Here is a 115,343-nt window from a genome sequence, read left to right as displayed (position 1 = left end):
ACACGAAAATACTTTGGCAAATATGCCATGAGTTTGATGGTGTTTCTAAAATTGGTTTCTCATCAAAATCTGTTTTATGATAAAACGGTTTAACGTTAATATCTTCTGGTGTAGACCAAATTAAAGTATCATTATAATCTGCACCTTTTAAATCGGCTTGAATTTTTTGTTTCCATGCTTTAGCAGAAACACCTTCAAAATCTTTAAATAATGGTTTATTCATTTTAATTTTCTGCTTTGGTACTGTCTTGATATTCTATTATATAAATGTCTTCGTTATCGCGCTTCATGTAATATTCTTCTCTTGCAAATTTCTCGAGACCTTCTTCTTTTTTTAGCTCTTTTATAGCTTTGTTGTCTTTAGCTATTTCTTTTCTGTAATATTCTTTTTCGTTTTCTATAGCTTTAATTTCGTTATTAAGTTCGTTGTGTATTAATAACGAGTTGCTATCAAAAAATAACATCCACAAGGCAAAAGCTGTGAATATTAATAAAAAGATATTTTTGAAATATTTAAGCACTAATCTAATTTATCGTTAATAATAGTTCTAACTATATCTACTGCAACAGTATTGTATTTGTTGTTTGGTATTATTAAATCTGCATACTCTTTCATAGGTTCTATAAATTGTTGATGCATTGGTTTTAAAGTGGTTTGGTAACGTGTTAAAACCTCGTCTATATCTCTTCCGCGTTCAGCGATATCTCTTTTTAAACGTCTAATTAAACGCTCATCACTATCTGCATGCACAAAAATTTTAATATCAAACATATTACGAATTTTTGGTTTACTAAGTATTAAAATACCTTCTACAATCATTACGCGTTTTGGTAATGTAGTAATTGTTTCTTTTGTTCTGTTATGGTCTACAAAAGAATATACAGGTTGTTCTATACTATTTCCGGCTTTTAAGGTTGTTAAATGTTGTCTTAAAAGTTTAAAATCTATTGATTTAGGGTGATCAAAATTAATATTTACACGCTCTTCGTAGGTTAATCCAGTTGTATCTTTATAGTAAGAGTCTTGAGATATTATACCAACTTCACCGTCTGGCAATTCATTCATTATTTGCTCTACTACTGTAGTTTTTCCGCAACCAGTACCGCCAGCAATTCCTATTATTAACATGTTTTTTATTTATTAAATTTAACCGAGCAAATTTAGGAATTTAGAACAAACTTTTAGCGTTGAATCTTTGAAACTTCTTCTTCAGTTATTAACGATGTGTTTTCGTTACCCCAACTATTTGTAATGTAGTTCATTACATCTGCAATTTCTTTGTTGCTTAAACCTTGCGGTGCCATATTGCTATTATATACTTTACCGTTTACTGTAATGCTTCCAGATAACCCATATTTTATAGCTTTAATGCTTGCTTCTCTTTTATTTTTAAGATAATCTGATTTTGCCAAAGGCGGAAATGCTCTTGGTACACCTTTACCGTTAGCCATGTGACATTGCATGCAAAAATCTTCATAAACTTGTTTGCCTTCAGAAAAATCCTGTTTTTCAAATTCACTTTTTTGAGCTAATTTTTTATTAGATGAATTACAACTACTTAATAAAAATAGCATGCAAAAACCGAAGCTTAATAATTTCATATTTATTCTCTAATTAGTTTTACAATTCCTAAATTTTCTACACCAACATAAATAAAACCGTCTGGACCTTGCTCAATAGATCTTACTCTTCCAATACCATCTAATAGTCTTTCTTCTTTAACTACTTTTCCATTTTTAATTTCACAGCGATCTAGGTAAGTGAATTTTAAAGAGCCAACGAGTAAGCTACCATTCCAGTCACCGTATTTTTTTGAGTTTATAAAAGCCATACCGCTTGGAGCTATAGATGGCGTCCAATAATGCAATGGTTGCTCCATGCCTTTTTGCTTTGTTTTATCTGTAATACTAGTTCCAGAATAATTTTTGCCGTAAGTAATTACAGGCCAACCATAATTTTTACCTTTTTTTATAATATTTATTTCATCACCACCTTTTGGTCCATGTTCATGTGTCCATATTTCTTTTGTATCTGGATGTAGTTCCATGCCTTGCGGATTGCGATGCCCGTAAGACCATATTGCTTTTTTTGCGCCTTTGGTATTAACAAACGGGTTGTCTTTTGGTATGCTGCCATCATCATTTAACCTATATACTTTACCACCATCTCTAGATAAGTCTTGTGGGTTAACATCGCGTGCGCCACGTTCTCCAATGGTAAAAAATAAATATCCGTTTTTATCAAAAACAATTCTAGACCCAAAATGTTGCCCTTTTGTAGTGTTGGGCTCTGCTTTATATAATAGTTGTTTATCTATTAATGTGTTGTTTTTTATTTTTGCTCTCATAATTGCTGTATTTCCACCTTTATTTTCTCCTTTTGGTGAAGCATAAGAGAAATATATCCAACCATTGTTCTTAAAATCTGGATGTAAAGCAATATCTAATAAACCTCCTTGACCGCGAACATAAATTTCTGGTAAGCCAGTTATTTCAATTTTTTTATTATTTGTATAGTGTATTATTTTTCCTTCTTTTTCATTTATTAATATAGAGCCATCTGGAAGAAAAACAAATCCCCAAGGATTATTTAGCTCTGGTACAATGATTTGGTGGGTGTTTTTGGTGTTTATAGGGTTTTTATCTTGAGCGCAACTCAAGGTTGAAATTAATACAAAAAGGTATAGCGATAGTGTTTTTATTTTCATGAGAAAAAAAAGTTTTTACAATTTACGATAAATTATACACTGTAATTTATAAAATAAGTTATATTTGCACCTCCTAAAACTAGAATAATATCTTTTTTAAGTTAGAATTCTAAATTCGGGGTGTAGCGTAGCCCGGTTATCGCGCCACGTTTGGGACGTGGAGGCCGCAGGTTCGAATCCTGCCACCCCGACAAAAAAATCCAATCTAAATTTAGATTGGATTTTTTTTATTTATAACTATAAGTGTTTAGAACCACTTAAATATTAGTCCTGAGGCTACAACGCCTACTACCAGAACTATTAATGCTATAATTACAAAAGTTGAAACACCTTTAGTTGTTTTATCTTTTTGTAAAATATAATCATTTCTTTTTTCGTCTTCGTCTTTAATTAAGCTCATTATTTTTGTTTTTGTTAGTTATTACTTATTTATGTATACAGTTTTTATGTTTACAAACTCATGTATACCTTCGTTTGATAATTCTCTACCATAACCAGAAGCTTTTGTGCCTCCAAACGGCAGTCTTGGATCAGATTTTACTAATTCGTTTATAAAAAAAGCGCCATCTTCAATATGTATAATTTTTTTTCTTGCGGTTTCAATGTCTTTTGTAAAGAGCATAGTGCCAAGTCCAAATTTACTGTTTGATGCTTTTTCTATAGCATCATCTAAATTTTTAGCTTTAATAATTGGAGCTACTGGCCCAAAAGTTTCCTCTTTAAATACTTCCATATCTTCTGTAATATCTGTTAGTATTGTTGGAGAGAAATAGGCTTTTTCTTTTTTATTACCTAATAATACCTTAGCACCTTTTTTTATAGAGGCTTCAATTTGTTGTTTTAAATCTTCGGCTAAATCTTCTCTTGCTTGAGTTCCTATTTTTGTGCTTTCTTTTAAAGGATCGTCAAACGTATAACTTTCAACTTTAGATTTAAATTTTTCTAAAAATTCATCATAAATGCCTTCTGTAACAATAAATCTTTTTGCTGCTATACAGCTTTGTCCAGAGTTTTGAAATCTTGCATTAACCATTGTATCTAGATATTTATCTAAATCTGCATCATCTAAAACTATACAAGCGTTATTTCCGCCTAGCTCTAAAACAGATTTTTTAAGCACTTTGCTTGCTGTACTTGCAATGCTAACTCCTGCTTTTTCGCTACCTGTTAAGGATACAGCTTTAATTTTGCTATCTTGAATTAAGTTTTCTATAGTGTCATGATCTGTTACTAAGGTTTGAAAACATCCAATAGGATAGCCTGCTTGCTCAAAAATTTCTTGTATTGCTAAAGCGCAACCTGTAACGTTTGATGCGTGTTTTAATAAGCCAGTATTTCCTGCAGTTAGTGTTGGTACGGCAAATCTAAATACTTGCCAAAAAGGATAATTCCATGGCATTACTGCTAAAATTACACCTAAGGGATCGTAGCTTACAAAACTCTCGTGTGCTTCGGTTTCAATTATTTGATCGGATAGAAATCTATCGGCATTTTTTTCATAAAAATCACAAAGCAATATACATTTTTCAATTTCTGCTCGACTTTGAGAAATAGGTTTGCCCATTTCTAAGGTGATGAGTTTACTATATTTTTCAATATTTTCATTTAAAACATCTCCAAGTTTAATAAGTAAATTGGTTCGCTTTTTTATGCTTGTTAATTTCCAGTCTTGAAAAGTGCTATGAGATGCGTTGAGTACAGATTGTGTTTTTTGTTTAGAAAACACCTCGTAATCATCAAGCTTTTTACCATTATAAGGATTGTATGTGGTTAGTGTATTCTTCATATTTTTGTTGATTCATTGATAAAATTCTACAAAATTTCTTAAAAATCGCACTTTTGGTGATAGATTAACAAACATTTAGCAGTTTCTTTAAGTTAATTTTAAGAGTAAGTTGTAATGCAAATTGTAACTTTGTTTAGAGCGTTAGTAGCTTATTTACTAACAAGATAACAACAATATTAACAACTAAAATTAAAAATATGAGTAATACTAGTAATACAGCATTAGGTCTTTTATTAGGATCTGCAATAGGAGCAACTTTAGGAATTTTATTTGCACCAGATAAAGGTGTTAATACCCGTAGAAAATTAACAGATGAAGCTATTTTGGCAAAGGATAAAGTTGCAGCAGGAGCTGTAGATTTAAAAGATCAAATACAAAATACCGTAAGTTCTGGTAAAGCAACTTTAGAAACTCAATTAGAAAGTGTAGTATCTAACGCAAGTTATAAAGCAGATGATATTATAAGCACCTTAGAAAAAAAGTTAGAAGCTTTAAAAGAAAAAAATAAGCAATTGCAAAAGGATACAGATTTAAAGAAAACTGTATAATAAATGTCTGTATTTGAATCGATAAATAACGCCTCAACCAAAGCTGTTGATAAATCTGAATTATACCTAAAAAAAACACAAGAATTTTATAAGCTTAAAATTTTCGAGCAACTAACAAAATCTGTTAGCATGCTTTTTAAAGTTTTAGCTGTAGGTGGAATTCTATTAATAGGTATATTTTTTTTAGCAATATCACTGTCATTGTACATAGGTAAAATACTAGATAATTATACTACAGGATTTTTAATCGTAGGGTTTATTTTTTTAGTACTAGCAATTATACTTTTTTTACTTAGAAGTTACATTAACACATTTGTTATTCAAAAAATCTCAAAAACTTTTTTTAAAGATGAATAAAGTATACAATAGTTTTAAAGACATAGAATTAGATTTAAAACGTTTAAGTTTAGAACGACAAATTGCAAAGGAAGAACTAAAGGCAGTACGAGGAGAACTAAAACAAAGTGTACAACCAACACAGTGGATGCAAACAGGAATTAAGTTAGCAGGAAAGTTTGGTTCTATGGTACTACTAAAAAAATTATTTAGAAGATAATAACGCAATTTTAAAGATTAATAAAAATCGGTATTTATGCCGATTTTTTTATTTGCTGAAGAAATTAATTTTTATAAAAAAGAATTAAAATTAAAATTTAATAAATTTATAATAAACTAAAAACCAAAAACTTATATTATGAATATATTTGAAGCCTTAAGAAAAGACCATGACATCCAAAGAGATTTATTAGATAAGTTAGTAAAAACAACTGGCGACTCTAAAGAAAGAGATGAACTTTTTAAAAAAGTAAAGCAAGAGTTAAAAATACATGAAGATGGAGAAGAACGTTTTTTTTACATTCCATTAATTGACGATGATTTAACTCAAGAACAAGCAAGACATGCTATAGCAGAACACCATGAAATTGATGAAATATTAGAAGAGCTTGAAGCTATGGATTATGATTCTTCTGGATGGTTAAAAGTAGCAAAAAAATTAAAAGAAGAAGTAGAACACCATTTAGATGATGAAGAACATACTATATTTCAAATGGCAGGAAAAGTGTTAGCAGATAAAGATAAAACAGCGTTATCTAAAGACTATCAAGACTATATAGAATCTCAACGCTAGATCTAGTTATATGTCTAAAAAATTAAATAGCGATGCTTTTTTAAAACAACTTTGGGTAGAGCCAGAGCTTGCAATTGAAAAATTAAATTTGGTTTATGCTAGCGAAAACGAATTGAAAATTAAACGTAAACGAAAGCAAAAGTCATTTGTTTACGAATTTAAAGGAAAACCTATAAAAGATGAAATTGAGTTAAACCGTATAAATAAACTTGTAATACCTCCAGCATGGAAAAAAGTAAGTATTTCTTATTTAGAAAATACACATTTACAAGCAACAGGTAGAGATGCTAAAGCAAGAAAGCAATACCGTTACCATCCCATCTGGAACAAAATTAGAAATCAAACTAAGTTTTACAGAATGCGTTTTTTTGGTGAGTTATTACCATTAATTCGAGAACAAATAGATAAAGATCTCAACCAAAAAGGTTGGCCTAAAACAAAAACTTTAGCACTTATTGTAAAGTTAATGGAGGAAACCCATATTAGAATTGGTAATACACAATATGCTAAACGCAATAAAACTTACGGTTTATCTACCTTAAGAACAAGACATGTAAATGTAAGTAGAGATAAAATTAAATTTGAATTTACAGGTAAAAAAGGTAAAGAGCACTGTATTAGTTTGCGTAATAAAAAACTCATCTATCTCGTTAATAAATGCCAAGAATTACCAGGTTGGGAACTTTTTAAATATTATGATGCAGATGGCGAAAAACATACCATAGATAGTAGTATGGTTAACGATTATATTTTTTCGTTATGCGAACAACATTTTACAGCTAAAGATTTTAGAACTTGGGCAGCATCTGTTGTGTTTTTAGATACTTTATATGATTTAGGCTTAACTAAAAATGAAAAACAAAAAGATAAAAATATACTAACTAGTTTTGATGCAGCCGCAAAAGCATTAGGAAATACAAGAAATGTTTGTAAAAAATATTACGTGCATCCAATATTAGTTAAAAGTTATCAAGATGATACTATTTCTGAAGCTTTTAAAATTATAGATTCTAATAAAAACAAGCACTTAAACTTATCTAATACCGAGGAAGCATTACTATTTTTGTTAGATAAATTTAAACCAGATTTAAAGGTTTAGATTTAGTTTCTTAGTTATAATTTAACAAAGTGTTTTGTTAAAAAAATTAGTAATTTTTTGAGCTATTATTCAATTTATTTAGGTCAACATAACTTCTAATTTAAGATTAAATTTACTGTAGTGATAATTACTATTATCTCACATAAATATTAATTTAAAACAAAAATCATGGGAACATACACAGAAGAAGTTGGAAAAAAACTTAATAATTTATTAGAAAGAACTTACGATGCAGAAAAAGGTTACAAAAAGGCTGCAGAGAATGTAGACCACGCTGGACTTAAAAACTATTTTAGTAATAAAGCACAGCAGCGTTATGATTTTGGACATGAACTAAAACAAGAAATTCAAGCATTTGGACAAGAAATAGATAAAGGTGGAAGTGTAAAAGGAACATTGCATAGAGCTTGGATGGATACTAAGGCGTTATTCTCTAACGAAAACGAAGAAAGCATGTTAGAAGAGTCTATTAGAGGTGAAAAAGCTGCAGTTAGTGAATATGATGATGTTATGAATGATGTAAGTTTACCATCGTCTACTAAATCTATTTTACAAGATCAAAAATCTAAAATAGAAGTTGGATTAAATACTATTAAAGGATTAGAAGATATAGTTGATTAGTTATTTGGGTTGGTTTAATAACTATTCAAATAGAAAGGATATCTAATTTTAGATATCCTTTTTTATTATAAATTAACTTCAGCAGAAGTTGTTCTTATTTTTTTTCTATAACGCTTTGGGCTACAAGAATATTTTTGTTTAAATATTTTGCAAAAATAACTTCTACTAGTTAATCCAATAGTATATACAATTTCAGAGATGTTTAAATCGGTGTCTGTTAAAAGTTTTTCGGCTTTTTCTACTCTTACATTTCTTATAAAATCTGCAACGGTTGTATTATGCATACTTTTAAAACCTTCTTGAAGTTTGGCTGGCGACATACTTACTTGAGCGCAGAGTGTACTAATAGAATGTTGCACTTCTGGGTTATCCACAATATACTCTGTTATTTGTCTAATTTTTTGAAGTTCAAATTTAGACAGTGTGGCCGTGTGGCATTCTTCAAATTTTTCTTTGTAAAATAATTCTATTTGTATGGCTAATAAATATTGAAAATTACTATCAATTTTTAAAATATTAGCTATAGAATCGTTTAAATGTATAGAGTCTATAACTCGTAAATAATCTGCAATTTTTAAATTAAAGGAGCATTTAAAGATTTTTGAGTTTAGGGTCTCAAAGGCTTTATATAATTTTTCTAATTCTGTATCATTTTCAAAAGCACCTTTAAAATAGGTTTTAAAATAAACATCTTTATCTACAGAGATTAGTGTAAAAACAAATTTAGAGTCTTGCTTTATATTTATTTGGTTAGATTTATTTTTATAGCTGCCAAAAATGCTAGGTTGTAGTTCTTCAATTTTAGTGTGTTTTTTATCTTCTTGAGATTTAAAATAGCATGCGCCTTGTACGCAGTAAGCAAAATGTATAATGTTTTTAGTTAAACAACCTAAGGTATAAGCTACATCTGTATTAAAGGTAATATTAAAATTCAAGGCACTTGTACCGTGACTTAAAGTGTAGTGAGTTACTGTGCCTTTTGCAAAAGAATTATCTGTTTTTAATTGATATACGCCATTTTTTTCAATAATATTTCCTCCAAATAAATGTTTTAATTCGGCAATTTGAGATGGATATGTATTATTTCTTTTTTTCATAGCGATTCAATCTTTTTAAATTTTAATTAGATTGGTAGGTGTTTTTAATTTGTAAAAAAACTTGTTATAACTCTATTTGTTAGCTTTATTGAAATTTAAACTAACATTTTGGTCGTTTTAAAGTTAATTTTAATTTGGGTTAAACGGGTTGCGTTTTTTTAATTCGAGATTGAGAAACGTATTGTTTAGGTGTTATGCCATATCGTTCTCTAAATAGTTTTGAAAAATAACTTCTGGAACTAATGCCTATTTTATAGGTGATTTCAGTAATATTTAGTTCAGAGTTTTCTAAAAGGTTTTTTGCGTACTCTATTTTATGATCGCGTATATACTCATTAACAGAAGTAGAAAACAGTTGTTTAAAACCAGATTGTAATGTATTTTGATTTAAGCCTACACGTTTGGCTAAGGCACTAACATTAATTCTAACATCTAATTCTTTATTAATAATTAATACTGCTTTTTCTATTTTTTCAATAGTAGTTTGTCTTAAAAGTTTACTATTATTTTTAGCGTTTGTTTTTTCTACATAGAGTTGTAAATACGTCATGAGAATCTCATAAGTTTTTCCTTCTAAGTAGACAGATTGCATAAAATCTGTAAATTCGCAGGTTTTAAAATCTTCGGTAATTTCTGCTATATCCAAAGATAAATAACCTTGATAGAAAAATGGATTTATACCATTTAAGTCTCTTAAAAGTGTTTCAAGATTTTCATTTATTTCTCCAATAAACTGTTCTATTTTGCTTTCAAATTCTTTTCTATTTATTTGAATATAAAAAAAGGTAGTAGGTTTGTTTTTGCTAAAAATAAACTTTTGAGATTCGTTGGTGCCTGGACTTGACATGACACTTTCTAATCTATTTAATTTAATGTTGTTGTTTTTACTTTTAAATGCTATTGGAGCTTCTAAGTTTATTAATATTTTAAGCGGGTTTATTTTTTCCTTTTCAAAAACTAGCGAAATTTCTTCTTTAATATAAAAATCTGCTATTAAGACTTCTACTCCAAAATCAAAATTTATACTTCTAAAATAACCATCTCCTATATTTTTAGGCAAATCAAAACATAATTCATTATTATCCACATCATAGTTAGTGTTTAAAACTTTAGAAAGTTCTAACACTATGTTTTTAATAGAGTCATGTTTTATTATTGCAGTTTTTGCCATTGTTTAAAATATAGTAGCCAATAAAAAATGTCTTTTAAGGTTATAGGTATTGCTTTAATTTAATAAATTTTGGGTATTATGCCAAATTGAATTTTTAATTTGGATTTTGCGCATCGATATCTTCACCTTCAGTTTTTAATAATGGAGCAACTTTAGATGGTGTATCAATTAAATAATATTTTTTTCCAACTATTAAAATTGGAGATTTTAGTGTTTCTGGATTTGCATTTAAAATTTTAATCCAATCATCTTCAGATAAATTAGTTGAGTCTTTATAGTTTTTTTTAAAATCTGGATGTTCTTTATTTACTAAATCTTTTATAAAAATATTTAGTTTGTTTGCTAAACTAGCCCATTGTGTTCCAGTAACATTAGTTTTAGAAATATCTATAGTTCTAATTTTTCTATCTGAAGCTTCTAAGTAAGGTAATGTTTGTTTGCCTAGAGAAGTATTAGAATTATAATATAAAATAGTTTCATTTTGGTTGGTTGCTATACTGCTCATTGTAACTGGTATTTGTTATTAGTTTTCATAAAGTTAAGTTTAACATTTAACATTTGGGTTACAATTAACATCTTCTTTGCAGTATTTTAATAAAACTTTAGGTATTATATAAACTTATAATTCAATAACATCTGTTGATAACTAAACTGTAAGTTTACTATTAAAAATCCTACTTTTGTTATTACAAAATATAATACTATGTCTAATACAATAGAAAAAGTTAAATGCTTAATAATAGGATCTGGACCGGCAGGTTATACTGCTGCCATATACGCAGCCAGAGCAAACATGAAACCAGTTTTATATCAAGGTACACAACCAGGAGGTCAATTAACTACAACAAATGAAGTAGAAAATTTTCCAGGATACCCTAAAGGTATAACTGGACCAGAAATGATGATGGAACTACAAAGTCAAGCCGAGCGTTTTGAAACAGATGTTAGAAACGGTTGGATTACTAAAGTAGATTTTTCTGGAGATGTACATAAAGTATGGGTTAACGATGAAAAAGAAATACATTGTGATACTGTAATTATTTCTACGGGCGCTAGTGCTAAATATTTAGGCTTAGACTCTGAACAAAAATATTTAAAACTTGGTGGTGGTGTTTCAGCATGTGCTGTATGTGATGGTTTCTTTTATAAAAACCAAGAAGTTGTAATTGTTGGAGCAGGAGATAGTGCTTGTGAAGAGGCGCATTACCTATCTAAACTTTGTACTAAAGTAACAATGTTAGTACGTCGTGACGAGTTTAGAGCTTCTAAAATTATGGCAGAAAGAGTACAGAAAACTGAAAATATTGAAATTTTATACAATACCGAAACCGATGAGGTTCTTGGTGATGGACAAGTGGTTACTGGAGTTAGAGTTAAAAACAACCAAACCAATGAAACTAAAGAAATTCCTGCAACAGGATTTTTTGTAGCTATTGGGCATAAACCAAATACAGATATTTTTAAAGATTATTTAAATTTAGATGAAACAGGTTACATTATTAACGAAAAGCCTGGAACATCTAAAACTAATGTAGATGGTGTTTTTGTAAGTGGTGATGCAGCAGATCATGTTTATAGACAGGCTATTACTGCAGCAGGAACAGGTTGTATGGCAGCTTTAGATGCAGAACGTTATTTAGCAGCAAAAGATGCTAATTTTGAAGTTTCTACTTCAAACTATAACTAAACACATTATAATTAAATAAAAAAGCCGAAAACATTACGTTTTCGGCTTTTTTTATGTAGTTAATAGCTTTTATTTTTTTCTTAAAATAGCACTGTTTTCAAATACATTTAACTCTATTTTTGGAGTTCCATGTATGTATGTTTCAGTAGATCCTGATGCTTCAAGTACTAAATCACTTTTTACATCTATATATACATCAGATTTGTCTTTAGTAATTAAATTACAATTTTTAGACGTAAATTTTTCAGCCTTTAAAGTGGTGCTATTATCTGTAGTAATATTTAAATCGCTTGTATCTCCTTCAATTTTAGCATAGGCATTAGATAGCATTGTTATAACAGTATTACTAGTGTTTATTAATGCTTTTAAATCTGTACTATCATTCAAATTTAATGTTGCTGTATCTGCAGTTACATTTAATTCTGCTTTACATTTATCATTATTTGTAAAGTTAAAATTAGTAGCGTTTAAAGTTAAATATGCTCTAGCGTTTTCATTAGTAATTAATGTAAAGTCTGTTAATTCTAATGTATTACCAGAAGCTAATTCTGCATTATTTTTTAACTCAATAACTTTTAAAGAATCTTTTACAATTACGGTAATATTAAATCGTTTTTTAGATGTAATACGTTGTAGTTTGTTAAATTTTAAACTTCCATCTTGAACTTCAAAACTTAAGGCGTTAAATAAGTTGTCGTCTGCTTCAATTTGTACAGATGGTGCTAAGCCTTGTAAAATTTTAATTTCAAAATCATCACCAATTACTAATCTATTAAAAGGCGAAAGTTCTGTTATTTCTGTAACTACATTTCTACTTCCTTTAATTTTTTCAAGATCTTGAGAGAACCCCAAAAAAATAGTTAATAATGCAATAACAGTTAATTGTAATTTTTTAATCATATTTATTTAAATTGTTTGTTATCAAATACTTCAGCAATGTTTAGCAAATATATAACAAAAACCATCCCAAACTCTTTTAAAGCTTGAAATGGTTTAGCAATTGGTTGGTTTATTGCTTGTACTTAAACAAAAATTTCAAGTACGGTTTCGATTAAAAATTTAGCTATTGTTATCATTTTTTTGATTGATTTTTAGTTTTTTGATTGATGAGTTGTGTGTTTATTTATCTTTTTTCTTAGATGTAATTTCTATACCATCTTCACCTATAGTGACGTTAACTTCTTCACTTTTTGCATTAACACCATTGTCGTCTATAGTTACTTGAGCGTTTTTACCTTTAGCTTCAAAACTTTCTTCGTTGATTCTTAACTCTGCGTTATCGTTATTTATATCTACTCTAACTTTAAAGTCATCGTCATCATTATCGTCATTGTTTGGGCAGTCTAAACATAGTAAACTATTGTTTTTTACTTCAAGAAAGTTAGACTCCATACCATGATCTAAAATATCGTTATAACGATAAGAGTTATTGCTATGGTAGTTATGTGTATTTTCATCTGCAAACAAATAGCTGCCTTCTGGTAAGTACAAAGTAACTTCTACTTTTTGATCTCTATGCCTGTTGTTATTTGGAATTAAAAAGTGATTATCTAATTTTAATTCGTTATTAACTAATGTATAATTGTAACTAATATTTTCGGCTCTATCTTTAGCTAGATTGTATGTTGTACCACGAGAAGAACGTTCAATTCTAATTTTAGCGACACTATCTCTGGTAGATTTTACAACTAAGCGTACGCCTTGAGAGTAAGTAACTTTCTCTCCACTCTCATTAAAACCTTCGTCAAAATTATGAAATGATCTTCTAAAGTTTTCAGCATAGTAATCGTTATTCTGCATGGTAAGAAATAAAGTGTCGTTTTTAGTAACATTATAAAGTTGCTCTGTTTTTATAACTTTAGCTTCCTCTTTATAAGATAATCCTTGTTTAACTCCAATTATAAATAAACCTATTATAGATAATAACCAAAGGCCAAACAATGTGAATTTAGCAATGTTACCCATAGATTTTAAATTGTTTACAAGAATTTTTAAACCTAAATAAAATAACATTAAAAAAGGAATACCAACTGCAAATAATACCAATAATGAAAATAGCCAAAACGGTGCGCCAGATGCAATAGATAGTTCATTAAAATCTACACCAGGAATGTGAACATTATCTACTAAATTAGAAGATAAAAAACTTATAATTAGTGAAATAACAGCAACAGCACCAGTGAATACTAAAATAACGCCTATAAACTTTGCAAAGATTTTTAAGAAGAACATAAAAATGTCTGCAATAGTATCAAAAAAGGACTTTGAACTAGATTTTATAGTATTGCTTTTTTGATTAAAATCTATATTTTTTACAGATTCTGAAATTGTTCCAGAAGCATTATCAAAGGTTTCCTTTAACTTATCACCAGTTTTTTGAAGGTTTTCTGAAGCATTATCAAAGCCGTCACGAATTTTTTTTTCAATGTTAGAAATGGTGACTTTTTCTCCGGTCATTTGTATTTTTTCTGAAGTTGTTGTGGCTTCAGGAATAAAAATCCAAAGTAAAATATAAAGTAAAACACCAGTTCCTGCACCAAATATTAATAAGAACCATATAATTCTAATCCATAAGGCATCGATACCAAAATAGTGACCTAAACCAGCCGAAACACCTCCAACATAAGAGTTTTCTGTATCTCTAAATAGTTTTTTAGAAGGCTTAGATTTTGAATATGATTTGTGTTGTGGTTCATCTTCAAAAATTTCGTCATCAACTAAGTAGTCTTCGGGTTGTCCCATAATAGAGATAACATCGTCTACTTCTTTTACACTAATAACTTGTTTATCGTGTTTTACACGTTCTGAAAATAGTTCTGAAATTCTAGCTTCAATATCTGCTATAATTTCACTTCTTCCTTGAGAGTCTGTAAATGAACGTTTTATAGCCTCAAGATAGCGCTGCAATTTTAAGTATGCATCTTCATCTATGTGAAAAAATATACCTGCTAAATTTATGTTGACTGTTTTATTCATTTTTGTTGTTTTTTGATGGTGTAACGGTGTTAACTGCGGTTTGTAATTCGTCCCAAGTAGTGGATAATTCTTTTAAAAACAGCTTTCCTGTTTCTGTTAATCCATAATATTTTCTTGGCGGTCCAGAGGTGCTTTCTTCCCAGCGATAACTAAGAAGTCCTGCGTTTTTTAATCTTGTTAATAAAGGATAAATTGTACCTTCTACAACAAGCAACTTGGCGTCTTTAAGTGTGCCTAATATTTCGGCTACGTATGCATCGTCGTCTTTTAAGACAGATAAGATGCAATACTCTAAAACACCTTTACGCATTTGTGCTTTTGTGTTTTCTATCTTCATATTGTCATGCGATTTAATGTTGTTAAACTGTTCATTTTTTGATTGATTATTGATGATGCTTTTTACAAAGCGATTGATTTCATTTTATAAAGTTTATTGTAAATGGGTAATTATATAATTCACCATCTCTAGCACTTAAACTGGCTTTAATTATAAATATGATTTCTAATATAAAACCTATAACGGCTAAAAAACCTAAAGATCCACCAATGTAAAATAGAGGTGAAGGCTCACTCATATCTATATGAATACCATTAAATAAATTAAAGTCTAGAAAGTTTATATCGTGTAAAATGTTAAAAGCGAAAAACGGCACAGTTAGCACTCCAATAATTAAAGCATATAATAAAATGCTTATTTGAAAATTAATGGCTTGCTTACCATGTGTGTCTATAAATTGCGATTTTTCTTTATTCATTATCCATAATATTACAGGACCTAAAAAGTTTCCAAATGGTATTATAAACCTTGAAAAGGTAGATAAGTGAATGAATGTGGCGATATTGTTGTGGTTATTTTGGTTCATTTTAAAAGTATATAATAGTTTCTTATACAAATATATGTCTAAAAAAAGGTATTATGTTACGCATAGTACTAAAAATTAACAAAATATTAACATATTGATTTGTTGAATTTTTTCAATAGATTTGGTTTAAATAATAAATTATATATGAAGCTTACACCAAAAAAAATTAATGCATTTAATATGTTTAAGTTACCATCGGTATACTTAACAGGCGTTAGAGTAAAGTCTATAACCGAAACCTCTTGTACTGTTAAAGTAAAACACCGTTGGATAAATCAAAACCCATTTAACTCAATGTTTTGGGCAGTACAAGGTATGGCAGCAGAGTTGTCTACAGGAGCATTAGTTTTAGGTAAAATTAGAACATCTGGAAAAAAAGTTTCTATGTTAGTATCTAATAACAATGCAACATTTACCAAAAAAGCAACTGGTAAAATTATATTTACATGTAATGATGGGCATTTAATAGACGATGCTTTAAAAAAAACAATAGAAACTGGAGATGGGCAAACCTTTTGGATGCAAGCTACAGGTACAAATGAAGATGGCGTAGTTGTATCTACTTTTAATTTTGAGTGGTCTGTAAGAGTAAAAAATTAAATTGTTGTAACGCTAACCAATAATTTTATACCAATATATTAATCAATAAAAACTAAACACTCATGACAGCACACGAAATAGATTATCGCATTTATGGAGAAGAAATGCAATATGTAGAAATAGAACTAGACCCTCAAGAAGCTGTAATAGCAGAATCTGGAAGCTTTATGATGATGGATGATGGTATTAAAATGGAAACCATATTTGGAGATGGCTCTAAAAAAGATAAAGGCTTTTTGGGCAAAGTACTTGGTGCAGGCCGAAGAATTTTAACAGGAGAAAGTTTATTTATTACCGCTTTTTATAACACCTTAGAAGGTAAACGTAACGTTTCTTTTGCATCACCATATCCAGGAAAAATTATACCTATAGATTTAACCGAGTGTGGCGGTAAATTTATTTGCCAAAAAGATGCTTTTTTATGCGCAGCAAAAGGAGTGAGTATAGGTATAGAATTTAGTAAAAAACTAGGCAGAGGCTTATTTGGTGGTGAAGGTTTTATAATGGAAAAGTTAGAAGGTGATGGTATGGCATTTGTTCATGCAGGAGGAACTACGGCTAAAAAAGAATTAAAAGCTGGAGAAACGTTAAGAGTAGATACTGGTTGTATAATTGGCTTTACACAAAATGTAAACTACGATATAGAGTTTATAGGTGGTATTAAAAACAGCATATTTGGAGGTGAAGGTTTGTTTTTTGCTAAACTACAAGGACCAGGAACAGTATATATACAGTCGTTACCTTTTAGTAGACTTGCAAATCGAGTAATTGCTAGTCTGCCAAAAGGTGGAAATAGTAAAGGAGAAGGCAGTATTTTAGGAGGTTTAGGCGATTTACTCGATGGTGATAATAGATTTTAACGATGTTAATTAAGATTTTATTAACTGTTAAATTTTAAAATACGACATTTTTCAACGGATTTTTTCACTACATTTAATCGAATTTATAAACCGTTTGCCTATTTAACAATATTACTTTTTTTAACTAAACCCAACGATAATAATTATGGCAAGAGCAATGTTTGAGTACACTAAAACTGTACTAAATAAAGTTAGTTTTGATACTAACTTGTTCTGTAAGGAAGTTCAAAAGGCACTTCAGCGTTTGCTACCTTATGAAATTGAAGAACTAAAGATATATATACAATCTTTAGTTCATGAAAATCCTGATTTAGACCAATGTTTAATATATTTAAAAGCATAACAAAAAGCGACTATATAGTCGCTTTTTTAACGCCTAATAATTAGCAAAATTATATTTTCAGTTTTACCTTTGTAAAAAAAAATTGAAATCAATTTTTGCGATACTTCTTTTTATATCATTTGCAGTAAGACCACTTTTCTTTACTGGATATGTCGCATATTTTCAATTAAATATAGATTACATTATTGAAACCTATTGTATAAATAAAGAGAAACCCCAATTGCAATGTAATGGTAAATGTCATTTAGCTAAACAATTGGCAACTGCTACTACTACAACTAACGATAATGATATAGATCTTGCTTTAAATACATTAGCAGAATCTTTTTTTCCAGTTTTTTTTGCAGACTATAATTATAATAACTTAAAAAGTAATTCTCTATTAAATTTATTTCAAGTTGAGCCAGCGTATCAAAATTTATATGACTATTCTTTTGAATCTTTTTCTTTTAAACCTCCTATAGTGTAAATTTTACATTCATTTGGTTATGATCTTTAACCAAAGCTTTTAAAACTATTACAATTAAAATTTATACAAATGAAAACATTAAAATTTGCATTTGCACTCTTGCTATGCACAATAATTTCTGCGTGTTCATCAGATGACGACGCAAACAATCCTGAAGATTTATCAGGACAAAACGGAACATTAACCTTAAAGTTTGACAATGGAGTAGGAGATCAAGATTTTATTTTTGGTACTAATTATAACAAATCAAATAACGAGTCTTACAAAGTAGATAACTTAAAATATATTATAAGTAACATTAGAGTAAAAGATAGTAACGGTAATACATTTATGTATCCAGATGAAAACAATGCCTTTATTGTTGATGAAGCAGATGCTAATAATGCAGGTGAAATTTATATTACACTAAATAATATAGACGCTGCAGATTATACAGAAGTTACTTTTGGTATAGGTATAGACCAAGAGCGTTTTGCTTTAGGAGCAGAAGGTCAAGGAGACTTTTTAGAATTAGCAGAAGCTAAAGGTATGTTATGGAGTTGGGCAGCAGGCTATAAGTTTATAAGAATAGACGGTACATATAGCAATAATACAGTAATAAACGAACCTTTAAATATCCATATGGGAAGTGTTGGTTCCTCATTAGATAATTATAAAGAAGTTACTTTAAGTTTTCCAAACACGGTTAGAGTAAGACAAGATGCTTCGCCAGAAATTCATATAAAGTCTGATATCTCTAAAGTTTTTGATGGTACTACAACAGTGAATTTTGCAGATGGATATGACCAAGTACATGTTGATGCAGTAGAAACTCCAATTATAGCTACCAATATTAGTGGTATGTTCGAGGTTCATCACATACATAACGATTAAATATAATTAAAACCATTGAAGCATAGACGCTTCAATGGTTTTATAATTCCTATAATATTATGAAAAAAATAATCTTTTTTCTTTTAGGTATAGTGTGTTGTGTTTCGTGCTCTAACGAGTCTCAAGTTGCGGTTTACGAACCCATACCTATGGTAATAGAAACACCTTCAAACTTTCCAGATATTTCTTACAATTTAGATAATAACCCAATTACCCAAGCCGGTTTCGAGCTTGGAAAAAAGTTGTTTTATGACGGTAAGTTATCTTCAAACAATGCTATTGCTTGTGCATTTTGCCACGAGCAGGCTTTTGCTTTTACACATCACGGCCATAATTTAAGTCATGGAGTTAATGGTGGTATTGGTTTTAGAAACGCGCAGCCTATTCAAAATTTAGCTTACCAAACCTCATTTATGTGGGATGGTTCTGCCTCTCATTTAGACTTGCAACCCATAATTCCAATTACCAGTGAGTTAGAAATGGGAGAAAGCCTTAGTAATGTTATTCAAAAACTAAGTGCAGAACCATATTATCAAGAGCAGTTTACACGAGCTTTTAATGATGGTGAAATTAATACAGAAAATATGCTAAAAGCACTATCTCAGTTTATGGTTGCTATGGTTTCTTCTAATTCAAAATATGATAAGTTTATTAGAAATGAAGACAACGTAACATTCACAGCTTTAGAGGCAAATGGTTTAAGTACTTTTGAGACTAAATGTGCTGGTTGTCATGCATCAAGTTTGTTTACAGATCAAACTTTTAGAAATAATGGCTTATCTATAAATCCACAATTAAACGACTTAGGACGCTATAATATAGGCAACAATCCTAACGATTTATACAAGTTTAAAGTGCCTAGCTTACGCAATGTAGAAGTAAGTTTTCCTTACATGCACGATGGGCGTTTTACTACATTAGAAGCTGTTTTAGAGTTTTATAATTCTGGTATTACAGATAATGGTAATGTAGACGAGTCATTGCTTAAAGATGATGGAACATATGGTATAGACCTTTCAGATTACGAAAAGGAAAGTTTAATAGCTTTTCTAAAAACACTTACAGATTACGAATTTTTAAACGATGAACGCTTTGCAGAATTTTAATAAACTAATACTAGTATTGAGTATACTACTCTTTCAATTTCAAAATTTAAATGCACATAACAATTTAGAGCCATGTAAAAATCATAATAACCATCAGTTTTTTTGCGATTTGTGTGGTTGTGAAACAAGTAGTGGTAGCTTTGGTTATGGCACTTTAAGTAATGCTAATTTTATAGGTATAAGGTATATCTATCAAAATTTTGAATCTAAAACCGGAATTTTTGAAAACTCTCCAAAAAGTAAAGAGGCTTTTAATACCTATCAACTATGGGCACAAATTCCTATTACTAAAACAATTTATATTAGTGCTAATTTACCGTATCAAGATTTAAACCGAACATTTAAAGGTACTACAGAAAATATTTCTGGATTAGGCGATAGTAGTTTAATTGGTTGGTATAAACTTAATTTTTATAAAAAGCAAGATGAAAAGGTTGTGAATTTTAATGGAGAAAAAGAAGCTTCAGGACATTCATTACAATTTGGTTTAGGTGTTAAATTACCAACAGGTGAATTTGAAGAACGCTTAGCAGATAATGTTAATCCTGGTTTTCAAGTTGGAACAGGAAGTTTTGATGGTATCTTATCGGTAGGTTATAACTACGGCGGAAACAAAATAGGTATAAATACACTTTTAAGTTACTATTTAAAAGGCGAGAATAAAAATAAATACCAATTTGGTAACCAATTTAGTTATGCTTTAAATGCATATACAGCTTTCTCTACAGATAAAGTAAATATAATGCCTTTTGTAGGTGTTTCTGGAGATGTATATAATGCTATAGAGCAATACGGTGAAACATTGAATGATACAGATGGTGACATTTTAAATGGTTCTCTTGGGTCTGAGGTAGCAATTAAAAATTTTATTTTTGGTGCAAGTTATACCTTACCAATAAGCCAAAAACTATTTGGTGGTAATGTAGAATCTAAACAAAGATTTTCTGTATACGTGAATTTTGCTTTGTAGTTATTTAGATAACGGACTAATAATTTGAACATTTTGAAATGCAATAGCACCACGTATTACACCCATAATAATTTCTTGTAATGCTTCAATTATTTGCATTTTTAATTCACTTTTATGATAAATTATACTTACTTCTCTCGCTGGAGATGGTTCGTTAAAGTAATGAAGATTTTCAATTGCTTTTTCGTTCATGTCCAGCGTATGTAAGTAAGGTAGCAAAGTCATACCTAAACCTTCGTTAGATAATTTTATTAAAGTTTCTATACTACCACTTTCTAACTGGAAGTTATCGTCTGAGTGGTCTTTAAAAACTTTACATAAATTAATTACACCATCTCTAAAACAGTGACCATCTTCAAGTAAAAGCATATCGTCAATTTCAAGATCACTAACATCTAGTTTCTTTTTACTAGCTAGTCTATGGTTTTTGGGAATGTAAGCAGTAAACGGTTCAAAATACAGTACACGCTCTTTAATTAATTCATCTTCTAATGGTGTTGCGGCAATAGCAGCATCTAAATGTCCGTCCTTTATTCTAGTTATAACCTCTTCGGTTGTAAGCTCTTCAATTTTAAGATTTACTTTTGGGTATTTTTTTATAAAACTCTTTAAAAACATTGGTAGTAATGTAGGCATAACTGTTGGTATTATACCTAATTTAAATTCACCACCAATAAAGCCTTTTTGTTGATCTACAATATCTTTTATACGGTAAGATTCATTTACTATATTTCGAGCTTGGGTTACAATTTTTGCTCCAACATCTGTTAATTCAATTGGTTTTTTACTTCTATCAAATATTAAAATATCTAATTGATCTTCTAATTTTTGAATTTGCATACTTAATGTAGGTTGTGTAACAAAACATTTTTCGGCAGCTTTAGTAAAGTTTTGGTGTTCAGCTACAGCTAATACATAAGTTAATTGAGTAATTGTCATTTGGTATAATCTTAGGCTATAAAAATATAAAATGTATCAATAAAACTTATAATTAATGCCACTTTATTTTTAGTTAAATTTGATAAACCAATAAAAAGAAAAATTATGACTTTAAATACATTAGGATTAGATACAGGAAAAACCAAAGAACTTGCTAAAGATTTGAACGATTTATTAGCAAATTTTCAAACGTATTACCAGAATTTAAGAGGAATTCATTGGAATATTAGAGGAAAGAATTTTTTCGATTTACATGTTAAATTTGAAGAACTTTATACAGATGCCAATATGAAAGTTGATGCATTGGCAGAACGTATTTTAACTTTAGGTGAAACGCCTTTACATACTTTTGAAGCTTATATAAAAAGTGCAAAAGTACCAGTAGGAAAAAATATTTCTCAAGATGTAGAAGCTGTACAATTAATTGTTGATTCACTTTCTGAGTTATTAAAAATTGAACGCCAAATACTTGATAAAGCCGGTGATGCTAATGATGAAGGTACAAGTGCAATGATGAGTGATTTAATTACAGAACAAGAAAAAACTGTTTGGATGATGAATGCTTGGTTAGGAAAAAGCATTTAACCCATAAAATTTATTATAAAATATAAAAAAAGGAGACCAATAGGTCTCCTTTTTTGTTAAACATAAGGGTTGGTTAAAATCTTATGTTCAACTTTAAATCTTTATCTGTAACTGTAAATTTAGCATCACCATATTGTGGAGGTCCATAACTCATTGGGTTATTAGACATCCCATAACTTTCTTGTGGCATTCCATTAGAATCAAAATCCATACGATTATTTTCATTTTCATCATGCACAGCCATAATTGCATAATCTCCTGGTTTAACATCTTTAAAAGTAATACTAATTTTATTATTTTCAATTTTACTTTTAGCATTTTTTAATGCTTTAGTTTTCATAAAAGTTGTATCGTTATGTAAACCTAAAAGTACTACACCGTTAGTGTTTTTTACGTTGTTGATTGTAACTGTTATGTTATAAGTACTGCTTTCTTGTGCGAAACTAATAAATGAGAAAAATAATACTACAAAGCCTAAAAGTAAAGTTTTGCTATTCTTGTTGTAAGCTGTTTTAATAAAAGTCATAATGTAAAGTTTTTATTTGTTATTTATACTTCAAATATCTTACAAGTTGTATGCTTTTAATATTTTATATGTCTCAATTGTAGTTTTTTATAGACCAATTGTTAATTGGTTATGTAAATTTCAATTCTTCTGTTTTTTAATCTGCCCTCACTAGTATTATTATCTGCTATTGGATTCTCTTCACCATAACCTTGAGAGGTTAGGCGATTGGCTTCTATACCTTTTTTTATTAAATAGGCTTTTGCAGAAGCAGCTCTTTTATCAGATAGTGCTAAATTAGTAGCTTTCGAGCCAACATTATCTGTATGTCCAGTGATATGAAATTTCATGTTTTTTTGTAAATCCATGATTTTAAAAATTTCATCTAAAGCTTGTTCTCCTTTTGTAGTTAATGATGTTTTACCGTTATTAAAAACTATAGTTTTTGAAAGATTATTTAAATCATTAATAACTTGCTGTTTAATTTTAGCATTTCTCTCTATTATTTGTTGGCGTTGAGCATTAGCTTGTTGTTTTTTTTCTAGGGGTGTTAATACTTTAGGGCAACCTTGATTTTCTTTTACTCCTGGTTGTTGTGGGCATTTATCAAACCTATCGTCTATACCATCACCATCTGTGTCAATTCTTGGGCAACCATCATCGTTAATCGCACCTTTTACTGTAGGACATTTGTCGTATTTATCTGGTGTGCCATCACCATCGTTATCTGGACAACCACGCATAGTTGCTGGTCCAAAATCATTAGGGCATAAATCTTCACTATCTATAACAGTATCGCCATCTGCATCAGGACAACCGTTTGCTTCTATAATACCAAATAAATCTGGACAAGCATCAACATCGTCATTAATACCATCACCATCTGTGTCTTTTCCTCCAAATCTAAATACAATACCTGCAGAATGTTGGTAATGCTTTAAACCATATTCTTTAAAAGCATGTTTGTAAACAGATTGTATGTTAAAACCAAAACGATTTCCAACCCATATATTTACGCCAACACCACCAGCTACTGTTCCTGCTCCAATTGTATCAAGCCATGTGTAACCACCACCAATAGTTACATAAGGATCTATTAAACCTAATCCTTTGGTAAATTGATATTTAAACATACCATCTAAAGATATGTATGGATATTCTACTCCTTGGAGTTCTTCACTAATTGGTGTGTTATCTTCAATAGAGTTTAAAGAAAAAACAGTTTCAAAAGTAATTTTGTTTTTAACTAAGCGCCCTACAGATAATCTAAATCCTGCTGTATTTAAATTCCAGGTTTTAAAGCGCCCATCTAAATCTTGATCACGAACTGGGTTATTTATAGCGTTAGCACCAAAATTTACTAACCAAGGATTATTTTTTGTTTGAGAAAAAGAGGCATGTGATAAAATTATGCACAATAAAATAAGTATAGAACGACCTAATGGTTTCATTGGGTTTGTTTTGAATTTAATTAATAGCTATAGCAAGATATATTAAAAATTACAATATCGAAAAAGAAAAAGCATTTTAACGGTCTAAGTGCTAGAAAATAAGATAAAATAAAATAAAATAAAGGTTATAGTAAACCTCTAGCTTTAATCTCTAAGTATTTGTTGATTGTGTTTACAGTAAGCTTTTCTGGTGCTGTTAAAATACTTTGTATTCCATATTTTTGAAGCTCTTTTACCATTAAGCGTTTCTCATACGAAAATTTTTCGGCAATAGTTTTGTGATAAATAGCTTGAAGATTTTCAGCATCTTGAGAGATAAGTTCATCTAACTCTGTATTTTCAAAAATTACAACCACTAATAAATGCTTTTTAGAAATAGCTTGTAAGTATGGTAATTGCCTTTTTAAAGCACTAATGTGTTCAAAATTAGTATATAAAAGTAGTAAACTTCTGTTAGTGATTTTTCTTTTTATTTGGGCATATAACATACCATAATCACAATCTGAAAACTGTGTGTCTATATTATATAAACGTTCTAAAATAGTATTTAAGTAAGTTAATTTTTGTGTGGCAGGTAAAAAAGAATCTACTGTTTTAGAAAACGTGAGCATACCTACCTTATCATGCTTTTTTAAAGCAACATTACTAAAAGCTAATGTAGAATTTATAGCATAATCTAATAACTTTAAACCATTAAAAGGCATTTTCATTACACGACCTGTATCTATTATAGAATATATAGGTTGTGATTTTTCATCTTGAAATTGATTAACCATTAATTGGCCACGTTTAGCTGTTGCTTTCCAATTTACAGTTCTAAAATCGTCTCCTTGAATGTAATCTTTTATTTGTTCAAACTCTGATGTGTTACCAATACGTCTAATTTTTTTTAATCCAACAGCAGTTAAATTATTGCTCATGGCTAAAAAATCGTACTTCTGCATTTGAATAAACGATGGGTATACAGCAACCATTTGCTCGTTTTGAAATTGAAATTTTCGTTTTACAATACGTAAGGTTGATGATGCGTATATATTTAAATTTCCAAAAAAATATTCACCACGCTCTACTGGCCTAACATTATATGTGAAATCGTGAACTTCATTAGACTGTAAATGAGTTAAGTACTCGAAATCTCTTTTTTGAAATTGTACTGGTAACTCATCTATAACAGAAATTTCAGTTTTAAAAGGATAGTTATTTGTTATTGTAACTGGTACAGGATTTTCGTCGCTGTTAGAAAACTTATCTGGTAATAAACGTCTTGCTTTTATTGGTTTTTTAAAACGATAAAGTAAAAGTAAGTCTGTAAAAAATAAAACAGAAATCACAATAGTAATTATCCATGCAATTGAAAACAAAATAGGAATCCAATACGATAATAAAAAACACACTGATGCACTTGCCAAATAGACAAAGAAACCGTTGTGTAAGTAAAGTGATTTTATAAATTTCATGTTTTATTCCAGGTTAAGCTTAACGTGTTTTAAGTGTTAGCTTGTGGTTATCTAGGTATTTCTACAGACTGCACAATCATATCTACAACATTTTCTGTAGTCATGCCTTCCATTTCACGTTCTGGTGTTAAAATAATTCTATGGTTTAGTATAGGTTTTAATGTCTTTTTCACATCTTCAGGTGTAACAAAATCTCTTCCGTTTATTGCAGCAAAAGCTTTTGCAGTATTTAATATTGCAATTGAGGCTCTTGGAGAACCACCAAGGTATAAATGTGGATGATTTCTTGTTTTAGAAACCAATTGGGCTATGTATTTTATTATTTTTTCTTCAACGACTATAGATTGTATTTGCTTTTTATAAGTTGCAATATCATTAGCATTTAAAATAGGCTCAATAAGTGTTTGCGGCTTTTCTCCTTTACGCTCATGATGCGTTTGTATTATTTTAATTTCGTCTTCTAGATTTGGGTAATCTACTTTTATTTTAAATATAAACCTATCTAATTGTGCTTCTGGTAAAGCATAGGTTCCTTCTTGTTCAATTGGGTTTTGCGTGGCTAAAACCATAAAAGGAGATTTAAATGGATAGGTTGTACCATCTATAGTTGCTTGGCGTTCTTCCATAGTTTCAAAAAGGGCAGCTTGTGTTTTTGCTGGTGCACGATTAATTTCATCTATTAAAACAATGTTAGAAAAAATAGGACCTTGATGAAATTCAAACTCTGATGTTTTCATGTTTAAAACCGATGTTCCTAAAACGTCACTTGGCATTAAATCTGGTGTAAACTGAATACGACTAAAATCGGTTTTTAAAACCTTAGCAAATAGTTTTGCTGTAACTGTTTTTGCAATTCCGGGAACACCTTCAATTAAAACGTGACCATCTGCAAATAGAGAAACTATTAATAATTCTATAAATTCTTGTTGGCCAACAATTACTTTACCTAACTCGGCTTTAATAGCATTTGCTGCATTTTTTAAATCCTCTAACGGGATTCTATTATTAAATTCTAACTCTTGGTTTTCCATGTGTTATGCGATTTAAATTTTTCTATTAAAGTGTTTAGTTTTTCTAATGCTTCTTTAGAAATATTTTTTTGATTTGAAATGTTTTCTATAGTTTTAAAAAGCGTTTTTGTAGCTTCAAAATCGTTATTGCTTCTTGCTGCTAAGTTTTTTAAAAATGCCTCGTCTATAGTATTTGTATTTAAATGTAATTGCGTTCTAATATAATCCATAAAATGTTGAATTTTATGTTGAGCGATATCTTGATGTTTACTGTTTTCATAGTACATATTTGCAATTGTACGTGTAAAATCTAGTGTTTGGTTACGCAAAGGTTTTACTACAGGTATTGCACGTTGTTTTCGTTTTCCTTCAAAAAGAATATAAAATAAAACACCAATTAGCATGATGTAATAGGCCCATTTTAACTCTTTGGCTTTTAAAAATACATAGAGTGGAGACGTGGCTATTTTTTTGCCAGATTTATAATGGTTATCAAAATAAATGGTTTTGTTTGGGTTTATGTACGATAAAAGTCCAGCTGTATAATTGTAATTTGGTTCTTCTAGCATAAAGTAATTTGTGTATGCCTGCGGAAATAAATTAATTATAATTTCGCCATCGCCAAAAGGTTGTTTAATAACGTTTGTATAACGTTTATTTGCAATAGAATCTGTTTCTGAAACATTTGAAACTTGCCCAATAACGGTTGTGTTTAAACTATCTATTTTATTAAAATAGTAAACAAAATTTGCTTTGTCGTATTGGTACTTTTTGTAATTGTTTAATGTACTATCTTTTAGGGTAAATTGATATTGGTTTTTAATGTTATCAAAATTACTTACAAAGGAGCGTTCTAAATTTAAAGTGTCTAAAATTTTTGAAGAAATAGTTTCAGATGCTATGGCTAGTGTGTTGCCTTTTGCTGTCCAGCTTAAAAGTTTATCTAATTCAGCTTTGTCAAATGTAACATCGGCATTCATAAAAAAATACGTGCCGTTTATGGTATTTTTATTTAAATACTCAAAAGGTGGTCGCTCTACATCAATTATATTTTCTTTAGTAAAAATACGCTCTAATTGTTCATGCAAAACATAAGAGCCAAAAGGAATTTTGTGATGCTTAGCATAGCTAGGAAACCAGTTTAATTCTTGTGGTTTATTGTATTCTAAAATTACAATTAGCACCACCACTAAAACAGTTAACCCAATGTATATTTTTCCTTTTTTATCCAATATTAATTATTTTACTTGGTTGTTAAGGTTAATAAATTTTTGTTTTAAACTTTCAAATTTTAAAGCATCTACTTTAAATTCTCCATACCAGACATAATCGTAAATTTTAGTTATTTTTTCAAATTGAGCTTGTATGGTATTGGTTTTAATTTCGTTTATATAATCTGCATTTGTTTTTTGTAATTGCCAATCAATTATATTGGTTTCAGATAAATTTTTAAGCGTTAGTAAGTAATAATATCTAATCGCTAAACGGTAATCGTTTTGCTTTATAGCTTCGGTTATTAAAGCATTTATATCTTCGTTTTTTATAATTTGTTCTTCGTCTGTAAAATTAATTGTAGCTTTATTTTGTTCACCATAAATTAGATTTCGGCTATTAACTTTTAGAAAAAACCTAATAAGTAAAAATATAAGTATACCTAATAAAATATATGGTAATACTCTAAAAATAAACCATACAATGCCTTCGGCTTTAGAGCCACCAAAAAGCCACTCGAAAAACTTCATTAATCCATTACGAACCCAGCGCTTAAATCGTGTCCACCAATTATCTGGGTCTTCTATAGTTTCTTTATAATTAAAGGCTTTGTCTTGCGTGTATTTTTCAAGGTCTTCTTTTGTAATATCCTGTTTTTTGTAATAGGAATCATTGTCTTGCAATGCCATTGCGTCTTGTTGGCCAAGACTTAAAAAGCAGACAAATAAAAATAAAAAGAAGCGACTTAGGTTTGGCATATTATTCTTCGGTTTTACCTAAAGAATCTATACGCTCAAAAGTACCTGTAAAGTTCTTTTTTTCATTTAAACTAAAATAAATAAATACCGAAGCAACAATAAATACGAGGTTAAGTAGAAATTGAAAGAATGAGCTTAGCACATTTAAAGCGATATAAACAGGATCTACAAATGAATCCATATTTGCAGGATCAAACTCTCCAGAAAAAACACCCATTTTCATGTAAGAGTACATCATGATTGGAATCATGAAACAGTATGCAATTACAATTAAAACCAGCCAAATTAAAAATACAGTAACGCCTGTCATGACCAACTCGTTTCTTACCAAGCTATAACTTTCTCCATAAGCATCTGTTGCATTTTTTTTAGCAAAAACATATATAGGAAACACCACTGCCATAGGAATCATGAAATAGAGTATAGGTAAACAGCATAGCATAATGGCAACACCTAAGGTTAAACCTTTTAAAATAGAAAGACCTAAAAATCCCCAAAAAGACTGGTGTACACTGGCTTTAATCTCTTGTAGTTTTGTTGTGCCATTATTATCTACATAAGATTTTATATAATGTAATGCAGTGGATACTGTAAAGGTATAAGCTAAAATTGCAGTAACTAAATATGCAGCGTAAGCCGCAAAAATCATAGCAAAATTCTCTGTAGGAAATGCGTCTGGATCTTGAAAGTTAAAAGAAAAACTATTATCAACTACATACATGTAAAATACTAAGCCAAATAGAAATAAGGCTAAATAGGGTCCAGCAACATTTATTATAGTTTTAAAAAAAGGTTTGTATTCGTTTCTAATAAAAGCAAAAGTATCTGAAAATATTTCTCCTAATTCACGTTTCTTTTTAAATTCTATATATTGTTTCATTTATTGTTGGTTTTTGTTCGTTTGGTTATTTGCAAGTATTTCCTGTTGTTTTTGCTTATTTAATTTTATTGGGTAATACACATAATAAAAAAGTATTACGGCTAATGAACTTGAAATAATAAAAATAGCTAGCCAGTCTGGCATTTCGGTATGTCTTGTAACAAAGCCTTCTAAAAATCCTGCAAGTATAAAAAATGGAATAGTACTCATTAAAATTTTTAGTCCATTTACAGCGCCACGTTTAAAAGATTCTAATCGTGTATAAGTGCCAGGAAAGAGCATGCTGTTTCCTAAAACTAAACCAGCACAGCCAGCAATTATAATTACCGAAATTTCTATAGTTCCATGAATCCAAATGGTTCTTGCCGATTCCCAAAGTAATCCTTCTTGATAAAAAAAGTATTGAAAACTTCCAAGCATAATACCGTTTTGCATCATAATAAATAAAGAGCCAATACCTAATAAAATACCATAGCCAAAAGCCATTAAAGCTACCTTTATATTATTTAATGTTATGCCAAGAAACATGTTAAATTCGCCTTGCTCTTTATAAACGCCCATTGGGTCGCCTTTTTCAATATTATCTAAGGTCATGTTTACATAACCGTCGCCCAAAAAACCACGAACAAAATCACCTTCGTTAGCAGCAGAGAATGCGCCAATAGCAACAAAAAGAGCAAATACTAAAAAGGCTACAAGTAATTCTCTATGATGTTGTGTAAACATTAAAGGAAACTCTTGAGTGAAAAAAGTAATAATCCTGTTTTTAGATTCTTTTTTTGTTTTATAAATTTTTTGATGCGCAGAAGAAGCTAGCCCATTTAAGTAGACTTCTGTATTACTATTAGGGTAAAAAGTTTTAGCGTAGCTTAAGTGATCTGTAATTTCAATATAAAGGCTTGATAAGGCTTCTGGAGTTATAGAAGTTTTATTTGATAGAACATTTTCAAATGTTAACCATTTATCCTTATTTTGCTTTACGAAAGCAGCTTCACGCATTTAATATCTCTTTTGCTTTCAAAGAAAAGAAAATATGAAGGAATTTCAAATAGAAACGGCTCAAAATATAGCGATTGAGCAAAATGCCGCAAGTATTGTAGATAGGATGCTTGGTTACATTATAGACTCTGCAATTATATATATTTATATAATACTTGCATACTTATTATTAATAAAATTAGATTTAGACCCGCGCGATTCTTGGGCTATATATTTATTATGTTCACTTCCTGCTTTTTTATATTATGTACTATTAGAAACATTTTGGGACGGACAAACCGTTGGTAAAAGTTTAGTAAAAACACGCGTTGTAAAATTAGATGGTTCTAAAGCTGGATTTGGTAATTATTTTGTACGCTGGATTTTACGTTTGGTAGATGTTGTATTCACCAGTGGCGGATTAGCAACCTTAACTATTTTATTAAAAGGAAATGGGCAGCGTGTTGGAGATATTGCAGCAGGAACTACCGTAATTACTGAAAAACGAAAGGTAAAATTAAGCGATACAATTATTAAAGATATAGATCCATCTTATATACCAAAATACAGTCAAGTTACTTTATTTAAAGATGCAGAAATACAAACCATAAAAACTGTTTTTGAAGATGCAAAACGACACGGAAACCATAATGTTATTTTAAAACTTAATAATCGTGTTAAAGAGGTAATGCAAGTAGAACCAATAGAAATACCTGTTGAGTTTTTAAACACAGTACTTAAAGATTATAATTATTACACTCAAAATATGTAAGGTAAAGTCTTTATTTTTTTAAATAGAGCTTTGACTTATTATAAAAGTATTTAAAACATGTTTTACATCATTGACATTTTAGGAACTATTGCTTTTTCAATTTCGGGAGTGTTAGTGGCGCTAAATAAAAAAATGGATGCTTTTGGTATTCTAATTATTGCCTTTGTTACAGCAGTTGGTGGCGGTACATTGCGAGATGTGCTTATTGGTGAAACACCAGTAAGCTGGATGAAAGATATGACCTTTGTTTATGTAATATTCACTTCTACAATATTAGCAGTTGTATTTAAAACCAAAATAGATTATTTACGAAAATCATTATTTCTTTTCGATACTATTGGTATAGGTTTGTATACTGTTGTAGGCATAGAACGTGGTATTTCGGCAGGATTGCATCCTATTATTTGTATAGCTTTAGGTACAATGTCTGCTTGTTTTGGTGGTGTAATACGCGATATTTTGTGTAACGAAATACCTATAATATTTAGAAAAGAAATTTATGCAACGGCATGTATTTTAGGCGGTATAGCATATTTTATAATTAAACGTTTACCTATAGAAGGTAACTTTGTGTTTATTATAGCTGGTTTAGTTGTAATTATAACACGTATTTTAGCAGTAAGGTTTAAACTACAGTTGCCTAACTTATATAAAAATTAAAAGCAATTATTTAAAAGTTTTGTGCAGCAAAAACAACTTTTGTAAATTCACAGCATGAGCAATACAATTCAATTTGAAGATTTTACAAAAGTCGATATTCGCGTTGGTACAATAATAGAGGTTAACGATTTTCCAGAAGCGAGAAATCCAGCATTTAAACTGGTTATAGACTTTGGTGATTTGGGCGTTAAAAAATCTTCAGCACAAATTACAACGCTTTATAAAAAAGAAGAATTACTAAATAGGCAAATTTTGGCTGTCGTTAATTTTCCTAAAAAGCAAATAGGTAAGTTTATGAGTGAATGTTTAGTTATAGGCGCTGTTGATGGTAAAGATGTAATGTTACTAAACCCTGAAGAGCAAGTGAAAAATGGAACGCCAGTGTCTTAGATAAAAAAATATATAAACAAAAAAACACCATTTCGTTAGAAATGGTGTTTTTTTGTTTATATATTTTAATTTTAAATATCATCAAAATCAATATCTGTAAATCTGCTTTCTGCAGTTTGAGTAGATGTTGTTTCTTCTACTGTAGCAGTTGCTTCTGTGCTTGGAGTAGGAGTGTTGTATTCTTTTTTGAAATCTTTTTGGTGACGATCACTTATAACTTCGTCTCCTTTTTCTGCTATAACATAATCTGTCATTTCTTGTAAAATAGAATTGAACTCAGAAAAATCTTCTTTATACAAGTAAATTTTATGTTTCTTATAATGAAACGATCCATCGTCGTTTGTAAATTTTTTACTCTCAGTGATTGTTAAATAATAATCTCCTGCTTTAGTAGCGCGAACATCAAAAAAATAAGTACGTCTTCCGGCTCTTAAAACTTTCGAGTAAATTTCCTCTTTCTCCATCATCTCGTTATTATGCATAGTTTTTTAGTTGTTGTGTTATTTTGTGTTTCAAAAATATAAAAAAATTAAAACCACACAACATTTTAGGGTTTTTCTTTTAAAGCTTCTATTTGTTGTTAATTGGATGTGTTTTCGGTTAATTGGTTTAAATAAAGCTCTTTATAATAGCCATCTATATCAATTAAGCTGCTATGTGTTCCTTTTTGTACAATTTTACCATCGTCTAAAACAATAATATGATCTGCATTTTTAGCTGATGATATTCTGTGACTCACAATTATGGTCGTTTTTCCAGCAGAAACCTTTTTTAGGTTGTTAAGTATTTTTTCTTCAGTTTCTGTATCTACGGCAGATAGGCAATCGTCAAATAATAATATTTCTGGATCTTTAATTATTGCTCTAGCAATAGATACACGTTGCTTTTGTCCTCCAGATAAAGTAATACCTCTTTCTCCTAAAACAGTTTCATATTGCTTAGCAAATTTGCTAATATTTTTATGTACTTGTGCATTTTTTGCAGCAGCAATTACTTCATTATCGGTTGCATTTTCTTTACCAAATTTAATATTGTTATTTATAGTATCGCTAAATAAAAAGGCATCTTGAGGTACATAACCAATGGCATCGCGAAGGCTATATAGATTTAACTGGTCTATTGGTGTGTTGTCTATTAATAGTGTTCCAGAGTCTATATCGTACAAACGGCCTATTAAGTCTAAAATTGTAGATTTACCAGAACCAGTTTTTCCTATAATAGCTAATGTTTCTCCCGCTTTTATATTAAAACTTACACCTTTTAAGGCTTTAATATTAGTATCGTCATATGTAAAGTGTACATCTTTAAAGCTAATATTACCTGTTATTTTAGATAGTGACGTATTTTTGTTTTTAATCTCTGGTTCTACTTTTAAAAACTCGTTTATTCTTTTTTGCGAAGCTTCTGCTTCTTGTACAATAGAGGTTACCCAACCAACGGTTGCTACTGGCCAAGTTAACATATTTACATACATTATAAACTCTATAATATTTCCTAAAGAAATTTCTCCAGCCATATATTGTTTGCCACCAAAATAGATAACTATAATGTTGCTAATACCTATTAATAAAAGCATCATAGGAAAAAAGAAGGCTTGAATTTGTACTAAATGTAGATGTTTTTGTTTGCTGCCTTCAGCTAAATTATTAAAGTTAGTAGCAGTTTGTGGCTCTATTCCATAGGCTTTTATAACCGAAATGCCACTAAAAGATTCTTGAGTAAATGTAGAAAGTTTAGATAAATATTGTTGTACTACAGTACTTCGCTTATGTATTTGTTTACTAATTTTATATATTAAAACCGATAATATTGGTAATGGAATTATAGTATATAATGTAAGTTGTGGTGCTTGTTTAAACATAAACACCAATACAACTATAAATAAAGTGATGGTATTAATACTATACATTATAGCAGGACCAACATACATTCTTACTTTACCAACATCTTCACTAATGCGGTTCATTAAATCACCAGTTCTATTTTTTTTATAAAAATTTAAAGAGAGCTTTTGGTATTGTTGGTAGACTTCGTTTTTTAAATCAAACTCTATATAACGCGATACATTAATAATAAGTTGACGCATAAAAAAAGTTAAAATCCCAGTAGCAATAGCAGTACCTATAATAAGGAGTATGCTTTCTAATAAAACCGATTTAAAAACCTCTAAGTTTTCAGTCGCATTTTGCATCTCGGCACTAATACTATCTATAATTTTAGATATTAGCTTGGGAATGAACACAGTAAATAACTTAGATGCAATTGTTATAATTATACCTAGTATAAGCTGTTTTTTATATTTAAGGAAATATTTGTTAAGGTGCTGTAATTCTTTCATTTACAGAAATTGTAGTTTTAAAGTTTTTAACAATTATTCAAATTTACATCCCGATTTTTGCAAAAAAATTAATAATAGGTTATTTTTGCGCGTTCTTTTTACATAATATGTAAAACTAAATTCCATTAATTAAACTAATATATATGGTATCAGAAGTTATTAATACAAACGAATTACATAAAATAGATCCAGTATTTGGGCAATTATCATTCGATAATCATGAGCAAATTGTTTTTTGCAACGACAAAGATACAGGATTAAAAGCAATTATAGGCATACATAATACAGTATTAGGTCCTGCTTTAGGAGGTACTAGAATGTGGCAATATAAGAACGAGTGGGAAGCATTAAATGATGTGTTGCGCTTATCTCGTGGTATGACTTTTAAAAGTGCCATAACAGGTTTAAATTTAGGTGGTGGTAAAGCCGTAATTATAGGTGATGCTAAAACACAAAAAACTCCAGAATTAATGAAACGTTTTGGAGAGTTTGTACACTCTTTAAGCGGTAAATACATAACAGCAGAAGATGTTGGTATGGAAACTAGTGATATGGATTTGGTACGTGAAGTAACACCATATGTAACAGGAATTTCAGAAAGTAAAGGTGGAGCAGGAAATCCATCTCCAATTACAGCTTATGGTGTTTTCATGGGAATGAAAGCTGCTGCAAAATATAAGTTTGGTACAGATGTTCTTGAAGACAAATCTGTAATCGTACAGGGTATTGGTCACGTTGGTGAATCTCTTGTAGAACATTTAACAAACGAAGGTGCAAAAGTTATAATCTCAGATATTAACGAAGGTCGCTTAAACGAAGTAAGTATTAAGTACGGCGCCGAAATTTACAAAGGAAACGATATTTATTTTGAAAAAGTAGACATCTACGCACCATGTGCATTAGGCGCAACTATTAACGACGATACAATAAATAAACTTCAAGCAAAAATTATTGCTGGAGCAGCAAATAACCAATTGGCAAATGAAAATATTCATGGTCAAATGTTACAAGATAAAGGTATTGTATATGCACCAGACTTTTTAATAAATGCAGGTGGAATTATTAATGTTTATGCAGAATTAGAGAACTACGGTAAAACCGAAATTATGCGTAAAACTGAAAATATTTACAATACAACACTAGAAATTTTATCTAATGCAGAAGCTAATGCAGTTACAACACATCAAGCTGCTTTAAACATTGCACAAGAAAGAATAAATGCTAGAAAAAAAGAAAATTCTAATAGCTAAGTATTCATAAAATATACTATTTTTGCAGAGCGAAAGTGACTACCACTTTCGCTCTAATTTTTTTAAGTTCTTTGTAAAGATGTTAAGTAGAAGACACATTAGAGTTAAAGTTATGCAGGTATTGTACGCCTTTAAAGGTACAGAAAGTGATGATTTTTCTAAAGATCAAAAATTTTTAATTTACAGTATAGATAATATGTACAATTTGTACTTGTTAATTATCTCGCTTTTAATTGCTGTGCAAGAACGTGCTGAGAGTCATTTAGAGAAAACCAGTAAAAAACACTTGGCAACAGACGAAGAAAAAAATCCTAACCGAAAATTTATTAATAACGAAGTTTTAGTAATGCTTAAAAATAACGAGCAACTAAAATCTAGAATTAATGAAATTAAAACTATAAACTGGGATTTAGATAGTGAATATGTAGAAATTATTTTTAGAGCAATACTTAAAAGTGACCTATATAAAGACTATTTAAAAACAAAAACATCTACATTTTATGAAGATAGAGATTTTATTGTCGATGTATTTAAAGAAATTATAGCGCCTAACGATAAGCTTTACGATTATATTGAAGATAAAAACCTAACCTGGTTAGACGATTTACCAACAGTAAATACATCAATATTAAAACTTTTACGTAAAGTAAAACCACAGTCAGACGCATTTCATTTTATGCCAAAGTTGTATAAAAACCTAGAGGATAAAGAATTTGCAATTAAATTGTTTAAAAAAACACTTTTAAACCAAAGTATTTTATCTAAAGAAATCGCATCTAAAACTACTAATTGGGATGCAGATCGTATTGCAAATATTGATTATTTATTACTTAAAATGGGTATTTGTGAAATTAAAAACTTCCCGTCAATACCAACAAAAGTAACTATTAATGAGTATTTAGAAATTTCTAAAGAATACTCAACACCAAAAAGTAAAGTCTTTATTAATGGTATTTTAGATAAGTTGGTTAAAGAATATGAAAACGAAGGAAAACTAAATAAAGTTGGCCGTGGGTTGATGTAGTTGAAAATTATTATTATTTTTACGCTCATTACCCAAAATAAATAAAATTTAATTATGAAAAAAGTATTAGTATTATTTAGTGCAATATGCATGATCGCATTCACTTCTTGTAAAGAAGATGCAACAAAGAAAATTGATGAAAGTAACGTAACTGCAGCAGCAGTTAGAGATGCAGCATCTTCAAAATATCCAGTAATTGAGTTTGACAAAACAGAACATGATTTTGGTGAAATTATTAATGGTACTCCAGTAGAAACTGTATTTACTTACAAAAATACAGGTGAAGCACCATTAGTAATCACAGATGTAAAAAGTTCTTGTGGATGTACAATTCCTAAAGATTGGTCTAGAGAGCCTTTAGCTCCTGGTGAAGAAGGAAAGTTTACTGTTAAGTTTAATGGAAAAGGAAATGGTAAAACATCTAAGGCTATTACTGTAACAGCAAATACAGAAAAAGGGAGAGAAGTAGTTAAAATAACTTCTTTTGTTAAGCCAGATCCTAACGCTCCAGCAAAAGCGCAACCAACATCTCCAGTAATTAAGTAATGGGAGAGATTTCAAGTTTTTTACCAATATTAGCAATGTTTGCTGTAGTGTACTTTTTTATGATTGCACCAGGAATGAAACGTGCTAAAAACGAAAAAAAATTCGCTGCTGAATTAAAGCGAGGCGATAAAGTAATTACCAAAAGCGGTATGCATGGTAAAATTGTAGAACTAAATGAAAAAGATAATAGTTGCGTAATAGAAACTATGTCTGGAAAATTAAAGTTCGATCGCGATAAAATTTCTATGGAGAGTAGTAAGGCATTAAATGCACCAGCAAAAAAGTAATTATTATAACTTTATAAATAAAAAAAACCTCAAGTGTAAACTTGAGGTTTTTTTTATTTATTTCTTAACAGTTTTTATACTTATCGTGCAAACCAACACCATTTAAAATCATAGGTTTAATTTTGTCTAGCCTTTTAATTTTTGTAGGTTCTCTTTTTGCATCTATAATATAGTTACAGTATTCACGCTGTTTAGAAAGCGTTAAACCTTTAAAAGCATTACTAAAATCTATATTTGTATTTATTTCATTTTTTAATAAATCTGGAATAGTAATATCTTTTTTAGTAGTACGAACAGGCTTGATTTCTTTGCCTAGTTTTTGGTTTTCTATAGCTTCTTTAATGTATGCTAATACTGTTGGCTTATTTATATCATCTAAAGTGTCAAAACGCATTTGCCTTAAGGCCTTTGTTTTTCCTTCTTGAGCATTAACCAATAGGTTGTTTTTATCTTTTAAAAAAACACCATTAAAAAACCAAAGGCAAAAATGTTTTTTAAATGCAGCTAAACCAATAATATTTTTACCGTTATACGAATATACCGGTGCGCTCCATTTAATGGCTTCATCTAAATTAGTAGATAATATAAGTTCTCTTAGTGTATTTAATGCATCACTAAAATGGGCATTATTTTCTATATACTCTTCAACCGATGTCGCTTTTTTCATAATAAAAATAATTCTTAGCTTCTTAGTATTTTCTCCATTTTTCTGCCTCTAGCAAGTTCATCTATTAACTTATCTAGATAACGCGCTTGTTTTGTTAGAGGAGTAGTAATGTCTTCAATCCTATAGCCACAAATAACACCTTTTATTAAATGTGCGTTGGCGTTTAGTTTGGCGCGTTCAAAAAAGGTTTTAAAGGTTACTTTTTCTTCAATTAAAGCATTTAATGTGGTTTCATTAAAACCAGTGAGCCATTCTATAACAGTATGGAGCTCTTCTACGGTTCTTCCTTTTTTTTCAACTTTAGTTACATAATGTGGATATACAGATGCAAATGTTAATTCTGCTACGCGTTTATCATGTTCTGGAGTAGTAGCCATATATATTAATTTAAATTATTTGGTAATAGGAAAACCACGATCTTTCATTAATGCTTCAATTTTAGCATCACGTCCTCTAAATAATCTATAAGCTTCAGCAGGATCCATGCTATTTCTTGGAGCAAAAAGGTATTTTACTAATTTTTCTGCAACTTCTGCATCATAAAATCCTCCTGGAGCTTCTTTAAAAGCTTCAGATGCATCACTAGTTAAAACATCTGCCCACATGTAACCATAATATGCTGTAGCATAACCTTCACCAGAAAAAACATGACCAAAATGTGGTGTTCTGTGACGCATTGGTAATTCTTTTGGCATATTTAATTCGGCTAAAGTTTCGCGTTCAAATTTATCTATATCTATATTTTCAGGATCTGCTAAGTGTAGTTTCATATCCATTAAAGCAGATGCTAAATACTCTGTTGTACCAAAGCCTTGATTAAATGTAGAAGCCTTTTTTATTTTAGATACCAGTTCTTCTGGCATTGGTTCTCCTGTTTTGTTATGCACTAAAAATTGGTTTATAACTTGATCTGTAGATAACCAGCGTTCTAATAATTGAGATTGAAACTCTGTATAATCTCTCACGCCACCATTTAGAGTTGGGTATTTTACATTGGAAGAGAAAAAGTGTAATGCGTGGCCAAACTCGTGAAAAAATGTTTCGGCATCATCCCAAGATACTAAAACAGCTTCACCAGGTGCAGCTTTTACAAAGTTTGAGTTATTAGATGCTAATACATTGGTTTTACCATCAAAGGTTGTAAAACTTCTGTAAGTTGTTGCCCAAGCTCCAGAGCGTTTACCTTGTCTTGCAAATGGGTCTAAATACCATAAACCAATATGTTCTCCAGAGTCTTTATCTGTAACTTCCCAAACTTTTACATCTTCATGAAATACAGGTACGCTACCATCTGTAATAGGCTTGAAGTTATAATTAAATAATCGTCCAGCAGTATAAAATAAAGCTTGTGTAAGTTTATCTAATTGTAAGTATTGTTTTACTTCGTCGCTATCTAAATCGTATTTTGCTTTACGTACTTTTTCTGCATAAAAACGGTAATCCCAAGGTTCTATAGTTATGTTATCTCCATTTTTATTTGCAACAGCTTGCATATCTGCAACTTCTTCTTTTACTCGTGCAATGGCAGCTGGCCAAACAGCCATCATTAAGTTCATGGCATTTTCTGGTGTTTTAGCCATACGGTCTTGTAAGCGCCAATCGGCATAATTATCGTATCCTAATAATTCTACACGTTCACGACGTAATTTTAAAATTTTTGCGATTATAGCATTATTATCATATTCATCATCATTATCGCCACGAGAGTAATAATTTGTCCAAACTTGTTTACGTAATTCTCGGTTTGTAGCATAGGTTAAAAAGGGATCCATTGAGGACCTTGTATTTGTTATGGCATATTTTCCGTCTTCACCATTTGCAGTTGCAATTGCTGCTGCCGATTTTATAAAACCATCACTCAATCCATCTAATTGGTCTTTTGTTAAGTAGGTAATATAATTTTCTTCATCATGTAATACGTTATTTGAAAAATCGCTGTATAAAGAAGATAATTCTTTATTTATTTCAGCATAACGTTTTTTCTTTTCGGTATCGAGTTCTGCGCCATTCATTTCAAAACCTTTGTAAACCAGCTCCACAACACGCTGTTGATCTGCGTCTAAAGGTGTTTTTTGAGACGCATCATATACTGTTTTTATTCGTTTAAATAATTTTTCGTTTTGGTTTATTTTAGAACGATATTCTGAAAGTTTAGGAGCTAAAGCAGAAGAGACTTCTCTAAACTCTGGTGAACTCATATTACTACTAAAAATACCATAGTATGTAAATGCACGGTTTAAAGGTTTACCAGCACGCTCCATGGCTTCAATAGTATTTTTAAAAGTTGGTTCGTCTGGATTATTTGCTATTGTCTCAATATCTTCAAGACCTAATGCCATACCTTTTTCAATAGCGTCTTTTACATCTTCAACCTTCATTTTATCGAATGCAGGAACACCTTGGTAAGGTCCAGTCCATTCTTCAAGTAATAAATTGTCTGCCATTACAGTTTCTTTTTTTTGTTCTTCTTTTTTACAAGCAGTTATTGTAATAAGTACTGTAAGTAGAATAAGTTTTATACTTTTTTTAGTTTGCATGGTATTGGTTTTGTTTGAAGGATTTAAGATATAAAATTTTTAGCATTTTAAATATTAATTTAAGCGCTTTAATTTAAAATTTCTACTGTTTGTATGTAGACGTTATGCACTGGCCAATCGCCACCATCGACCTCTACATTAGCAATTTTGTCTACCACATCCATACCGTTAATTACACGCCCAAAAGCAGTGTATTTACCATCTAGATGGTATTGGTTTGTTTGGGTGATAAAAAACTCGAAAGGTGATGCTAATTTATAAGCATTTTCAATATCACTACTTGGTACAGAAATAATACCGCGATGGTGTTTAAAACCACGTTTAGTATCTGGCGGAAGTAGATATCGTCCTATTTTTCGTCTCTTTTTAAGTACTTTTCGGTTGTCTGAATTTCCTCCTTGTATCACAAAATTTTTAACTACACGATGAAACTGTGTACCATCAAACACTTTATTTTTTACTAAAAAAATAAAATTTGCACGGTGGAATTTTACAGTGTCAAATAATAAAATATCAATATTACCTTTGTCTGTTACTAATCTCACTTTGTTTTCTTGGTTTTCCTTTTCATACTCCAAAAAGAAATCCATAGCATTATCGTCGTTTAAAGGTAAAAAGCGTTCTTCAAGAGATAATTTACTACTATCTATAGCTATTTCTTTAGCTTCAGGTTTTTCTTCTTTTTGTTTGGTTTGTTTTGGTAGTGTTGTTTTTTGTTTAGTTTGTTTATCTTCACAATTGAAAAATGTTAAAGAAATAAACAATACAATAAGTAAGCGCATAAATGAATTTTAATAAGTTTAAAGAATCCATTGTAAAAATAGAAAATTTACCGCTTCCAGGTCAAGATTCTCAATTTAAAATGTCTCCTCCATTTCGTGAAGCATTAATAAAACTACAAGCCGAAAAAATAAAACGCGCGCGAAAAAGTGCAGTTATGGCTTTATTTTACCCTAATCTTGATAACGAAACAGAGTTAATGCTAATACTTAGAAAAACGTATAAAGGTGTACATTCTGCACAGGTAGGTTTTCCAGGTGGTAAATTAGAAGCAAATGAAACTACAAAAGAAGCTGCTTTAAGAGAAACCGAAGAAGAAATAGGAGTAGATGCTAGTAGTATTACTGTTTTAAAAAAACTAACAGAAGTGTATATACCACCAAGTAATTTTCATGTGCAACCTTATATAGGTATAGTTAAAAACACACCTATTTTTACAAAACAGGATACAGAGGTAGAAGATTTATTAGAGGTAAAACTCACTCATTTTTTAGATGAAAATAATATTACCGAAAAAGAAGTAACTACTTATAATGGTCTAAAAGTCAATGTTCCAGCTTATAATTTAAATTCGCATCTTGTTTGGGGAGCAACAGCAATGATGCTTAGTGAAGTGAAAGACTTGTTAAATTGCGCTATAAAATAGTTATGATTCTGTACCTTTGCTAATCGTAAAACAGTGAAATTATTATGGGATTATTCAAAAAAAATCCTTTCGGACATATATTGTGGGTTAAGAAATGGCTAATTAGAATTCTTGGTGTGTTATCGCACAGACGTTTTAGAGGCTTTAACGAACTACAAATTGAAGGCTCTGAAATTATAAAAGACTTACCAGATACAAACGTATTATTTATATCCAATCACCAAACTTATTTTGCCGATGTAATATCTATGTTTCATGTATTTAATGCAAGTTTAAGTAACAGAGAAGACTCCATAAAAAACGTAGGTTATTTATGGAACCCTAAATTAAACATGTATTACGTTGCAGCAAAAGAAACAATGAAATCTGGTTTACTGCCTAAAATATTTGCATATACAGGATCTATAAGTATAGAACGTACATGGAGAAGCGAAGGTAAAGATGTAAACAGGCAAGTTAAAATGAGTGATATATCGGCAATTAACACTGCCTTACAAGACGGTTGGGTAATTACCTTTCCTCAAGGAACAACAACACCGTTTAAGCCAATTAGAAAAGGAACAGCACACATTATAAAACGTTACAAACCAGTAGTTGTACCAATAGTAATAGATGGTTTTAGACGTAGTTTTGATAAAAAAGGATTACGTATTAAAAAGAAAAACGTATATCAAACTTTTGAAATTAAAGAACCATTAAAAATTGATTACGAAAATGAAAGTATTGCAGAAATAGTTGAAAAAATAGAATATGCAATAGAGCAACATCCTTCATTTTTAAAAGTAATACCTCAAGAAGAATTAGAAGCTAGGGAAGAGTTAAATAAACAACGTGAGTGGATAGATAGTTAAACCTTAAAAAGAATAAGGTGATTTGTAATCTAAAACAAGGCCATCTTCTTTTGCTTTTTTATCCTTTTGAGAACCTATAAACAAACCAATACACATTCCTATAACTAAGCCAATAACTAGGCTTACTATACCAAAAACCAAATTAGCAAGCATGCCAAAGCACATGCCAATACCCATATAGCTAGTTTCGTAATGCTTTTCTGGTATTAACCCAAAATTAGTTTCTAAAAACTTAAGCAGTTTCTGTAATTTTTTGTTTAAATCTTTTCTGGATGTAGTATCTGCAAGATCTAATAATTCTATTTTATTTTCAATTAAAGCTAAATCTTCAGTACTTAAAATTCTAAGTTTTAAATCTGTAAAAAGGTTTATATAAGCATTATAAATATTAAGTTCTTTTTTATTAATGCTTTCAGTTTTTAAATCCTTAAAATAAGCTATGTAATTTTCTAAAACCATTATACTTCAAGTTTTTTTAACTCCTTGTAATTTCTATTTAAACGTCTTAAAAGTATACCGTAAATTAATCTGTAAAACAACCAAATAACAAGTACAAATAATCCTGTAAAAAGTATTAATACTATTGCAGTTACTATAAAAGTACCACTTTCGGCATCTTGAAAAACAGTTTTAATATTTGGGTCATTTTTAAAGGCATAATAAAAGCCAACTAACATAGATAAAAATGCCATAATTAAATTATAAATTACATAGTACTTAATCACCTTTCGGGTTTTAAGTATATTCTCCATTAATTTTTTTGCACTATCTGTAACAGAGATACCTTTGTAAGATTTAAAAAGTAAATACACAAAAACTAAAATAACAGCATAACTTAAAAAAGCTAGAATAGGCATTACAATGCCATCGCCATACATTTCATTTAGTTTTTGGTTATAGCTATCACTAAAAAATAGAGGTAAAGTGTTTACCAATATCCAAAATATTAATTCTGCAATACTAATATAAAATAGAGTCTTTACAATAGAAGACGATTTTTTTAGCAGCATAGGATAAATATCCTTTGTAGTTATGTGTTTGTCTTCAACACCATCACTTTGCCAGTGTTTTTTTAATAAATCTAATTCATCCATAGGTTTACGGATTTAATATGGTTCTTAATTTGGTTTTCACTCTATTCATTTTCACACGTGCATTAACCTCGGTAATACCCATTGTTTCACTAATTTCTTTATAATTCTTATCTTCTAAATACAAGAAAACAAGCGCTTTTTCAATATCGTTTAATTGGTGTACGGCTTGATACAATAGTTTAAGTTGTTGCTCCTCAGTATCATCATAATCTTCAGCTTTAATTTTAAACTGTACAGTATCAAATTCTGTTGTTTTAATACTTCGTTTAGACTTTCTGTAAAGTGTAATAGCGGTATTTAACCCAACACGATACATCCAAGTACTAAACTTCGAGTCACCACGAAATTTTGGATACGCTCGCCATAACTGTATGGTAATCTCTTGAAACAAATCATTATGTGCATCATAATTATTAGTATACAAACGGCATACCTTGTGCACAATATTCTGGTGCTTCTCAAGCAATTCTACAAAACTATGTTCAAGTTCTTTATTCAATGTTGTTGGTTAGGTTAATATATAAGTAGTATTAAATTTAGATATGTTACAATAAACTTAAAATAATTTTATTTTTTATTTGGGCGTTACCTAAAGGTCGGGCTTTTTGCAGTCGCTATCAGAGATGAGCTCCAACAATGCTTCAATCCCTAACGCAGTATTAAAAAGCTTATTAAAAAAGTAAATAAATACATTTCATCATTTAAATACTACAACTCGGTAATAATCAATTTAAAAAACTAAAGTACGATTGCATATTTGCCTCATCAATTAAAACGAACAATCATGAAATGTATTTTACCATTACTACTAAGTTTAATAAGCTATGCAAGTATAGCACAAACACAAATTACAGGAACAGTAACCAATAAAAAAAATGAACCAATTGTAGGAGCAAATATATACCTAGAAGGAACGTACGATGGTACTACAACCTTACAAGACGGAACTTTTAATTTTACAACTACCGAAACAGGTACACAAATTCTGGTAATCTCTTATGTAGGTTACGAAACTTTTCAAATGGCAAGCGCTGTAAGTACATTACAAAACTTAAAAATACAATTACGAGACGATATTAACGCCTTAGAAACCGTAGTTTTATCTGCCGGAACATTTTCTGCCGGTGACAACAGTAAAGTTTCCGCATTAACATCTATGGATGTGGTTACAACAGCAAGCGCTTTAGGCGATTTTGTTGGTGCATTGCAAACATTGCCAGGAACAACAACAGTTGCCGAAGATGGTAGGCTTTTTGTTCGTGGAGGAGAAGCAAACGAAACACAAATTTTTATAGACGGTATTCGTGTATTTACACCGTATACACCAACAACCAATAATATACCAACACGTGGTCGTTATTCGCCATTTTTATTTGATGGTATTACATTTTCTACAGGTGGTTATAGTGCCGAGTATGGTCAAGCATTATCTAGCGTTTTACTATTAAACACCTTTCAAGAACCAGATCAAAACAAAACCGAAATTAGAGTTATGAGCGTTGGAGCAGGTTTAGGTAATACACAAAAATGGGATAAAAGTTCTTTAAGTATAAATGCAAGCTATATAAATTTAGCACCGTATACAGCACTTTTTCCAGATCGTAATAATTGGCAAAAACCTTATGAAAACGCTAGTGGAGAAGCCGTTTTTAGACAAAAAACAAACAACGGATTATTAAAGCTTTATACCGCTTTTGATACGTCTAACTTTCAATTAACACAAGAGGATATTAATTTTCAAAACGGTGTAAATTTTAAACTAAACAATAGCAATTTATATTTTAACGGCTCGTATAAAGCAAAGCTTAAAAACAAGTGGCGATTAGAAACAGGAGTAAGTTATACGCATGCAAAAAATAATATTAATATAGAGCAAAGTGATATAGACGATACAGAAAATTCTATACATGCAAAACTAAAGTTTAGAAAAAGCTTTAGTAACCGTTTTAAACTTAATTTTGGTGCCGAATATTTTAATACCAATTTTAATGAAGCATACCAGGATAATTTTGTTTCACCTATAGATTATGGATATAAAAATAATATAAGCGCTGCATTTACAGAAGCAGATGTAATATTCTCTAAAAAAGTGGCTTTAAAAGCAGGTTTTCGTGTAGAATATAGCGAGTTATTTAAAGAAACAACTCTTTCGCCAAGAGCATCGTTAGCCTATAAAACAGGAGCAAGAAGTCAAGTATCTTTTGCCTATGGTGATTTTTACCAAAATCCAAACAGTACTATTTTAAAGTTTAACCAAAATCTTAAAGCCGAAAAAGCCCAACATTTTATATTAAACTACCAATACAATAGCGATGGTCGTATATTTCGTGCAGAAACGTATTATAAACAATATGATAATTTAGTAAAGTACGATAGTGATTTTACAAGTTTTGAAGCTAATTACAATAGTAACGGAAGTGGTTTTGCAAAAGGTTTAGATTTCTTTTATCGTGATAATAAAAGCATAAAAAATATAGACTATTGGGTAAGTTATTCTTTTTTAGATACTAAGCGTGATTACCGTAATTATCCAGTAGCTGCACAACCTAATTTTGCAAATAAACACAACGTAAGTATAGTTGGTAAATATTGGATTAACAAGTGGAAAAGTCAAGTAGGATTAAGTTATGCATTTGCATCTGGTAGAACATATACTAACCCAAATCAAGGTGGTTTTTTAAATCAAAAAACAAAAAGTTATAACAGCTTAAGTTTAAATTGGGCGTATTTATTAAGTCAGCAAAAAATATTATATTTTTCTGTAAATAATGTATTAGGCTTTAAAAACATTAATGGTTATCAATATGCAAACACACCAGATGTAAATAATAATTTTGCAAGACAAACATTACGTCCAGCTGCAGATCAATTCTTTTTTGTAGGTTTCTTTTGGACTATAAGTGACAACGGAACAGACAACCAATTAAATGATTTATAAAAATTAATTGAAACCTAAAATACCAATAGCTTGATATAAAACACTAATTACAGCATTCCATACTTTTTCTAGAACAACCTTTAAAATGCCTTTAAGAGTATTTACAAAATTGGTAGTCATAGCATGAAGACCTTCAAGAAAAAAATCTATTAAATCGTCATCAATATCTCCTGTAGCAATGCCGCCTTTAATAATAAGTGTTTGTTTAGAAATGGCTTCTAATTGGCGTTCACTAAAACCACTAACAGTAGTAATATCTTTTTCTATTATTGCAGATACAATTTTTTTAATCTCGTCTATTAAATTTGCTGTTGTTGCATTCATGGTATTAACGTTTTAAAAAACTTTCGTAAGTAACGGCTTGATCTAAAAAAATAACTATTTCTCCTTTAAAAGCTTGAACAACTGTAGTGTTAAGTCCTGTTTTTTTGTCTGTAGCTTTCATTTTATTTAGGTTTTGTACAATGCGATTAAAAGCAAAAGCACTTGGATAATCGTCTGTATTTGTTGGTCCGTTTTTAGAAGCTAATATTTTATTTATTTTTTGAGTAACATTATTTTTAGGCAAAGGTCGTGCTCTTGCTAAAAGTTTTAGCATTTCAAACTCGCCAATGAGTTCGTTGTATTTGTTTTCGCGTGAGCTAAATGTTTCGGCATTAGTACCAATAGAAACAGATGCTAAAAATTGTAAAGTTTTGCTTGTGGTTTCGGTTAAATTCTGGACAATCGCTTTATCATATTCTGGAGCTAATGCTGCACGACAACTTGATAGCAAGCATAAGCTTAAGGTAATAAGAATAAGCTTTTGTGAAAAGGTTTTTTGCAATTTCATAATATTATAGTTTCATTTAAATATTTTATAATTTTTAGATTAAACTATTGTAAAAGTTGTCTTTGTCTCCAAAAAATAAAACCTATAATAAAGCCAAAAGCCATACCAAGAAGATTTTTATATAAGTCTACAGTAACAATATCGTCTACCTTTTTTCCAGCATCAACAATCCAAATTAAAATAGCTACAATATATAATATGGCAGTTCCAACTGTTGGATTTATTCGTGGTTTATGGCGAACAGGAAAAAATATATTTGCACATATTGCTCCCCAAAAATAAATGAGTATAAACAAGCCACTGTCTACATTGTTTTGTATTACCTTACTAATAGTATTATCGTTTAAATCATCTAAGGCTAAATAAAAATCCCAGATTATAAGTATTACAAAAAGAGCAATTAAAAAATACTCTAACCATTTAATAACGGTGTCATTATTTATAAATGAAATAAACTTACTCATTGCTACAAAAAATATTAGTGTTTAAACATTCACCATCTTGAAAAATAGTAGCTTCATGACGTTGAGACCAAATAATATGCCCATATAATAAACCAGAAATTAATAGAAATGCTTGTAGGTAAGGTTTAGGTTTAATTTTTTTTTTAAGTAATATTAATACAACACAAATTATAATTAAAAGTAAAACGGGTAACCACCAGTTACAGCAAAATAAAGGCTTTACAGTACCCATAAAAAAATGCCCACCTAAAACTCCCCAAAGAAAAGTGATAAAAAAATATTTACCATTTGCCCAAAAGCTCAACCGGTTATTAACGGTATCGTTTTTAACAGTGTTAAGGTTTAGTAGAGCATTTAAAAATACAATAATACCAATGCAAACTAAAACGATTGTCCAAACTAATTTAGGTGTAAAAAATTGCGACATATTTTAAAAATGATGTTTTAAAGTTACTAATATTCAATTAAAATAAACCTATAAAAATCAAGGTTTTGCTTAGTTGTTACAATTCGGTATTAAAAAATGACAGTTCGGTAAGTTGCTTTTTTTAAAACACGTGTTCTATAAGATATTTGTATCAACATTAAAAACCAATACTTATGAAACGTTCACTTTTAATTTTAGCAGTTTTATTTTCTTTTCAGTTTATAACTGCGCAGGCACAAAACATTACGGTTAATATTTCTAATATAGACACGTATAAAGGCACTTTAGTTATTGGACTTTACGATAACGAATCACAATTTTTAAAGAAAACTGTAAAAGGGAAGCTTAAAAAAGTAACTAAAAATACAGCTACGGTTGTATTTCAAGATGTAGAACCTGGAGATTATGCAGTGTCTTTATTTCATGATGTTAACGATAATAAAAAATTAGACACTTACGTATTTGGAATTCCAAAGGAAGATTATGGAACATCTAATAACGCTAAAGGTTTTATGGGACCACCAAAATGGGAAGATGCTGTTTTTACAGTAGATTCTAAAAATGTAACACAAAATATTTCACTTTAAACAACACAAATTATGTACAAACTAGCACTATTAATTATTATGTTTTTAACGTCACAGTTAAATGCACAAACCGAAACTAAAACAAATACAAACTTTGAAAAAGGTATGACAAAAGCCTTAGCACTATGGGAAAGTAATCCAGCCGATGCTGTAAACCTTTTTGAACGTATAGCAAGTGCAGAACCAGACAATTGGTTACCGCCATATTATGCGGCAATGGTTTTAATTACTGGCGGATTTTCTGAAAATAATATGGAAACCGTGCATGCTAATTTAAACCGTGCACAAAATTTTTTAAACGACGCCACAGCAATTTCTAAAGAGAATAGTGAGATTATGGTACTTCAAGCCATGTTGCATACAGTATATGTTGCAAAAGATGGCGCAAAATATGGTATGACATTATCACCAAAAATTGTAAAAATTTATGAAGAAGCTTATAAATTGTCACCTAAAAACCCACGTGTATTATTAAGTAAAACACAATGGGATATGGGAGCAGCAAAATTCTTTGGTCAGGATACAAAACCTTTTTGCAAGGATATAGAAAAGGCGATAGAACTTTTTACTAACTTTAAACCAGAAACAAGTTTACATCCTAAATGGGGAATGGATGGTGCTAAAAAAGCATTAGCAGAATGTAAACTATAATTAATTTGTATAATTATGCATAGAGTAACCAAACAATTATTAATCACTTTTTTAATAGGAACTTTAGTTTTTATTATTGGTACTGTGTTTTTTGAAGATTACCAGCACAAATCAACAACACAATTTTTAATTGCTTTTGGGTTCTATCAACTTTATGCATTTGTGTTAGGCTTTAGTAATATGTTTTACTTTGGCTATTTAGAAAACAGAAGTTGGAAAGATACAGATGGCAAAAAAAGAATAATAATAGGTATTGTAGGTTCTATTTTAATAACGCTTATAGGTTTATTTTTTTTACGTGCATTCACATCGGTTATATATTACGGCAATTCATTTAGTAGTTTTTTACAAAATGAAAGCTTAGAAGCTTACGAGTTTGGTTTTGTAATTACTATGCTTATAGTGTTTGTATTTCATGCCATATATTTTTACAATCGCTATCAAAAAAATAAAATAAAAGAGCAAAAGGTAATTGCAGGAACAGCAAGTGCAAAGTTTGACGCTTTAAAAAACCAATTAGATCCTCATTTTTTATTTAATAGTTTAAATGTATTAACCAGTTTAATTGAAGAAAACCCAAATAGCGCACAAAAGTTTACCACGAGCCTATCTAAAGTTTACCGTTACGTTTTAGAACAAAAAAATAAGGATTTAGTAACTGTAGACGAAGAATTAAAATTTGCAAAAACCTACATGTCGTTATTAAAAATGAGGTTTGAAGACAGTATAATTTTTGACATACCTGAGCAAGCCTCAAATCCAGAAAGTAAAGTAGTACCATTATCATTACAATTACTTTTAGAAAATGCTGTAAAGCATAACACTGTAACAGCTAGTAAGCCATTACACATTAAAATTTATGAGAAAAACGGCAATCTAGTTGTAGAAAATAACTTGCAAACCAAACAAGTAGTAAAAAAGAGTAGTGGCGTAGGTTTAAATAATATAAAACAACGCTATCAATTATTAACAAACAAATTAGTAAGTATAAATGAGTCTAAAACTAATTTTAGAGTAACCATTCCAATGCTTACAAAACAAATAAAAACAATGAGACAATTACCACAAAAACAATTTGACGATCGCTACGTAAGAGCGCGAAAACGAGTAGAAGAAATAAAAGAATTTTATTACAACATAATCTCTTACTGCTTTGTAATCCCGTTTTTAATATTTATAAATTATCAAACCTATTGGGAGTTTAAATGGTTTCTATTTCCAGTATTTGGTTGGGGATTAGGTATTGCATTTCATGCTTATAAAGTATTTGTAAACGATGGTGTTTTAGGGCGCAATTGGGAGCAACGCCAAATAGAAAAGTTTATGGAAGAAGAGCAAGCTAATAATCGTTATAAATAAAAATAATCATGGAAAATAAAAATATAGAACCTTATCTTGAAAATGAATCACAACGCGATTATGAGCGAGAAGAAGCCTATATAAGAGCGCAAAAACGTGTAGAAAAAATAGTTGGATTTTACTGGCATTTATTTTGGTATGTAATTGTAAATATTTTTATTGTGTTTATAATTTCTAGAAACCTTAAGGGTGGTGATTTTTGGAGCATAGAAGTATTTTCAACACCTATTTTTTGGGGTATTGGCTTGTTTTTTCATTTTATGGGTGTATTTGGACCAAATTTAATATTTGGTAAAACTTGGGAAAAACGCCAGATAGAAAAGTATATGGAAAAAGATAAAAACCGTTGGGAATAATTACATTATAAATATTAATAGTCAATTTATTTTTAAATGAAAGTAATAATAATTGAAGACGAAAAACCATCTGCAAGACGTTTACAGCGTATGTTACAAGCTTTAAGTATTGAAGCAGAAACAATGTTGCACTCTGTAGAAGAAGCTATAGGATGGTTTCAAAATAATGAACATCCAGATTTAATTTTTTTAGACATTCAATTAAGTGATGGCTTATCTTTCGAAATATTTGATGCTGTAGAAATACAGTCTGCTATAATTTTTACCACTGCTTATGATGAGTACGCATTACAAGCCTTTAAATTAAACAGTATTGATTATTTACTTAAGCCTATTGATGATGAAGAATTAGACCAAGCGGTTTCAAAGTTTAAAACCAGATTGCCAGAAAAACAAAAAGTAACTTTAGATTTTAACGATATTAAAAAGCTGTTGGTTAACCCAATTGAAAGAGAGTACAAAAAACGGTTCTCGGTTAAAGTTGGGCAACATTTAAAGCTAATTAATGTAGATGAAATTGAATGTTTTTATAGTGAAAACAAAGGAACCTATTTGCATACAACCGATGGTAGAAACTATTTGCTAGACACAACTTTAGATAGTTTAGAAAACGAGTTAGAACCTAAACTGTTTTATAGAATAAATAGAAAGTTTTTTGTAAACATTCAAGCTATAAACGATATGGTGAGTTACACCAATTCAAGACTTCAAATAAAATTAAATAGTTATAATGAGCAAGATGTTATAGTAGCCAGAGAACGTGTAAAAGATTTTAAAAATTGGTTAGAATAATAAAAATTACTCTTCAATTTTATTGTCATCAAAGGCAGAAGGTAACATATTAGGTATAAGCTTAGCAACAATTGGTAATAAAATAGCACCACCAGGTAATATAAAAATAGCCAAACTTGGTATAGTTTTAAAAATATCTTTTAATTGGGCTTGCACTTTATTTTGTTCCTCTTTAGTTAACTCTCTAGTTGTTGCCTGAGTTAGTAATAACATAAGGTCTTTACTTTGGTTTAATTCTCTAAAAATACGTTTACTGTTTCGTTTAATTAGTTTGGCTACATATTGTGATGAGTTCTCGTAAAAAACACTAAATTGACTTGACGATTTAAATATTAAAAAGTTGTTTTTATGCTTTTTATAAAACGTTGCTATGTGAGATAAAGAGTCGTTTACATTTTCTTCAGAGAGATTCATATCTGCACCTAAAGCTTTTATAAAATTATATTCTTTATCATCTACAAACTGGTCTTCCCAAACCGAGAGACAAGCCATGTCTATAAAATATTTTTTTTCAGTAGAAGAATATTTGGTTTCAATTTCACGATGGTAAAATTGATTTAAATCGGCTCTATCAGTTTCTATAAATGAAGTAGATTCTTGTATGGTACTAAGTATTTCGGTATCTGCTTTCTTCTTCTTGTCTTTAAAACTTAAAGCATCATAAGTAATATTCATAACCATAGATTCTAAGTTAGAAACATAGTCTTTAATATTATAATCGCTTCTTAAATACCTTTCATAAGCAATTACATCTATAAATATTAACGAGTTTACAATGGTTTTATTAAAGTTACGTGTAAGTATGTTATTATCTGCTAAAACACGATCGTTAATAAGGCGTTCTAATACCGAAAAATTATCTTTTCCTATTAAAAGCTTATCCCAAACAGAAAGTTCAGACAATTCTAAAGTTTTGTAAAATTTTAAAATTGAAGGAATAAAATCTTCAAATTTTGGATGTTCATTTTTAAAACAATAACAATGAAACAAAGCATCAATAAAATTAATTTTCACTAATTCATCTAATGAAAACTGCGTATCATGTTTAAAGTGGTCTGGCACGGTATCGCTTAAACCATAAACTAAGCCTGTACTTCTAAGTTTAAAATACAAATCGTTATAATCTTTATAAACCAGAGACTCTGAGTCTACAAGACTGCCAAACTTTTTAATCCAACCTTTAGTAGATGGGTTCACTTTTTTATTTTTTGAGCTATTAACTATCTGTAATTAATAGTAGTTTATATAGGTTTTAATTGTTAACACAATTTTAACAAAACCTATGTTTCTTTATTTCCGTAAATATAGGTGAGAACCAAAAATTAATAAACAAAAAATCTCATTATTATGAAAAAAATGAAAATTTTACTTGGAGTCGCAGTAATTACAGTTGCTGGATTTCTAATGGTAGCTGCCGATCACATTGATGCGCCAGCTGTAAGTGGTGGCGGAGCTAGTTCGTCTACAGATATTACAGACTTTTATGCTTTTAGAGCAGAAAACACAGATAATATTGCTTTTGTAGCAAATGTTAGAGGTTTAATTAGTCCTTCAGCATCATCATCGGTAGATTTTGATGAGAATGTTTTAATTGAAATTAATATCGACACCAATGGAGATGCAATACAAGATATGGTAATGCAAGCAATACCTAGAGATGGAAAAATGTATGTTTTTGGGCCGTTTGCATCAACATCTACAGATTTAAATAGTACAATAAACACAGATGCAGTAATAACTGTAGTAGATATTACACCTTATGGGTCTAATGCTATTTCTGCAACAAATGCATCTGGAATTACTGCCTTTGCAGGATTAAGAGACGATCCATTTTATTTTGATTTTGCTCAGTATTCTGAAATTATTGCAGGAAATGCAACTAGTTTTAACGATCCTGGTACAGATTTATTTGCAGGTACTAACGTATTATCATTAGTAGTTGAGGTTCCTAAAAGTTTAATAGGAGGAACAGGAACAATAAATACTTGGGTAGAAACTAAGTCTAAATAATAACTAACAAAAAATAAACTTAATATTATGAAAAATATAAAAATATACATGTTAGCGATACTAGTTTCGGCTGTATCTTTTAACTGTTCTAACGACGATGATGCTGCTCTTATTACAGTAGCACCAGGTCCAGATTTCTCTGGAACTTACACACAAGATGACCAAATGGCAAGGCCTGCTATAAATACCGTTTTTGTAAATGACGGAAGTAAGGACATGTTTAATACTACAGTTCCTTCTGCGCAAGGTGCTGCATTTCAAACAGCTTTTGAAGATAAATTATTAGCCTTAAATCCTGGGTACACAACAAATGCCTTAGGTTTTACAGCAACTCAATTTACTACAGCCTTAGCTACAGATGTTTTAACTGTAGATTTAGATGGAGAAACAACTTTTGCAAGTGCAGATTTATCTACTGTTTTAACTGGTAGAACTTTAATGGACGATGTAATTGATATAGAATTAACATTAATATTTGGAGGACCAGACGGATCAGAAAATCCAGGTTTAACAAGTGATAATGTACCTTCTAACGATAAAGCTTTTTTAGCCTCTTTTCCATATTTAGCTTCTCCTCACTAGAAGTCTAAATTAATTATAGAGCGTTAATTATGTTATTAGCGCTCTATTTTTTTACCCAAAAACCAAGAAAACAAACAAAAACAAACAACATGAAAACCAAAATATTCACACTTTTAATTACTGTATTTCTGTTAGGATGTAATACAGAATCTAAAAAACAAATTTCGAATCCCGAAGATTATAATGCTTATTTAAATTCAGAAAATAAAAATTTAAAAACAGCACAAGATGAGTTGGCATTTTGGGAAAATAAACTAGAAGCCACACCAAACCAATTTCCATATCTTGCAAAAAAAGCTTCTGCCGAAACTCAATTATTTGGCATAACAGGAGATATTCAACATTTAATTAATGCCGAAAATTACTTAATTGAAGTAAACAAAACTACAAACTACAATGAAGCAGGATATTTAAGAGCATTAGCCAGAAACTATATATCTCAACATAGATTTAAAGAAGCTTTATTGCTATTAAAAAAAGCCGAAACTAATGGTGAAAATTTAGCAGGCACACAAAAAATGTTATTTGATGTGCACATGGAATTAGGTAATAATGATAAAGCAAAACATTACCTAGAACAAGTTGTAGATTTAAATAGTTTCGATTATTTAATTAGAACAGCAAAATGGAATGACCATAAAGGTAATCTTGATGCAGCCATAAAATATATGGAGCAAGCAATGGCTAAAACCGAATCTTCTAAAATAAAATCATCTATGCAATGGTCTTACACTAACATTGCAGATTTTTATGGGCACGATGGCCAAATACAAAAATCCTATAATTATTTTTTAAAAGCTTTAGAGTTAAACCCTAACGATGCCTATGCGAAAAAAGGTATTGCATGGATAATATATTCTTACGAAAGAAATCCAGAAGAAGCTCTAAGAATTTTAAACACTATTACTACAAACTATAAAGCACCAGATTATTATTTGTTAAAAGCTGAAATTGCTGAGTTTATGAAAGATGAAACAGCAAATACAAAATATTTGAGCCAATATAAAGAAGCTGTAAAAGACTCTAATTATGGCGATATGTACAATGCTTATAATATAGAATTATTAGCAGAAACCAATCCAGATTCTGCTTTGGTATTATCTAAAAAAGAAATTGAAAATAGAGCAACTGCTCAAACTTACGATTTATTATCTTGGGCGCATTTGCAAAAAGGAAACACAGCCGAAGCTTTAAAAATAGCAAAAGAACACGTTGTAAATAAAACTTACGAACCAACAGTTTTATACCATTTAGCAGAAATTTATAAAGCTAACAATATGGAAGACGAATTAAAACCGCTAAAAGAAGAACTTTTAGGTGCGTCTTATGAGTTAGGACCAATAATGGAAACTAAAATTAAGCAACTATAAAATTACTAATGAAAAAAATTAGCCACCAAATTAATTATGCTTTAACAGCATTATTTCTAGTATTTACACTTTCTCTCTCTGCGCAGCAATTAAAAGGCGTTGTAGAAGACATTTACTCACAACCTTTAAGTGGTGTTTATATATATAACTTAAATAGCGAAGCTCACGCACATACTTTAGATAATGGTGCCTTTGTAATAGAAAATACAAAACCAGAAGATACTTTGTCTGTAAGTTTATTAGGTTTTAAAAAATTAAACATTGTTTTAAAAAAAGAAGACTTTAACCAAGGTCTAAACATAAGTCTAGAACGTAAAATTTTTAGGTTAAATGAACTGGTTTTAAATCAAGAAGTAGAAGTTTTAAACGCTTTACTTAAAATAGATGTAGACAATAATCCAATAAATTCATCACAAGAAATATTACAAAAAGTACCTGGATTAATTATAGGTCAACATGCTGGTGGAGGTAAGGCCGAGCAACTTTTTTTAAGAGGTTTCGATATAGATCATGGTACAGATGTTTCTATAAATGTAGATGGTATACCAGTTAACAATGTTTCTCATGCACATGGTCAAGGTTATAGCGATTTACACTTTCTTATACCAGAAACAATTAAAAATATAGATTTTGGTAAAGGTCCGTATTATGCAGATGCTAGAGACTTTACAACAGCAGGTTATGTAAATTTTAAGACAAAAAATTATTTAAACAGTAATGTAATAAAATTATCATACGGTCAATTTAATAGTATTAGAACATTAGGTTTATTTAATATAATAGATAAATCTAAAAGCGATAATGCCTATGTAGGTATAGAATATATCGAAACCGATGGGCCATTTAATACCTCGCAAAACTTTAATCGTTTAAACCTATTTGGTAAATACAACACTTTTATAAATAGTAGTGATAGATTGGCAATTACAGCTTCGCATTTTACAAGTAGATGGGATGCATCTGGCCAAATACCACAGCGAAAAGTAGATGATGGAACCATAGATAGATTTGGAGCTATAGATGATACCGAAGGTGGTAACACAAGCCGTACAAATTTAAATGTAGAATTTCTTTCAGAGATAAATGAAAATACAACATTAAAATCAAACGTTTTTTACTCGCATTATGATTTTGAATTGTACTCTAATTTTACATTCTTTTTAGAAGATCCAATTAATGGCGACCAGATAAAACAAAAGGAAAACCGAAACATATTTGGTTTTAATGCTCAAATAGATAAGTTTTATAATAAAGATGCTTTCGATGTTGAAACAACAGCAGGTATAGGTTTGCGTCACGATAAAAATGATGATGTAGAATTGTCACATACTTTAAACAGAAACACTACACTAGAAAACATTCAATTAGGAGATATAAACCAAACTAATGCTTTTGCTTTTTATAAAGCTAAATTCGATTTTGGGCGATTTGAAATCACTCCAGGATTACGTTTAGAGTACTTTAAGTTTTTATATAACGATAAACTACTTGAAACTTATAATACCCAATCTGAAACAAAAACAGCATTACTACCTAAGCTAAATATAGTGTTTAGGCAAAATGAAAATTTACAATGGTTTTTAAAATCTGGTATTGGTTTTCATTCTAATGATGCTAGAGTAGTAGTAGCACAAGAAGGAGAAGATATTTTACCAAAAGCTTACGGTGTAGATTTTGGTACAATTTATAAACCATTTTCAAAACTATTTTTAAATGCAACGGTTTGGTATTTACACTTAGACCAAGAATTTGTTTACGTTGGAGATGCAGGAATAGTAGAACCTAGCGGAAAAACAAAAAGGTTAGGTTTAGATTTAGGATTAAGATATGAGTTAAACGAGTATTTGTATTTAAATACCGATGCAACCTTAACACAAGCACGAGCTATAGATGAGGTTGATGGTGAAGATCATATACCTTTAGCACCTAGCTTTACATTAGTTGGAGGATTGGCGTTAAAAGATTTTAATAATTTTTCAGGAAGTTTTAGATACAGATATATTGATGATAGACCAGCAAATGAAGATTATTCTGTAACAGCTGAAGGTTATTTTGTTTCAGATTTGAATATAAATTATCAATTTAATAAAAACTTAAACTTAGGTGTTTCAATAGAAAATTTATTTGATGTAGAATGGAATGAAACACAATTTTTAACCGAGTCAAGATTACAAAACGAAGCTGCACCAGTAGAAGAAATTCACTTTACTCCAGGTACACCATTTAATGCAAAAATGATATTAACCTATAAATTTTAATTTTTTTAAAACCATTTACATATTTACTTCGTATGTATTATAGAATAATGAAAAAATTAAATTAGTTGATTGTTTAACCAACAAATCCTTTAACTATTTTATAGTAAAAGTTTTGTTTGTTTTTTGTTGGTTGTAAGGAAAGTTCCTTGTTATTTCCCTAATAATTTAGCAAGGGCTTTCTTTTTTAAATTAGTTATTATTTTTTAAGGGAAAATAATAACTTTTAATAGAGCTTATAAAGAAATTTATAAGCTCTTTTTTTTGTAAAAAAAAGCCTTAGTTAATTAACTAAGGCTTTTTTAAAATATAAATTGTTATTAAGATTGTAAAGCACCTAATGTATAAAGTTGTTCTAGAGTAGGAGAAGCACTACCGCCAGCTGGTTCTAATGTAATACCAAAGGCTTGTGACTCGTTGGCATTTGTTAATTTAAAAATCTTATTTTCATTAGATTTAAAATTATCTATTGTACCTAAACTCGTTGGTGTTAATGGGTTTAAAGTTAACGACCAGGCTTGGTAAACTTTTCCTTCTGGAGGTTCTGGTAAACCTTGTAAATCTAAATAAACCGTATTACTTTCTTTATCCCAATATGCTTTTGCATAGGCTTCAGGATAAACTGCTTGTCCTGCTAAAGGTATAGTAATAATATCTTTAGCTCTTAAAGCATTTAAAAGTGTTTTAGTCTCTGCTAAATCTGTATTTATAGTGTTTACACGATTTTCAAAAAACTCTTTTTCAGTTTGTACTGTATTAATTTCAGACTCTAAATTATTTTTCTCATTTATAGTCCATAATAATCCAGCTGCTAATAAAATTGTGGCTGCCCAACCAGTATAAGTAAACCAATTATTTTTTGGTTTATTTAATGCAATTATTTTGGCATCGTTGTTATTGCTGTTTCTTAACTTACTTAAAATTGTTTCAAAAGAAATAACTCTATTTTTTGGAGCGACTTCTTTAGTTAATTTAAGTACAGCAGTTTCTATGGCCAAAACCTCTTGAGTAACCTCAGGATGTTTTAACATCATATTATAAACTTCTTCGTTTTCCTTAGCTGTAAGTGCGCCGGCAACGTAGAGTTCTAATATTCCAGAATCTATGTAAGTTTGTGTATTCATAATTATTCTAATACCATTTCTCTTAATTCCTTAATACAATTTCTATTGTGCGTTTTTATTGTTCCAATAGGCATGTCTAACGTTTCAGATGCTTCTTTTTGTGTGAAACCTTTAAAGTAAAGGAGCTCAATAACTTTTATACACTTTTCTGCTAATTTGTTAACAAACTTGGCAATACCAATCGCATCTGTAGATTGGTCTAAGTTATCTCGAGTTGGTATGATATCTACGAAAAAATCTGAGTTAAGGTTTTTAGAACTGTTTTTAAAGCTTTTAGAACGTGTTTTGTCTATAGCTGCATTTCTTGCAATGTTTAAAATCCATGTAAAAAAGCGTCCTTTTGAAGCGTTGTAAGAATCAGACTTGTTCCATACTTTAATAAAAACATCTTGCATAATTTCTTCTGCAATGTCGTGATCTCTTACTATGTTATAAATTACACCATGCATGCTTTCACTATACATATTGTATAAGGCTTCGAATGCTTTTTCATCCTTTGCTTTAAACTTTTCTATTAATTGCTCTAATTGCATTATTTAAAATTATTGAATTATACCACCACAGCTTATTCTGCTTCCTGCAGCGCCACTTGGTTGAGATGTAAAATCATCTGTGCCTTGGTGTACAATAATGGCTTTTCCTAAAATATCTTTTGTTTTGTCTTCACAACCTATGCACCATTCATCTGTAGAAAAATTTACTGCAGCAAAACCTTTTTCGTCTGCACTAAAATTTCCAATATCACCTTTATGGTATCCAGCGGCGTCTCCCCATTTACCATGAGGTTTTCCTGTTGGGTTCCAGTGACCACCAGTAGATTTCCCATCGCTAGAAGAGCAATCTGCTTTTTCATGAATGTGTATAGCATGTTCTCCAGGTTCTAAGCCTTCTAAAATAGCTGTCATTTCAACTTTACCTTTTTCTTGTGTGAAAACAACATTACCTTTTACATTACTATCGCTTTTTGGTGATAAAGCAAATTTAACTTTAACCGCTTTTTCTGCTTCGGTTATAGGTTCAACTTTATCTTTTGCGTCTTTTTTACAGCTTATTGTACATACCGAAACTGCTAACAGTGTGAGTAATACTAATTTTTTCATCTTTATAGTTTTTTTTGTTACAATTTTAGAAAGTTAAGGTTATAAAAGGATTTTTGCAAGAAAGTTCTTGCCTTTTATGGTCTTTTATAAAATTATTTTTTTTAATCAATTGAAAAATTTTCAACAGCTTTAAACTCAGAAATTTCTAAACTTTCTATAGTGCTTCTATATGTTTTCCAATTTGTATTAAAAAATGTGTTTGTTTCTTTTAAGGCATTTTTTAAAGCTGTTTTTGCATGGTTTAGTAATGTTGTTTCTGTACTGGTTAAACCGTTTTGTCTTGAACTAATGTAGCTACTTGCGTTACCAATTCTAGAATTTACAGTAGGTAAGTTACTACGGGTAATACCTTGCCTGTCGTCTTCTTTACCAAAGTAAATAGCAAATTGTTCGTCTATTTGTTTAATAATTTCTTTAGATGCTTTTATTTCTTCTTTATATTTCTTTTTATCTAAACTGCTAAGGTTTTTCTTAAATTTTTCAGCTGTTTTTTTACTTTCGGCTAATTGCTTTGTTGCATTTGCCATGGTTTGTCTTAAATCTTCAATTGATTTTAAGGCTGTATATATTTCATTGGTGTTTTGTGCTGAAACTTCAAGTCTTGGATCTTCTTTTACAGTAATAAATTCTTCCGAAGTTAAATCACCATAATGCATTACAGCTTTGTAAGTTCCTGGTTTTACTTCTACGCCTCGTGGCTCACTTTTTCTTTTTCGTAATGATTTTGATGGTCTATCTTTTCCGCTTTCACGCATATACCATGTCCAATTGTAAATACCTGTTGTATCTGGAGTTTTTCGTTTTAAAGTTCTAATAAGTCTATCGTTATCATAAATCTTAAGACTTATAGAATCCCATTTTACTTTATTTTCATTTAAATCTTCTTCTTCATTTTTATTATCTTTTTTAGCTTCTTTTTCTTTTTTTACTGGCTTATCTATTTTTACAAAATACCTAAATCTTGCTCCAGAACCTCTGTTTTCGCCATTATACATAGCGTCTGCACCAAAACGGCTACCAGTTGGTTGTTGGTATGCTGCTTTGTAGGCTGTTGGTGGCGTAAATAATTTTAGTTTATTATTGTAAATTTCGTTTTTAGCTATGGCTCTTAAAGGTCTAATATCATCTAAAACCCACGCAGCACGACCAAAAGTGCCAATAACTAAATCGTGTTCTCTTGGGTGAATTACTAAATCTTTTACAGGAACTGTTGGGAATCCTTCTGTCCATTTTGTCCATTTGTTGCCTGCGTTTGTAGATATATAAAGTCCGTCATCGGTACCTAAAAACATAAGATTTGGTTCTTCAATATCTTCAATTATAGAAAGCGTGTAACTTTCAACATCATTAGCATCTACAATACGTTGCCAAGTTTTACCATAGTTTTTTGTTCTGTAAGCGTAAGGTTCGTAATTAAATCTTCTATAATCATTAGCAACTAAAAGTGCTTCGCCTTTATTTTTATTACTAGCTTTTATTTGTACAATCCAACTTCCTTTAGGTAAGCCACTTAAACCATTACTAACATCTTCCCAAGTATCGCCATTGTTTTTAGTTACATGTACACGACCATCATCTGTACCAACCCAAAGCATGTTTTTTTCTACTGGAGATGGCTCAATAACTAGTATTGTACAGTGATTTTCTGCTCCTGTAGCATCTATTGTTAATCCGCCACTATCACGTTGTTTTTGTTTTTCTGGATCGTTGGTAGTTAAGTCTGGCGATATAATTTTCCAAGTGTCACCTTTATCTGTAGATTTATGTACAAATTGGCTTCCAAAGTAAACTGTACTATTGTCAAACGGATCTATATTTATTGCAGAATTCCAGTTAAAACGTAGTAATACATTAGCATCTGGATGTGTTGGCCTAACCATATAATTATTGCCTGTTTGCCAATCGTAACGGCTTACATAACCTTGCTGGCTCATAGTCCAACCGTAACGAGAATTGTCGCGATCTGGAATAACATCAAAACCATCGCCAAAGCTTATTTCCTGCCAATAGCTATTTCTAATACCTTGCGCTTTCCAAACATAAGCTGGGCCACGCCAAGAACCGTTATCTTGCATACCGCCGTAAACATTATACGGGAACTCGTTATCTACATTTATATGGTAAAATTGTGCCACAGGCATGTTACCAATAAAACGCCAAGATTTTCCGCCATCTTTGGTAATATTCATTCCGCCATCATTTCCATCTATCATGAAATTTCCGTTTTCAGGATGTATCCACCAGGCGTGATGATCTGGGTGTACACCGTTGTTTGCACCATAAGCCGGCATAAGTTGTTTAAAGCTTTTTCCGCCATCTTCACTTACATTAATATAAGTGAATACAGAGTACACGCGATTTTCGTTTTGTGGATCTACATAAATTTCAGAATAGTAAAACGGCCTGTTTCCAATATCACTTTTATCGTTTATTTTTTTCCATGAAAATCCGCCATCTTCACTTTTGTAAAGAGCATTTTTTTTAGCTTCAACTAAAGCATAAATTATATTTGGTTTATTTCTAGCAATTGCTACACCAATTCTACCTAAATTACCTTTTGGAAAACCATCTTTTTCTGTAATTTTTTTCCATGTTTTTCCACCATCGTGAGTTATATGTAATCCAGAGCCTTCACCACCAGAATTAAAAAACCATGGATCACGTTTGTGTTCCCACATTGCAGCAATTAATTTGTTAGGGTTTGTAGGATCCATTACTAAATCTGCAGCTCCAGTTTTATTATTTGCAAATAATATATTTTTCCATGTTTTACCACCATCTGTAGTTTTGTAAACGCCACGCTCACTGTGTTCTCCCCAAGGACTACCAATAGCAGCAGCATAAACAATATCTGGATTTGTTGGGTCTATTACAACTCTATGAATATGTCGTGTTTTTTCTAAACCCATAGATTTCCAGCTTTTTCCAGCGTCTAAAGATTTATAAATACCATAACCACCATTTAAACTATTTCTTGGGTTGCCTTCTCCAGTTCCTACCCAAATAACACTTGGGTTAGATTGTTGTATAGCAACAGCACCAATAGATGCGGTAACTTCATTATCAAAAATTGGATCCCATTTAATACCGCCAGAAGTAGATTTCCATAAACCACCAGAAGCTGTACCAACATACATAATATCTGGATTAGAATGCACAGCATCAATTGCCGTAACACGTCCAGACATTCCTCCAGGACCAATATTTCTTGGAGTCATATTTTTAACCAAATTCATGGAGAAATCTTGCGAAAATGTTGTAATTGAAATACATAAGAAAGAAAGGAATAATAGTTTTTTCATTTTTTTGATCATTAGTTTGCCTTAAAGTTAAGCACAAAATCTTAAATAGATGTTAAGTGCAATATTTTCATTTTAAAATATCGTATTTTTATAGTACAATGAAAAAAGAGAAATTAACTAGAAAAGGATTTATATTTAAAGAATATGAAGCACCTTCACAATCGCCTTTCGAGAAACTTTTTGATATTTTTAAAGAGTTAATTACACATACTTCGGGTGATTTTGACGAAGCCATAGATTGGCTTAGAGAATTAGATAAAGAATATAAACTTACTACACCAGATTATACAATAGATGATTTTATTGAAGATTTAAAAGCCAAAGGTTTTATAAGAGAAGAAATAAAGCCAGATGGTAACAAAGGTATTGGTATTACTGCCAAAACCGAGCGTGCAATACGTCAAGCTGCTTTAGATCAAATTTTTGGAAAAATAAAACGAAGCGGAAGCGGAAACCATAAAAGTAAAGGTGTTGGAATAGGAGATGAACACACAGGAGATTTTAGAAATTATCAATACGGTGACGGATTGGATAAAGTCTCTATGACAGAAAGCCTTCGTAATGCCCAAATAAATAATGGTATTGGTGACTTTACTATTACTGAAGACGATTTAGTAGTTGAGGAAACAAGACATAAATCTCAAATGAGTACGGTATTAATGATAGATATTAGTCACAGTATGATTTTGTATGGTGAAGATAGAATTACACCTGCAAAAAAAGTGGCAATGGCTTTAGCCGAGTTAATAACCACACGCTACCCAAAAGATACTTTAGATATTTTGGTATTTGGAAACGATGCTTGGCCAATTAAAATTAAAGATTTGCCATATTTAAATGTTGGGCCATACCACACAAATACTGTAGCAGGCTTACAGTTAGCTATGGATTTGTTAAGAAGAAAACGAAACACTAATAAACAAATATTTATGATAACCGATGGTAAACCAAGTTGTTTACGCTTACCAGATGGTACTTACTATAAAGACAGTAATGGTTTAAATCCGCACATTACAAACAAATGTTATGCTATGGCACAACAGGCCAGAAAATTGCACATACCAATTACAACATTTATGATTGCTCAGGATAATTATTTGATGCAATTTGTTCAAGAGTTTACACGTGCAAATCAAGGAAAAGCATTTTATACAGGATTAAAAGGCCTTGGTGAAATGATTTTTGAAGATTATGAAACCAATAGAAAGAAACGAATTAAAGGATAGGAACAAATAAAAAGTGTAGAGCTATAACGTGAAAAGTTTTAATCACTAAAATGAAAAAGATTTTAAAAAACTATGGAAATAAAAAATATAAAAACTTTAGGCGAGTTAAAAAACGCTGGATATAAAAGTAAGTCTATTAAAGATGAACTTAGAGATAATTTAATAGAGAAAATTAAGAATAAAGAAACTACTTTTAAAGGTGTTCATGGTTACGAAAATACCGTAATACCAGAGCTAGAGCGCGCAATTTTATCTAGACATAATATTAATTTATTAGGTTTACGTGGTCAAGCAAAAACACGTTTAGCACGCTTAATGCTAAATTTGTTAGACGAATATATTCCTGTAGTTGAAGGCAGCGAAATTAATGACGATCCTTTACAGCCTATTTCACGATTTGCAATAGAATTAATAAAAGAAAAAGGAGAAAAAACACCAATAAGTTGGTTACATAGAAGTGAACGTTTTGCCGAAAAATTAGCAACTCCAGATGTAACAGTGGCAGATTTAATAGGTGATGTAGACCCAATAAAAGCAGCTAATTTAAAACTAAGTTATGCAGACGATCGTGTAATACATTACGGTATGATTCCGCGTGCCAACCGTTGTATTTTTGTTATAAATGAATTACCAGATTTACAAGCCAGAATTCAAGTGGCTTTATTTAATATTCTACAAGAAGGCGATATACAAATTCGAGGTTTTAAACTTAGGTTAAACTTAGATATGCAGTTTATATTTACTGCAAATCCTGAAGATTATACCAATCGTGGTAGTATTGTAACGCCTTTAAAAGATAGAATTGGTTCTCAAATTTTAACGCATTATCCAGAAGATATTGAAACTGCAAAAATAATTACAGAACAAGAAGCAAAACTAGATAAAAGACAAACAAATAATGTAGCTATTCCAGAGTTGGCTAAAGATTTACTAGAACAAATTGTTTTTGAAGCCAGAGAAAGCGAATATATAGATACTAAAAGTGGTGTAAGTGCAAGATTAAGTATTACTGCATTCGAAAATTTATTGAGTACAGCAGAACTTCGTGCTTTAAAAACAGGAGACACAAAAACAATGGTACGTTTAAGTGACTTTTTAGGTATTATTCCTGCAATTACAGGAAAAGTAGAATTAGTTTATGAAGGAGAACAAGAAGGAGCTGCAAAAGTTGCATTTAATTTAATAGGTGAAGCAGTAAAAAGCTTATTTCCAGAGTTTTTTCCTAAAATCGAAAAGCTACAAAAACAAGGAGAAGAAAGTCCTTATGACGATGTAGTATCATGGTTTTTTAATAATCGTGATGGTTTTGAACTTTTAGACGATTTAAGAGATAAAGAGTACAGACATTTATTAGATGCTATTGCTCCATTAGATGATTTACTTGGAGAATACCAACCAAATTTAGATAAAACTGAAAGCTATTTTGTAAAAGAATTTGTTTTATGGGCTTTAGTAGAATATAAACAACTAAGTAAATACCGTTATACCGAAGGTATCCAATTTAAAGATCCATACGGAAGTTTTATAAGCGGTTTATAAATATTAAATACAAAAGCGCAGTTAATTTTAATTGCGCTTTTTTTTATATAAAATGTATTTAAATTAACTTAGTGATAACCTGTGTTTCGCTATGTAATGTTTTATGAACAGGACATTTATCTGCAATTTGAAGTACACGTTTTATTTGTTTTTCATCTATATTACCAGTAAGTTTTATTTCTCTATGAAAAGTATCGATTTTTGCTGAAGTTGATTCGCAATTTTCACAATCCTCAGCATGAGTTTTTGAGTATTTAGTATGTACTTCAACATTTTCAATATCCCAACCTTTTCGTTTAGAATACATTTGAATAGTCATTGCTGTACAAGCAGATAGTCCTGCAGATACAAGCTCGTATGGTGAAGGACCAAAATCATTTCCGCCAAAACTCGTTGGTTCGTCTGCTGTTATATAGTGATTTCCTACTTTCATTTTAGTTGTAAATCCTTCAGAAGCATCTAAACTTGCAACCACATCATGTTGTGTATTTATAATTTCAGTTTTAGGAATATTTACATAACGTATAGCCCAACTAGAAATAATTTTACCGACATAATTAGAATCTTCTTTTTTCATTAATAAGTGATCTGCACCATCTATAGAAACAAAACTTTTTGGGTGTCTTGCTGCAACATATATTTCTTCAGCATTTTGAATGCCTACAGTTGTATCTTGTGGAGAGTGAATTACTAATAATGGTTTACGAAGTTTTTGTGCAACGTCTGGCAAAGATTTTGTTTCAATATCGTCTAGAAACTGTTTTTTAATTGTAAAAGGTCGTCCACCAATATTAACTTTAGCAATACCATTAGTTTTTATTTCATCGACACTACTTTCTATTAAATGTTGAACATGTTTTGGATTTGAAGGCGCACCAATTGTAGCAACTGCTTTTATAGACTCTATTTTTGATGCAGCAAAAATTGCAGCGGCGCCACCTAAGGAATGTCCAATAATTAGTGTTGGAGCACTATAATTTTTTTCTAAATAATTTGAAGCATGAATTAAATCGTCAACATTACCAGAGAAATTAGTATTTTCAAAATCACCTTCACTATCACCTAAACCTGTGAAATCGAAACGTAATACTCCAAAACCATTTGCTGTAAGTGCTCGACTAATATTTTTTACAGCAGATAAGTTTTTATTACATGTAAAACAATGTGCAAAAATTACAAAGTTATGAGGATGTTGATTTACAGGAAGCTCTAAGCGCCCAACTAAAGTATCGTTTTTAGCGTTATTAAAGGTTACTTTTTGAATGTTCATTTGTTTTGTTTTTATAATCAGTCGTAATAATGAAGCAGCCTTTCATAAAAGTATGTTTACCAGTTATCTCTTGATTTGATATTTGCTTCGCATAGTTTTATAATTTCAGTAATTCTTTTTTGTTTAGTGGTTTCTCTTTTCGCTTGGTTTAACCAATATAAGTAGCTTTTTCTGTAAGAAGGCGCAAAGTTTTTATAGTTTTTAAAGGCATTAGGATTGTTATTAAATGCTGTTTGTAGTTGCTCTGGAATAATACCTTTTTCAACAGCGTCTAAAGCTGTCCAACTACCATTTTGTTTTCCTATTTTAATACTATCAAAACCTGTTTTATGCATTAAATTTTTAGCAATTAAAACTTCTATATGCTTTTTATTTACGGCACTCCACATACTTTTGGGTTTTCGTTTACAAAAGTATTGTCTACGTTTTCCGTCGCCTAAGCTTTTAACTGTACTATCAATCCAACCATAGCATAAGGCAACTTTTACCGCTTCTTCCCAACGCATACTTTGCTTTTCGTGACTTACTTTATAAAAGATGAGGTAGATACCTTCATTATTATCATGATTAGTATGTAACCATTCTCGCCATTCTATGTGAGTTTTAAAGTAAAGTTCCTGCTTTGTAAATGGCATATTTTAAACTATTATCTAAATATTTTATTTGGAAACACAACCATACTTTCGGTTCCATCTTGCGCCACTGAAGCCACACCAAAAAAGAAATTATCTATAACAATGCCTTTTAATGTAAACGTATTAACATCACCAACATAACGACTATTGTCCCAAGTTGGTGAAGTGGTATCTCTCCAATAAATTTTATAGCCTTTAGCTCCATTAACCTTATCCCATTTAAATTTTGCAGATGGTTCTACAATACCACCAATAGCAACAGTTTTTGGTGCAGGTGGAGCAGAGGCTAAACTAGCTAAATTTATTGCGTTTACGGCAGTAAGTTTTTTTGCATAATCGAAATTTACATGTTCAACAACATCACCATATTTAATACCGTTTTCTTCGCGAATATCTTGATGTTGCTGTGTGTAGTTTTCATGAGCTTCCATAATTCTAATACCTGCAAAACCTAAATCGTTAAACGGTCTATGGTGACCACCACGACCAAAACGATCTAATCTATACACCATCATTGGATTCATTTCTGGCATATATGTTTTTACATTTTTGTGTATGTATCTTGCTAATTGTCTAGAAATACCATCGACTTCACCACCATAAAAACGACGTAATTTGCGTTGACGTTCACTTTCGGTTGGTGGCACAGGTTCAGAAAATATTCTAAAAGTGCGATTGTCAATAACACCATCAACACCTTTAATATTTCCTATCATATCGTTGTTTAAAATACCAATAACATCCCAATTATTATCTTTTGCATATTTTGCTAGTCCGGCACCACCAAATAAGCCTTGTTCTTCTCCAGATAATCCAACATAAATTATACTACTTTCAAATTTATATTTTGAAAGCACTCGAGCTGCTTCAATAGTTCCTGCCATTCCCGATGCATTATCGTTTGCACCAGGAGCATCTGTTGTAAAATCCATAGTATCGCTGGCACGAGAATCTATATCTCCACTCATTATTACGTATCGATTAGGATATTTAGTTCCTTTTTGTATGGCTACTACATTTACAATCCAAGCGTCATGTGGTACGCGATTATTACCTTCTTTTGTAACAAAATTTTTGTGATAAAAAACGTTTAAGCAGTTATTACATTCTTTAGAAATAGTTTCAAATTCCTTTTTTATCCAACGTCTTGCTGCACCTATACCTCTTGTATTTGAAATGGTATCGCTAAATGTGTTTCTGGTTCCAAAATTAGCTAATGTATTTATATCTTTTTCAATACGTTCTGCTGATACAGCATCAATAATATCATAAATTTTTTGATTGGTTTGTGCAGACAAAAAAGTTGTTAAAAGGAAAAGTGGAAATATTAGTAGTTTCATAAAAAATGTTTTTAACTAAAATAATGAAATTATGAAACACAGCATAGTGTTTCTATATAATTAAAAATTATGGTGTTCTTCTAACTCCTGATAGTAAATCGTTATTAAATTGCTCATCACTATTGGCTGTTTTATGAAGTACTGAAATGGCACCTGTAGATTCTAAAACAACTGCTACTACTTGATCATAGTTTAATACATTAGCTTCTCTAAGTTTAGCTATTAGTTGTTTTTTTTCTACACGAGCATGTTTTAAATTTTCTTCTAAAATAGTATTACCGTCCATTAAAAGTAATGGTGCATTAGATATTAATTTACTTAACGGTTTTATTTTACGTTGTAATACAGAAAATATATAAGTTAATGCCAATAAACCTGCAATAGCAGTAAAGCCATGAGTAATAGAAGTAGAGGATGTTAGAGTAGATGAAATTATGCTACCTATCGCAATTGTAAAGGCAAAATCGTATGCTGTAAATTTTGCAAATGATCTTAAGCCTATTATCCTGGTAAGGACTATAATTATAATAAAAAGTAAAAAGCAACCTATAAGGGTTTGCAAAATTGGGTCACTAGTACTGTATAGCCATTTCATAATATTTGGTTTTTAGATTATTATTAGTGGTTTTACTCAAATTTACAATTTTGAGTAATGTATATCAATTCTTAAAAACTAAAGTTTAGTTAATAAAAAAAAGCCAACACTTTGGGAGTATTGACTTTTTTTACTACTAAATAATTAAAACTACATTAAAAACAGTATTTATTTTCTGCTTTTACTTTTTCCGCGATTTCGTTACGTAAATCAACAATATCAGGGTAATTTGTATATTTCGTGAAACGTTTAAGTCCCATTAGCATCATGCGTTGTTCATCGCCTTCAGCAAAAGAAATGATACTTTCTTTTCCTTTACCTTCAACAATACTTACTGCATTGTATAAGTATAATTTAGACATCGCAATTTGTACAGCTTGTTCTTTTTCACTTGTACGTTTAGCGTTCTTCTCGGTTCTTAAAATTGTAGATTCTGCCATGTAGATTTCAATTAAGATATCTGCAGCTGCAATTAATAACTGTTGGTGCTTTTCTAAATCTGGTCCAAATTTTTGAACAGCAGCTCCAGCAACCATTAAAAATACTTTTTTAAGTTTAGCTATCATTGCCTTCTCTTCAGAAAATAACTCAGAGTAATCTGGTGTTTCAAAAGAAGGAATACCCATTAATTCTTGCTGTACGGCTTGTGCAGGATTTAATAAATCTACATGACCTTTCATTGCTTTTTTAACAAGCATACCAACAGAAAGCATTCTGTTAATTTCGTTTGTACCTTCATAAATACGAGCAATTCTAGCATCTCTCCATGCAGCTTCCATTGGAGTTTCTTCTGAGAATCCCATACCACCAAAAATTTGTATACCTTCATCTGCACAGTTTTGTACATCTTCAGATACAGCAACTTTTAAAATAGAACACTCAATTGCATATTCTTCTACACCTTTAAGTTCTGCTTCTTGGTGCGTATTTCCAGCAGCTTCACGCATTGCAATACGATCTTCAATGTTTTTAGCAGCTCTATATGTTGCAGATTCTCCAGCATAAGCATTAGTTGCCATTTCGGCTAACTTAACTTTAATTGCACCAAAATCTGAAATAGGTGTTTTAAATTGTTTTCTTTCGTTTGCATACTGTACGCCAGTTGTTAAAATTCTTCTTTGAGAATCTAAACAAGCAGCAGCTAATTTAATACGACCAACGTTTAATGCATTCATTGCGATTTTAAAACCTTCACCACGACCAGCTAGCATATTTTCTACAGGTACTACAGTATCGTTAAAAAATACTTGACGCGTAGAACTTGCACGAATACCTAATTTATGCTCTTCTTCACCTAATGTTATTCCATTAGCGTTTTCAGGATCGTATTCAACTATAAAACCAGTAATGTTTTTATCATCTTCAATACGGGCAAAAACAATCATCACACTACAGAATCCTGCATTTGAGATCCACATTTTTTGACCGTTAATTTTATAAGACTTACCATCTTCTGTTAATTCTGCAGTTGTTTTTCCAGAGTTAGCATCAGATCCTGCGCCTGGCTCTGTTAAACAATAAGCGCCAAACCATTCTCCAGAGGCTAATTTAGGTACGTATTTTTGTTTTTGAGCTTCTGTACCATATAAAGTAATTGGCATAGTACCAATACCTGTATGAGCTCCAAAAGCAGTACTAAAAGATCCTGTACCAGAAGAAATATAATCACAAGTTAAACAGGTAGAAACAAAGCCCATTCCTAAACCGCCATAAGCTTCAGGTACGGCCACGCCTAAAAATCCCATTTCTCCAGCTTTACGCATAACTTCTTCGGTTAAAGCATAATCTTTAGCTTCAAATCTTGGTTTGTGTGCAATAATTTCACGTTCGTTGAATTCCATTACGGATTCTTTCATCATGTTTTGCTCTTCTGAAAAATCTTCAGGAGTAAAAACATCTTCGCATTTTGTTTCTTTTACTAAGAATTGACCTCCACGTAGGATATCTTTTTCTGTATCTGCCATTTTATAGTATTGTATTAAGTTCTTTTAATTAATTTAAAAATTCGAATATTCCACAAGCACCTTGACCTGTACCAACACACATAGTTACTGCTCCATATTTTCCTTTCATGTCTCGCTTACGCATTTCATCAAAAAGCTGGACAGAAAGTTTTGCTCCAGTACATCCTAATGGGTGACCAAGTGCAATAGCTCCTCCATTTACATTTATAATATCTTGGTTAAGGTCTAATTCGCGAATTACTGCTAAAGATTGTGAAGCAAAAGCTTCGTTTAATTCTATTAATGCTAAATCGTCTTGTTTTAAACCAGCTTGTTTTAATGCTTTAGGGATTGCTTTTACTGGTCCAATTCCCATGATACGAGGTTCAACTCCTGCAGCGGCATAATTTACCATTCTTGCTACTGGTTCAAGGCCTAACTCTTTAACCATATCTTCGCTCATAACCATTACAAATGCAGCGCCATCACTCATTTGAGATGAGTTTCCTGCGGTAACACTTCCTCCAGCAGCAAATACTGCTCTTAGTTTTGCTAGTGCTTCTTTGTTTGTTCCTGCTCTTGGTCCTTCGTCTTTAGTTACAGTATAAGATTTTGTTGCTTTTTTACCATTAGCATCTATGTATGTTTGTTCTACATCTATAGGTACAATTTGATCTTGAAAACGGTCTTCGGCTAAAGCTCTTAAAGCTTTCATGTGTGAATTGTAAGCAAATTCATCTTGGTCTTCACGAGATACATTAAATTGCTTTGCTACTGCTTCAGCAGTGTTTCCCATTCCCCAATAGTAATCTTCATGACCAGCTTTTACAATGGCATCGTAATTTAATTCTGGTTTAAAACCTGTCATAGGAACACTACTCATGCTTTCTGCTCCACCGGCAATAATACAATCTGCCATTCCAGCTTGTATTTTTGCAGTTGCCATACCAATAGTTTCTACTCCAGAAGAGCAAAAACGGTTTACAGTCACTCCAGGAACATCTACAACATCTAATCCCATTAAAGAGATTAGACGTGCCATATTTAATCCTTGAGATCCTTCTGGCATCGCATTTCCAACAATAACATCGTCAATACGTTTAGGGTCTAAGTTTGGCAATTCTTTCATCATATATTTGATGGTTTCTGCTGCCAATTCATCTGTTCTTTTAAAACGGAACACGCCTTTTGGTGCTTTACCAACTGCTGTTCTATATGCTTTTACTATATATGCTGTTTTCATTTTTTCTTAGTTTCTTAAAGGTTTACCTTTTGTTAACATGTGTTGAATTCTTTCTAATGTTTTACGTTCTGTACAAAGCGAAAGGAATGCTTCACGTTCTAAGTCTAACAAGTATTGTTCGCTTACTTTAGTTGGTTCAGATAAATCTCCACCAGCCATAACGTAAGCTAACTTATTAGCAATTTTCATGTCATGTTCACTAATGTAATTAGAGTCTTTCATAGAATCTGTTCCTACTAAAAACATACCTAATGCTTGTTTACCAAGTACTAATACATCGTTTCTTTTTACAGGTTGTGTGTATCCAGCATCTGCCATTATTTTAGCATGCGCTTTTGCTGTTGCTATTTGGCGATCTTTATTTACTACAACTACATCTTTACCTTCTTGCATTATTCCTAAATCGAAAGCTTCGTAGGCTGAAGTTGATACTTTAGCCATACCAATTGTTAGAAAGTATTCTTGTAGTGTATTTAATTGTACGTCTCCTTTTTTGAAAGTATCTGATGCTCTTAAGGCCATTTCTTTAGAACCACCACCACCAGGAATAACACCTACACCAAACTCTACAAGTCCCATGTAAGTTTCTGCTGCTGCTACAATTTTATCTGCATGTAATGAAATTTCACAACCACCACCAAGTGCCATACCGTGAGGTGCAGAAATTGTTGGTATTGCAGAATAACGCATACGCATCATTGTGTCTTGGAAATACTTAATAGCCATATTTAGCTCATCGTATTCTTGTTCTGCAGCCATCATAAAAATCATACCAATATTTGCTCCTACAGAGAAATTTGGTCCTTGATTACCTACTACTAAACCGGCAAAATCTTTTTCTGCCATATCGATAGCCTTATTAATTCCTGCTAAAACATCGCCACCAATAGTGTTCATTTTAGATTGGAATTCTAAGTTTAATATACCATCTCCTAAATCTTGAACAGATACTCCAGAGTTTTTGAAGACTTCGGTAGTTTTTCTAATATTATCTAATATGATAAAGCTATCTTGTCCTGGTATTTTTACTTGTTCTTTTTTAGGAATATCGTAAAAGTATGTTGCACCATCTTTAATAGAGTAGAAGCTATCGCTACCAGATTCTAACATATCTGCAACCCAATCTGCAGGTTTTAAACCTTCGGCTTGCATCATTTCAATACCTTTTTCTACACCAATGGCGTCCCAAATTTGGAATGGTCCATGTTCCCAACCAAAACCAGCTTTCATGGCGTCGTCAATTTTATATAACTCGTCAGTAATTTCAGGAATACGGTTTGAAACGTATGCAAATAGGGCAGAGAAACTTTTTCTGTAAAATTCTCCGGCTTTATCTTTTCCTTTAATTAATACTTTAAAACGGTCTGCGACTTTATCAATCGTTTTCGTAAGTTCTAAAGTTGCAAATTTTGCTTTTTGAGCAGCTCTATATTCTAAGGTATTTAGATCTAGTGATAAAATTTCTTTTTTACCATCGGCAGATACTTGTTTTTTGTAAAAACCTTGACCTGTTTTGCTTCCTAACCATTTGTTTTCCATCATTGTATTGATGAAATCTGGTAATTCAAACAACTCTAAACGTTCATCTTTTGGGCAGTTTTCTCTAATCCCGTTTGCTACGTGAACTAAAGTGTCTAACCCTACAACATCTACCGTACGGAAAGTTGCCGATTTTGGTCTACCTATTACTGGTCCAGAAAGTTTATCTACTTCTTCTATAGTTAAGTCTAAATCTTTAACTGTATGAAATAAACTTTGGATACTAAATATACCAATACGGTTTCCTATAAATGCAGGAGTATCTTTAGCTACGACCGAAGTTTTACCTAAGAATTTTTCACCGTAACCATTTAAAAACTCTAAAACAGATGCATCTGTTTTTGGTCCTGGTATGATTTCAAATAATTTTAAATAACGTGCTGGATTAAAAAAGTGTGTTCCACAAAAATGTTTTTGGAAATCTTCACTTCTTCCTTCACTCATGAATTTAATAGGAATACCAGAAGTATTTGATGTAATTAATGTTCCTGGTGTTCTATATTGTTCTAGTTTTTCGAAAACTTGTTGTTTAATATCAAGTCTTTCTACTACAACTTCCATAATCCAATCTACATCCGCTACTTTAGCAATATCATCTTCTAGGTTACCAGTAGTAATTCTATTGGCAAATGATGGATGGTAAATTGGTGATGGCTTAGATTTTAAAGATGCTGTTAAAGCATCGTTTACTAAGCGGTTTCTAACCACTTTGTCTTCTAATGTTAAGCCTTTAGCTTTTTCCTTTGCATTTAGTTCTCTTGGTACTATATCTAATAGTAAGACATCAACACCAATGTTTGCGAAATGACATGCAATACCAGATCCCATAATACCAGAACCTATAATTGCTATTTTTTTAATTCTACGTGTGCTCATTATATTAAACAGATTGTTTTTGATTGTATATTTTTTTATTTGAAATCAACTCGTTAATTGTTTCTGTAACTTCTTGGAAGTGTTTTAACTTTTCTTCTGAGACGTGCTCTTTAATTTTATTATTAAAGGTTAGTACACGATCGCGTGAAAACTCTCTTTTTTCTCGTCCAAATTCGGTTAAATGAATAAGTACACCACGACCATCTTCTGGATTTGGTTTACGTTCTATTAACCCTAATTCTTCCATTTTTTTTAAAATACGAGAAAGACTTGTTGCTTCCATACCCATTATTGGGCCAAGAGAAGTTGAAGGTGTACCGGTTTCTGGATCGATACTTAATAATGTAAAACCAGTTGCCATTGTGGTATCGAATTTGGCAGCTTCTTCGTTATACATTTTATTTACTGCTAACCATGTGGTTCTAAGTAAATAATCAATTGTTTTGTCTTTCATTAAATTGGGAAATCAATAATTTGAATTCCAAAGATAATAAAAATTTATTATGCATGCATAATAAATTAGGGAAAGTTTTTTATAAAATAAAAAACGCCTTAAATAAGGCGTTTTGAAATTATTTTCTGTAAATCTTGTTGTAAAGCTCTTTGTAGATGTCTTTTATAACGGTACGTTTCATTTTCATTGTTGGTGTTAATTGTCCGCCATCAATAGACCAAATGTCTGGCGTAAGTTCAAAACGTTTAATTTGCTCCCATTTACCAAAATGTTTATTACAAGCATCTACTTCTTTTTGAATGCGTTGAATGATTTCTTCAGAGTTGGCAATTGCATCTCCAGATTTTCCAATATTTTTCTTTTTTCTATCTATCCAATCTTCTATAAATTCAAAATTAGGCTGTATAATTGCTGCTGGCATTTTTTCGCCTTCGCCAATGACCATTACTTGTTCTATAAAGCGTGATTGTTTTAATTGATTTTCTAATAGAGTAGGAATTACATATTTTCCACCAGATGTTTTAAACATTTCTTTTTTACGTCCAGTGATTTTTAAAAAGCCATCTTCATCAATTTCTCCTTTGTCTCCCGTATGAAAATATTCACCAGTCATAACACTATCTGTTCTTTCAGGATCTTTATAGTAACCCATCATGATGTTTGGTCCTTTTGCTAAAATTTCTCCATCTTCTGCAATTTTTACAGTTACATTTTTTATTGGTTTTCCTACTGTTCCTAATCTAAAATGATTATCGCGTAGCATTTCTACAGAGATTACTGGAGATGTTTCTGTTAAACCATAACCTTGCATAACATTCATTTGTGCTGCACAGAAAATTTTAGATAGTCTTACTTGTAATGCTGCAGACCCAGAAACCATAGTATTTAATTCGCCGCCAAGAGCTTCTCTCCATTTACTAAAAATAAGTTTATTGGCAATTTTTAATTTAAACTCATACCATGCGCCATTAGCACCATAAGGCTCCCATTGTTCTCCAAGTTTAACTGCCCAGAAAAATAAGGCTTTTTTTATACCGGAAAGTTCTTCGGCTTTAGCTATAATTTTATCGTAAACCTTTTCAAGTAGTCTAGGGACAACACTCATTAAATGAGGTTTTATTTCTTTTGCGTTATCACCAATTTTATCAATGCCTTCTGCAAAATAAATTGATGCTCCTGCATATTGGTAGATATATATTAATACACGTTCGAATACGTGGCATATTGGTAGAAAACTTAGTACTCTATTATCTTTTTCGTTAATAAATGGTAAACGATGCGATGCATCTAGTGCATTACTTGTAATGTTATTATGCGATAACATTACACCTTTTGGCTTACCTGTTGTTCCAGATGTATAGATTATTGTTGCTAAATCGTGAGGCGATACAGCATCCATTCTGGCTTGAACTTCATTTTGATTGCTTTCATCTTTACCTATTTCAAATAGTTCTGAATAATGTTTACAGCCTTCTATATGGTTAAAAGAATAAACTTCTTTAATACTAGTATTCGCTTTAATTTTATTTACTTTAGCTAATACTTCTTCATCACTAACAAAGCAATAAATAGATTCGCTATGATTTAAAACATATTGATAATCTTCTGAAGATATTGTTGGATATATTGGAATATTTTGGGCTCCTAGTTGAAGAATACCTATATCCATGATATTCCATTCGGTTCTATTTGTAGATGAAATTACTGCAATTTTATCATTTTTTTGAACTCCCATTTTTAATAAGGCACGACTTACTGCATTTGCTTTATCTAAATATTCCTTAGTAGACATTGGTCTCCATTTACCGTCGTATTTAGTAACTAATGCTGCTTCTAGATTATGTTTTTCTAGCTGATAATATGGAAAATCGAAAAGGCGTGTGATTTCTGTCATTCTCTTTATGTGGGAGTTAAAAGTCTTGCAAAGTATGAATTTTTATGTGTAATTCAAATACCCAAATAAAAAAGGAGCTGTTAAAAACAGCTCCTCTGCTAATTGATTGATAGCATAAATTTATGCTTTACCTAAGTTTATTTAATAACTAACTATTTTTAAATGAATCCCTTAACTTTCATTTAATTAAATAAATAATTGGCATAAATTCTATGTAAATATAATTAGATTATGTTAATAATTGATGTAAAAAATCGTAATATCTACTATTTTAAGTATTTTTTTATGAATTCACTTTCGTCACTAAAGTAACTTTTAGGCGACTTTTTCATAAAATATTTAAATTCTTTTGAAAAATGCGAACTATCATGAAAGTTATACATACGCACTAAGTCTATAATTTTAAGTTCTTTTTCATGGTACTTTCTCATTAATAAACTAAACCTGTATAGGCGAGCGTATTTTTTAGGAGTTAAACCTACTATTTGTTTAAATCTTGTTTCTAAAGTTTTTTGAGAAGTTGGTATTTTTTCAATTAATTCATTAATAGAAATTTGTCCCTGTTTTTTGTTTATTATACTAATTGCTTTATCAATATTCTCTGTATGATTATCTATTTTTAAAGGTAGTGTATTGATAAGTTCTTCTAAAGTATGAAGTGCTTTTTTTCCTTTATGTTTTTGTTGAAAAAATGGATTTAAAATATTAAAAAGCGCTTGAGATACTTCGTTTAATGGTAGGTGCTTATCGTTAATTTTAGAAACATCTAAATGTGTAAGTTTATAAAATGTTGTTGGGTGAAAGAGTACACCACAACATTTTGTGTTTTCGTCTACATTTAACTTATAAGATCTTGTTGTTTGTCCTGTAACAATAAGACCTTTACCGCTATAATTTTTATTATTAACTGTTAATTTATTTTCTCCTTTATATGTATATGCTAAAGAATGTTTGCCTAAAGGAAGTACTATGCTTTGAAAAGGTAATGCTTTATTTGAGACTTTAAATTCAAAATATTCATCTATTAATTTTGATGAATTAGAGCTTTTATAAGCTTTGTAAGTCATGTTGGTTTAATTTATAGCTTTGCAAAATATGATTTTTCTTACAATAACTTGTAATTGTTTTAAAAATTTAAATGTTTTGCAAAAAAAAAAGGAAGTAACGTTTTACCGAAACTTCCCTAATAATTTTAATAGTTTTTTATTACTGTTTTTCTATCCAGAGTCTCGCATTTACAAAAGCTTCAAGCCAAGGTGATACTTCATCTTTTCTACCTTCAGGATAGTTTGCCCAATTCCATTGAAAAGTTGAACGTTCTATATGTGGCATAGTTACTAAATGTCGTCCTGTTTTATCGCAAAGCATTGCCGTGTTAAAGTCAGATCCATTTGGATTGTTTGGGTAACCTTCGTAACCATATTTTGCTACAATATTATATTGGTCTTCGGTTTTTGGTAAGTTAAATTTACCTTCTCCATGCGAAATCCAAACACCCAATTCTGTATCTTTTAAAGTAGAAAGCATTACAGAGTTGTTTTCTTGAATTTTTACAGAAGTAAAAGAACTTTCGTGTTTTTTAGAATCGTTATGAATCATTTTTCCATGCACATCATGGTCTGGATTTATAAGGTCTAATTCCATAAATAATTGGCAACCATTACAAATACCAACCGAAAGTGTATCTTCACGATTAAAGAAATCGTTTATTACTTTATTCGCTTTTTCGTTGTATTTAATAGCTCCAGCCCAACCTTTTGCAGAGCCTAAAACATCAGAGTTTGAAAATCCACCAACAGCACCTAAAAATTGAATGTCTTTTAAATCCTCACGACCAGAAATTAAATCGGTCATGTGTACATCTTTAACATCAAAACCAGCTAAATACATAGCATTTGCCATTTCGCGTTCAGAGTTACTTCCTTTTTCACGAAGTATTGCTGCTTTTGGTCTTGTGTTTCCTAATGCTGGTAGTTTTCCTGTAAAATGTTTTGGGAATGTATATTTTAAAGGCTGAATAGCGTAGTTTTTATAACGTGCTTCGGCAAGATTATTTGCTGTTTGTTTTTGGTCTAATAGAAAAGACGTTTTGTACCATACATCTCGTAAACGAGAAACCGTCATAGTAAATACTTCAGCATTATTAATAACGCTTAAAACATCTGTATCTGTAACTTTTCCTATGTTGAAAAACTCAATATTCGCTTCCTTTAAAACGGCTTCTATTGATGCATCTTTTGACTGAAAAACAATACCTGCGTTTTCTGCAAATAATACTTTATGTGAGTCTTTTTGGTTTAAAGCAGTAATATCTAATTCTGCTCCAATATTAGTATCTGCAAAACATAACTCTAATAAAGTAGTAATTAAACCACCAGAAGCAACATCATGTCCTGCAACAATCTGCTCGTCTTTTATTAATTTTTGAATAGTATTAAAAACCGTTTTAACAAATGCCGAATCGTTTACATTTGGTGCATCATTACCAACTTTATTTAAAATTTGAGCGAAAGAACTTCCGCCTAACTTATAATGATCTTGAGATAGGTTTATGTAATAAATATCTCCAGCATTTTTCTTAAATAATGGCTCTACAACTTTAGAGATTGCATTACAGTTTCCTGCTGCAGAAATAATTACTGTTCCAGGAGAAATAACCTCTTCGTTAGGATATTTTTGTTTCATCGATAACGAATCTTTTCCTGTTGGAACATTGATTCCTAAATCTATAGCGTATTTTGAAATGGCTTGTACTGCTTCGTATAATCGTGCGTCTTCGCCCTCATTTTTACAAGGCCACATCCAGTTTGCAGATAGTGAAACACTTTGTAAACCATCCTTTAATGGCGCCCAAATAATATTGGTTAAAGCTTCTGTAATACTATTACGACTTCCGGCAACAGGATTAATTAATCCAGAAATAGGCGAGTGGCCAATTGAGGTTGCAACACCTTCTTTACCATTATAATCTAACGCCATTACACCAACATTATTAAGTGGTATTTGTAATGGACCAACACATTGTTGTTTGGCTACTTTTCCGCCAACACAACGGTCTACTTTATTTGTTAACCAATCTTTACAAGCAACAGCTTCTAATTGTAATACTTGGTCTAAATAGTTATAAAAATTATCGGTATTATATGAAATGCCTCCGTAGTTTCTATCTACAGTAACATCGTTCATTATTGTTTTTGGAGAGCTTCCAAACATATCTTCCAGAGCTAAATCCATAGGTTTATCTCCTTTGGTTTTAGACTCGAAAGTAAAGCGATGGTTTCCTGTTACATCTCCAACAGTATACATTGGAGAACGTTCGCGGTCTGCTATTTTGTTTAAAGTTTCTAAGTGTTTTTCGGCAATTACTAATCCCATGCGTTCTTGAGACTCGTTACCAATAATTTCTTTTGCCGATAAGGTTGGATCACCAACAGGAAGTTTATCTAAATCTATATTTCCACCAGTATCTTCGACAAGTTCGCTTAAGCAATTTAAATGTCCGCCAGCACCATGATCGTGGATAGAAACAATATAATTTTCATCACTTTCTACCATACCTCGAACTGCATTTGCAGCACGTTTTTGCATTTCTGGATTAGAACGTTGTACTGCATTAAGCTCGATGCCAGAAGCAAATTCTCCAGTATCTGCACTAGATACAGCAGCGCCACCCATTCCAATACGGTAATTTTCACCACCAAGAATTACAATTTTATCTCCAGCTTCTGGAGTTGCTTTTATAGCTTGTTCTGCTTTACCATAACCAATTCCGCCGGCTTGCATAATTACTTTATCGAAACCTAATTTGCGTGCATCTTGCTCGTGCTCGAAAGTTAATACCGAACCGCAAATTAAAGGTTGCCCAAATTTGTTTCCAAAGTCTGAAGCTCCATTACTCGCTTTTATTAAAATATCTACAGGTGTTTGGTATAACCAATCTCTGGCTTCCATTTTTTGTTCCCAAGGTCTATTTTCTTCTAAACGAGAATACGAGGTCATGTAAACAGCTGTTCCTGCTAATGGTAAAGATCCTTTTCCTCCAGCTAATCTATCTCTTATTTCTCCACCAGAACCAGTTGCAGCTCCGTTAAAAGGCTCTACAGTTGTTGGAAAATTATGAGTTTCTGCTTTTAAAGAGATTACAGAATCGTAATCTTTAGTTTCGTAAAAATCTGGTTTATCTACGGTTTTAGGTGCAAATTGCTCTACTCTAGGACCTTTTATAAAAGCAACATTATCTTTATATGCCGAAACAATATCGTTAGGATGTTGTTTTGAGGTTTCTTTTATTAATTTAAAAAGAGAGGTTTCTTTTTCTTCATCATCAATTATAAATGTACCGTTGAAAATTTTATGGCGACAGTGCTCTGAGTTTACTTGTGAAAATCCAAAAACTTCTGAGTCTGTTAACGGTCTTCCTATTTTTTTTGAAACTCCTTCTAAATATTCAATTTCTTCATCGTTTAAAGCTAAACCTTCTTGTTGGTTATATGCCGAAATATCTTCGATGTTAAGAATAGATTCTGGTTTAATTTCAATAGTAAATGATTCTTGATTTAAACCGTTATATTTTTCAGAAATCATAGGATCGTAGTCCTTGAAATCTTTAGTTGAAGCAATAAATTCTTCAATTCTAATAATGCCTTCAATTCCCATATTTTGGGTGATTTCAACAGCATTTGTACTCCAAGGCGTTATCATTGCAGCTCTTGGTCCAACAAAAAAAGCATCTAACGATGCTTGTTCTATTTTTGGCTGGTTGCCAAATAACCATATCAATTTAGAGATGGTTTGGGTTGATAATTCTTTTGTTGCTTGAACAGCAAAAACCTTACTGTTTTGGTTTCCGAAGAAATGAATCATTCTATTATAGTTTGTGTGTTGTTTTTAAACCACAAATTTAAGTTTTTTTAATCTAATAATAACATATAAAATCAAGCTATAATTCTATAGTTATTCACGTGGTTATTAACTAAAAAAAAGCGACTTTAATTAAAGCCGCTTTTTACAAATTTTAAAGATTTTAAATTTATTCTTTAATTAATTTTTTAGTTACAGTACCATTTTTAGACTGTAATTTAAGAATGTAAACACCTTTAGATAAGTTTGATACGTTAACTTTATTGTCGCTAGGTGTAATGTTTCCTTTTAATACTTTTTTACCTAATACATTGTAAATTTCGTATGTAGTATTTTGTTTGTTTTCAATAGTTAATAGGTTACCTTGTACTGGATTTGGATAAATTTTAAAAGTATCTTTAGAAAACTCATTGACAGATAAATTTTCCCAACGATTTTCTGCAGTTGGACCACCCCAAATAACAGTTGCTATATATGGGTTGTCTATAAAAGGATTTCTGTTTCCTTGAGCTCCAGAAATCACACTTTGTCTATTGTCTTCAAAAGGAGATACAGGATCTTCTGCATTCCATTCTAAAAATAGACTTAGGGAACCAACATCTGTAAATGGCTCATTGTATCTTAAATTTAAATATAAAATCATACGTGCAACATCACCTTTCCATTCATCTCCAGGAAACCAACTTGTACCAAGGTCTTGGTAACCACTAGGGCTAGAAACATCTGCAAAAGGATTATTTCCTCTGTCTCCATTTACCGTAATATCGCAAACTCTTAGATGGTGTAAATCGCCACGTGCTGTACTACCAATTAGAGATTGTGGGTATACATGTTCTGTATTATAAGTTTGTGTTGAGTTAGGGTTACTACCCGATAACCATTCGTTATCATTTCTTATTTCGCCAGTATACATTAAAACAACTTCAGAATTGTCACTAAGGTTCTCATCTGCATCATATAAAAAATTATGACGTTGAGAATATGAAAGCATTGGTGAATGTTTAGCAATGGTTTCAACCGCTAAGTCATCGTACAAAGTTGTTCCTGTTGCAGAAAAGTCTACATCACTATAATATGCTTGTAAGTTTGCTGGTGGCGTAAGCTGGGCAAAACTAAAAGTAGATATTGAAAGTAATAAAAGTAAGTAAATGTGTTTCATATTAATATATTTAATTTGAGGTTTTTCTTTCTAATAAAGCCATGTAGAATCCGTCGAATCCAGATTCGTGAGACAGTATTTTTTTCTCTTTAACAAAGGTAAAGTCTTTTCCTGATTCTGATGTTAAAAAATGTTTAACTTGCTCTTGGTTTTCTGATGGTAATATAGAACACGTTGCATAAACTAATTGTCCTCCTGGTTTTACCATTCTAGAATAGCTGCTTAAAATCTCACGTTGCGTATTTTTAATACGGTCTAAAAATGAAGCTTCAAGTTTCCATTTAGCATCTGGATTTCTACGTAAAACGCCTAAACCAGAACATGGTGCATCTATAAGTACACGATCTGCTTTGTCGTATAATTTTTTAATTGGCTTTGTAGAATCTATAGTTCTCATTTCTATGTTATGAGCACCAGCACGTTTTGCACGTCGTTTTAGTTCTCTTAATTTATTTTCATAAATATCCATAGCAATTACTTGCCCTTTATTTTCCATTAAAGCTGCAATGTGTAATGTTTTACCACCAGCACCTGCGCAAGTATCTACAACTTTCATTCCGCTTTTTACGTCTAAAAACTCTGCAACTAGTTGAGATGAAGCGTCTTGTACTTCAAACCATCCTTTTTTAAAGGCATCTGTTGTAAAAACATTAGCTCTTTCTTTTAGTTTTAGTGCCTCTGGATAGCCTTTAATTTCTTCAGTATCAAAATCTAAATCAAATAATTCTGATTTTAATTTTTCTTTTGTAGTTTTAAGAGTATTTGTTCTTAAAATAACATCAGCTTGTTCGTTAAGTGCAGCCGCTTCTTTATTCCATACGTTTTCTCCTAATTCTTTTGCAGCTAATTCATCTATCCAATCTGGAAAAGATTCTTTAATTTTTCTAATTTTTGATAACTCATCAAAACGACCTTTAATTTTTCTAGTAGGTGTGTTTTCAAAGTATTTCCAGTCTGGTAATTTTATACCTTTTAAAGTTGCCCAAACAGCAAATAAACGCCAAATGTCATCTCTTGAAAAAGGTTCTTTTACGTTTGCAATTTCAGCATATAATCGTTTCCATCGTACAATGTCGTAAGTTGTTTCGGCAACAAAACCTCTATCTCGGCTTCCCCAACGTTTATCGCGTTTAAGTAATTGCTGTACTACTTTATCTGCATAATTACCTTCGTTAAAGATTAGTAATAATCCATCAACTGTGGCAAAGCATAAATTTCTATGTAATCTCATTTTATGTATTTAATTGAATTATAAATCAACTTATTATGACCCATAATTCGGCGTGCAAAGGTACGGTTTTATATAGAATAATTTGGTATAAATGGAGTGAGATATTCATTTGTTAACAGTAAAATGCTATCTTTTTAAAAATATTTCAAAATAAACGAAAGTTTTTAATATAATTGGCATCTAAATTATATTAGAATAAAATTTAGAATTTTTGTCGGAAACCGAATTTATAGAAGAACTTAAAAGTAAAAGTGAAAAAGCTTATAGTAAATTACTAGATGATTTTCAACAGAAAGTTTATGCTACATGTATTTCTTTTGTGCCAAATACCGAGGATGCCGAAGATATTGCACAAGACGTTTTTGTTGAAGTGTTTAATGCTATACATAAATTTAAAGGACAGTCTAAACTATCAACCTGGATTTATAAAATTACAACAAATAAATGTTTGGAATTTATACGTAAAAAAAATACTAAAAAACGTTTTGCTTTTCTACAGTCTATAACAGGAAATGTTATTCCTATGGATATGACAAATTATTTTACAGAGATGAATCATCCTGGTGTATTACTAGAAAATAAAGAAACAAGTAAAACGCTTTTTTATGCAATAAATCAATTACCAGAAGCACAACGCACTGTTTTTACGTTGCATAAAATAGATGGTAAAAGTTATAATGAAATAAGTGAAATTATAGATAAAAGTTTATCATCTGTAGAATCTTTAATGTTTAGATCTAAAAAAAATCTACAGAAAATATTAGAGAACTTTTATAAGAATAATATTTAGCGCAAGTTTTGTTGAGAATTTGCATCTAAAATAATACAAATGAAAATAAATATGAACATAGACGAAAAGGTATCAAAGACTTTAGAAGCCTTTGACACAATGGACACTGTAAAAACTCCTCCTTTTTTTAAGGATAAAACCATGCAGATTTTATTTACAGAGAAAGAAGAAAAAGTGGCAGCATCTTTTTGGAGTTGGTTTACACCACAATTACAACTGGCTACTTTAGTATGTGTGGTATTGGTTAATTTTTATGCCATCAAAGAAATAAATAATTCTGAATATGAATCATCAATTTCAACTTTTGCGTCAGATTATGGGATTTCTACAGAGCAAGAAACATCAATTTTCAATTTTTAAGAGATGAAAAAAAATACAGTTTTATATGTATTGCTTATTGTTTTAATAGTAATAAATGGATTTTTTTTATTCAACTATTTAGGACGACCACAGCATAATGCAGCAAAGGAGTCTAGTAATTTTATTGTAAAAGAGTTAAATTTTAACGAGTCTCAATTAGCGGAATTTAAAAAGTTGGAAGAAAATCATCATATAGCTATGCAAAGCATTGGAGATGATATAAAAGTAAATAAAGATAAATTGTTTAAAAAAATTACAGCACCTACAATTGATCGCGTTAAGGTAGATAGTTTAATTCATGAAATTTCTAAAACAGATGTGTTAAGAGAAAAAGAACTTTTTAATAAACTTAGAGGTATTTATGAGATTTGTAACGAAAATCAAAAAAAACAATTTACAGACATTTTAAAAAAAGCAAGACGTTTTGATGGTAATAGGCCAAACGGACCAAGAAGACCTGATAGACCTGATAGACCTTAAAAAAAATAGCAAATAATTTTATAAAAAGACCTTAAGTAATTAAGGTCTTTTTTTTGTGTTTTATTTAACAAAACAAAGCACAAGTTATTTTCAATAACATCATCTAAAATTATATAACAAAATAATTTTAAAAATATAGATTATGAAAAGCAACACAATCAAAACAGCAATATTAACATTTGGAATAGCAGTATTAGTTTCAAATAGTTCATTTGGTCAATCTGAAAAAAGAGAACAAAAAACGCCGCCAACATTTAGTGAGTTATTAAAAGAACTAGATAAGGATGAAGATGGCTTACTTTCTAAAACAGAAGTTAAAGGTCCATTGAAAGAAGGTTTTTCTGAAATTGATACAAATGAAGATGGTTTTATTTGTGAAGAAGAGTTTAAAAAAGCACCAAAGCCTAAAAGAAGAGAAAGAAGATAAAATAAAATTTTTGGTTGGTTAGTAGTTAAAAGCTTTGTGATGTAAAAGTCATGAGGCTTTTTTCAAGTTTCAAACTTTAAAATCGCAAGTATTTATAAAAAAAGTCATCTAAACATTAAATCAAAACCATATAAATATGAAAAACAAAAACTTAAAATTAGTATTCTCAATATTTATTTTACTATTAACAACAAGTGTTTATGCACAAGGTCGTGGTGGCGGAAGAGGTCAAGGTGGCGGAAGAGGTCAACAAAGAGCACAGCCAGACGCATCAGAAATATTATCAAAGTTAGATACCGATAACGATGATAAAATTTCTGCAGAAGAAGCTTCTCAAGATCAAAGAGGAAAAATATCTCAAGATTTTGATGAGATAGATAGTAACGCAGATGGTTTTATCGATTTAGAAGAATTAAGCGATTCATTAAATAATAAAAGCTCTAAAAAGAAAGTAAAAAAAATAGCTCCTAAAAAGTTAATAAAGCAAATAGACGATAATGGAGATGAAACTTTAAATGAACTCGAAATAGCGGCAAAAGATAACCGTCGATTAATGAAAGATTTTAGTAAAATTGATCGAAATGCAGATGGTGAATTAGATTTGGAAGAACTGGAAGCTTTTTATGCAAATGAAGAACATTTAAAACCTAAAAGAAAAAACTAGATTATGAAAAATAGATTAATTATAACTTTACTTGTTACTGTTTTTGTTGGCTGTAAAAGTAACAATAAGTCTCACAGTCATGATGGCTCTGTGGCACATAATCATGACCACGAAGCTGCTAATACAACAAACAATTATTTTGGGAACTATTCTTTAATAAATGAAGAATACGGTACAAAAACAGTGGTAACTGTAGATTCAAACTCGCGTAAAATGGAAACTAATGCGTTGCCAAATCATGAAACAGGAACATTTCCAAATCCTGGTAACCCAAATACCATAAAAGCTCAAAATAGAACATATACATTTCCATTACATCCTAAAAAAGGAGAAAAAGCACAATGGATTAGAGAACCAGGAGTAGCGCTCAACGGTATTAAATTTGAGCCAGGAACAGCAGAGGTAGTACAATGTGAAACTGGAGAAAATTATCGAGTAGAAGCTTTGCAGGATGTTATTAATTTAGGTTTAGATTTTAATCACGCTCACGTACAACCAACAGGAGCTTACCATTATCACGGCACTCCAACATCTGTTATACAAAACTTCGATTCTGGAGAAGATTTAATTCATGTAGGTTTTGCGCACGACGGATTCCCAATGTATTATTCTAAAAGCGGAAAATATAAACCAAGCTATAAGCTATTAGATGGAAATCGTGAAGGCGAAGATTGTAGTTATGAGAATCCGCACCAATCTATAGACATTTCGGTTGGAGGACACCACGATGGTACCTATGGTTCAGATTTTGAGTTTATTGATGGTTATGGAGATTTAGATGAATGTAACGGGATTACCATAAACGGAAACTATATGTATTTAGTAACAAAAGAGTTTCCATACATAAGCCGTTGCCTTATGGGAGAAGTTAATGAGAGTGAAAAAAGAGCATTGGGAATGCAAGGTAGTGGAGAAGGTAGACCACAAAATAGACCAGGAGGAAGACCTAATGCAGCTCAAATAATAAAAGAAATGGATGCTAATAATGATGGAAAATTATCTAAAACCGAAGTTAAAGGACCTTTAAAAGAAGGTTTTTCTAAAATCGATGCCAATAACAATGGTTTTCTCTCTAAAGAAGAATTAGAAAAAGGAGGAGAAAAAAACAAGCAAAAACCATCAAAACATAATTAATTTAAAAAAAGCGCAAGTTTATTTTTTAATAAGCATCTAAAGAGATAAACACATTAAAAATATAAAAAATGAAAAACCTATTTAAACTAATATTATTAATGGTAGCGGTGTTTACATTAAGTATCGCTTGTACTTCAAATGATGATGCTGCAAGCACAACAACTGTTACAGAAGACGAAGTTGTAACAGAGCTTCATGCAGCATACTCGGCTTTTAATACAGATGCTACAACAATTTATATAGACAATACGGGAACAAATGTTGTAATAGAAACTACAGGTTTACCAGATCACCAAACCGTTTATTGGGGAGAAGGACATCCGCTTTACATAGAAGAGCCAGATGTACAAGTAACACCTAGTATAATGTCAAGTAATAATAATGCTGTAACTATCACAGTAGATGCTACACCAAATTTAACCGGCAATACAGTATCTACAACATTTAATACTATTGGTATAGCAGTTAGTGGTGCTTCAATTTTTAATGATCAAGAAGGTGGCGGACCTTTAGACCAAGCAGCAGCAAGTTTAGATTATACAGGTGCACATATTGGGCCAGGTGTCTATCACTATCATTTAGAGCCCAAAGCTTTTTCTAATGATGATGATGCCTTAGTAGGTGTATTATTAGATGGTGTTTTCCTTTACGGAAGAAAATGTAATACAACTGGTACATACCCAGACGATTTAGATGCTTCAGGAGGTCATACTTCTACAACACAATATACAGATGGAGAAGAAGAATACCACTATCATATAATAAACGAAGTATATTCTAATACAGGATCTTACTTAGCATTCGCAGGACCATATCAAGGGTACTAAAATTATGAAAGCATTTTTAACTGTTATAATCGTTATTTTCTTTTTGAGTTGTAAGCAATCTTCAGAAACAAATACTTCCGAAGAAAATAAAGTAACTAAAACCGAAAATGCTATAAATATTAAAAATGTTGAAGTACCAAAGTCTGAATTGATTTTAAATCAGCTACAAGGTGTTTGGTATTATAAAGAGGAACCTTACAACGGTTATGCTTTAAAGTATCATGAAAATAATACTATAAAAGAAAAACTTGGTTTTTATAACGGAAAACGTCAAGGTGTAGCCAAAACATGGTCAGAGCATGGAGTACTTCGTATAGAATCATATTATAACCAAAACAAATTGGTTGGTTCTTATAGAAGTTTTTGGGAAAATGGAAACTTAGCTTTAGAGGTTAATTATGTAAATGGAAAAAAGCAGGGAGAAGAAAAACAATGGTATTCTAACGGAAAACTATCAAAGTTAAGACTGTTAAAGGATGGAAAAGAAAATGGTATTCAAAAAGCTTGGTTGCCAACAGGAAAACTTTATGTTAATTACGAAGCTAAAAACGGTAGAATCTTTGGTTTAATGCGAGCAAACTCATGTTATAAATTAGAAAATGAAAAAGTTATTAAAACAAAATAAAACGTTATTGGGTTTACTGTGTTTTGCTTTAGTGCTAGCTAGTTGTAAAAAAACTGTAACAAAAGAAATTAGTAAAGCAGAAGAAACCAGTAGAGTAGAGTATTTACCATATTATAACGAAGAGTCTTTTACACCAAAATGGTTAACACCAGGAACAGAAGAAGAAAAAACGTTTCATAAAATACCAGACTTTTCGTTAATAAACCAACTAGGTAATGAAGTGTCGCAAAAAACGTTTGAAAATAAAATATATATCACCGATTTCTTTTTTGCTAGTTGTCCTGGTATTTGTCCGCAAATGACGGGAAACATGTTTAAATTACAAGAAGAGTTTTTAAACGATGATGAGGTGTTGTTTTTATCGCACACCGTAACACCAACAAAAGACTCTGTTCCAGTTTTAAAAAATTATGCCAAAAAAAATGGTGTAATAGATAACAAATGGCATTTAGTAACAGGAGATAAACAGGTGATTTATAACCTTGGTAGAGCACAATATTTCATAGAAAACGATTTAGGAGAACCCAAAACTATTAATGATTTTTTACATACCGAAAACTTCCTACTTATAGACAAAAATAAACACATTAGAGGTATCTATAATGGTTTAAATAGAGCCTCAATGGCACAATTGATTGTTGATGTTAAAACCTTGAAGGAACAAGGTTAAATTTGGTTTGTTTGATTTGGAAAAAAGCTTTGCGATTTTGTCGTAAAGCTTTTTTACTTTTATAAAAAATTAAATTCATGAGAAAACTAACTATTACTTTACTCTGCTTACTTGTAATTATAACTTTATATAATTGTGGAAGTACTCAAGAACAAACATTAAAAACAAAGGCTTCGGTAAAAACTTTTTCTAAAATAGAAATTGAAACTCTAGTAGAAAAAAATGATTTAAACGTTCGCGCTATAGAGGTCTTTAAAAATGTAGGTTTAGCCTATTTAACTTCAATGGGAGAGTTTGGTATGCTTTTTAATGAAGAAGCTAATGTGTTGCCAGGTGTTAAAAAACAATTTCCAATTAATATAAAGCATGATACAATAGTTCCAAATTTTAGAGCGTTAGCGCTTACAAGTAATAGAGCGTTTGGTGTAAGTATTGGTTCGCCTGGTTTAATATTTAATTTAGATAATGATGCACATAGAAATAAAGTAGTCTACCAAGAAAATCATGAAAAAGCATTTTACGATGCAATAGAATTTTGGAATGATGAAGAAGGTATTGCAATGGGAGATCCAACAGATAATTGCATAAGTATTGTAATTACAAGAGATAGAGGAAAAAACTGGACTAAAGTGCCTTGCAATATATTGCCAGAAGTTATAGAAGGCGAAGCAGCGTTTGCAGCAAGCGATACTAATATTGCTATTGTAGGAGATAAAACTTGGATTGCTACTGGTGGAAAAGCAAGTAGAATATTATTCTCTCCAGATAAAGGGAAAACTTGGGAAGTTTTTAATACACCAATAACTCAAGGTATAGAAACTGCTGGTATGTATTCTTTAGATTTTTATGATGAGAATAACGGTTTTGCAATTGGTGGTGATTATACAAAACCAGAAGATAGTACTGCTAATAAAATTAGAACAAATGATGGTGGGAAAACTTGGGAATTAGTAGCTGAAAATGAAAACCCTGGCTATAGAAGTTGTGTGCAATATGTACCAAACAGCAATGCAAAGGCATTAGTAGCTGTTGGTTTTAAAGGTATAGACTATTCTAGCGATGCGGGCGAAAGCTGGACACATTTAAGCGATGAAGGTTTTTATACAATTAGATTTGTTAATGATAGTATTGCCTATGTGGCTGGAAATAAAAGGATAGCTAAATTACTATTTAGATAAAACAAAAAAAGCAGCTATAAAGCTGCTTTTTTTATTTTTTAGATTTCCCACGGTGTCTTTGTTTAAACTCCTGTATCATTTTGCGTCTAAAAGAACGCTCTGCATTCATGAGTTTTAAAATCTTTTTAGCAGAAAGTACATTTTTAAGTTTTGTATAGTATTCTTTTTGTATTTTCTGTTTAGATAATTCCATTTTAATAAGCGTATCTAAATAGTCTTTTGCTTCAGTTTCAGAGATGGCATCAAAATCATTTATACGTTTTAAGCCAGAGTTTTCTCTAATATTATCTTCAGCTTCTTCTTTATGGTTGTAAATTGGCCAAAAGGCTTGTGCTTCTTTAGCTGTTAAATCTAACTCTTCTGTAATATGAGCTACTTTTAGAGCATTTATCTTTTCCTTATCGTGTTTTTGTGCATTTATATTTGCCGATAAAAGAAAAATAAAAATAGGGACAAGTATGTGTTTTATATTTTTCATTGTAATTTTTTTAAATGTTTATTCTGAATATAAATCATCTACATCTTCTATAAAGCTATCTAAAGCTTCATCACTTAATGTGTAATCTATAAATTGTGCTTCACTTAAATCTGAATCTTGAAATAAGGTTGTTAGTTCACTAATTTCTGTTTCATTTAATATATAATCATCTACAGATGCTGTATCTATATCATCTAAAGTTGTTGTTGAGGTATTAAAAATATTTAAACTAAAAAATAATACAATTGCAGCAGCAATACTAGATACAAATATTATATTTTTTTTGTTAAATATAGAAATGACTTTTGTCTCTTCTTTAACAGAAACATTAAAATTATCTAAGTAGCCTTTTGGTATTTTTAAACCAGATTCGCTAACAATACTTTTTAATTTTACCTCATTTAAAATAGTATCTTCAAGTGCTTCAAAATAGTCTTGAGGTACTTTAAATCCTGTTTCTTTAATATTATGTAAGTTTTTGTTTTCCATCTTAATACTTTGACTGTAAAAACCTTAAATGGTTTAATTCTCTTTTAAATAGGATTCAATTTTTTTTGCTGCTATATGGTATGATGCCTTTAATGCACCTTCGCTAGTTTCTAAAATCTCTGCCATGTCTTTGTATTTAATATCTTGAAAATATTTCATATTAAAAACTAACTGTTGTTTCTCTGGTAATGTTGCTATGGCTTTTTGTAGCTTTATTTGTATGGCATCACCTTCAAAATAAACATCAGATTCTAGATTGTTTATTGCTATATTCTGTGCTTCTTCGTTTGTAATTTGTAAGCGTTTAGCATTTTTATTTATTTGGGTAATGGCTTCGTTAGTTGCAATTCTATATAACCATGAATATAATTTACTATCGCCTTTAAAACCACTAATACCTTTGTAGACTTTTATAAATGTATTTTGTAAAACATCATCTGCATCGTCATGAGATTTTACAATATTTCTTATATGCCAATACAAACGCTCTTTATAGAGCGCAACTAATTCTTTGAAGGCTGCATCTTTATAATCTGGCGATTGTAGTTTTAATATAAGTTTTTTATCGTCTACCACTTATTGTTTTTTATTTAGACCATAGTTTTATTGTAAAGTTTAATGCGATTTTATTAAAAAAATGCTAAAACGTTAAAGCGCTCATCAACAGTGATTTATACTCAAAAATATCGATAAAGTGTATTTTTATATCGATTAAATGTGTTTTTTATTTGTTTACTACAATTATTTTAAATAAATTTGATGTAACAAAATACTATATGTTATTAGATTTAGCCCCAAATCTATTTATAGAACTGAAAAAGGATAAACATTTGTTTATCCTTTTTTTTATTTAATATTTACTCGAAACTTTGCATGTCTACAAGTTTCTTATAGATTCCGTTTTTAGCAATTAGTGTTTCGTGTTTACCTTGCTCGGCAATTTCTCCTTTTTGCATAACAATAATTTCGTCTGCATTTTGAATAGTAGATAATCTATGCGCAATTACAATTGATGTTCTGTTTTTCATCATGTTTTCTAATGCGTCTTGTACTAGTCTTTCGCTTTCTGTATCTAAAGCAGAAGTTGCTTCATCTAATATCATAATTGGAGGATTTTTAAGTACAGCTCTAGCAATACTTAAACGTTGTTTTTGTCCGCCAGAAAGTTTGTTTCCAGAATCACCAATGTTTGTTTCTAGAACTTTAGGTAAATCTTTTACAAATTCCCAGGCATTTGCAATTTTTAAGGCTTCAATTATTTCTTGATCTGTAGCGTTTGGTTTTCCAACTAATATATTATTTTTTATAGAGTCGTTAAATAGTATAGAGTCTTGCGTAACCAATCCCATTGTGCTTCTTAAAGAGTTTTTAGTGAGGTCTTTAATATTTTGTCCATCAATACTTATACTTCCTTTGTTTACATCGTAAAAGCGTGTTACTAGGTTTGCTATTGTACTTTTTCCACTTCCAGATTGGCCTACTAATGCTACAGTTTTTCCTTTAGGTACTTTTATAGAAAAGTCTTTTAGTACGTACTCGTCTTCATATTTAAAATAAATATTGTCTATAGATATAGCTTCATTAAAACCATTTAAAGTTTTTGCATTTGGAGCATCTTCAATTGGGCTTTTAGTTTCAATAATTTCTAAAACACGTTCTGCTGCTGCGTTACCTTGTTTTACTGCATAAGATGCTTTGCTTATGGCTTTGGCAGGAGTTAAAATATTATAGGCTAAACCCATAAAAGTTAAAAATGAAGCACTGTCTAGAGAGTTTTCTAATAATACCATACGGCCTCCAAACCATAATAATACAGAAATGGTTACAATACCTAAAATTTCACTAACTGGAGAAGATAGGTTTTGCCTGTTTAGTAGAATATTTGAAAAATGAAAGTAACGTTTGGTAGAGTCTTGAAATTTGCTGTTAAATATACCTTCTGCATTAAATCCTTTTATAACTTTAAGTCCGTTTAAAGTTTCTTCAACAGTAGAAAGAAATATACCTTGCTCGTTTTGTACAGCTGCCGATTGGCGCTTTAAGCGCTTACCTATTGCCGAAATTATAAAACCAGACACAGGAATAAATATAAAAACAAAAATGGTAAGTTTTACGCTTATAATTAGCATGCCTCCAATACTAAAAACAATACTTAAAGGTTCTTTAATTATCATTTCTAAAACAGCTAAAAAGGAATTTTTTACTTGAGCCACATCATTAGAAATTCTGGCAATAATATCCCCTTTTCGTTTTTCAGAATAAAATGAAATAGGTAGGTTTATAGTTTTATCGTATAAATCGTCTCGTAAATCTTTTAAAATACCGTTACGTAAAAATGTACCAAAATATAAGCCTAAATAGTTAAATAAATTTTTTAGTAAAAATGTAACTACTACTAAAACTATAACAAAAACTAATGCTTTAGATTTATCATCTTGAGCAAAAGATTGAATTTGGTAGGCTAGCGTATCATTAAAATAATCGCCCAAAGTTCTTATTCCGGTATAAACGGGTTTGTTTACAACTTTTACTTCGCCATCTTTAGGAAATAATACATTAAGCATTGGCATTAAAGCAAAGAATGATAGTGCTCCAAATAGTGCGTAAAATATATTACTTATAATATTTAAAAAGGCATACTTTTTATACGGTAAGGCGTAGGTTAAAATTTTTTTTAAATAATTCATTTACTATAACTGCATATCTTTAATAATAGCATCAATCTTAGCTTCCAATTGTTGTTCCGTAGCAGTAAAGTCTGCCACATTGTCTAAAGTTGTATTTACGCTTATGTAGAATTTAATTTTTGGTTCTGTTCCGCTAGGTCTTAACGCAATTTTGCTTCCATCTTGCGTATAATAAATTAAAACATTAGATTTTGGGATGTTGATTTTAGAAATTTCTCCTGTAGTTATATTATTAGAGGTTGATAGTTGGTAATCTTCTATTAAAGTAACTTTAGAGCCATTCACTTCTTTTAAAGGGTTTTCTCGTGCATCAACCATCATTTGTTTTATTGCTTTAGCGCCTTCAATTCCTTTTTTTGTAATAGATATTAAACGTTCTTTATAAAAGCCATGTTCTATATATAAATTTATTAATTCTTGATACATAGAGCTATTATTAGCTTTTGCCTGTGCAGCAATTTCGCAAGCTAATAAAGCAGATGTATTTGCATCTTTATCGCGTACAAAATCGCCAACCATAAAACCAAAGCTTTCTTCGCCACCACCAATAAAATCAAGCTCTGGAAAATCTTTTATCATTTTGGCTATCCATTTAAAACCGGTTAAGCCAATTTTGCATTCTACCTTATAGGCTTGCGCTAATACAGACATCATTGGAGTTGATACAATGGTACTGCCTATAAATTGGTTGTTGTTAATTTTATTATTGTTTTTCCATTGTTTTAATAAAAAATTGGTCATTAAAAGCATGGCTTGATTACCGTTTAAAATAACCATTTCGTTATTTAAATCTCTAACGGCTATACCAACACGATCACTATCTGGATCTGTACCAATTACTATATCTCCATTAACTTTGTTGGCCAGTTCTATTGCCATTTTTAAAGCTTCTGGTTCTTCGGGATTTGGAGAAACAACTGTTGGGAAATCGCCATTGGGTTCACGTTGCTCTTCAACAATATTTACGTTTGTATAACCAGCGCGCTTAAAAGTCTCAGGTATTGTTGTAATCGATGTGCCGTGTAAGGATGTAAAAACAATGTTTAAATTTTCTCTTGCTTCTTTTGGCGTATTAAAACTTCCATTTTTTACTGATGCATCTATAAAAACATCATCAACTTCTTTACCTATATAATTAATTAAATTGTTGTTTGCTGTAAATTTAATTTCAGCATAATCTAAATTATTAATCATTTCTATTATTTCGGCATCTTGTGGTGGTACTAATTGTCCGCCATCTTGCCAATATACTTTATAACCGTTGTATTCTGGTGGATTATGTGATGCTGTTAACACAATGCCACAATGGCAATTAAGATGTTTTAAAGCAAAAGATAATTCTGGAGTAGGACGTAAGTTTTCAAATAAAAAGACTTCTATATTATTTGCAGAAAATACGTTAGCTACCACTTTTGCAAGTGTTTTACTATTATGTCTACAATCAAAAGCGATAGCGACTTTTAGTTTTTCACCAGGAAACACTTTGTGCATATAATCGCTAAGTCCTTGTGTGTTTTTACCTAATGTATATTTGTTTATTCTGTTAGTTCCAATACCCATAACACCGCGCATGCCACCTGTACCAAACTCTAAATCTTTGTAAAAACTTTCTTTTAATTCTTCTGGATTTGTACCAATTAAATCTTTAATATGAGATTGAGTGTCTTGATCAAAAGCAGGAGTTAACCATGTGTTAACACGTTCTAGTAATTTTGGTTCTATATAAATCATATTATAAACTGGTATTTAAATACAAAAATACGGATTATTAAAAAGGCTAAATAAAGTAACTTAATTTAATTCTTCTTTTATAAGGTAGCGTTTTTTGTTTTGCTTAGATCGTAAAACTATTTCTCCTAAAAATCCAGCAATAAAAAATTGCGTACCTATAATCATGGTTACCAAAGCGATATAAAATTGTGGTCGTTGTGTAATTAGTCTACCATCAATGTTAAAAAATAACTTGTCTATACCTAGGTAAGCTGCAAAAATAAAGCCTGTAGCAAACATTATAACTCCAAGTGCACCAAAAAGATGCATTGGGCGTTTTCCAAATTTAGTTATAAACCAAATGGTAATTAAGTCTAAAAAACCATTTATAAATCGATCCATTCCAAATTTTGTTTCGCCATATTTTCTTGCTTGGTGCTGCACCACTTGCTCACCTATATTTGTAAAACCTGCATTTTTTGCTAGTACGGGAATGTAACGGTGCATTTCGCCATTTACATCTATATTTTTAACAACGTTATTTTTGTAAGCTTTTAAACCACAATTAAAGTCGTTAAGTTTTACGCCAGAAGTTTTTCTTGCTGCCCAATTAAAGAGTTTAGATGGTAGGTTTTTTGTGAGTTTATTATCAAAACGTTTCTTTTTCCATCCAGAGATTAAATCGAAATTGTCTTGAGTTATTTTTTTATAGAGTTCTGGTATTTCTTCAGGATTGTCTTGTAAGTCTGCATCCATGGTAATTACAACTTCTCCAATTGCTTTTTCAAAACCCGCATGAAGTGCTTGTGATTTTCCAAAGTTTTTTAAAAATTTAATACCTTTTACGTTACTATCTTTTTGAGATAAGTCTTGTATGGTTTGCCAAGAAGCATCGGTACTACCATCATCTATAAAAATAATTTCATAAGAAAAACGATTGGATTGCATAACTTTTGCAATCCAATCGTGTAATTCTGTAAGAGATTCTTCTTCGTTAAGTAGTGGTATGACTACTGATATATTCATATTATTATTTCAAAATGAAATTCAAATATAAAACTATTATGCGTTTTCTGGGTTTCTTTTCACTATTAAAGCTACAATTAGTCCAATTACTGCCTGAATTACTAAAAATATAACGTTAGATTGTAATTGTGGTCCAATAGAAAATTGATTTTTTTGAGCTTCCATTTGTTCTACAGTTTGAGCAACAGCATCTTCTGGAGCGTTAAAGTTACGCATCATTTGTACTGTGGTTTCAATTGTTTTTTCTTTTAAAGTAATAGCAGCTTCAGGATCTATAAAATTGAAAATTACTATGCTAATAACCATACTAATTAATATACCAATTGCAACTGTTATAAAATAAGAGCTAAAAGCTTCTTTAAAAGTAATAAATCCTCCTTGCATTTTTTTAGATTTAATAGCAGATACTATTCCTGCAATAATTATTACGATTAAAAATATGATACCAAGCCACCATTTAGTAAGTAGATCAAGGTATAGCGCATAGCCTAAAATTGTTACAAGTGCTAAAAAACCACCTAAATAAAGCCCGTGATTAATAGCTGAAGATTTTGTTGAAGTTTCCATAAATATTGGTTTAATTTGTTAATTACTATTGTTAGTATTCAAATATAGAAAAACGTTACATAAAATAAGTTTTAATATTTTTAATAAAAAAGATTGCTCATTTATAAAATTTGGTTAAATTTGCACCTCGAAAATAGAATACATTATAAAGCAATTAGCGATGAAAAAAGATATACATCCAGAAAATTACAGAGTAGTAGCATTTAAAGACATGTCTAATGACGATGTTTTTTTAACAAAATCTACTGCTAATACAAGTGAAACTATTGAAGTTGATGGTGTTGAGTATCCAGTAGTAAAAATGGAAATATCTCGTACATCTCATCCTTTCTACACAGGTAAATCTAAATTAATTGATACGGCTGGTCGTATTGATAAATTTAAGAACAAATATGCTAAATTCAAGAAGTAATTTAGCTTGTTATAATATTTAAAGCCTTTCAATATATAATTGAAAGGCTTTTTTTTGTTTAGTCAATTATCTTATTTTTGTCTTAATAATCGCAATAACCAATAAAACTTAACCACTTAAACCCAAAAGTTCTCATGAATTATATTCTTTTTGATGGGCCTGCAAGAAATCAACTTTTACCATTTACATATACTAGACCTGTAGCAGATATTAGAGTTGGTATTTTAACTATAAGAGAGAAATGGGAGAAATATTTACAAGCGACTACAACTACAGTGACTGAAGATTATTTATCTGAAAAATGGCCAATGGTTGAATTGGAAGATAATATAATGATTAATGCTTCTTTTTGTCCTAATGAAAATTTAGTTGATATTATAAAAGCGCTTAAAAATAAACAAGCAGTATTTAATGGTGAAGATTTAATTGCTTTTTACGCGAAAGAAGCTCAAGAAGATATAAATTTTGATGAGTTTGAAGCGATAGAGTATAACGAAGCAATTTTAAAAATAGAAAATACCTGGGATATTTTTTCAAAAAATGGAGAAGCTATTACCCAAGATTTTGATTTAATAACACGAGATAGAAAATCTCAACCAATTTCTAATACTAATAATATATTAGGTGCAGAAAATATTTTTGTAGAAGAAGGTGCAACTTTAGAGTTTGCCACTTTAAATGCAAAAAACGGGCCCATTTATATTGGAAAAAATGCTGAAATAATGGAAGGCGCTATAGTGCGAGGTCCATTAGCATTATGTGATAATGCAACTTTAAAGTTAGGAGCAAAAATTTATGGTCCAACAACTGTTGGTCCACATAGTAAAGTTGGAGGAGAAGTTAATAATTCTGTTATATTTGGATACTCTAATAAAGGTCATGATGGGTTTTTAGGGAACTCTGTTTTAGGTGAATGGTGTAATTTAGGCGCAGATACTAATAATTCAAATCTTAAAAATAATTATGCAGAAGTAAGATTATGGGATTATGAAACTGAAGGATTTGCAAAAACTGGCCTACAGTTTTGTGGCTTAATGATGGGCGACCATAGTAAATGTGGAATAAATACTATGTTTAATACTGGAACTGTTGTTGGTGTAAATGCTAATATTTTTGGTAGTGGTTTTCCAAGAAATTTTGTGCCAAGTTATAGTTGGGGTGGAAGCAATGGGTTTACTACGTATCTAACTAAAAAAGCTTTTGAGGTTTGCAAAGTAGTTATGGCTAGAAGAGCAATAGAATTTACAGAGGTTGATAAAAAAATTCTAGAGTATATATTTGAAGATACTAAAAAATATAGAAGACAGTAATATCATTTTATAAAAATGAGATCTATTACAATTAAAAACTTCGCTTTAAAAATTTTTAAGAATAAGGTATACTTTACTATACTATTTCTTACTATACTTTTTATTGATATTTTTATAAAAACAAATGTCGAAGATTTATCATACCGTTACTTCTCTAAAAGTTTAGTTATAATTTCTCTTTTTTTATTCTATTGTATTAATAAATTTGGAAGCCTAAATGCGTTTAAGTTTAATACTATAGTAATTTCTTTGGTCTTTTTTTTAATAGGAGATTTATTAATTATTAATCATTTAAATCCAGTTTTTTTTACTTCAGCAATGATTTTATTTGTTATTGGTAAAATTATGTATTGTATTAATTTTTCTAATAATAGAGATTTTAATTTAACTAGACTGTTGCCATTTTGTTTATTTAGTTTTATACTAATGGTATCTGTTTTAATATTAGTTATAGATAACCTAGGAGACTATTTTTTACCAGTATTGTTATACTTTTTTATTACCTTATTAATGTTTTTATTTGCTTACCTGCGAAAAAGTGATGTTAATGCTAAAAGTTACTATCAAGTATTTTTAGGAATGTTTATTTTTTTACTTTCAGAGACCATATTTTTAATAAAAACATTTTATATTCCAATTCCATATAATCAAACTTTAATTATGCTTACATACGGTTTAGCACAATATTTTATTATTATAGGTTTAGTAAATGAACAGAAGCTTCCGGACCCATTTGGGTTAAATAACTCTAGTTTTTAGGTAGTTGCTTTTTAACAGATTTTAAATTTAAAAGATTAATTGGGTTGTTAGTTAAACCGTGTATGTCTTTACTAGTAAACCGTATAACTTCATCATAATATAAAGGTACAATAGGTGTTTTACTCATTATTAAACTATCCATTTTAGTATATAGTAACTCTCTTTCTTTAGTGTTAGTTTCTAAAAAAGATTGTGCATACCATCTATCAAAAGTAGTGTTTTTAAAATGTGTGTAATTTGGACCGTTTGGAGCAAAATTGTCACTATAATAAAGCGATAAATAATTTTGAGCATCAGGATAATCTGCAACCCAACTTGCTCTAAAAAAATCTAATTTACCGTTAGCTTTAGCACTTTTTAAAGTAGAAGCAGGTATAACGTCTACATTTACTATAAGTCCCGTTTTTTGTAATTCACGTTGTATATATTCACAAAAATTTAAATAATTACCAGTAGTTGTAATAGTTATCTCTGGAGTTTTATTATTACTCTCCTTTTTGTATTGATTAATTAATAGTTTTGCTTTTTCAGGATTGTATTTAAAACCAATATTGGCATTGTGCCCAGGTAAACCTTTTGGTATAAAACCACCATTTGCAGGTATGCCTATACCGTTTCGCAAATAAGTCATCATTTTTTTTCTTTCAAACCCATAATTAATCGCTTGTCTTATAAGTTGCGATTGTACCTCTGGGATATTAGAATCTAAATAAAATGCCAAATATTCTGTATTTAAATAAGGGCCGCGAAGCATATTTATATTATTTGAATACTTTTTTCTAAGTATACCGCTACTTGTTAAAATATCATCTTGATAAGAAGCATCAAGCGAGTTTAAAAAGTCTAAATTACCCTGTATAAATTGTAAAAACTCACTCTGTTTATCTGGTAAAAAGGTAATGGCAATAGCCTCGAGATATGGCAATTGTACACCATTTTCATCATATTCAAAATAATGGTTGTTTTTTCTAAAAACCAATTTAATATTTTCTTCCCAACGTTTAAATTTAAAAGGACCAGTTCCAATTGGGTTTGCCCTAAAGGCAGTACCATAATGTTCAACAATTTCTTGTGGTACAACAGCGCAATATTTCATAGATAGTTTACCTAAAAAAGAAGGATCTGTTGATTTTAAAATAATAACTAAAGAGTCTTTTTTTACTGCTTTAATATCCCAAATGTTATTTACAACCCAACTACCAGGAGAAGCTAGCTTTTCGTCACAATTTCTAAATAAACTATACTCAAAATCTCTTGCAGTCACTGTACGTGTAGAATCTTTTCCAAACAATTTGTGTTTATGAAAATAAACATCATCACGCAATGAAAACGAGTAGGTAAGTGCATCGTTACTTATACTCCAGCGTTTTGCAATACTTGGTTGTGCATTTAAACTATCGTCCATTTGCACTAAACCATCAAAAAGTTGATTTACAGCCCAAATATCTGCGTTGTCTTTTGCAAAAGCAGGATCTAAAGAACCAATGTTTTTATGTTCATTGTATCTAAAAACAAGGGTATCATCAATCGTATTTTTTTTGTTAGAACATGAAAAAAACAAAAATAAAAGGCAAGCTATTGGTAAATAGTTAATTAAACTAGAATATTGCTTGTTTTTCAATTTTATCATTTTGTAATTTAGTTGTAAATTTGCGCTTCCTTTTAAAAGAGAGTTAATTGGTAAATATAATGAGATTTCTTTCTGTAAGGAAAAGATAAAACTATAAAATGAATAAAAAAGTCGCATTTTACACTTTAGGCTGTAAGCTAAATTTTTCTGAAACATCTACTATTGCTAGAAGTTTTAAAGAAGAAGGATTTAGCCGTGTTGAATTTAATGAAACGGCAGATATTTATGTTATTAACACATGTTCTGTTACAGAAAATGCCGACAAACGTTTTAAAACTATAGTAAAACAAGCTCAAAAAGCAAATCCTGAAGCTTTTGTGGCAGCAGTTGGTTGTTATGCGCAATTAAAACCAGAAGAATTAGCAGATGTTAATGGTGTAGATTTGGTATTAGGCGCAACCGAAAAATTTAAAATTACAGATTACCTTAACGATCTTACAAAAAACGATTTTGGAGAAGTACACTCTTGTGATATTAATGATGCAGATTTTTATGTTGGTAGTTACTCAATAGGCGATAGAACGCGAGCGTTTTTAAAAGTACAAGATGGCTGTGATTATAAATGTACATACTGTACTATTCCATTAGCAAGAGGAATTTCAAGAAGTGATGAGTTAGACAATGTACTTAATAATGCTAAAGAAATTTCAGCAAAAGGTATAAAAGAAATAGTACTAACTGGTGTAAATATTGGTGATTATGGTAAAGGTGAATTTGGAAATAAAAAACACGAGCATACCTTTTTAGAGCTCGTAGAAGCTTTAGATAAAGTAGAAGGAATAGAGCGTTTACGTATCTCGTCTATAGAGCCAAATTTATTAAAAAACGAAACCATAGAAGTGGTAAGTAAATCTAGAGCATTTGTACCACATTTTCATATTCCTTTACAAAGCGGTCATAACGATATTTTAAAATTAATGAAACGCCGTTACATGCGAGAATTGTATGTAGATCGTGTTGCAAAAATTAAAGAGGTTATGCCACATGCATGTATTGGAGTAGATGTTATTGTTGGTTTTCCAGGAGAAACAGATGAGCACTTTTTAGAAACTTATAATTTTTTAAACACTTTAGATATTTCTTATTTACATGTGTTTACATACTCTGAAAGAGATAATACAGAGGCAGCAAGTTTTAAAAACGTCGTGCCAAAAAATATAAGAAGCAAGCGAAGTAAAATGTTACGTGGCTTAAGTGCTAAAAAGCGTCGTGCTTACTACGAAAAACAAATAGGAACTTCACGAAGTGTGTTATTTGAAGGTGAAAATAAAGAAGGTTATATACACGGTTTTACAGAAAACTACGTAAAGGTAAAAGCGCCTTGGAATCCAGAATTAGTAAATACAATACATCAAGTTAATTTAACCAAGATTGATGATGATGGTTTAGTGCGTTTTGAATTTGAAAATGTATTAGCATAAAAAAAAAGCCGAAACATTTGTTTCGGCTTTTTTTTAATTAAATTCTTAAACCAACAGGAAGTAATTTTTTATACTGTCTATTGCGTCTTATAAACTTTGCAATTTCTGGACTGGTAGGAACAATACTTAAATTACGCTCCTCAATATGTTGAAATACAACTTTTAAAAAATCACTCGTAAAATTTTCATCACTTATTGCTTCAGGAATTATAAGCTTTGTTAAAAAAATTTTTCGTTCTTGAAGAGAATATTCAATTTTAGCAAAATGATCTTCGGTCTTAATCTCAAATTGACGTTGAAATTCATTGTCAACTAGCTCGGCAGCATCAATCATAATTTATGGGTTTTAATTTATTCTAAGGGATTCAAAAATAGTGCCAACTATTTTATAGCTTTACACATTACAAAAGTACGACAATTAAACGTTATTAAGTTTCTATTTATTGTTAAAACCTTATGATTCAAGAAGTAATACATGTTTATTTAATGCCAGGAATGGCAGCAAATCCATCAATTTTTGATAATCTTTCATTAGACGAGAATATATTTAAGTTACATGCTTTATCCTGGGAAATTCCTTTTAAAAACGAAACGCTTAGTGATTATGCTTTACGTATGACCCAAAAAATTAAACATAAAGATGTAGTGTTATTAGGTGTGTCATTTGGAGGTATTTTAGTTCAAGAGATGAGTAAACATATAAAAGTGAGAAAACTTTTTGTAGTATCTAGTGTGAAAACTAAACACGAATTACCAAAACGGTTTAAAGTTTTAAAAGCAACAAAAGCCTATAAATTACTACCAACACAATTAGCTGGAAATTTAGATTTATTAGCAAAATTTGCTTTTGGAAATTTAATTAAAAGAAGAATAGAACTTTATAAAAAATACCTATCGGTTAACGATAAGTATTATCTAGATTGGTCTATAGAGCAAATAATTAACTGGAATCAAGACAAAGTAATGGAACAAGCAATACATATTCATGGAGATAAAGATATTGTTTTCCCGCATCAATATTTAGGTGAATGTATTACAATAAAAAACGGAACACATATAATGATTATTGATAAGTATAAGTGGTTTAACAAGAATTTACCTAAATTAATTTTAGAATAATATTAACTGTAATTAAGTAAATTATTTTAATTTTATAAAAAAAGAAAATGATGATGAAAAATATTCAAAAAGTATTAGCAGGAATAGGTTTATTATGCTTAGCAGCACTATTTATTAATGCTTTTCAAGAAGCTCCAACAGATGAAAACCTTCAAAAAAAAATAATTAACGATTATAATGTTTATGCACTACAAGTTCCAGATTACTTAGATTTTGCTGGCGAACCTGTACCATTAGAAAATCCAGATATTTTAGAACGTATGGATAAAGAACTTTTAGTAAATACCTATTGGCAATCTAATGGTTTATTAATGTTTAAACGCGCCCAAAAGTACTTTCCTATTATAGAGCCTATTTTAGCAAAAAACGGTATACCAGACGATTTTAAATACCTAGCAGTAATAGAAAGTGGTTTAACAAATGCTAAATCTCCTGCAGGAGCAAGTGGTTTTTGGCAAATTATGAAAGCTACTGGTAAAGAAAATGGATTAGAAGTAAATAGTAATGTAGATGAACGTTACAATTTAGAAATGGCAACTCAAGTAGCTTGCGATTATTTAAAAAAATCTAAAGAACGTTTGGGTTCGTGGACAAATGCAGCAGCAGCTTATAATGCTGGGAATTATGGTATTTCAAGACGATTAGAAGCTCAACAAGTAAATAATTATTACGATTTACTTTTGGGCGAAGAAACAGGACGTTATGTATTTAGAATTATAGCTTTAAAAGAAATTTTATCTAACCCTACTAAATATGGTTTTAATTTTAGAAGTAAAGATTTATATTCAAATATTCCAACATATAAGGTTGCTGTAGATACCGCAGTTTCAGACTTTGCTTCATTCGCCAAAAAATTCGATATAAATTACAAAATATTAAAAATTCATAATCCTTGGTTGAGAGAAAATAAACTTAATAATGCTTCAAGAAAACAGTATTATATAGAAATTCCTGAAAAAGGTTATTATACTACACAACCATAAATGATAACATTTATAAAAAACAATTGGTTTGTAATTTTAATAGGAGTTAATTATCTCCTTGCAATCTCTGCAGTAATTACAATTTTATTTAGAAACATAAACCCTACAAAAACACTAACCTACATAATTGCGTTAGTGTTTTTTCCTTTTTTAGGCTTACTAGTTTATTACTTTTTTGGGCAAGAGTATAGAAAAAATAAAATGTTTAATAGAAAAAACATTTTAAACCAAAGTATAATAAAAGAATTAAACGAAGATTTAGAAAAAACTAAACAAGAATTAGACGAGTTAGAAGATAATTTTTTAAGCGATAAAATTAGGCTTGTAAGATTGCTTCAAAAAAGCGATAAAGCACCTTTAACACGATGTAATCAAGTAGAAATACTAAAAAATGGAGAAGTAAAATTTAAACGCCTTTTTGAAGATTTAAAAAAAGCAAAGCACCATTTGCATATAGAGTATTATATAATTAAAGACGATACTATAGGGACAGAGCTTTTAAATATATTATGTGATAAAGCTAAAGAAGGATTAGAAGTTAGGCTAAGTGTAGATGATGTTGGAGCAGATATTTCGCGCCAAATGAAACGAAAGTTAAAAGATAGCGGAGTAGAATTTTATTCTTTTATGCCAGTAATGTTTCCAAAATTTACTGGAAGAATGAATTATCGTAACCATAGAAAAATTGCTGTAATAGATGGTGTTATTGGTTACCTTGGTGGTATAAATATATCAGATAATTATGTAAACAAAGCCGAAAGAGATTTTTATTGGAGAGACACAAGTATTAGGCTAGAAGGTGAGGCAGTTGTTACACTGCAAGTTCAATTTTTAACCAATTGGCAATTTGTATCAAATTCTAAAATTAAAAACATTTCTAAAGACTATTTTCCTAATAAACCTTGTGAAGATGATGTTGCCGTACAAATAGCAGCAAGTGGCCCAGATACAGATTGGGCAAATATTATGGATGCTATGTTTAGCGCAATCTCATCTGCAGACGATTATATATATTTAACTACACCGTATTTTATACCAAATGATGAAATTATTATGGCTTTACAAATAGCCTCTAGAAGTGGTATAGATGTAAGAATATTAATTCCAGACGAAAGTGACTCTAAAATAGCTAAATACGCCACAAATTCTTATTTACAACGTTTATTTAATGCTAACATAAGAGTATATCGCTATACTAAAGGTTTCATACATGCTAAAACCATGGTAATAGACGATATTTTTTCTACCATTGGTACAGCAAATACAGATTATAGAAGTTTTAATATTAATTTTGAAATTAATGCCGTTATCTACCACAAACAAACAAGTAAAGAATTAAAATCGATATTTTTTGAAGATTTAAAAAATGCTGAAGAAATGAACCCACAAGAATGGCAAAATAGGTCTAATCTTGAAAAATTAAAAGAAGCTTTTTGCAAATTATGGGCACCATTATTATAAGTTACAAAACACTAATACTGTTGCAAAACTAAAATCAATGAAAGTAAAAATGGATTTACAAATAATATTAATATTAATAGTTGTTGGACTTTTAGCAGGTTTATTTAGTGGTATGTTTGGTGTTGGTGGTGGCGTAATTATGGTACCATTAATGGTGTTTGCTCTTGGTTATACACAGCATCAGGCACAAGGTACTAGTTTAGCTGTTTTGGCAGTACCTGTTACCTTTTTAGCAGCTTATACTTATCATAAAACAGGAGAAAACCCTATAAATTTTAAATATGCATTAATTATTGCAGTGTGTTTTGTTTTAGGTGGTTACTTTGGTACAAAATTAGCCATTTCAATAAGTGAATCTTTATTAAAAAAAATCTTTAGTATTTTACTTATATTAGTTGCTATAAAAATGTTTTTTAGTAAATAAAGGCATAAAAAAGGCTCACATTTGTGAGCCTTTTTTCTTTACTAGAATTCCTTATTATCTTCTTGAAGCTCTACGTTGAGCACGCATACTTCCACCTTGACCAAAATGTTGGTTTGGAGCGCCTTGTGCACGTTTCATATTAGCTTTCATTTCTTTAATTTGCTCCTTAAGCATACCTTGCTTGTCTAGTTTTTGAGCTTCATTAATAAGTATTGTTGCTTCTTGTTTTCTTCGTTTAGAGAAAGCAATTCCTGCTAAGTTTAGTTTTGCCATTGCCATATCCTGGTCCATATTTAAGCCAAGAGCAACCGCTTTTTTAAAAAACTTTTCAGCTTTATTCATATCGGTTTGAGATACCATAATACCTTGTAAATAATTATAATAACCTTGTTGTTTAGTAACTAACGCAGCTTCAGGATTAGAAATTTTATTTAACCATTTTTGTGCTCCTGGAAAATCTTGTTTTCTTAACTTTAAAAAAGCCAATAAAATCATTTCATTTTTAAAATATAAAAACACAAAAATTAAGGCTAAGAAAATAAGCATAATACCATTTCCAATGTTACCTTCTATAAACTGCCAAACTGCAGTTGCTAAAATTAAACCAGCTATTATTAATTTAAATACTTTATTATACATTTTATATTATTTTTAATTACCACCTAACGTAAATAGGCATTTAGTTTGTTAAATTAGACTGCAAAGAAACTCAATTTTTCTTAAATAAACTGTGTTAAAAATCTGTTTTGTACTTTCGGTTAGCCTAATTTTATTATAAATAGCTTTAATTTCGAGCTAAATTTAAAACTTAGTAAAATATTTTTTAAATAAGGTTTGTGAAATTAAAAAGTCGTTGTATATTTGCGCTCAGTTTTAGAGAAGACTAAAACATAAAAATAATTACAATTCAGATTTAAAACATAAGACAATGCCAAAAAGAACGTTTCAGCCATCAAAGAGAAAGAGAAGAAATAAACATGGTTTTAGAGAAAGAATGGCTTCTGCTAACGGTAGAAAGGTATTAGCGCGTCGTCGTGCTAAAGGAAGAAAGAAATTATCTGTTTCATCTGAAACTAGACATAAGAAATAATGATTAACAATTGTTAATATTTTGGAGGCGTTACTTAGGTGTAACGCCTTTTTTTATATTCAAGTTTTACTATTTTTGCACCACACAATTCAACTATTAAAATGCCAAAAAATTCTAAATTAAAATCAATACTAATTATAGGTTCAGGTCCTATTGTTATTGGTCAAGCTTGTGAGTTTGATTACTCTGGAACACAAGCATTACGTTCACTAAGAGAAGATGGAATTGAAACAATACTAATCAATTCTAATCCAGCAACAATCATGACAGATCCAAGTATGGCAGATCATGTTTACTTATTGCCTTTAACTACAAAATCTTTAATAGAAATACTTAAAAAACATCCACAAATTGATGCTGTTTTACCTACTATGGGAGGACAAACTGCACTTAATTTGTGTATTGAAGCAGATGAAAAAGGCATCTGGAAAGATTTTGATGTAGAAATTATTGGTGTTAATATCGATGCCATAAATATTACCGAAGATAGAGAGAAGTTTAGAGAATTAATGCTTGATATTGGTATCCCAATGGCACCACAAGCAACAGCAACTTCGTATTTAAAAGGTAAAGAAATTGCACAAGAGTTTGGTTTCCCATTAATTATTAGAGCCTCATTTACTTTAGGTGGAGCTGGAGCTTCTTTTGTTTATAAAGAAGAAGATTTTGATGAACTTTTAACGCGTGGTTTAGAGATTTCTCCAATCCATGAAGTCATGATTGATAAAGCCTTAATTGGCTGGAAAGAATATGAGTTAGAGCTTCTTAGAGACTCTAACGACAATGTTGTTATTATTTGTGCTATTGAAAATATGGATCCTATTGGAATTCATACAGGAGACTCTATTACTGTCGCACCTGCAATGACATTAAGTGATAAAACATACCAAAAAATGCGTGATATGGCAATACATATGATGCGCAATATTGGAGATTTTGCAGGTGGTTGTAACGTACAATTTGCTGTAAGCCCAGATGAAAATGAAGACATTATTGCTATCGAGATTAATCCTCGTGTATCACGTTCATCTGCATTAGCAAGTAAAGCAACAGGTTACCCAATTGCAAAAGTAGCTGCTAAATTAGCTTTAGGTTATCATTTAGATGAACTTGAAAACCAAATAACAAAATCTACATCTGCTTTATTCGAGCCAACTTTAGATTATGTAATTGTAAAAATACCACGTTGGAATTTTGATAAATTTGAAGGATCAGACAGAACTTTAGGTTTACAAATGAAATCTGTTGGAGAAGTTATGGGAATTGGGCGTAGTTTCCAAGAAGCCTTACACAAAGCAACACAATCGCTTGAAATTAAGCGTAATGGTTTAGGTGCAGATGGTAAAGGTTATAAAAATTACGACCAAATTATAGATAAATTAACGCATGCAAGTTGGGATCGTGTATTTGCTATATATGATGCTATACAAATGGGAATTCCATTAAGTCGTATTCATGAAATCACTAAAATTGATATGTGGTTTTTAAAGCAATATGAAGAGTTATATTTCATTGAAAAAGAAATCTCAACCTTTACAATAGATACTATACAAAAGGATTTATTACTTGAAGCGAAACAAAAAGGATATGGAGATAGACAAATAGCACACATGCTAGGTTGTCTTGAAAGTGAAGTTTATAATAAGCGAGAAGAATTAAATATTAACCGTGTTTATAAATTAGTAGATACTTGTGCAGCAGAGTTTGAAGCAAAAACACCTTACTATTACTCAACATTTGAAAACGATGTTGAAACAGCAGATGGTGTACGTCAAGCAGATAACGAAAGTATAGTTACAGACAAGAAAAAAGTAATAGTTTTAGGTTCTGGTCCAAACCGTATTGGTCAAGGTATCGAGTTCGATTATTGTTGTGTTCACGGTGTTTTAGCTGCAGCAGAATGCGGTTATGAAACCATCATGATTAACTGTAATCCAGAAACAGTTTCTACAGATTTTGATACAGCAGATAAATTATATTTCGAACCAGTATTCTGGGAACATATTTACGATATTATTAAACACGAAAAGCCAGAAGGTGTTATAGTACAACTTGGTGGACAAACGGCTTTAAAATTAGCCGAAAAGCTAGAGCGTTATGGTGTAAAAATATTAGGAACTAGTTTTGAAGCTTTAGATTTAGCCGAAGATAGAGGTCGTTTTTCTACGTTATTAAAAGAATTAGAAATTCCTTATCCAGAATTTGATATAGCTACAACAGCAGACGAAGCTTCTGCAATTGCAGATGTTTTAGATTTTCCAATATTAGTTAGACCATCTTACGTACTTGGAGGTCAAGGTATGAAGATTGTTATTAATAAAGAAGAACTTGAAAAGCATGTAGTAGACTTGTTAAGTCGTATGCCAGGAAACCAATTACTTTTAGATCATTATCTAGATGGTGCAATAGAAGCTGAAGCAGATGCTATTTGCGATGGTGAAAATGTGTATATAATTGGTATTATGGAGCATATTGAGCCTTGTGGTATTCACTCTGGTGATAGTAACTCTTTACTACCTCCTTTTAACTTAGGAGATTTAGTAATGCAACAAATTAAAGATCATACTAAAAAAATTGCTTTAGCATTAAATACAGTAGGTTTAATAAACATACAGTTTGCTGTTAAAGATGATAAGGTTTATATAATTGAAGCCAATCCAAGAGCCTCAAGAACGGTTCCGTTTATAGCAAAAGCTTATGGAGAACCTTATGTAAACTACGCAACTAAAGTGATGCTAGGTGAGAAGAAGGTTACAGATTTTAACTTTAATCCAAAGTTAAACGGTTATGCTATTAAGCAACCAGTATTTTCTTTCAATAAGTTTCATAATGTAAATAAAAAGCTAGGTCCAGAAATGAAGAGTACTGGAGAAAGCATCTTATTTATTGATGATTTAAAAGACGATGAATTTTACAATTTATACTCAAGACGTAAGATGTATTTGAGTAAGTAATATTTTATTTTTAATTATAAATTATTGGGGTACAGGTTTTTATTTTTTAATCTGTACCTCTTTTTTTATTTGTTTTTTTCTATGAGTGTCGATTTTTTTTGTACTTTTAAATAAATCTACTTATTATGATGAAAAAATTACTCTTTATTTTATGCATAAGTTTATCATTAAGCTTATCTGCACAAGTCGAAACAATCACTATAGATTGGAGTTTTGGATCAAATCCAACTGCATCAGGAAATGCAAATACAAATAGAACTATAGAAGTAGGAGATACGGTAGAGTGGAATTGGTATGCTTCGGGTACTCACAATGTTGCTTCTACAGGAGGAACCGAAACCTTTAACAGTGGAGCTCCAACTAGTACACCAGGCGTAAATTTTTCTCATACTTTTACAAGTGTTGGTACAACAGATTTTGTTTGTCAACCACACTCAACAAATATGTTTGGAACAATAACAGTTGTTTCTGAAGGCTCTTTAGGAACTCAACAATTTGATTCACCAACAAAGTTTTCAATTTTTCCAAATCCAGGAAATAATGAAATGAATATTAATATTCCCACTTTAAGTGATGAAAGCTTAAGTTTGGAAGTTTTTGATGTTCTTGGTAAAAGAGTATTAAATGAAAATTTAAGTGGTTTACAAACTACAATAGATATTTCTAAATGGAAAAGTGGTATGTATTTGGTACGATTAGCATCACAAAACCAAGATGTAAAATTAACTAAGCGTTTTGTAAAACTCTAGTTTAAAAAATACAATAAAAAAAAGAGCTTTAAATTTAAAGCTCTTTTTTTATTTAAAAATTATCAGGTAATTCAATTTTAACTTTATAATCTCTTAATTGTTCTAAATAATCTTGATGAGAAAAATCTTGGTGGTCAAATTCTGCTTGTCTTGCCTTTTTAGTTTCAATACGCTTTAAGGCTTTTAAATAACGTTTTACTTCACTTTTATCATTTAAAATAAGACCAGGAACTTCCATAGATTTTCCGTCTTTATCTTTGGCAACCATTGTAAAATATGAAGAATTACAATGTTTTATAATGCCTGTTTGTATATTTTCTGCTTCAACACGAATACCAACAACCATAGAGGTTCTACCAACATAATTTACAGAAGCTTTCATGGTAACTAACTCGCCAACTTCTATTGGGTTTAAAAAATCTACAGTATCAACAGATGCTGTT

At 30.6% G+C, this 115,343-nt stretch carries 120 protein-coding genes, 1 tRNA gene and 1 pseudogene (2 of these 122 cut by a window edge); 57 read left to right on the top strand and 65 right to left on the bottom strand.

Going from position 1 to position 115,343, the window contains the following annotated elements; all coding sequences use genetic code 11:
• The 5 genes in view from BM549_RS05805 to BM549_RS05785 are tightly spaced (at most 53 nt apart) and all read right to left on the bottom strand, a layout consistent with a single transcriptional unit that may run on beyond the window.
• Positions 1 to 223: the 5' end (the start) of a methylmalonyl-CoA mutase subunit beta gene (locus BM549_RS05805; RefSeq protein WP_290469408.1), read on the bottom strand. The gene continues 1,121 nt to the left of window position 1, outside the view; only the first 223 of its 1,344 coding nucleotides appear in the window; its start codon is at positions 221 to 223; the stop codon falls past the left edge of the window.
• Between the two features lies 1 nt (position 224).
• Entirely contained in the window at positions 225 to 521 is a 297-nt protein-coding gene (locus BM549_RS05800) for a septum formation initiator family protein (protein ID WP_290469407.1), read from the bottom strand.
• A complete protein-coding gene (gene udk / locus BM549_RS05795) occupies positions 521 to 1,129 on the bottom strand; it encodes a uridine kinase (protein WP_013870513.1) in 609 nt (202 codons plus the stop codon). The genes BM549_RS05800 and udk overlap by 1 nt, the downstream gene beginning before the upstream one ends.
• A 53-nt stretch (positions 1,130 to 1,182) precedes the next feature.
• Entirely contained in the window at positions 1,183 to 1,602 is a 420-nt protein-coding gene (locus BM549_RS05790; protein WP_290469406.1) for a cytochrome c, read from the bottom strand.
• 2 nt (positions 1,603 to 1,604) lie between these two features.
• Positions 1,605 to 2,708, bottom strand: coding sequence for a PQQ-dependent sugar dehydrogenase (locus tag BM549_RS05785; protein WP_290469405.1), 1,104 nt, complete (start codon positions 2,706 to 2,708; stop codon positions 1,605 to 1,607).
• A 116-nt stretch (positions 2,709 to 2,824) separates the two neighbouring features.
• Here BM549_RS05785 and BM549_RS05780 point away from each other — a divergent pair.
• A tRNA-Pro gene (locus BM549_RS05780) sits at positions 2,825 to 2,899 on the top strand.
• A 56-nt stretch (positions 2,900 to 2,955) separates the two neighbouring features.
• On the opposite strand, the gene BM549_RS05775 is transcribed toward BM549_RS05780, so the two are convergent.
• Together BM549_RS05775 and BM549_RS05770 are read right to left on the bottom strand one after the other, a co-directional pair.
• Entirely contained in the window at positions 2,956 to 3,108 is a 153-nt protein-coding gene (locus tag BM549_RS05775; protein WP_290469404.1) for a hypothetical protein, read from the bottom strand.
• Positions 3,109 to 3,129: 21 nt separating this feature from the next.
• Entirely contained in the window at positions 3,130 to 4,494 is a 1,365-nt protein-coding gene (locus BM549_RS05770) for an NAD-dependent succinate-semialdehyde dehydrogenase (RefSeq protein ID WP_290469403.1), read from the bottom strand.
• Positions 4,495 to 4,691: 197 nt separating this feature from the next.
• Between BM549_RS05770 and BM549_RS05765 the strand changes: the two genes are divergently transcribed.
• From BM549_RS05765 to BM549_RS05740, 6 genes are all read left to right on the top strand, one after another.
• Positions 4,692 to 5,042, top strand: coding sequence for a YtxH domain-containing protein (locus BM549_RS05765; RefSeq protein ID WP_290469402.1), 351 nt, complete (start codon positions 4,692 to 4,694; stop codon positions 5,040 to 5,042).
• Positions 5,043 to 5,045: 3 nt separating this feature from the next.
• A complete protein-coding gene (locus tag BM549_RS05760) occupies positions 5,046 to 5,399 on the top strand; it encodes a phage holin family protein (RefSeq protein WP_290469401.1) in 354 nt (117 codons plus the stop codon).
• The gene (locus BM549_RS05755; RefSeq protein WP_290469400.1) at positions 5,392 to 5,598 is read left to right on the top strand and encodes a hypothetical protein; all 207 of its coding nucleotides are present in this window, start codon (positions 5,392 to 5,394) and stop codon (positions 5,596 to 5,598) included. Before BM549_RS05760 ends, BM549_RS05755 begins: the two co-directional genes overlap by 8 nt.
• 138 nt (positions 5,599 to 5,736) lie before the next feature.
• A complete protein-coding gene (locus tag BM549_RS05750; protein WP_290469399.1) occupies positions 5,737 to 6,171 on the top strand; it encodes a hemerythrin domain-containing protein in 435 nt (144 codons plus the stop codon).
• A 10-nt stretch (positions 6,172 to 6,181) separates the two neighbouring features.
• Positions 6,182 to 7,270, top strand: coding sequence for a DNA topoisomerase IB (locus tag BM549_RS05745; RefSeq protein ID WP_290469398.1), 1,089 nt, complete (start codon positions 6,182 to 6,184; stop codon positions 7,268 to 7,270).
• Positions 7,271 to 7,438: 168 nt separating this feature from the next.
• Positions 7,439 to 7,891: a PA2169 family four-helix-bundle protein gene (locus BM549_RS05740; RefSeq protein WP_290469397.1), complete on the top strand. Its 453-nt coding sequence runs from the start codon at positions 7,439 to 7,441 to the stop codon at positions 7,889 to 7,891.
• A 65-nt stretch (positions 7,892 to 7,956) separates the two neighbouring features.
• Here BM549_RS05740 and BM549_RS05735 read toward each other — a convergent pair whose 3' ends face one another.
• The 3 genes from BM549_RS05735 to BM549_RS05725 form a co-directional block, all read right to left on the bottom strand.
• Positions 7,957 to 8,988, bottom strand: a complete 1,032-nt coding sequence (locus BM549_RS05735; protein WP_290469396.1) for a helix-turn-helix domain-containing protein — start codon at positions 8,986 to 8,988, stop codon at positions 7,957 to 7,959.
• A 139-nt stretch (positions 8,989 to 9,127) separates the two neighbouring features.
• A complete protein-coding gene (locus BM549_RS05730) occupies positions 9,128 to 10,159 on the bottom strand; it encodes a helix-turn-helix transcriptional regulator (protein ID WP_290469395.1) in 1,032 nt (343 codons plus the stop codon).
• Positions 10,160 to 10,253: 94 nt separating this feature from the next.
• Entirely contained in the window at positions 10,254 to 10,664 is a 411-nt protein-coding gene (locus BM549_RS05725; protein ID WP_290469394.1) for an arsenate reductase family protein, read from the bottom strand.
• Between the two features lie 198 nt (positions 10,665 to 10,862).
• Between BM549_RS05725 and trxB the strand changes: the two genes are divergently transcribed.
• Positions 10,863 to 11,846, top strand: coding sequence for a thioredoxin-disulfide reductase (gene trxB / locus BM549_RS05720; protein ID WP_290469393.1), 984 nt, complete (start codon positions 10,863 to 10,865; stop codon positions 11,844 to 11,846).
• A 69-nt stretch (positions 11,847 to 11,915) separates the two neighbouring features.
• Here the strand turns inward: trxB and BM549_RS05715 are convergent, their stop codons facing one another.
• The 4 genes from BM549_RS05715 to BM549_RS05700 form a co-directional block, all read right to left on the bottom strand.
• Entirely contained in the window at positions 11,916 to 12,746 is an 831-nt protein-coding gene (locus BM549_RS05715) for a DUF2807 domain-containing protein (RefSeq protein WP_290469392.1), read from the bottom strand.
• Positions 12,747 to 12,965: 219 nt separating this feature from the next.
• Positions 12,966 to 14,822, bottom strand: a complete 1,857-nt coding sequence (locus BM549_RS05710; protein ID WP_290469391.1) for a PspC domain-containing protein — start codon at positions 14,820 to 14,822, stop codon at positions 12,966 to 12,968.
• Positions 14,815 to 15,159 (bottom strand): PadR family transcriptional regulator, encoded by a 345-nt coding sequence (locus BM549_RS05705; RefSeq protein WP_013870530.1) that lies wholly within the window; start codon positions 15,157 to 15,159, stop codon positions 14,815 to 14,817. Before BM549_RS05705 ends, BM549_RS05710 begins: the two co-directional genes overlap by 8 nt.
• A gap of 79 nt (positions 15,160 to 15,238) precedes the next feature.
• Complete coding sequence (locus tag BM549_RS05700; protein WP_290469390.1) at positions 15,239 to 15,685, bottom strand: DUF4870 domain-containing protein; 447 nt, start codon at positions 15,683 to 15,685, stop codon at positions 15,239 to 15,241.
• Positions 15,686 to 15,829: 144 nt separating this feature from the next.
• Between BM549_RS05700 and BM549_RS05695 the strand changes: the two genes are divergently transcribed.
• The 7 genes from BM549_RS05695 (at position 15,830) to BM549_RS05665 (ending at position 20,906) form a co-directional block, all read left to right on the top strand.
• Complete coding sequence (locus BM549_RS05695; RefSeq protein WP_290469389.1) at positions 15,830 to 16,285, top strand: DUF4442 domain-containing protein; 456 nt, start codon at positions 15,830 to 15,832, stop codon at positions 16,283 to 16,285.
• A gap of 62 nt (positions 16,286 to 16,347) precedes the next feature.
• Positions 16,348 to 17,145 carry a TIGR00266 family protein gene (locus BM549_RS05690; protein ID WP_290469388.1) on the top strand — a complete coding sequence of 266 codons (798 nt, stop codon included), beginning with the start codon at positions 16,348 to 16,350 and terminating at the stop codon, positions 17,143 to 17,145.
• A gap of 145 nt (positions 17,146 to 17,290) precedes the next feature.
• A complete protein-coding gene (locus tag BM549_RS05685; protein ID WP_290469387.1) occupies positions 17,291 to 17,488 on the top strand; it encodes a hypothetical protein in 198 nt (65 codons plus the stop codon).
• Positions 17,489 to 17,570: 82 nt separating this feature from the next.
• Entirely contained in the window at positions 17,571 to 17,957 is a 387-nt protein-coding gene (locus BM549_RS05680; protein WP_290469386.1) for a hypothetical protein, read from the top strand.
• A gap of 69 nt (positions 17,958 to 18,026) precedes the next feature.
• The gene (locus BM549_RS05675) at positions 18,027 to 18,830 is read left to right on the top strand and encodes an MbnP family protein (RefSeq protein ID WP_290469385.1); all 804 of its coding nucleotides are present in this window, start codon (positions 18,027 to 18,029) and stop codon (positions 18,828 to 18,830) included.
• A 59-nt stretch (positions 18,831 to 18,889) separates the two neighbouring features.
• Positions 18,890 to 19,936: a cytochrome c peroxidase gene (locus tag BM549_RS05670; protein ID WP_290469384.1), complete on the top strand. Its 1,047-nt coding sequence runs from the start codon at positions 18,890 to 18,892 to the stop codon at positions 19,934 to 19,936.
• 16 nt (positions 19,937 to 19,952) lie between these two features.
• Positions 19,953 to 20,906, top strand: coding sequence for a hypothetical protein (locus tag BM549_RS05665; protein ID WP_290469383.1), 954 nt, complete (start codon positions 19,953 to 19,955; stop codon positions 20,904 to 20,906).
• Here the strand turns inward: BM549_RS05665 and BM549_RS05660 are convergent, their stop codons facing one another.
• Complete coding sequence (locus BM549_RS05660) at positions 20,907 to 21,845, bottom strand: LysR substrate-binding domain-containing protein (protein WP_290469382.1); 939 nt, start codon at positions 21,843 to 21,845, stop codon at positions 20,907 to 20,909.
• Between the two features lie 105 nt (positions 21,846 to 21,950).
• Here BM549_RS05660 and BM549_RS05655 point away from each other — a divergent pair, with 105 nt between their 5' ends.
• Entirely contained in the window at positions 21,951 to 22,430 is a 480-nt protein-coding gene (locus tag BM549_RS05655; RefSeq protein WP_290469381.1) for a Dps family protein, read from the top strand.
• Positions 22,431 to 22,503: 73 nt separating this feature from the next.
• On the opposite strand, the gene BM549_RS05650 is transcribed toward BM549_RS05655, so the two are convergent.
• The 8 genes from BM549_RS05650 to BM549_RS05615 all read right to left on the bottom strand — a co-directional run bounded on the left by BM549_RS05650 (position 22,504) and on the right by BM549_RS05615 (position 30,702).
• Positions 22,504 to 22,956 (bottom strand): DUF2141 domain-containing protein, encoded by a 453-nt coding sequence (locus BM549_RS05650; RefSeq protein ID WP_290469380.1) that lies wholly within the window; start codon positions 22,954 to 22,956, stop codon positions 22,504 to 22,506.
• Between the two features lie 101 nt (positions 22,957 to 23,057).
• Positions 23,058 to 24,386, bottom strand: a complete 1,329-nt coding sequence (locus BM549_RS05645; RefSeq protein WP_290469379.1) for an OmpA family protein — start codon at positions 24,384 to 24,386, stop codon at positions 23,058 to 23,060.
• Between the two features lie 125 nt (positions 24,387 to 24,511).
• Entirely contained in the window at positions 24,512 to 25,843 is a 1,332-nt protein-coding gene (locus tag BM549_RS05640; protein ID WP_290469378.1) for a DUF58 domain-containing protein, read from the bottom strand.
• A 47-nt stretch (positions 25,844 to 25,890) separates the two neighbouring features.
• Entirely contained in the window at positions 25,891 to 26,874 is a 984-nt protein-coding gene (locus BM549_RS05635; RefSeq protein ID WP_290469377.1) for a MoxR family ATPase, read from the bottom strand.
• Positions 26,856 to 28,085: a DUF4350 domain-containing protein gene (locus BM549_RS05630; RefSeq protein WP_290469376.1), complete on the bottom strand. Its 1,230-nt coding sequence runs from the start codon at positions 28,083 to 28,085 to the stop codon at positions 26,856 to 26,858. Before BM549_RS05630 ends, BM549_RS05635 begins: the two co-directional genes overlap by 19 nt.
• Positions 28,086 to 28,091: 6 nt before the next feature.
• Entirely contained in the window at positions 28,092 to 28,823 is a 732-nt protein-coding gene (locus BM549_RS05625) for a DUF4129 domain-containing protein (protein WP_290469375.1), read from the bottom strand.
• A 1-nt stretch (position 28,824) separates the two neighbouring features.
• Positions 28,825 to 29,703, bottom strand: coding sequence for a hypothetical protein (locus BM549_RS05620; protein WP_290469374.1), 879 nt, complete (start codon positions 29,701 to 29,703; stop codon positions 28,825 to 28,827).
• Positions 29,704 to 30,702, bottom strand: a complete 999-nt coding sequence (locus BM549_RS05615) for a stage II sporulation protein M (protein ID WP_290469373.1) — start codon at positions 30,700 to 30,702, stop codon at positions 29,704 to 29,706. It lies immediately after the preceding gene.
• Between the two features lie 34 nt (positions 30,703 to 30,736).
• Between BM549_RS05615 and BM549_RS05610 the strand changes: the two genes are divergently transcribed.
• From BM549_RS05610 to BM549_RS05600, 3 genes are read left to right on the top strand one after another with little or no spacing between them, the layout of a single operon-like run.
• A complete protein-coding gene (locus tag BM549_RS05610) occupies positions 30,737 to 31,453 on the top strand; it encodes an RDD family protein (protein WP_290469372.1) in 717 nt (238 codons plus the stop codon).
• A 57-nt stretch (positions 31,454 to 31,510) separates the two neighbouring features.
• On the top strand, positions 31,511 to 32,113 hold the full coding sequence (locus BM549_RS05605; RefSeq protein WP_290469371.1) for a trimeric intracellular cation channel family protein: 603 nt from the start codon (positions 31,511 to 31,513) through the stop codon (positions 32,111 to 32,113).
• 54 nt (positions 32,114 to 32,167) lie between these two features.
• A complete protein-coding gene (locus BM549_RS05600) occupies positions 32,168 to 32,503 on the top strand; it encodes a tRNA-binding protein (RefSeq protein WP_013870551.1) in 336 nt (111 codons plus the stop codon).
• 71 nt (positions 32,504 to 32,574) lie between these two features.
• Here the strand turns inward: BM549_RS05600 and BM549_RS05595 are convergent, their stop codons facing one another.
• Both BM549_RS05595 and BM549_RS05590 read right to left on the bottom strand, forming a co-directional pair.
• Complete coding sequence (locus BM549_RS05595) at positions 32,575 to 32,985, bottom strand: PUR family DNA/RNA-binding protein (protein ID WP_041301456.1); 411 nt, start codon at positions 32,983 to 32,985, stop codon at positions 32,575 to 32,577.
• A gap of 98 nt (positions 32,986 to 33,083) precedes the next feature.
• The gene (locus tag BM549_RS05590; protein WP_290469370.1) at positions 33,084 to 34,841 is read right to left on the bottom strand and encodes an ABC transporter ATP-binding protein; all 1,758 of its coding nucleotides are present in this window, start codon (positions 34,839 to 34,841) and stop codon (positions 33,084 to 33,086) included.
• A gap of 143 nt (positions 34,842 to 34,984) precedes the next feature.
• Between BM549_RS05590 and BM549_RS05585 the strand changes: the two genes are divergently transcribed.
• The 4 genes from BM549_RS05585 to yajC all read left to right on the top strand — a co-directional run bounded on the left by BM549_RS05585 (position 34,985) and on the right by yajC (position 37,948).
• On the top strand, positions 34,985 to 36,091 hold the full coding sequence (locus BM549_RS05585) for a Glu/Leu/Phe/Val dehydrogenase (protein ID WP_290469369.1): 1,107 nt from the start codon (positions 34,985 to 34,987) through the stop codon (positions 36,089 to 36,091).
• Between the two features lie 112 nt (positions 36,092 to 36,203).
• Positions 36,204 to 37,115, top strand: coding sequence for a transcription antitermination factor NusB (nusB, locus tag BM549_RS05580; protein ID WP_290469368.1), 912 nt, complete (start codon positions 36,204 to 36,206; stop codon positions 37,113 to 37,115).
• A gap of 54 nt (positions 37,116 to 37,169) precedes the next feature.
• Positions 37,170 to 37,661: a DUF1573 domain-containing protein gene (locus BM549_RS05575; RefSeq protein ID WP_290469367.1), complete on the top strand. Its 492-nt coding sequence runs from the start codon at positions 37,170 to 37,172 to the stop codon at positions 37,659 to 37,661.
• Positions 37,661 to 37,948, top strand: coding sequence for a preprotein translocase subunit YajC (gene yajC / locus BM549_RS05570; RefSeq protein WP_290469366.1), 288 nt, complete (start codon positions 37,661 to 37,663; stop codon positions 37,946 to 37,948). The genes BM549_RS05575 and yajC overlap by 1 nt, the downstream gene beginning before the upstream one ends.
• A gap of 64 nt (positions 37,949 to 38,012) precedes the next feature.
• On the opposite strand, the gene BM549_RS05565 is transcribed toward yajC, so the two are convergent.
• From BM549_RS05565 to BM549_RS05550, 4 genes are all read right to left on the bottom strand, one after another.
• On the bottom strand, positions 38,013 to 38,615 hold the full coding sequence (locus tag BM549_RS05565) for a DUF1801 domain-containing protein (protein ID WP_290469365.1): 603 nt from the start codon (positions 38,613 to 38,615) through the stop codon (positions 38,013 to 38,015).
• Positions 38,616 to 38,629: 14 nt separating this feature from the next.
• On the bottom strand, positions 38,630 to 38,992 hold the full coding sequence (locus BM549_RS05560) for a DUF2200 domain-containing protein (RefSeq protein ID WP_290469364.1): 363 nt from the start codon (positions 38,990 to 38,992) through the stop codon (positions 38,630 to 38,632).
• A gap of 15 nt (positions 38,993 to 39,007) precedes the next feature.
• Entirely contained in the window at positions 39,008 to 41,152 is a 2,145-nt protein-coding gene (locus BM549_RS05555) for a M3 family metallopeptidase (protein ID WP_290469363.1), read from the bottom strand.
• A gap of 68 nt (positions 41,153 to 41,220) precedes the next feature.
• The gene (locus BM549_RS05550) at positions 41,221 to 41,934 is read right to left on the bottom strand and encodes a peptidylprolyl isomerase (RefSeq protein WP_290469362.1); all 714 of its coding nucleotides are present in this window, start codon (positions 41,932 to 41,934) and stop codon (positions 41,221 to 41,223) included.
• Between the two features lie 2 nt (positions 41,935 to 41,936).
• Here BM549_RS05550 and BM549_RS05545 point away from each other — a divergent pair, with 2 nt between their 5' ends.
• Positions 41,937 to 42,578, top strand: a complete 642-nt coding sequence (locus BM549_RS05545) for a CoA pyrophosphatase (protein ID WP_290469361.1) — start codon at positions 41,937 to 41,939, stop codon at positions 42,576 to 42,578.
• A gap of 44 nt (positions 42,579 to 42,622) precedes the next feature.
• Positions 42,623 to 43,429, top strand: coding sequence for a 1-acyl-sn-glycerol-3-phosphate acyltransferase (locus BM549_RS05540; protein ID WP_013870563.1), 807 nt, complete (start codon positions 42,623 to 42,625; stop codon positions 43,427 to 43,429).
• A 3-nt stretch (positions 43,430 to 43,432) separates the two neighbouring features.
• On the opposite strand, the gene BM549_RS05535 is transcribed toward BM549_RS05540, so the two are convergent.
• The 3 genes from BM549_RS05535 to BM549_RS05525 are packed head-to-tail and all read right to left on the bottom strand — an operon-like array spanning position 43,433 to position 45,022.
• Complete coding sequence (locus tag BM549_RS05535; RefSeq protein WP_290469360.1) at positions 43,433 to 43,888, bottom strand: hypothetical protein; 456 nt, start codon at positions 43,886 to 43,888, stop codon at positions 43,433 to 43,435.
• Positions 43,888 to 44,523 carry a hypothetical protein gene (locus tag BM549_RS05530; protein WP_290469359.1) on the bottom strand — a complete coding sequence of 212 codons (636 nt, stop codon included), beginning with the start codon at positions 44,521 to 44,523 and terminating at the stop codon, positions 43,888 to 43,890. Before BM549_RS05530 ends, BM549_RS05535 begins: the two co-directional genes overlap by 1 nt.
• A 4-nt stretch (positions 44,524 to 44,527) precedes the next feature.
• Entirely contained in the window at positions 44,528 to 45,022 is a 495-nt protein-coding gene (locus BM549_RS05525) for an RNA polymerase sigma factor (protein ID WP_013870566.1), read from the bottom strand.
• 285 nt (positions 45,023 to 45,307) lie between these two features.
• Between BM549_RS05525 and BM549_RS05520 the strand changes: the two genes are divergently transcribed.
• Positions 45,308 to 47,461 (top strand): TonB-dependent receptor, encoded by a 2,154-nt coding sequence (locus BM549_RS05520; protein ID WP_290469358.1) that lies wholly within the window; start codon positions 45,308 to 45,310, stop codon positions 47,459 to 47,461.
• A 3-nt stretch (positions 47,462 to 47,464) separates the two neighbouring features.
• Here BM549_RS05520 and BM549_RS05515 read toward each other — a convergent pair whose 3' ends face one another.
• Genes BM549_RS05515 through BM549_RS05500 form a run of 4 tightly spaced genes read right to left on the bottom strand, consistent with a single transcriptional unit; the run spans position 47,465 to position 49,184 of the window.
• The gene (locus BM549_RS05515; RefSeq protein WP_013870568.1) at positions 47,465 to 47,785 is read right to left on the bottom strand and encodes a hypothetical protein; all 321 of its coding nucleotides are present in this window, start codon (positions 47,783 to 47,785) and stop codon (positions 47,465 to 47,467) included.
• A gap of 4 nt (positions 47,786 to 47,789) precedes the next feature.
• Positions 47,790 to 48,293, bottom strand: coding sequence for a hypothetical protein (locus tag BM549_RS05510; RefSeq protein WP_290469357.1), 504 nt, complete (start codon positions 48,291 to 48,293; stop codon positions 47,790 to 47,792).
• 44 nt (positions 48,294 to 48,337) lie between these two features.
• On the bottom strand, positions 48,338 to 48,757 hold the full coding sequence (locus tag BM549_RS05505; protein WP_290469356.1) for a hypothetical protein: 420 nt from the start codon (positions 48,755 to 48,757) through the stop codon (positions 48,338 to 48,340).
• Positions 48,750 to 49,184, bottom strand: a complete 435-nt coding sequence (locus BM549_RS05500; RefSeq protein WP_290469355.1) for a hypothetical protein — start codon at positions 49,182 to 49,184, stop codon at positions 48,750 to 48,752. The genes BM549_RS05505 and BM549_RS05500 overlap by 8 nt, the downstream gene beginning before the upstream one ends.
• Before the next feature lie 173 nt (positions 49,185 to 49,357).
• On the opposite strand from BM549_RS05500, the gene BM549_RS05495 reads away from it, so the two are divergent.
• Genes BM549_RS05495 through BM549_RS05475 form a run of 5 tightly spaced genes read left to right on the top strand, consistent with a single transcriptional unit; the run spans position 49,358 to position 52,929 of the window.
• Complete coding sequence (locus tag BM549_RS05495) at positions 49,358 to 49,771, top strand: DUF2141 domain-containing protein (RefSeq protein ID WP_290469354.1); 414 nt, start codon at positions 49,358 to 49,360, stop codon at positions 49,769 to 49,771.
• A 12-nt stretch (positions 49,772 to 49,783) separates the two neighbouring features.
• Positions 49,784 to 50,422, top strand: coding sequence for a hypothetical protein (locus BM549_RS05490; protein WP_290469353.1), 639 nt, complete (start codon positions 49,784 to 49,786; stop codon positions 50,420 to 50,422).
• Positions 50,423 to 50,437: 15 nt separating this feature from the next.
• Positions 50,438 to 51,781 (top strand): 2TM domain-containing protein, encoded by a 1,344-nt coding sequence (locus BM549_RS05485; protein WP_290469352.1) that lies wholly within the window; start codon positions 50,438 to 50,440, stop codon positions 51,779 to 51,781.
• 8 nt (positions 51,782 to 51,789) lie between these two features.
• Positions 51,790 to 52,137, top strand: coding sequence for a 2TM domain-containing protein (locus tag BM549_RS05480; protein WP_013870575.1), 348 nt, complete (start codon positions 51,790 to 51,792; stop codon positions 52,135 to 52,137).
• 36 nt (positions 52,138 to 52,173) lie between these two features.
• Entirely contained in the window at positions 52,174 to 52,929 is a 756-nt protein-coding gene (locus tag BM549_RS05475) for a LytTR family DNA-binding domain-containing protein (RefSeq protein WP_013870576.1), read from the top strand.
• A 6-nt stretch (positions 52,930 to 52,935) separates the two neighbouring features.
• Here the strand turns inward: BM549_RS05475 and BM549_RS05470 are convergent, their stop codons facing one another.
• Positions 52,936 to 54,126: an LETM1-related biofilm-associated protein gene (locus BM549_RS05470; RefSeq protein ID WP_290469351.1), complete on the bottom strand. Its 1,191-nt coding sequence runs from the start codon at positions 54,124 to 54,126 to the stop codon at positions 52,936 to 52,938.
• A gap of 150 nt (positions 54,127 to 54,276) precedes the next feature.
• Here BM549_RS05470 and BM549_RS05465 point away from each other — a divergent pair.
• The 3 genes and pseudogenes from BM549_RS05465 (at position 54,277) to BM549_RS05455 (ending at position 59,149) form a co-directional block, all read left to right on the top strand.
• Positions 54,277 to 55,521, top strand: a pseudogene (locus BM549_RS05465) (DUF4331 family protein).
• Positions 55,522 to 55,610: 89 nt separating this feature from the next.
• The gene (locus tag BM549_RS05460; protein ID WP_290469350.1) at positions 55,611 to 56,891 is read left to right on the top strand and encodes a tetratricopeptide repeat protein; all 1,281 of its coding nucleotides are present in this window, start codon (positions 55,611 to 55,613) and stop codon (positions 56,889 to 56,891) included.
• A gap of 8 nt (positions 56,892 to 56,899) precedes the next feature.
• Positions 56,900 to 59,149, top strand: coding sequence for a TonB-dependent receptor (locus tag BM549_RS05455; RefSeq protein ID WP_290469349.1), 2,250 nt, complete (start codon positions 56,900 to 56,902; stop codon positions 59,147 to 59,149).
• Between the two features lie 317 nt (positions 59,150 to 59,466).
• On the opposite strand, the gene BM549_RS05450 is transcribed toward BM549_RS05455, so the two are convergent.
• The 4 genes from BM549_RS05450 to BM549_RS05435 form a co-directional block, all read right to left on the bottom strand.
• The gene (locus BM549_RS05450) at positions 59,467 to 60,270 is read right to left on the bottom strand and encodes an anti-sigma factor (protein ID WP_290469348.1); all 804 of its coding nucleotides are present in this window, start codon (positions 60,268 to 60,270) and stop codon (positions 59,467 to 59,469) included.
• A 2-nt stretch (positions 60,271 to 60,272) separates the two neighbouring features.
• Positions 60,273 to 60,803, bottom strand: coding sequence for an RNA polymerase sigma factor (locus BM549_RS05445; protein WP_290469347.1), 531 nt, complete (start codon positions 60,801 to 60,803; stop codon positions 60,273 to 60,275).
• 9 nt (positions 60,804 to 60,812) lie between these two features.
• On the bottom strand, positions 60,813 to 61,370 hold the full coding sequence (locus BM549_RS05440) for a superoxide dismutase family protein (RefSeq protein ID WP_290469346.1): 558 nt from the start codon (positions 61,368 to 61,370) through the stop codon (positions 60,813 to 60,815).
• Between the two features lie 101 nt (positions 61,371 to 61,471).
• A complete protein-coding gene (locus BM549_RS05435; protein WP_290469345.1) occupies positions 61,472 to 64,672 on the bottom strand; it encodes a hypothetical protein in 3,201 nt (1,066 codons plus the stop codon).
• Between the two features lie 98 nt (positions 64,673 to 64,770).
• Between BM549_RS05435 and BM549_RS05430 the strand changes: the two genes are divergently transcribed.
• Positions 64,771 to 65,898 carry a VWA domain-containing protein gene (locus tag BM549_RS05430; RefSeq protein WP_290469344.1) on the top strand — a complete coding sequence of 376 codons (1,128 nt, stop codon included), beginning with the start codon at positions 64,771 to 64,773 and terminating at the stop codon, positions 65,896 to 65,898.
• A 72-nt stretch (positions 65,899 to 65,970) separates the two neighbouring features.
• Positions 65,971 to 67,437, top strand: coding sequence for a sigma 54-interacting transcriptional regulator (locus BM549_RS05425; RefSeq protein ID WP_290469343.1), 1,467 nt, complete (start codon positions 65,971 to 65,973; stop codon positions 67,435 to 67,437).
• 58 nt (positions 67,438 to 67,495) lie between these two features.
• Here the strand turns inward: BM549_RS05425 and BM549_RS05420 are convergent, their stop codons facing one another.
• From BM549_RS05420 to BM549_RS05355, 13 genes are all read right to left on the bottom strand, one after another.
• The gene (locus BM549_RS05420) at positions 67,496 to 68,707 is read right to left on the bottom strand and encodes a bifunctional alpha/beta hydrolase/OsmC family protein (protein WP_290469342.1); all 1,212 of its coding nucleotides are present in this window, start codon (positions 68,705 to 68,707) and stop codon (positions 67,496 to 67,498) included.
• Between the two features lie 56 nt (positions 68,708 to 68,763).
• On the bottom strand, positions 68,764 to 69,342 hold the full coding sequence (locus BM549_RS05415) for a YdeI family protein (RefSeq protein ID WP_290469341.1): 579 nt from the start codon (positions 69,340 to 69,342) through the stop codon (positions 68,764 to 68,766).
• Between the two features lie 11 nt (positions 69,343 to 69,353).
• Positions 69,354 to 70,682, bottom strand: coding sequence for a M28 family peptidase (locus BM549_RS05410; protein WP_290469340.1), 1,329 nt, complete (start codon positions 70,680 to 70,682; stop codon positions 69,354 to 69,356).
• A gap of 67 nt (positions 70,683 to 70,749) precedes the next feature.
• The gene (locus BM549_RS05405; protein WP_290469339.1) at positions 70,750 to 71,277 is read right to left on the bottom strand and encodes a DUF421 domain-containing protein; all 528 of its coding nucleotides are present in this window, start codon (positions 71,275 to 71,277) and stop codon (positions 70,750 to 70,752) included.
• A gap of 155 nt (positions 71,278 to 71,432) precedes the next feature.
• Positions 71,433 to 73,241 (bottom strand): acyl-CoA dehydrogenase family protein, encoded by a 1,809-nt coding sequence (locus BM549_RS05400; protein ID WP_290469338.1) that lies wholly within the window; start codon positions 73,239 to 73,241, stop codon positions 71,433 to 71,435.
• Between the two features lie 28 nt (positions 73,242 to 73,269).
• The gene (locus tag BM549_RS05395) at positions 73,270 to 74,463 is read right to left on the bottom strand and encodes an acetyl-CoA C-acyltransferase (protein WP_076732422.1); all 1,194 of its coding nucleotides are present in this window, start codon (positions 74,461 to 74,463) and stop codon (positions 73,270 to 73,272) included.
• Between the two features lie 6 nt (positions 74,464 to 74,469).
• Complete coding sequence (locus BM549_RS05390) at positions 74,470 to 76,878, bottom strand: 3-hydroxyacyl-CoA dehydrogenase/enoyl-CoA hydratase family protein (protein ID WP_290469337.1); 2,409 nt, start codon at positions 76,876 to 76,878, stop codon at positions 74,470 to 74,472.
• Positions 76,879 to 76,882: 4 nt separating this feature from the next.
• Positions 76,883 to 77,332 carry a MarR family transcriptional regulator gene (locus tag BM549_RS05385; RefSeq protein ID WP_013870595.1) on the bottom strand — a complete coding sequence of 150 codons (450 nt, stop codon included), beginning with the start codon at positions 77,330 to 77,332 and terminating at the stop codon, positions 76,883 to 76,885.
• A gap of 118 nt (positions 77,333 to 77,450) precedes the next feature.
• Positions 77,451 to 79,226 carry a long-chain fatty acid--CoA ligase gene (locus BM549_RS05380; protein WP_290469336.1) on the bottom strand — a complete coding sequence of 592 codons (1,776 nt, stop codon included), beginning with the start codon at positions 79,224 to 79,226 and terminating at the stop codon, positions 77,451 to 77,453.
• Between the two features lie 266 nt (positions 79,227 to 79,492).
• Positions 79,493 to 80,293 carry a helix-turn-helix domain-containing protein gene (locus tag BM549_RS05375; RefSeq protein ID WP_290469335.1) on the bottom strand — a complete coding sequence of 267 codons (801 nt, stop codon included), beginning with the start codon at positions 80,291 to 80,293 and terminating at the stop codon, positions 79,493 to 79,495.
• Between the two features lie 139 nt (positions 80,294 to 80,432).
• On the bottom strand, positions 80,433 to 84,089 hold the full coding sequence (gene purL / locus BM549_RS05370) for a phosphoribosylformylglycinamidine synthase (protein WP_290469334.1): 3,657 nt from the start codon (positions 84,087 to 84,089) through the stop codon (positions 80,433 to 80,435).
• A 166-nt stretch (positions 84,090 to 84,255) separates the two neighbouring features.
• Positions 84,256 to 85,245 carry an endonuclease gene (locus BM549_RS05360; protein ID WP_365336972.1) on the bottom strand — a complete coding sequence of 330 codons (990 nt, stop codon included), beginning with the start codon at positions 85,243 to 85,245 and terminating at the stop codon, positions 84,256 to 84,258.
• 10 nt (positions 85,246 to 85,255) lie between these two features.
• Positions 85,256 to 86,476: an RsmB/NOP family class I SAM-dependent RNA methyltransferase gene (locus BM549_RS05355; protein ID WP_290469333.1), complete on the bottom strand. Its 1,221-nt coding sequence runs from the start codon at positions 86,474 to 86,476 to the stop codon at positions 85,256 to 85,258.
• Between the two features lie 211 nt (positions 86,477 to 86,687).
• Here BM549_RS05355 and BM549_RS05350 point away from each other — a divergent pair, with 211 nt between their 5' ends.
• The 10 genes from BM549_RS05350 (at position 86,688) to BM549_RS05305 (ending at position 93,631) form a co-directional block, all read left to right on the top strand.
• Positions 86,688 to 87,266 (top strand): RNA polymerase sigma factor, encoded by a 579-nt coding sequence (locus tag BM549_RS05350; RefSeq protein ID WP_290469332.1) that lies wholly within the window; start codon positions 86,688 to 86,690, stop codon positions 87,264 to 87,266.
• Positions 87,267 to 87,317: 51 nt separating this feature from the next.
• The gene (locus tag BM549_RS05345; protein WP_290469331.1) at positions 87,318 to 87,626 is read left to right on the top strand and encodes a hypothetical protein; all 309 of its coding nucleotides are present in this window, start codon (positions 87,318 to 87,320) and stop codon (positions 87,624 to 87,626) included.
• A 3-nt stretch (positions 87,627 to 87,629) separates the two neighbouring features.
• A complete protein-coding gene (locus BM549_RS05340) occupies positions 87,630 to 88,106 on the top strand; it encodes a Spy/CpxP family protein refolding chaperone (protein WP_290469330.1) in 477 nt (158 codons plus the stop codon).
• A gap of 142 nt (positions 88,107 to 88,248) precedes the next feature.
• Positions 88,249 to 88,533 (top strand): EF-hand domain-containing protein, encoded by a 285-nt coding sequence (locus BM549_RS05335; RefSeq protein WP_290469329.1) that lies wholly within the window; start codon positions 88,249 to 88,251, stop codon positions 88,531 to 88,533.
• A 136-nt stretch (positions 88,534 to 88,669) separates the two neighbouring features.
• Positions 88,670 to 89,197 (top strand): hypothetical protein, encoded by a 528-nt coding sequence (locus BM549_RS05330; RefSeq protein WP_290469328.1) that lies wholly within the window; start codon positions 88,670 to 88,672, stop codon positions 89,195 to 89,197.
• Positions 89,198 to 89,200: 3 nt separating this feature from the next.
• A complete protein-coding gene (locus BM549_RS05325) occupies positions 89,201 to 90,331 on the top strand; it encodes a YHYH protein (RefSeq protein ID WP_290469327.1) in 1,131 nt (376 codons plus the stop codon).
• A 68-nt stretch (positions 90,332 to 90,399) separates the two neighbouring features.
• A complete protein-coding gene (locus BM549_RS05320; RefSeq protein ID WP_290469326.1) occupies positions 90,400 to 91,158 on the top strand; it encodes a YHYH protein in 759 nt (252 codons plus the stop codon).
• A gap of 4 nt (positions 91,159 to 91,162) precedes the next feature.
• Complete coding sequence (locus BM549_RS05315; protein WP_290469325.1) at positions 91,163 to 91,783, top strand: hypothetical protein; 621 nt, start codon at positions 91,163 to 91,165, stop codon at positions 91,781 to 91,783.
• Complete coding sequence (locus tag BM549_RS05310) at positions 91,758 to 92,453, top strand: SCO family protein (protein ID WP_290469324.1); 696 nt, start codon at positions 91,758 to 91,760, stop codon at positions 92,451 to 92,453. Before BM549_RS05315 ends, BM549_RS05310 begins: the two co-directional genes overlap by 26 nt.
• Before the next feature lie 77 nt (positions 92,454 to 92,530).
• Positions 92,531 to 93,631 carry an oxidoreductase gene (locus BM549_RS05305; protein ID WP_290469323.1) on the top strand — a complete coding sequence of 367 codons (1,101 nt, stop codon included), beginning with the start codon at positions 92,531 to 92,533 and terminating at the stop codon, positions 93,629 to 93,631.
• Positions 93,632 to 93,662: 31 nt separating this feature from the next.
• Here the strand turns inward: BM549_RS05305 and BM549_RS05300 are convergent, their stop codons facing one another.
• From BM549_RS05300 to BM549_RS05270, 7 genes are all read right to left on the bottom strand, one after another.
• Positions 93,663 to 94,109 (bottom strand): hypothetical protein, encoded by a 447-nt coding sequence (locus BM549_RS05300; RefSeq protein WP_290469322.1) that lies wholly within the window; start codon positions 94,107 to 94,109, stop codon positions 93,663 to 93,665.
• Between the two features lie 18 nt (positions 94,110 to 94,127).
• Positions 94,128 to 94,598 carry a hypothetical protein gene (locus tag BM549_RS05295; RefSeq protein WP_290469321.1) on the bottom strand — a complete coding sequence of 157 codons (471 nt, stop codon included), beginning with the start codon at positions 94,596 to 94,598 and terminating at the stop codon, positions 94,128 to 94,130.
• A gap of 33 nt (positions 94,599 to 94,631) precedes the next feature.
• On the bottom strand, positions 94,632 to 95,174 hold the full coding sequence (locus BM549_RS05290) for an RNA polymerase sigma factor (RefSeq protein WP_013870613.1): 543 nt from the start codon (positions 95,172 to 95,174) through the stop codon (positions 94,632 to 94,634).
• A gap of 281 nt (positions 95,175 to 95,455) precedes the next feature.
• Positions 95,456 to 97,285: an ABC transporter ATP-binding protein gene (locus BM549_RS05285; RefSeq protein WP_290469320.1), complete on the bottom strand. Its 1,830-nt coding sequence runs from the start codon at positions 97,283 to 97,285 to the stop codon at positions 95,456 to 95,458.
• Between the two features lie 3 nt (positions 97,286 to 97,288).
• Positions 97,289 to 99,016 (bottom strand): phospho-sugar mutase, encoded by a 1,728-nt coding sequence (locus BM549_RS05280; RefSeq protein ID WP_290469319.1) that lies wholly within the window; start codon positions 99,014 to 99,016, stop codon positions 97,289 to 97,291.
• Positions 99,017 to 99,076: 60 nt separating this feature from the next.
• Positions 99,077 to 100,021, bottom strand: coding sequence for a glycosyltransferase family 2 protein (locus BM549_RS05275; protein WP_290469318.1), 945 nt, complete (start codon positions 100,019 to 100,021; stop codon positions 99,077 to 99,079).
• 36 nt (positions 100,022 to 100,057) lie between these two features.
• Positions 100,058 to 100,588, bottom strand: coding sequence for a DUF4199 domain-containing protein (locus BM549_RS05270; RefSeq protein WP_290469317.1), 531 nt, complete (start codon positions 100,586 to 100,588; stop codon positions 100,058 to 100,060).
• Positions 100,589 to 100,748: 160 nt separating this feature from the next.
• On the opposite strand from BM549_RS05270, the gene BM549_RS05265 reads away from it, so the two are divergent.
• From BM549_RS05265 to BM549_RS05255, 3 genes are all read left to right on the top strand, one after another.
• Positions 100,749 to 101,000 (top strand): type B 50S ribosomal protein L31, encoded by a 252-nt coding sequence (locus tag BM549_RS05265; protein WP_290469316.1) that lies wholly within the window; start codon positions 100,749 to 100,751, stop codon positions 100,998 to 101,000.
• A gap of 134 nt (positions 101,001 to 101,134) precedes the next feature.
• Positions 101,135 to 102,310, top strand: a complete 1,176-nt coding sequence (locus BM549_RS05260) for a GlmU family protein (RefSeq protein WP_290469315.1) — start codon at positions 101,135 to 101,137, stop codon at positions 102,308 to 102,310.
• A gap of 15 nt (positions 102,311 to 102,325) precedes the next feature.
• On the top strand, positions 102,326 to 103,069 hold the full coding sequence (locus tag BM549_RS05255; RefSeq protein ID WP_290469314.1) for a lysoplasmalogenase: 744 nt from the start codon (positions 102,326 to 102,328) through the stop codon (positions 103,067 to 103,069).
• On the opposite strand, the gene BM549_RS05250 is transcribed toward BM549_RS05255, so the two are convergent.
• Positions 103,059 to 104,699: an ABC transporter substrate-binding protein gene (locus tag BM549_RS05250; RefSeq protein ID WP_290469313.1), complete on the bottom strand. Its 1,641-nt coding sequence runs from the start codon at positions 104,697 to 104,699 to the stop codon at positions 103,059 to 103,061. The two genes, BM549_RS05255 and BM549_RS05250, sit on opposite strands and share 11 nt — an antisense overlap.
• Before the next feature lie 98 nt (positions 104,700 to 104,797).
• On the opposite strand from BM549_RS05250, the gene mtaB reads away from it, so the two are divergent.
• The gene (mtaB, locus tag BM549_RS05245; protein ID WP_290469312.1) at positions 104,798 to 106,120 is read left to right on the top strand and encodes a tRNA (N(6)-L-threonylcarbamoyladenosine(37)-C(2))-methylthiotransferase MtaB; all 1,323 of its coding nucleotides are present in this window, start codon (positions 104,798 to 104,800) and stop codon (positions 106,118 to 106,120) included.
• Positions 106,121 to 106,157: 37 nt separating this feature from the next.
• Here the strand turns inward: mtaB and BM549_RS05240 are convergent, their stop codons facing one another.
• A complete protein-coding gene (locus tag BM549_RS05240; protein WP_290469311.1) occupies positions 106,158 to 106,454 on the bottom strand; it encodes an N-acetyltransferase in 297 nt (98 codons plus the stop codon).
• Positions 106,455 to 106,576: 122 nt separating this feature from the next.
• Between BM549_RS05240 and BM549_RS05235 the strand changes: the two genes are divergently transcribed.
• The 4 genes from BM549_RS05235 to BM549_RS05220 are packed head-to-tail and all read left to right on the top strand — an operon-like array spanning position 106,577 to position 110,107.
• The gene (locus BM549_RS05235; protein WP_290469310.1) at positions 106,577 to 107,239 is read left to right on the top strand and encodes an alpha/beta hydrolase; all 663 of its coding nucleotides are present in this window, start codon (positions 106,577 to 106,579) and stop codon (positions 107,237 to 107,239) included.
• A gap of 53 nt (positions 107,240 to 107,292) precedes the next feature.
• Positions 107,293 to 108,222 (top strand): lytic transglycosylase domain-containing protein, encoded by a 930-nt coding sequence (locus BM549_RS05230; RefSeq protein WP_290469454.1) that lies wholly within the window; start codon positions 107,293 to 107,295, stop codon positions 108,220 to 108,222.
• Positions 108,223 to 109,683 carry a cardiolipin synthase gene (gene cls / locus BM549_RS05225; RefSeq protein ID WP_290469309.1) on the top strand — a complete coding sequence of 487 codons (1,461 nt, stop codon included), beginning with the start codon at positions 108,223 to 108,225 and terminating at the stop codon, positions 109,681 to 109,683.
• A gap of 37 nt (positions 109,684 to 109,720) precedes the next feature.
• The gene (locus BM549_RS05220) at positions 109,721 to 110,107 is read left to right on the top strand and encodes a sulfite exporter TauE/SafE family protein (protein WP_290469308.1); all 387 of its coding nucleotides are present in this window, start codon (positions 109,721 to 109,723) and stop codon (positions 110,105 to 110,107) included.
• 54 nt (positions 110,108 to 110,161) lie between these two features.
• On the opposite strand, the gene BM549_RS05215 is transcribed toward BM549_RS05220, so the two are convergent.
• Positions 110,162 to 110,746 (bottom strand): DUF2892 domain-containing protein, encoded by a 585-nt coding sequence (locus tag BM549_RS05215; protein WP_290469307.1) that lies wholly within the window; start codon positions 110,744 to 110,746, stop codon positions 110,162 to 110,164.
• Between the two features lie 289 nt (positions 110,747 to 111,035).
• Here BM549_RS05215 and rpmH point away from each other — a divergent pair, with 289 nt between their 5' ends.
• The 3 genes from rpmH (at position 111,036) to BM549_RS05200 (ending at position 114,900) form a co-directional block, all read left to right on the top strand.
• A complete protein-coding gene (gene rpmH, locus BM549_RS05210) occupies positions 111,036 to 111,197 on the top strand; it encodes a 50S ribosomal protein L34 (RefSeq protein WP_013870629.1) in 162 nt (53 codons plus the stop codon).
• Between the two features lie 101 nt (positions 111,198 to 111,298).
• On the top strand, positions 111,299 to 114,151 hold the full coding sequence (gene carB / locus BM549_RS05205; protein WP_290469306.1) for a carbamoyl-phosphate synthase large subunit: 2,853 nt from the start codon (positions 111,299 to 111,301) through the stop codon (positions 114,149 to 114,151).
• A gap of 125 nt (positions 114,152 to 114,276) precedes the next feature.
• Positions 114,277 to 114,900 (top strand): T9SS type A sorting domain-containing protein, encoded by a 624-nt coding sequence (locus BM549_RS05200; protein WP_290469305.1) that lies wholly within the window; start codon positions 114,277 to 114,279, stop codon positions 114,898 to 114,900.
• A 52-nt stretch (positions 114,901 to 114,952) separates the two neighbouring features.
• Here the strand turns inward: BM549_RS05200 and BM549_RS05195 are convergent, their stop codons facing one another.
• Positions 114,953 to 115,343: the 3' portion of an acyl-CoA thioesterase gene (locus BM549_RS05195; protein ID WP_290469304.1), read on the bottom strand. The gene runs 164 nt beyond the window's last position; only the last 391 of its 555 coding nucleotides appear in the window; its start codon lies off the right edge, out of view; its stop codon occupies positions 114,953 to 114,955.

The organism is Lacinutrix sp. MedPE-SW, from assembly GCF_001874145.1.
In the GTDB taxonomy this organism is placed as follows: domain Bacteria; phylum Bacteroidota; class Bacteroidia; order Flavobacteriales; family Flavobacteriaceae; genus Lacinutrix.
Note: the sequence above shows the minus strand (reverse complement) of the source record. Positions and strands in the feature narration are given on the sequence as shown.

Coding starts and splice junctions, on each gene's coding strand:
- BM549_RS05345 (WP_290469331.1), top strand. CDS start 87,318: ATGAACATAGACGAAAAGGTATCAAAGACTTTAGAAGCCTTTGACACA.
- BM549_RS05325 (WP_290469327.1), top strand. CDS start 89,201: ATGAAAAATAGATTAATTATAACTTTACTTGTTACTGTTTTTGTTGGC.
- BM549_RS05495 (WP_290469354.1), top strand. CDS start 49,358: ATGAAACGTTCACTTTTAATTTTAGCAGTTTTATTTTCTTTTCAGTTT.
- BM549_RS05750 (WP_290469399.1), top strand. CDS start 5,737: ATGAATATATTTGAAGCCTTAAGAAAAGACCATGACATCCAAAGAGAT.
- BM549_RS05230 (WP_290469454.1), top strand. CDS start 107,293: ATGAAAAATATTCAAAAAGTATTAGCAGGAATAGGTTTATTATGCTTA.
- BM549_RS05605 (WP_290469371.1), top strand. CDS start 31,511: ATGTTTTACATCATTGACATTTTAGGAACTATTGCTTTTTCAATTTCG.
- BM549_RS05410 (WP_290469340.1), bottom strand. CDS start 70,682: ATGAAACTACTAATATTTCCACTTTTCCTTTTAACAACTTTTTTGTCT.
- udk (WP_013870513.1), bottom strand. CDS start 1,129: ATGTTAATAATAGGAATTGCTGGCGGTACTGGTTGCGGAAAAACTACA.
- BM549_RS05625 (WP_290469375.1), bottom strand. CDS start 28,823: ATGCCAAACCTAAGTCGCTTCTTTTTATTTTTATTTGTCTGCTTTTTA.
- BM549_RS05700 (WP_290469390.1), bottom strand. CDS start 15,685: ATGAACCAAAATAACCACAACAATATCGCCACATTCATTCACTTATCT.
- BM549_RS05550 (WP_290469362.1), bottom strand. CDS start 41,934: ATGCGCTTACTTATTGTATTGTTTATTTCTTTAACATTTTTCAATTGT.
- BM549_RS05560 (WP_290469364.1), bottom strand. CDS start 38,992: ATGGCTACTACTCCAGAACATGATAAACGCGTAGCAGAATTAACATTT.
- BM549_RS05640 (WP_290469378.1), bottom strand. CDS start 25,843: ATGAAATTTATAAAATCACTTTACTTACACAACGGTTTCTTTGTCTAT.
- BM549_RS05620 (WP_290469374.1), bottom strand. CDS start 29,703: ATGAAACAATATATAGAATTTAAAAAGAAACGTGAATTAGGAGAAATA.
- BM549_RS05265 (WP_290469316.1), top strand. CDS start 100,749: ATGAAAAAAGATATACATCCAGAAAATTACAGAGTAGTAGCATTTAAA.
- BM549_RS05490 (WP_290469353.1), top strand. CDS start 49,784: ATGTACAAACTAGCACTATTAATTATTATGTTTTTAACGTCACAGTTA.
- BM549_RS05515 (WP_013870568.1), bottom strand. CDS start 47,785: ATGAATGCAACAACAGCAAATTTAATAGACGAGATTAAAAAAATTGTA.
- nusB (WP_290469368.1), top strand. CDS start 36,204: ATGCAGGTATTGTACGCCTTTAAAGGTACAGAAAGTGATGATTTTTCT.
- BM549_RS05460 (WP_290469350.1), top strand. CDS start 55,611: ATGAAAACCAAAATATTCACACTTTTAATTACTGTATTTCTGTTAGGA.
- BM549_RS05585 (WP_290469369.1), top strand. CDS start 34,985: ATGGTATCAGAAGTTATTAATACAAACGAATTACATAAAATAGATCCA.
- BM549_RS05300 (WP_290469322.1), bottom strand. CDS start 94,109: ATGAAAAATATAAAACACATACTTGTCCCTATTTTTATTTTTCTTTTA.
- BM549_RS05335 (WP_290469329.1), top strand. CDS start 88,249: ATGAAAAGCAACACAATCAAAACAGCAATATTAACATTTGGAATAGCA.
- BM549_RS05785 (WP_290469405.1), bottom strand. CDS start 2,708: ATGAAAATAAAAACACTATCGCTATACCTTTTTGTATTAATTTCAACC.
- BM549_RS05250 (WP_290469313.1), bottom strand. CDS start 104,699: ATGATAAAATTGAAAAACAAGCAATATTCTAGTTTAATTAACTATTTA.
- BM549_RS05510 (WP_290469357.1), bottom strand. CDS start 48,293: ATGAAATTGCAAAAAACCTTTTCACAAAAGCTTATTCTTATTACCTTA.
- BM549_RS05305 (WP_290469323.1), top strand. CDS start 92,531: ATGAGAAAACTAACTATTACTTTACTCTGCTTACTTGTAATTATAACT.
- BM549_RS05310 (WP_290469324.1), top strand. CDS start 91,758: ATGAAAAAGTTATTAAAACAAAATAAAACGTTATTGGGTTTACTGTGT.
- BM549_RS05595 (WP_041301456.1), bottom strand. CDS start 32,985: ATGCATAATAACGAGATGATGGAGAAAGAGGAAATTTACTCGAAAGTT.
- BM549_RS05435 (WP_290469345.1), bottom strand. CDS start 64,672: ATGAAAAAACTATTATTCCTTTCTTTCTTATGTATTTCAATTACAACA.
- BM549_RS05600 (WP_013870551.1), top strand. CDS start 32,168: ATGAGCAATACAATTCAATTTGAAGATTTTACAAAAGTCGATATTCGC.
- BM549_RS05590 (WP_290469370.1), bottom strand. CDS start 34,841: ATGAAAGAATTACAGCACCTTAACAAATATTTCCTTAAATATAAAAAA.
- BM549_RS05635 (WP_290469377.1), bottom strand. CDS start 26,874: ATGGAAAACCAAGAGTTAGAATTTAATAATAGAATCCCGTTAGAGGAT.
- BM549_RS05440 (WP_290469346.1), bottom strand. CDS start 61,370: ATGAAAAAATTAGTATTACTCACACTGTTAGCAGTTTCGGTATGTACA.
- BM549_RS05695 (WP_290469389.1), top strand. CDS start 15,830: ATGAAGCTTACACCAAAAAAAATTAATGCATTTAATATGTTTAAGTTA.
- BM549_RS05710 (WP_290469391.1), bottom strand. CDS start 14,822: ATGAATAAAACAGTCAACATAAATTTAGCAGGTATATTTTTTCACATA.
- BM549_RS05400 (WP_290469338.1), bottom strand. CDS start 73,241: ATGGCAGATACAGAAAAAGATATCCTACGTGGAGGTCAATTCTTAGTA.
- BM549_RS05540 (WP_013870563.1), top strand. CDS start 42,623: ATGGGATTATTCAAAAAAAATCCTTTCGGACATATATTGTGGGTTAAG.
- BM549_RS05285 (WP_290469320.1), bottom strand. CDS start 97,285: ATGAATTATTTAAAAAAAATTTTAACCTACGCCTTACCGTATAAAAAG.
- mtaB (WP_290469312.1), top strand. CDS start 104,798: ATGAATAAAAAAGTCGCATTTTACACTTTAGGCTGTAAGCTAAATTTT.
- rpmH (WP_013870629.1), top strand. CDS start 111,036: ATGCCAAAAAGAACGTTTCAGCCATCAAAGAGAAAGAGAAGAAATAAA.
- BM549_RS05685 (WP_290469387.1), top strand. CDS start 17,291: ATGGCAAGAGCAATGTTTGAGTACACTAAAACTGTACTAAATAAAGTT.
- BM549_RS05430 (WP_290469344.1), top strand. CDS start 64,771: ATGAAAAAAGAGAAATTAACTAGAAAAGGATTTATATTTAAAGAATAT.
- BM549_RS05575 (WP_290469367.1), top strand. CDS start 37,170: ATGAAAAAAGTATTAGTATTATTTAGTGCAATATGCATGATCGCATTC.
- BM549_RS05220 (WP_290469308.1), top strand. CDS start 109,721: ATGAAAGTAAAAATGGATTTACAAATAATATTAATATTAATAGTTGTT.
- BM549_RS05270 (WP_290469317.1), bottom strand. CDS start 100,588: ATGGAAACTTCAACAAAATCTTCAGCTATTAATCACGGGCTTTATTTA.
- BM549_RS05755 (WP_290469400.1), top strand. CDS start 5,392: ATGAATAAAGTATACAATAGTTTTAAAGACATAGAATTAGATTTAAAA.
- BM549_RS05735 (WP_290469396.1), bottom strand. CDS start 8,988: ATGAAAAAAAGAAATAATACATATCCATCTCAAATTGCCGAATTAAAA.
- BM549_RS05660 (WP_290469382.1), bottom strand. CDS start 21,845: ATGACAATTACTCAATTAACTTATGTATTAGCTGTAGCTGAACACCAA.
- BM549_RS05455 (WP_290469349.1), top strand. CDS start 56,900: ATGAAAAAAATTAGCCACCAAATTAATTATGCTTTAACAGCATTATTT.
- BM549_RS05200 (WP_290469305.1), top strand. CDS start 114,277: ATGATGAAAAAATTACTCTTTATTTTATGCATAAGTTTATCATTAAGC.
- BM549_RS05315 (WP_290469325.1), top strand. CDS start 91,163: ATGAAAGCATTTTTAACTGTTATAATCGTTATTTTCTTTTTGAGTTGT.
- BM549_RS05215 (WP_290469307.1), bottom strand. CDS start 110,746: ATGTATAATAAAGTATTTAAATTAATAATAGCTGGTTTAATTTTAGCA.
- BM549_RS05235 (WP_290469310.1), top strand. CDS start 106,577: ATGATTCAAGAAGTAATACATGTTTATTTAATGCCAGGAATGGCAGCA.
- BM549_RS05450 (WP_290469348.1), bottom strand. CDS start 60,270: ATGAATACACAAACTTACATAGATTCTGGAATATTAGAACTCTACGTT.
- yajC (WP_290469366.1), top strand. CDS start 37,661: ATGGGAGAGATTTCAAGTTTTTTACCAATATTAGCAATGTTTGCTGTA.
- BM549_RS05645 (WP_290469379.1), bottom strand. CDS start 24,386: ATGAAACCATTAGGTCGTTCTATACTTATTTTATTGTGCATAATTTTA.
- BM549_RS05425 (WP_290469343.1), top strand. CDS start 65,971: ATGGAAATAAAAAATATAAAAACTTTAGGCGAGTTAAAAAACGCTGGA.
- BM549_RS05320 (WP_290469326.1), top strand. CDS start 90,400: ATGAAAAACCTATTTAAACTAATATTATTAATGGTAGCGGTGTTTACA.
- BM549_RS05355 (WP_290469333.1), bottom strand. CDS start 86,476: ATGAGATTACATAGAAATTTATGCTTTGCCACAGTTGATGGATTATTA.
- BM549_RS05390 (WP_290469337.1), bottom strand. CDS start 76,878: ATGAGCACACGTAGAATTAAAAAAATAGCAATTATAGGTTCTGGTATT.
- BM549_RS05670 (WP_290469384.1), top strand. CDS start 18,890: ATGAAAAAAATAATCTTTTTTCTTTTAGGTATAGTGTGTTGTGTTTCG.
- BM549_RS05405 (WP_290469339.1), bottom strand. CDS start 71,277: ATGAAATGGCTATACAGTACTAGTGACCCAATTTTGCAAACCCTTATA.
- BM549_RS05255 (WP_290469314.1), top strand. CDS start 102,326: ATGAGATCTATTACAATTAAAAACTTCGCTTTAAAAATTTTTAAGAAT.
- BM549_RS05675 (WP_290469385.1), top strand. CDS start 18,027: ATGAAAACATTAAAATTTGCATTTGCACTCTTGCTATGCACAATAATT.
- BM549_RS05395 (WP_076732422.1), bottom strand. CDS start 74,463: ATGAAAACAGCATATATAGTAAAAGCATATAGAACAGCAGTTGGTAAA.
- BM549_RS05360 (WP_365336972.1), bottom strand. CDS start 85,245: ATGAAACACATTTACTTACTTTTATTACTTTCAATATCTACTTTTAGT.
- BM549_RS05705 (WP_013870530.1), bottom strand. CDS start 15,159: ATGAAGATAGAAAACACAAAAGCACAAATGCGTAAAGGTGTTTTAGAG.
- BM549_RS05790 (WP_290469406.1), bottom strand. CDS start 1,602: ATGAAATTATTAAGCTTCGGTTTTTGCATGCTATTTTTATTAAGTAGT.
- BM549_RS05415 (WP_290469341.1), bottom strand. CDS start 69,342: ATGCCATTTACAAAGCAGGAACTTTACTTTAAAACTCACATAGAATGG.
- carB (WP_290469306.1), top strand. CDS start 111,299: ATGCCAAAAAATTCTAAATTAAAATCAATACTAATTATAGGTTCAGGT.
- BM549_RS05565 (WP_290469365.1), bottom strand. CDS start 38,615: ATGAAAAAAGCGACATCGGTTGAAGAGTATATAGAAAATAATGCCCAT.
- BM549_RS05340 (WP_290469330.1), top strand. CDS start 87,630: ATGAAAAAAAATACAGTTTTATATGTATTGCTTATTGTTTTAATAGTA.
- BM549_RS05375 (WP_290469335.1), bottom strand. CDS start 80,293: ATGACTTACAAAGCTTATAAAAGCTCTAATTCATCAAAATTAATAGAT.
- BM549_RS05240 (WP_290469311.1), bottom strand. CDS start 106,454: ATGATTGATGCTGCCGAGCTAGTTGACAATGAATTTCAACGTCAATTT.
- BM549_RS05280 (WP_290469319.1), bottom strand. CDS start 99,016: ATGATTTATATAGAACCAAAATTACTAGAACGTGTTAACACATGGTTA.
- BM549_RS05610 (WP_290469372.1), top strand. CDS start 30,737: ATGAAGGAATTTCAAATAGAAACGGCTCAAAATATAGCGATTGAGCAA.
- BM549_RS05615 (WP_290469373.1), bottom strand. CDS start 30,702: ATGCGTGAAGCTGCTTTCGTAAAGCAAAATAAGGATAAATGGTTAACA.
- BM549_RS05740 (WP_290469397.1), top strand. CDS start 7,439: ATGGGAACATACACAGAAGAAGTTGGAAAAAAACTTAATAATTTATTA.
- BM549_RS05445 (WP_290469347.1), bottom strand. CDS start 60,803: ATGCAATTAGAGCAATTAATAGAAAAGTTTAAAGCAAAGGATGAAAAA.
- BM549_RS05725 (WP_290469394.1), bottom strand. CDS start 10,664: ATGAGCAGTATAGCAACCAACCAAAATGAAACTATTTTATATTATAAT.
- BM549_RS05770 (WP_290469403.1), bottom strand. CDS start 4,494: ATGAAGAATACACTAACCACATACAATCCTTATAATGGTAAAAAGCTT.
- BM549_RS05775 (WP_290469404.1), bottom strand. CDS start 3,108: ATGAGCTTAATTAAAGACGAAGACGAAAAAAGAAATGATTATATTTTA.
- purL (WP_290469334.1), bottom strand. CDS start 84,089: ATGATTCATTTCTTCGGAAACCAAAACAGTAAGGTTTTTGCTGTTCAA.
- BM549_RS05655 (WP_290469381.1), top strand. CDS start 21,951: ATGACTTTAAATACATTAGGATTAGATACAGGAAAAACCAAAGAACTT.
- BM549_RS05730 (WP_290469395.1), bottom strand. CDS start 10,159: ATGGCAAAAACTGCAATAATAAAACATGACTCTATTAAAAACATAGTG.
- BM549_RS05275 (WP_290469318.1), bottom strand. CDS start 100,021: ATGAATATATCAGTAGTCATACCACTACTTAACGAAGAAGAATCTCTT.
- BM549_RS05530 (WP_290469359.1), bottom strand. CDS start 44,523: ATGGATGAATTAGATTTATTAAAAAAACACTGGCAAAGTGATGGTGTT.
- BM549_RS05545 (WP_290469361.1), top strand. CDS start 41,937: ATGAATTTTAATAAGTTTAAAGAATCCATTGTAAAAATAGAAAATTTA.
- BM549_RS05505 (WP_290469356.1), bottom strand. CDS start 48,757: ATGAGTAAGTTTATTTCATTTATAAATAATGACACCGTTATTAAATGG.
- cls (WP_290469309.1), top strand. CDS start 108,223: ATGATAACATTTATAAAAAACAATTGGTTTGTAATTTTAATAGGAGTT.
- BM549_RS05480 (WP_013870575.1), top strand. CDS start 51,790: ATGGAAAATAAAAATATAGAACCTTATCTTGAAAATGAATCACAACGC.
- BM549_RS05555 (WP_290469363.1), bottom strand. CDS start 41,152: ATGCAAACTAAAAAAAGTATAAAACTTATTCTACTTACAGTACTTATT.
- BM549_RS05385 (WP_013870595.1), bottom strand. CDS start 77,332: ATGAAAGACAAAACAATTGATTATTTACTTAGAACCACATGGTTAGCA.
- BM549_RS05520 (WP_290469358.1), top strand. CDS start 45,308: ATGAAATGTATTTTACCATTACTACTAAGTTTAATAAGCTATGCAAGT.
- BM549_RS05500 (WP_290469355.1), bottom strand. CDS start 49,184: ATGTCGCAATTTTTTACACCTAAATTAGTTTGGACAATCGTTTTAGTT.
- BM549_RS05420 (WP_290469342.1), bottom strand. CDS start 68,707: ATGAACATTCAAAAAGTAACCTTTAATAACGCTAAAAACGATACTTTA.
- BM549_RS05295 (WP_290469321.1), bottom strand. CDS start 94,598: ATGGAAAACAAAAACTTACATAATATTAAAGAAACAGGATTTAAAGTA.
- BM549_RS05765 (WP_290469402.1), top strand. CDS start 4,692: ATGAGTAATACTAGTAATACAGCATTAGGTCTTTTATTAGGATCTGCA.
- BM549_RS05485 (WP_290469352.1), top strand. CDS start 50,438: ATGCATAGAGTAACCAAACAATTATTAATCACTTTTTTAATAGGAACT.
- BM549_RS05260 (WP_290469315.1), top strand. CDS start 101,135: ATGAATTATATTCTTTTTGATGGGCCTGCAAGAAATCAACTTTTACCA.
- BM549_RS05380 (WP_290469336.1), bottom strand. CDS start 79,226: ATGACAGAAATCACACGCCTTTTCGATTTTCCATATTATCAGCTAGAA.
- BM549_RS05475 (WP_013870576.1), top strand. CDS start 52,174: ATGAAAGTAATAATAATTGAAGACGAAAAACCATCTGCAAGACGTTTA.
- BM549_RS05650 (WP_290469380.1), bottom strand. CDS start 22,956: ATGACTTTTATTAAAACAGCTTACAACAAGAATAGCAAAACTTTACTT.
- BM549_RS05330 (WP_290469328.1), top strand. CDS start 88,670: ATGAAAAACAAAAACTTAAAATTAGTATTCTCAATATTTATTTTACTA.
- BM549_RS05690 (WP_290469388.1), top strand. CDS start 16,348: ATGACAGCACACGAAATAGATTATCGCATTTATGGAGAAGAAATGCAA.
- BM549_RS05715 (WP_290469392.1), bottom strand. CDS start 12,746: ATGATTAAAAAATTACAATTAACTGTTATTGCATTATTAACTATTTTT.
- BM549_RS05535 (WP_290469360.1), bottom strand. CDS start 43,888: ATGGTTTTAGAAAATTACATAGCTTATTTTAAGGATTTAAAAACTGAA.
- trxB (WP_290469393.1), top strand. CDS start 10,863: ATGTCTAATACAATAGAAAAAGTTAAATGCTTAATAATAGGATCTGGA.
- BM549_RS05745 (WP_290469398.1), top strand. CDS start 6,182: ATGTCTAAAAAATTAAATAGCGATGCTTTTTTAAAACAACTTTGGGTA.
- BM549_RS05760 (WP_290469401.1), top strand. CDS start 5,046: ATGTCTGTATTTGAATCGATAAATAACGCCTCAACCAAAGCTGTTGAT.